Genomic DNA, 112,674 nt, shown 5'->3' on the forward strand with positions numbered 1-112,674 from the left:
CTACAGCGTTACACGCTGCTGTCAACACCTCTTTTTCTCCGCTTTCGACCGAGAAGATCGAAACGTTAATAGAGCCAAACAACACCGCCCTACCAACTCCTTCTGGGCTTCGATGAACTGAAGCAACTCGCTGTCGAATCTCGCATAACTCTTTGTTTACCAAGGAGTTTTCCGTTTCGACTGCGCCGGAAGTGGGGCGAATTATAGACGTCCAGAATCTGCCGTCAACCGTTAATTTTGCTTTTCTATCAATTAGTCAGGATTGATTAAAAAACAACCTAAATAGCGCCCTTAACGCTCTCTATATAGAAGGGAACGCTCAGATAACGCCCGCTGCTTTTAAAGCAGCCACCTGCGCCGGCGCCAAACCCAGCAGACTTTGCAGCACTTGAGCCGTATGCTCGCCTAATAGAGGCGGCGCGCTACGGTACTCAACCGGGGTTTTGGACAGCCGTATCGGGCTGGCCACCTGAGGCACCAGCCCCGCCAATGCATGCGGCAATGCCATCGCCAACCCACGCGCCTTGACCTGAGGGTCGGCGAACACTTGCGCCAGGTCATTGATAGGCCCACACGGCACACCCACTCGCTCCAACTGCGAGACCCACTCAGCCGTGGTTTTGAAGACTGTTGCCTGACGAATCAGCGGGATCAGCTCTGCACGGTTAGCCACCCGCACCTTGTTAGTCGCAAAGCGCGGGTCATCAGCCCACTGCGGCTGCCCGGCCACCTCGGCAAACTTGCGAAACTGCCCGTCATTACCGACGGTGAGGATGAAGTCACCATCAGCCGTGGGGAAATCCTGATAAGGCACGATATTCGGGTGAGCGTTACCCAAGCGCTTCGGCGACACACCCGTCGTCAGGTAATTCATCGCCTGGTTAGCCAAACACGCCACCTGTACATCCAACAAGGCCATGTCGATATGCTGACCACCACCGTCGTGATCCCGGTGCGCCAGCGCCGCGAGGATCGCCACGGTCGAGTAAAGCCCCGTCAAGATGTCGGTCAACGCCACACCCACCTTGACCGGCCCGGCACCGTCTTCACCCTCTGGGCGACCGGTCAGGCTCATCAGCCCACCCAGCCCTTGAATCATAAAGTCGTAACCCGCGCGAGACGCGTAAGGCCCTGTCTGACCAAAGCCCGTAATAGAGCAGTAGATCAACTGCGGGTTGATCTCCTTGAGCGACTCATAGTCCAGCCCATACGCCGCCAGCCCACCTACCTTGAAGTTCTCGATCAGGATGTCGGACTTGGCCGCCAGGTCGCGCACCAGTTTTTGGCCTTCCGGTCGCGTGAAGTCGATGGTCACCGACTCCTTGTTACGGTTGGCCGACAGGTAATACGCAGCCTCACTGGTGTTCTCGCCGTAGGCGTCCTTAAGGAAAGGCGGGCCCCATGCACGTGTGTCATCACCATTACCCGGCCGCTCGACCTTGATGACCTCCGCACCCAGGTCCGCCAGGATCTGCCCGGCCCAAGGGCCCGCCAGTACTCGCGATAGGTCCAGCACCCGCAGATGTGAAAGCGCGCCCATGCCGTGCTCCTATTAATAGAACGCTTGAAGACCGGTTTGCGCGCGGCCAAGAATCAACGCGTGCACGTCATGAGTGCCCTCATAGGTGTTGACCACTTCCAGGTTGACCAGGTGACGCGCCACGCCGTACTCGTCCGAGATGCCGTTACCCCCCAGCATGTCGCGCGCCATACGCGCGATGTCGAGGGACTTGCCGCACGAGTTGCGCTTCATGATCGACGTAATTTCAACCGCAGCCGTCCCTTCGTCCTTCATGCGGCCCAGGCGCAGGCAACCTTGCAAGGCCAGCGTGATCTCGGTTTGCATGTCGGCCAGTTTCTTCTGGATCAATTGAGTGGCTGCCAATGGGCGGCCGAACTGCTTGCGATCAAGCGTGTACTGGCGCGCGGTGTGCCAGCAGAACTCAGCAGCACCCAGCGCGCCCCAAGAGATGCCATAACGCGCCGAGTTAAGGCAGGTGAACGGGCCTTTCAAACCACGCACATCCGGGAAGATGTTCTCTTGCGGCACAAACACGTTGTCCATGACGATTTCACCGGTAATCGAGGCGCGCAGGCCGACCTTGCCGTGAATCGCAGGAGCGCTCAGACCTTTCCAGCCTTTCTCCAGGATAAAACCGCGAATATCGCCGGCATCGTCCTTGCCCCACACCACAAACACATCTGCGATCGGGCTGTTGGTGATCCACATCTTCACGCCGGTCAGGCTGTAGCCGCCGTCCACCGAGCGCGCACGCGTGATCATCGCGCCAGGGTCGGAGCCGTGGTCCGGCTCGGTCAGGCCGAAGCAGCCGATCCATTCACCAGACGCCAGCTTGGGCAGGTACTTCTGCTTTTGCGCCTCGGTGCCGAATTCGTTGATAGGCACCATGACCAATGAAGACTGCACGCTCATCATTGAGCGATAGCCGGAGTCGACACGCTCGATCTCACGCGCAATCAACCCATAGCTGACGTAACTCAAGCCACTGCCACCGTACTGCTCGGGGATCATCGCACCCAGCAAGCCGGTCTCGCCCATCTCACGGAAAATCGCCGGGTCGGTCTGTTCATGGCGGAAGGCTTCGAGCACACGCGGGGCCAGCTTGTCCTGGGCGAATTGCTCAGCGCTGTCGCGCACCATGCGTTCTTCTTCGGTGAGCTGCTGATCGAGCAACAGTGGATCAATCCAGTTGAAGCTTGCCTTGCCAGCCATGAATAAGTCCTCGCGGGAAAAATCAGAAGTCGTGGATGCAGCCTAGGCGGCGCGGGCGACAAGGGCAAACGAGGTTTGTGCATAAGGTTGTGCTAATTTCTCACTCCGAAACCACCGAGAAGGGCGCAGACGCGCTTTATATGTGAGTACAACGTATATGCGCAGAAAAATCCCCAGCACCACCGCCCTGGTCAGTTTTGAAGCGGCGGCTCGCCACGAGAGCTTTACCAAGGCGGCGCTTGAGCTTTCCATCACCCAAGGTGCGATCTGCCGACAAATTGCGAGCCTTGAGGAATTTTTAAGTGTCGAGCTGTTTCGGCGCTCGCGACGCGGGGTAAAGCTGACGGAAGCAGGGCTGTCCTATAGCCGTCGCGTCGCCATGCAACTGGACGCCGTGGAGCGCGACACTTTGTCGGTCATGGGGCAGCAGGGCGCCAACGTGATCGAACTGGCAGTGGTGCCAACCTTTGGCACGCAATGGTTGATCCCGCGCCTCAAGGACTTTCAATGCCGACACCCGGAAGTGACGGTCAACCTCACCAACCGCACGCGACCCTTTCTATTTGCCGATACCGAATTCGACGCAGCAATCTACTTTGGCGATGCCGATTGGTCGGGTACCGAATCCCACAGGCTGATGGGCGAAAACCCGCTTCCAGTGTGCAGCCCGACCCTGCTCGGCAGCCGCACGCACTTCAGCCCGCAGGCCATCGCGGAACTGCCACTGCTGCAGCAAACCACCCGCCCTTATGCGTGGCGCCAATGGTTCAACGCCCAGCAGCTCAGCGTGCCCCGCGACATGACAGGCCCTCGTTACGAGCTATTCTCAATGCTGTCCCAAGCAGCCATGCACGACATGGGCATTGCACTGATCCCGCCGTTCCTGATTCAACGCGAACTGAACGAGCGCCGGCTGGTAATCGCGAGCCAAGAAGCGCTGAGCAGCTCGAAGGCTTATTACCTGATAATTCCCGAGAGAAAAGTCGAATCCGCGTCATTACACGCTTTCAGGGATTGGCTGATCGACCAATCACAGCGCTACAGCCCCCATATTTAAAGGCCGATTCCAATTTACTGACCTTGTAGTCAGCTACATAAAAATCCTACAGATATACGTATATGTCGCTTTTTATGGATTGTGCGAAGAAGCTAAAAATCGAACTGCAAGCCACGACTATCAGGGGCTGCAGGGACTATTACCGATCCATGTACGGTTATTCACGCGAGAAATCAAAAGCGCGACTTAACACTGTTTTAACCCTTTAACCACCTGTATTAGAAGGGTTTATTGCTGTGTATTGCGACAATCAGTCACAGGGTGACTTGTAGTTAATTTTTCGTCACCCGTCATAATCTCTTGAAGGCCGTAAAGTTCGCCTGCAAAATGCCGCGCCCCGCTGTCATTTCAGCGGGGTCGTGCTGATCGGCCGCCCCAGTTGCGCCACTCGCGGTGCACTGGCCTTTTTACAAAATCAAAGCAAAAAGATCATGCAGGAGATTTGACGTGCACATTGGTGTTCCTCTCGAAACCCAGACCGGTGAAACGCGGGTAGCTGCCACCCCGGAAACCATCAAGAAGCTGATCGGCCAGGGCCACAAGGTCACGGTACAAAACGGCGCAGGCCTTAACGCCAGCATCGTCGACAGTGCCTATGCAACCGCTGGCGCAACCCTTGGCAGTGCGGGCGATGCGTTTGGCGCCGAGCTGATTCTGAAGGTGGTTGCCCCCAGTGACAGCGAGCTTGCGCTGATCAAAAGCGGCAGCGTCGTGGTGGGCATGCTCAACCCGTTCAGCAACGAGACCATTGCCAAGCTGGCCGAGTGCGGCATCACCGCCTTCGCACTGGAAGCTGCACCGCGCACGTCGCGCGCCCAGAGCCTCGACGTACTGTCGTCTCAGGCGAACATCGCCGGCTATAAAGCGGTGCTGCTGGCAGCCCATCACTACCCACGCTTCATGCCGATGTTGATGACCGCCGCGGGCACCGTCAAAGCCGCTCGGGTGCTGGTTCTCGGCGCAGGCGTTGCGGGCTTGCAGGCCATCGCCACGGCGAAACGTCTGGGTGCGGTGATCGAAGCGTCCGACGTTCGCCCCGCCGTAAAAGAGCAAATCGAATCGCTTGGCGCCAAGTTCGTCGACGTGCCGTACGAAACCGATGAAGAACGTGAATGCGCCGTCGGCGTCGGTGGTTATGCGCGCCCGATGCCGGCCAGCTGGATGCAACGCCAAGCCCTGGCCGTGCACGAACGCGCCAAGCAAGCCGACATCGTCATCACTACCGCGCTGATCCCCGGCCGTAAAGCGCCGACCTTGCTCAGCGCCGACACCGTTGCGCAGATGAAACCCGGCTCAGTCGTCATCGACCTCGCGGCGGCGCAGGGCGGCAACTGCCCGCTGACCGTCGCTGACCAAGTGGTGGTGGAAAACGGCGTCATCATTTGCGGCCCTACCAACCTGGCGGGCGCTGTAGCCGCCGACGCGTCGGCCTTGTATGCGCGCAACCTGCTGGACTTCCTCAAGCTGGTGTTTAACCAGGAAGGGCAGTTTGAAATCAACCTTGAAGACGACATCGTCGCCGCGTGCCTGATGTGCCGCGACGGCCAAGTCATCCGCAAAAACGCCTAAACAAGGATTCAGACGATGGAAGAGCTTATCTCCCCCGGTATCTACAACCTGATCATCTTTGTACTGGCGATTTATGTCGGTTATCACGTGGTCTGGAACGTCACACCTGCACTGCACACCCCATTGATGGCAGTGACCAACGCTATTTCGGCAATCGTGATCGTCGGCGCCATGCTGGCGGCAGCCCTCACCGTTACGCCGCTGGGTAAAACCATGGGCACCCTGGCCGTGGCGCTGGCGGCGGTCAACGTGTTCGGTGGCTTCCTGGTGACCCGCAGGATGCTTGAGATGTTCAAGAAGAAAGCCCCGAAAGTAAAAGAAGAGGCGCCGAAGTAATGAGCATGAATCTGGTTACGACGCTCTACTTGATCGCGTCGATCTGCTTCATCCAGGCCCTCAAAGGCCTGTCGCACCCCACCACGTCGCGACGCGGCAACCTGTTCGGCATGCTCGGCATGGCGCTGGCCGTGCTGACTACCGTGGGCCTCATCTATAAGCTCGGCGCCGAGCTTGCAACCGCCGGCATCGGCTACGTGATTGTCGGCCTGCTGATCGGCGGCACCGCGGGCTCGATCATGGCCAAGCGCGTTGAAATGACCAAAATGCCGGAGCTGGTGGCGTTCATGCACAGCATGATCGGCTTGGCGGCGGTATTCATCGCCATCGCAGCGGTGGTTGAGCCGCAATCGTTGGGCATCGTCAAACACCTGGGTGATTCGATCCCTGCCGGTAACCGCCTGGAGCTGTTCCTCGGCGCCGCGATCGGTGCCATTACCTTCTCCGGCTCGGTGATCGCCTTTGGCAAACTGTCGGGCAAGTACACGTTTCGTCTGTTCCAGGGCGCACCGGTACAGTTCGGCGGGCAACACAAACTGAACCTGGTGCTTGGCCTGGCAACGCTGGGCCTGGGCCTTGCGTTCATGTTCACCGGCAACCTCAGCGCCTTCGCCTTGATGCTGGCGCTGGCCTTCGTACTCGGCGTGCTGATCATCATCCCGATTGGCGGCGCCGACATGCCGGTGGTCGTCTCGATGCTTAACAGCTATTCCGGCTGGGCGGCGGCAGGTATCGGCTTCTCGCTGAATAACTCGATGCTGATCATCGCAGGCTCGCTGGTCGGCTCCAGCGGCGCGATCCTCTCGTACATCATGTGCAAGGCGATGAACCGCTCCTTCTTTAATGTGCTGCTCGGTGGTTTCGGCAACACTGCCGATGCAACCGCTGCTGCAGGCTCGAAAGAAGCCCGCCCGGTGAAGTCCGGCTCTGCCGACGATGCGACCTTCCTGCTGACCAACGCTGACACGGTGATCATCGTGCCGGGCTATGGCTTGGCCGTGGCCAGGGCGCAGCACGCGCTTAAAGAGCTGACCGAAAAGCTGACCCACCACGGCGTAACCGTTAAGTACGCGATCCACCCCGTGGCTGGCCGCATGCCCGGGCACATGAACGTGCTGCTGGCCGAGGCGGAAGTGCCTTACGACCAAGTATTCGAAATGGAAGACATCAACTCCGAGTTCGGCCAGGCCGACGTGGTGCTGGTGCTGGGCGCCAACGATGTGGTCAACCCGGCCGCCAAGAACGACCCGAACTCGCCGATCGCCGGCATGCCGATTCTGGAAGCCTTCAAGGCCAAGACCATCATCGTCAACAAGCGCTCGATGGCCAGCGGCTATGCGGGCCTGGACAACGAGTTGTTCTACCTGGACAAGACCATGATGGTCTTCGGTGATGCCAAAAAGGTCATCGAAGACATGGTCAAAGCCGTCGAATAATACTGCGCCAGCGCAATACCCTGAACCCCGGCCTCGCGTAGGCTGGGGTTTTTTATGAGCGCATGAAACCCGACCAAAGGCTCTAAATCGCTGCATGGCATTCGACCATGGTAGCGCGCCGAAACTTTTTGAAATCACTAAACTGCGCACCTTGCTTCCGTAGCCCGAGATAACAATCCATGTACCGTGATCGTATCCGCTTGCCTTCGTTGTTGAACAAGGTCATGAGCGCGGCAGACGCCGCCGCACTGATCGAGGACGGTATGACCGTCGGCATGAGCGGCTTCACCCGTGCCGGTGAAGCCAAGGCCGTGCCCCACGCCCTGGCCGAACGCGCCAAGACCTCGCCGCTGAAAATCACCCTGATGACCGGCGCCAGCCTGGGCAATGACCTGGACAAGCAACTGACCGAAGCCGGCGTGCTGTCCCGACGCATGCCGTTCCAGGTCGACAGCACCCTGCGCAAGGCGATCAACGCGGGCCAAGTGATGTTTATCGACCAGCATTTGTCGGAAACCGTTGAGCAACTGCGCAACAACCAGCTCAAGTTGCCGGACATTGCGGTGATCGAAGCGATCGCGATCACCGAACAAGGGCATATCGTGCCGACCACCTCCGTGGGCAACTCGGCCAGTTTCGCGATCTTCGCCAAGCAAGTGATCATCGAGATCAACCTGGCGCACAACCCGAACCTGGAAGGGCTGCACGACATTTATATACCGACTTACCGGCCGACTCGCACGCCGATCCCGCTGGTTAAAGTCGACGACCGGATTGGCAGCACCGCGATTCCGATTCCGCCGGAAAAGATCGTCGCCATTGTGATCACCAACCAGGCCGACTCGGCCTCCACCGTCACGCCGCCTGACGCTGATACCCAGGGCATCGCCAACCACCTGATCAACTTCCTCAAACAGGAAGTCGACGCTGGCCGCATGACCAACAAGCTTGGCCCGCTGCAGGCCGGGATCGGCAACATCGCCAACGCGGTCATGTGCGGCCTGATCGATTCGCCGTTCGAAGACCTGACCATGTACTCGGAAGTGCTGCAGGATTCGACGTTCGACCTGATCGACGCCGGCAAGCTGAGCTTTGCCTCCGGCAGTTCGATCACCTTGTCCGAGCGGCGCAATGCCGACGTATTCGGCAACCTGGAACACTACAAGGACAAACTGGTACTGCGCCCGCAGGAGATCTCCAACCACCCTGAAGTGGTGCGCCGCCTGGGGATTATCGGTATCAACACCGCGCTTGAATTCGACATTTACGGCAACGTCAACTCCACGCATGTCTGCGGTACGCGGATGATGAACGGCATTGGCGGCTCGGGGGACTTCGCGCGCAATGCGCACCTGGCGATCTTCGTCACCAAGTCGATTGCCAAGGGCGGCGCGATCTCCAGCGTAGTGCCGATGGTCAGCCATGTGGACCACACCGAGCATGACGTCGATATTCTGGTCACCGAAGTCGGCCTGGCCGACCTGCGTGGCCTCGCACCGCGTGAACGCGCACGGGTGATCATCGACAACTGTGTGCACCCGGCGTACCGCGATGCGCTGAACACCTACTTCGAAACCGCTTGCGCCATCGGCGGGCACACCCCGCACATCCTGCGCGAAGCGCTCAGTTGGCACATTAACCTGGAAGAAACCGGGCATATGCTCAAGGCCTGATTGATACAGATTCGGGCTGATGCAGATACAGTTTCATCAGCCCGCCTGTTTCAATGGCACTTCCGTAAAAAACTGTACTGCTGTACCGGTAGTTTCCTACCGAAATACCCTACGCAATCTGCCAGAAAAGCCAATTTTGCACACTTTCAGTGCAGACAGGTACAGTTGCCCCATTTCCGTACAGTACAGCCCTTATAAACAGCTAACTGGCCTCGCACAATACAGGTGAACTGTATCTAGTGAGTCTTGTGCCGGAGGAGGATCATTGGCATCAGTTAAACCACTACCTAATCCCGCCACAAGCGGAAGGATGTCACCATGGAACGTACACTCAGTTCCGATCTGTTCTTTGAAGAAAAAGCTGTAAACACCCAGGCTTCCATGCCTTTGCGCGTTATTGCCAACCTGATGTTGTGGCAGCGCCGCATCTCCAGCCGCCATCAATTGGCTCGTCTGGATTCGCGTCTGCTGGCTGACGCCGGTATCAGCGAAGCTCAACGCTACGAAGAGCTGAGCAAGCCGTTCTGGCGCTAATGAGCGCCCGCTGGCCCTGACCCACCGGGTCCACCGCCAGCAACTTGAATTGTAAAAACAAAGCCCGCCCCGGGTAACCGGAGGCGGGCTTTGTTGCTTCTGCGATTCAGCTTTTCGTGCGCAAAACCGCAGCCTTTCAATAAACCAGTACAGTTAAATAAATATCTCGGTCAGGCGGTACAATTTGAGATCCGGGCCGTTCTGGCGAAACTGAACGGTCAGGGTCTTCCCGAACCGATGAACTGCGGCTTAAGATCGCTCCACTACGTGGCGAACCTTGTAGAACGGGCGTCTGATGCCTAACAGCAACAATGTCGGTTTCACAGTGGCCGCTTTGCGCCGCTTTATCTGTTCATCTACAGGAGTCATCCCATGTCCCGTCTTCGCCTGTTAAGTACTGCTGCCTTGTTCGCCTTGGCTGCCAATGCCAACGCGAGCAGCTTTATCGTGACCACCGATTCGATCGTCGGCGCATTGAAAGCCACTTCCGACGCCAGCTCGGATGCCACGTCTTCCCTGCGCGACAATAAAGTCGTACAGGCTGCCCGTGACGACGCTGCAAGTTTTGTTGCCAGCGAAGGCGCGATCCGTGGCGTGAAACTGGAAAGCGCCCTGGCGCAGATCCGCCAACAAGCGCCGCAACTGAACGCTGCCACTGACGCACAACTGGCCCAGGCCATTCTGACCATCTGACGGCTGTTCTACATTTGGAAGCGCCAGTCGCTTCCAAATGTGTCGGCGCTGGCTCTCGCCCGGGCATTGCGCTAGCCTTGGCGCTCGCTTTCAGTTGTCGAGTCCCATGGCTTTTTCATACCGCCTGTTGATCGTTCCCGCGCTGTTTTCAGCCTGCTGGTCACCTTGGGCGCAAGCCTTTGACGTGAGCACTCAGAGCACTGTCATCAGTGCCTACGCCACCAGCAAAGTGACCTCCGCGCCGTTTGACAGAAAAATGGTACTGGCCGCCCAGGATGACGCTGCCGCTTTTATTGCCACTGACGGCCAATGGCGGGGAGCACGCCTGGAATCCGCGCTGGATTACCTGCGCCGCACCCGGCCAAAACTTAACGCCAGTGACCGTGAACTGGCGCAAGCAATTCTCGTCCAATAACCATCTTTGTATTTTGGAGTTAGTCCATGCGTAGCCCGCTGATCGCCGCCGCTCTCGGCCTGCTGTTGTTGGCCGATGTTGCCCACGCGCAAACCCTCAAGGCCACCAGTAACATTGTTGTACGTGCTTCGGCCCGCACCATTGACTTCACCTCAGACACCACCACGTCCATCCGCGACTCCAAAATCGTGCGCGAAGCCCACGATGACGCTGCCAGCTTCGTCGCCACCAATGGCGACATCCGTGGTGCGCAACTGGAAGCCGCCTTCGACACCTTGCGCACCCGCGTGCCGGAAGCCCGCGATGCCAGCGACCAGACCCTGGCCGAAGCTATCCTCGCACTGTGAGGCGCCTGGTCGCCTGGCTACTGGCCGCCACTGTGCTGCTCTGTGCAAGCGCAGCCCAGGCCAGCCTGCAACTGCGGCTCAAGACCGATGGCTTGAGCCCGGCCCAACAACAGGCCAGCCAGGCGTTGCTTGATGAAGCGATGCGCGCTTTGCCGCCGCGCTTTGTCGAGCAGCTCGACCGTCGAATCGATGTCGGCTGGACCGACAAGATGCCCGAAAACGCTTACGGCCAGGCGTCACTGGTGTCTGAGCTGGACCTCAACCAAAACCTGCTCGAAAGCTTGACCGACGGCAGCGCCGCCACCCAAAAAACCAACCGCCCCCACGGCACCGTACGCCGCGAAATGCTCGCCACTGTGCTGCATGAACTGACCCACATTTATGACCGTGCGCGCCTGTGGTCCAAAGACGACCGCGCACTGATCCAGCGCTGCAGCCGCCAGAACAACATCACTGGCTTGATTGGCCTGCCCGATCAATGCCGTGGCCAAAATGACCGCCGCTTTACCTTGAGTGACGACCCACGCTTGCTCGACCTTGCCGGTTGGCCGCAATACGTCGGCCGCCGCGGTGAGCGCGAGCAGCACAACAATCAGGTCGTACGCAGCCCGGACATCTACGAAACCACCAGCCCGCTGGAGTTCGTGGCGGTCAACATGGAGTACTTCCTGCTCGACCCGAGCTACGCCTGCCGCCGACCCGCACTGTTTCGCTACTACAAGGAACACTTCGGCTGGGCACCGCCAGAGCAAGACACGTGCGCCAAGACCTACGCGTTTCTCAATGCAGGCAACGATTTCGCCAAAACCCCGCTGGGCCATATCGACCCGGAGCGGGTGTATGAAATCGACTACCTGCTGGCCGAAGCCAACCAGAACCTGGTGAGCCGCTGGGGCCACAGCATGCTGCGCCTGGTGATTTGCGCGCCGGGCCGCCCACGCGGCCCCGATTGTCGGCTGGACCTGGACCAACACTTGGTGCTGTCTTACCGCGCGTTCGTCGGCGACGTACAGCTGTCGAGTTGGGACGGCCTGGTCGGCAAATACCCGTCGCGGCTGTTCGTACTGCCGCTGGCCCAAGTGATCGACGAGTACACCAAGACCGAATTGCGCGGCCTGGCGTCTGTGCCGTTGAAGCTGACGCGCCAAGAAATCAACGACACCGTGGAACACGCCGCCGAAATGCACTGGAGCTACGACGGCAATTACTTTTTCATCTCCAACAACTGCGCGGTAGAGAGCCTGAAACTGTTGCGCAGTGGCAGCGCCAATCCACAGCTCACCGGCCTGGATAACATCACCCCCAACGGTTTGCTGGAAGTGCTCGCCGCACGCGGGCTGGCTGACACCAGCGTACTCAATGACAAACGCGAAGCGCTGCGCCGGGGTTATCACTTCGACTCGTTCCGTGAGCGCTACCAGGCGATGTTCGAGGTGTTGCGCAAACACCTGCCGATCAAGCAAACCCAGGTCGAAGACTGGTTGTCGCTCAGCGCAGAGGAGCGCCGCCAATGGTTCAGCCAGGCCGACCTGCGCACCAGCGCCGCGTTGCTGCTGCTGGAACAGGCCAGCTATCGCAAGCAACTGATGCTGGCCCAAGACGAAGTCAAACAGCGTTACCTGGGTGCCCGAGAGCTGAAAAACGGCGGCATGGAAAAGGCCAACAAGACGCTGCAACAGATCCTCGCCAACAGCGGCTTCCTCAGCCGCCCGGCGGAATTGCTTGGCAGTAGCGGATACGGCCTGCCGCAACCTTCGGAATCCAAGCGCCTGGAATCCGAAAGCGCCGAGCGCCAGAAGCAGTTGCAATCGCTGAGCGGCGAACTGGATAAAGAGGTGAGGGTGCTGCTGGAGCCTTCCCGCGCTGCCGAAATTGCCGCCTGCGAAGCCAACCTCAAACAGGTGGGCGAGCATCTACGGGCACTGCACAAAGCCGCCGGTGGTTTGGAGCTGCCCTGATTTTTCCGACAGAAAAACGGAAAAACCTCTCAACATCTGCTTGCCAGCGAAAGCTGGCTGAAAGCTTCCACGTCTAGGATCGCCCCACTACCGGCAAAAGACCGGCTTTTAACAACAACAATGGTGATCCCTGATGTCTGCGACAACCCGCCTGCTTGCCCCAACTCCGCCCGTACGCCTCGTGCCTTTCGTTCTGCGCTGACCCGCATTTCGGTTCGCCATTCCTTAGCCGCGCTACGCCTGGAGTACTCCTATGCTGACTTTCCTTGGCTTTGCCATGGTCATCACGTTCATGTTCCTGATCATGACCAAGCGCTTGTCTGCGCTGATCGCCCTGATCATAGTGCCGATCCTGTTCGCGCTGTTCGGCGGTTTCGCACCGAAGATCGGCCCGATGATGCTCGAAGGCATCACCAAGCTTGCGCCGACCGGCGTGATGCTGATGTTCGCCATTCTCTACTTTGCCCTGATGATCGACTCCGGCCTGTTCGACCCGGCCGTGCGCAAGATCCTCAAGATGGTCAAGGGCGACCCGCTGAAAGTCTCGGTCGGCACTGCCGTACTGGCGCTGGTGGTTTCCCTCGACGGTGACGGCGCCACCACCTACATGATCTGCGTGGCTGCCATGCTGCCGCTGTACAAGCGCATCGGCATGAGCCCACGGATCATGGCCGGCCTGATTATTCTGGCCGGTGGCGTGATGAACATGACCCCGTGGGGCGGGCCGACCGCGCGGGCCGCAAGCGCGCTGCATGTAGACCCGTCGGACATCTTTGTACCGATGATCCCGGCGATGGCCGCAGGCGTGCTGGCGATCCTGGCGATCGCCTATATGTACGGCAAGCGTGAACGTGCACGCTTGGGTGAGCTGCACCTGCAAGGCGACGAAATTGACCACAGCGAAATCAGCGTCTCGCAGTACCCGGATGCGCGCCGTCCGAAGTTGATCTGGTTCAACGGCGCCCTGACCCTGGCCCTGATGTGCACCCTGATCGCCGGGTTGCTGCCGCTGCCGGTACTGTTCATGGTGGCGTTCAGTATTGCGATGATCGTTAACTACCCGTGCCTGCAACAGCAAAAAGACCGCGTCGCCGCCCACGCCGGCAGCGTCCTGGCGGTGGTTGGCTTGATCTTCGCCGCGGGTATTTTCACCGGCATTCTGTCGGGCACCGGCATGGTCGACGCCATGTCCAAAAGCCTGCTGGCCGTCATCCCTGAAGCACTGGGCCCGTACCTGGCCGTGATCACCGCACTGGTGAGCATGCCGTTTACCTTTTTCATGTCCAACGATGCGTTCTACTACGGCGTACTGCCCGTACTCGCCGAAGCGGCCAGCCACTACGGCATCAGCGCTGTAGAGATGGCGCGCGCGTCCATCGTCGGTCAACCCGTGCACTTGCTCAGCCCGCTGGTTCCCTCGACCTACTTGTTGGTGGCGCTGGCCGGTATAGAATTTGGCGACCACCAACGCTTTACGCTGAAATGGGCGGTGCTGGTATGCCTGTGCATACTGGTTGCTGCACTGCTGATGGGGATTTTTCCGCTGTTCAGCACGCTGTAATCGTACCCACTCACCGCGCGGCGTGGCAGCACGCGCGGTTTAACATTTGTTCTAAGGACTACACATGGAATGGCTCACCAATCCGGAGATCTGGATTGCCTTCTTCACTCTGACAGCCCTCGAAATCGTCTTGGGCATCGATAACATCATCATGATTTCGATCCTGGTCAGCCGCATGCCCAAGGCAATGCAGGCGCGTACCCGGATCTTCGGCTTGGCGCTGGCGATGGTCACGCGAATCCTGTTACTGCTGTCGATCACGTGGGTCATGCAACTGACCAACGACCTGTTCGTGGTAGTCGGCCAGGGTATTTCCGGTCGCGACTTGATCCTGTTCTTCGGTGGTCTGTTCCTGCTGTGGAAAAGCTCCCAAGAGATGTACCACGCCCTGGAAGGTGAAGACGAAGCCAACGAAGAGCCAGGCGGCAAGGGCGGCAAGTTCATCTACACCATCATTCAGATCGCGATCATCGACATCGTGTTCTCGCTCGACTCGGTGATCACAGCGGTCGGCATGGTTTCGCATGTACCGGTGATGATCGCCGCGATCATCGTGGCCGTACTGGTGATGATGCTGGCCGCCGGCACCATCAGCGAATTCATCGACAAGCACCCGTCGCTGAAAATGCTCGCGCTGTCATTCCTGCTCGTGGTCGGTACGGTGTTGATCGCCGAATCCTTTGATGTGCACGTGCCAAAAGGCTACGTCTACTTCGCCATGGCCTTCTCGCTGGCCGTAGAGGCGATCAACATCAAGATGCGCACCGCCAGGGCGAAAAACAAGAAACAGCAAGACCCGGTGAAACTGCGCAAGGATGTTCGCGGTCAATAAACCCAAGCCAGACCAAAGGGGCTTTTTATAAGCCCCTTTTTTTGCGCCTAGTGCTGACCCAAAGCGTCACCGGAGGCATCCCCACCCACGGCGAGGGGAGCGATCTTCATGACAGTTTTGTTTCAATCCCCACTTTAGCTATGCGATGCTGGCGCAGAGCCCATCCGCCAACTACAGCTTAAGTACAGCGGTAGAACGGCACGCGGCAACTTTTCTTCGCCCCGCTTGGGGCGCATTCACCACGGAGGGCCGAGCATGCTGACCTTGCTCAACCTGCTTTCCGCCGTGACCCTGCTTATCTGGGGCACGCACATCGTGCGAACCGGTATCTTGCGGGTCTACGGTTCCAACTTGCGCCAAGTCATCGGGCAAAACATGGCGAAGCGCTGGCTGGCATTTGTCGCCGGTATCCTGGTCACCGCCATGGTGCAGAGCAGCAACGCCACCGCCATGCTGGTGACCTCGTTTGTCGGCCAGGGCCTGATGAGCCTAACGCCCGCACTGGCGACCATGCTCGGTGCCGATGTGGGTACAGCGTTGATGGCGCGCGTACTGACGTTCGACTTGTCGTGGCTGTCGCCGTTGCTGATTTTTCTCGGGGTGATTTTCTTCCTGTCGCGCAAACAGACGCGGGCAGGGCAGATGGGCCGCGTCGGCATCGGCCTCGGCCTGATCATTTTGGCGCTGCAATTGATCGTCGAAGCCGCCGGGCCGATTACCCATGCCCAAGGCGTCAAGGTGCTGTTTGCCTCGTTGACCGGCGACATCCTGCTGGATGCCTTGGTCGGCGCCTTGTTCGCGATGATTTCTTACTCCAGCCTCGCCGCGGTACTGCTGACAGCCACCCTGGCCGGCGCCGGCGTGATCGGCCTGCACGTGGCTATCGGCCTGGTGATCGGCGCCAACATCGGCAGCGGTGTGCTGGCCTTCCTCAGCACAAGCATGCAAAACGCCGCCGGTCGGCAAGTGGCGCTGGGCAGCCTGTTGTACAAGCTGATCGGCCTGTTGCTGATCATTCCGGTCCTCGACCCTCTTGTCGGCTGGATGGACGGTTTGGACTACAGCGCCCAAGACATGGTGATTAGCTTCCACTTGCTCTACAACCTCAGCCGCTGCCTGATCCTGCTGCCGACCATCGGCCCAATGGCACGCTTGTGCGCCTGGCTGCTGCCGGAACAAGCGGAGGCCAACGGCAAAGCCAAGCCGCGCCACCTGGACCCCACCGCCCTCGCCACGCCGAGCCTTGCGCTGGCTAACGCCGCGCGGGAAACACTGCGCCTGGGCGACCTGATCGACAACATGCTCAGCGCGATGCTCGAAGTGCTGCGCGGCAAGCAAACCGCCATGACCCAGGCCATGCGCAGCCTCAGCGATGACGTCGAGGCGCTCTACAGCGCGATCAAACTTTACCTGGCGCAAATGCCCCGCGAAGACCTCAGCGAGCATGACAGCCGCCGCTGGGCCGAGATCATCGAACTGTCGATCAACTTGAAACTCGCCGGCGACCTGATCGAGCGCATGCTGCGTAAAGTCCAGCAGCAAAAAACCGCGCAGCGTCGGCAGTTCTCTGAAGTCGGCCTGGAAGAACTCGCCGACCTGCAGACTCAACTGATCGCCAACCTGCGCCTGGGCTTGTCAGTGTTCCTCAGCGCCGACCCGGAAAGCGCCCGGCAATTGCTGCGCGAGAAGCGCCGCTTCCGCGCTCAAGAGCGCCGCCTGGCCCACGCGCACGTCAGCCGCCTGCAGCGCAAAATCGTCCAGAGCCTGGAGACCAGTTCCCTGCATTTGGAACTGATTGCCGATATGAAACGCCTCAACTCGCTGTTCTGCAGCAGTGCCTACGTGGTACTCGAAACGTTCGACACCGGCGCACTCTCCGCTGAAGATATGACCGACATCACCCATTCGCCCTGAACGTACGACGGCGAGCGAAGTCAGTTAACAACCGACCCCATTCGCCAGGAAGCTTGTTATGCGTCGCCTGTTATTCGCCTGCCTGCTTTTGGGTTCGGCACACGCCATTGCCTTTGACCGCTTGCAAGTTGAGGGCTACAGCTTGCCCAACGGCCTGCAATTGCTGCTCAAACCGGGCACCGAGCGCGGGCACGTGGCTATCCGCCTGGTGGTGGGTGTGGGCCTGGATGACTTCCCCTGCGAAGAAAAGGAACTGCCGCACCTGCTCGAACACTTGCTGTTCAGCGGCATCGACGGCGGCGGCGAAGGCGACCTCGAAGACCGCATGCAAGCCTTGGGCGGTGAGTGGAATGCCTACACCAGCAACGCCGACACCACTTTTGTGATCGAGGCACCGGCGCAAAACCAGCGCAAAGTGCTCGACCTGTTGCTGGCGATCATCACCCGTACCGAGCTGACCGACGCCAACATCAATGCCGCCAAGCGGGTGGTCGAGCGCGAAGACGGCGGCCATTACTCGCACCTGCAACGCCTGATCGACCGTCAAGACCTCGGCCACAACGCCAGCAACCAACTGGCCGTTGAATTGGGGCTCAAATGCGCCGAACGCGCCGAGGTTGGCCAGCTAACCCGAGGGCAGTTGGCCACGCTGCGCACACATTGGTACGCGCCCAACAACATGACCCTGATCATCGTCGGCGAACTCGACAAACTGCTGCCGGCCTATCTGGAACGCACCTATGGCCAGCTTGAGCCGGTCGAGCCGAGCGAGCATCTGCCGCTGCCCGAGATCCAGCACACCGCCGCCACTCACCGCGACCTGATCCACGGCTGGCTTGGTGACAGCGCCAAGCTGCACTGGCTGTTCCCCGAGCCGGTGCTGGACGAGCAGCACGATGAAACCTACGACCTGCTCAAGGATTACTTCGACTGGGCGCTGTACCGTCAATTGCGCCTCGCGCACAGTTTGTCCTACGGCCCATGGAGCGAGCGTGAAGTGCTGGGCGGCGTCGGCTTCATCAGCCTGAATGCTGACCTAGAGCGGGACTCGCTGCCCGAAGCCGAGCACGTGCTGCAAGACCTCAAGGCGCAACTGCTCAAGAACGGCCTTGACCCGGCGGTATTTGCCCGCCTGCAACAGGCTGCCATCGCCCGCCAGGCTTGGGCGGTTCAAGGTAACAGCGCGCTGGCCGATTATTATTGGAGCGCGTCCGGCGATTACGCCAACGGCCATTTCAGCGACCCGGTCAAACGCATCAAGGCCGTAAGCTTGAAACAGGCCAACCAGGCCATGCGCCAAGTGTTTGACCAGCAGGGCTATTGGCGCATCGAGAAACCGCTGTTGAGCTACGACAGCCTGAGCTGGATCGGCGCCGCTGTGCTTGGGCTGCTCGCCCTGCTGTTGGGTGGTGTGCGGCTTTACCGAAAACGCGTCGCGCAATGAAACACCGAACACCGGCCCAAGACGCTATTCTGTCTGGGTTTTTTCCTACACCAACTGTGAACCGCCAATGCCAAACCTGCCGCCCCTTATCCAGCGCATCCTCGTACTGATCAAGCGCTACCCAGGGGTGATCGCACTCGGCGGTTTTATCTCGGGTGTGTGCAGCTTCATTCTGGTAGACCGCCAGCAAGGCATGGCCAGCTGGATCGCCGTGATCATGCTGGTGAGTTGGCTGTGGCTGATGCTCGAAAACGCCTTTACCCAGCTGTTCGCCAAAGTCTTCAAACGCGAAATCCCCGAACCGCTGCTGCGCTACGCCACCCAGATGATCCACCAGGAAAGTCTGTTTTTTGTGCTGCCGTTCTTTTTCGTCACCACCACATGGAACAGCGGCCAATCGATTTTCACCGGCCTGCTCGGCGCGGCGGCACTGGTGTCGATTACCGACCCGCTGTACTACAAGTGGCTGGCACCCAAACGCTCGCTGTTTCTGGCGCTGCACACCCTGACGTTGTTCGCCGCGCTGCTCACCGCGCTGCCGATCATCCTGCACCTGACCACCGCCGAAAGTTACAAATTGGCGCTGGGCGTGGCCATGGCCTTGTCGATTCCGAGCCTGGCCGTGAGCCTGCCGCTGCGCAGTGTTAAAGGCTGGGCAATGCTGCTGGGCGTGACCGCCGCCATTGGCTGCGCGGGTTGGTTGCTGCGCAGTTGGGTGCCGCCGGCGACCCTGTGGATGACCGAAGTGGCGATCAGCACTCAGATGCAAGACCGCACACCCGGTGACGACCTCAGGGAAGTCAACGCCGCCCAGTTGCGCAGTGGCGGGCTGTACGCCTACACCGCGATCAACGCCCCGCGCGGGCTGGATGAACGGATTTACCATGTGTGGAAATTCAATGGCAAAGAAGTCGACCGCATCGCCCTGGACATCCACGGCGGGCGCAAGGAAGGCTACCGCGCCTGGACCCACAAGCAGAACTTCCCCGCCGATGCGGTAGGCCGCTGGCAGGTGCGGGTGTTGACCGAAGACGGTCAGGTGATCGGCGTGCTGCGTTTTAAAGTCACTGATTCAGCACAAACCGACAACCCCAAGTAAGCCGTATCGTGCTATTACGTAGCAATTGTGGACAGCCAACCAAGCTCGGAGCTTATGACCACCAGCAGCACGCCCGGCGCAGCTCACCTGGATACGACGACCGCCCCGCCGTTACTTCGGATTACGGGCGACTGGACGCTTGCCCACTACGCCAACCTGAAGAAGCTGTCGGATAAGCTCGATGGCCAATACGACGCTGGCGCCCGCATCGACCTCAACGGCCTCGGCGCACTGGATACCGCTGGCGCGTCGCTGCTGGTCGAGCTGCTGGGCCCGGACCGGATTGAGCAATCCGCCGAACAGACCGATTGCAGCCTTTCTACCGCCGACCGCTCGCTGCTCAAAACCGTTTACCGCTCGCTGAATGATTTTTGTGTGCCGGACAAAGCGCCGGAAGAAGCCGTCGGCATCCAGTTACTCGCGCGCATCGGCCGCGCGGTGGACACCGTTTGGCAAGACAGCAAGCAATTGCTCGGTTTTATCGGGCTGATCCTTGAAACCTTCGCGCGTGGCATCTTGCGTCCCAAGCGCTGGCGCCTGACGCCGATGGTCGCGCACATTGAGCAAACCGGTCTGGATGCCGCGCCTATCGTGGCGTTGCTGACCTTTCTGGTCGGCGCTGTGGTGGCGTTTCTCGGCGCCACCGTGCTCAAGAGCTTTGGCGCGACTATTTTCACCGTCGACCTGGTGGCGTTCTCTTTCCTGCGCGAGTTCGGCGTACTGCTGACCGCCATCCTGATCGCCGGCCGCACCGCCAGTGCGTTTACCGCACAAATCGGTTCGATGAAGGCCAACGAAGAAATCGACGCGATCCGCACCCTCGGCCTCGATCCGATAGAGCTGCTGGTGCTCCCGCGCGTCTTGGCGCTGCTGGTGTCGCTGCCGATGCTGACTTTTCTGGCCATGCTCTCGGGGATTGTCGGCGGCGGCGTGGTCTGCGCCGTCGCGCTGGATATTTCGCCGGCGATGTTTCTCTCGCTGCTGCAATCGGACATAGGCGTGCAACATTTTCTGGTGGGCATGCTCAAAGCGCCGGTGTTCGCCTTCCTGATCGCCGCGATTGGCTGCCTCGAAGGCTTCAAGGTCAGCGGCAGCGCCGAGTCGGTTGGCGCCCACACCACCTCCAGCGTGGTGCAGTCAATTTTTGTGGTGATCGTGCTGGATGCGGTCGCCGCGATGTTCTTTATGGAGATGGGCTGGTGAGTCGTCCACAGCGTGCGCCCGCCGAGGCGGTGATTGAAGTGCGCGGCCTGTGCAACCGTTTTGGCAGCCAGAGCGTGCACGAGCAGTTGGATCTGGATGTGTATAAAGGCGAGATTCTCGCAGTGGTCGGCGGCTCGGGCAGCGGTAAGTCAGTGCTGCTGCGCAGCATCGTCGGCCTGCGCCGCCCCAGCGAAGGCCAAGTGCGGGTGTTCGGCAAGAACCTGCCGAACCTGCCGGAACACGAACGTTCGCTGGTAGAGCGGCGCTTTGGTGTGCTGTTTCAGAAGGGCGCGCTGTTTTCCTCGCTGACCGTCACCGAAAACGTCGCCCTGCCGTTGATCGAACACGCCGGCCTCAGCCGCGCCGACGCCGAGCACTTGGCCGCGGTCAAACTGGCGCTGGCCGGGTTGCCGCTGTCGGCGGCGGATAAATACCCGGCCTCGCTGTCCGGCGGCATGATCAAACGCGCGGCCCTGGCGCGCGCGCTGGCCTTGGACCCGGACATCCTGTTTCTTGATGAACCCACCGCCGGCCTCGACCCGATTGGCGCGGCGCAATTCGACCAACTGATCCTGACCCTGCGCGACGCACTGGGCCTGAGCGTGTTTCTGGTCACCCACGACCTCGACACGCTTTACACCATCACCGACCGCGTGGCGGTGCTGGCGCAGAAAAAAGTGCTGGTGGCCGATGCCATCGATGTTGTGTCGCAAACCAACGACGCCTGGATTCACGAATATTTCCACGGCCCCCGGGGCCGCGCGGCATTGACTGCCGCTCAACCGCTTAACGAGGTATGACATGGAAACCCGCGCCCATCATGTGATGATCGGTCTGTTCAGCGTGATCGTGGTGGTCGGCGCGATGCTGTTCGGCCTGTGGCTGGCCAAATCCAGCGTCGACAGTGCCTTCCAGGATTATGAAGTGGTGTTCAACGAGGCGGTCAGCGGCTTGTCGCAGGGCAGTTCGGTGCAGTACAGCGGGATCAAGGTGGGCGATGTCACCAGCCTGCGCCTGGACCCCAAAGACCCACGCCGCGTATTGGCGCGCATCCGCCTGGCCGGGCAAACCCCGATCAAGCAAGACACGCAGGCCAAGCTTGCACTGACCGGCATCACCGGCACCTCGATCATCCAGCTCAGCGGGGGTACACCGCAAAGCCCGGAACTCGTGGGCAAAGACGGCAACCTGCCGGAAATCATCGCCTCGCCATCGCCTATTGCGCGCCTGCTCAATAACAGCAACGACCTGATGACCAGCATCAACCTGCTGCTGAACAACGCCAACCACATGTTCTCGCGCGAGAACGTCGAGCGCCTGAGTAATACCCTGGACAACCTGCAACAAACCACCGGCGCCATCGCCGACCAGCGCGGTGACATCAAGGTGGTGATGCAGCAATTGCTGCAGGTGAGCAAACAGGCCAGCGCCGCGCTGGAGCAAACCACGCTGCTGATGCGCAACGCCAACGGCGTGCTCAATGACCAAGGCAAGCAAGCCTTTGGCAGTGCCGAGCAGGCGATGAAATCGCTGCAGCAAAGCACCGCAACCATCAACACCTTGCTGACCAACAACAAAGACTCGGTGAACAGCGGCATGCAGGGCCTTAACGAATTGGCGCCGGCAGTGCGCGAACTGCGCGAAACCCTGGGTTCGCTGCGCGCCATCTCTCGCCGCCTCGAAGCCAACCCCAGCGGTTACTTGCTGGGCAGCGACAAGAACAAGGAGTTCACGCCATGAAGCGTGCTTACCAAATGCTCGCCCCGGTGGCGCTGGCCCTGATCAGCGCCTGCTCGATCCTGCCCAAACCCGACCCGTCCGACGTGTACCGCCTGACGTCGGCGCAAACAACCGCCCACGGCGCGCCGGTGAGCTGGTCGTTGCGCGTGAGCAAGCCGCAGACCAGCGAGTTTCTCGACAGCCCGCGCATTGCCGTGGTGCCCAATGGCGACCTGATCAGCAGCTATGCACATTCGCGTTGGAGCGATCCGTCGCCGGTGCTGTTGCGTAATCGGTTTATGGACGGCTTCCAGCGCGATGGGCGGGTGACGTTGCTGAGTACCGACGAGACCAACCTGCAAGCCGACTATGAACTGGGCGGGCAGTTGCAGGCGTTTCAAAGTGAGTACCGCGCCAATGCGGTGGAGGTGGTGATTCGCCTGGATGCGCGGCTGGTGCGCGGCAGTGATCAGCGAATTATTGCCAGCCGGCGGTTCGAGGTGAAGCAGCAGGCGAGCGATACCAAGGTACCGGCGGTGGTGGCTGCTTTTGGCCAGGCGGGGGACCAGTTGAACCGGCAAGTGGTGGAGTGGGTGGTGCAGCAGGGCAATACAGCGCCTGAGCAGTGATGCCCTCATCGGGAGCAAGCCCCCTCCCACATGTGAAGGTATTCACGGTTCAACTGTGGGAAGAGGTTTGCTCCCGATAGCGGGAGCAAGCCCCTCCCACACTTGAAGTTATCCACAGTTCAACTGTGGGAGGGGGCTTGCTCCCGATAGCTATTCAGGCCTTAACCAAAGAACCAGTAGCACACCGCAATCGCTGCCACCACACCAGCGAACTCCGCCAGCAACGCACACCCCACGGCATGCCGCGCCCGCTGAATGCCCACCGAGCCGAAGTACACCGCCAACACGTAGAAGGTGGTTTCGGTACTGCCCTGAATCGTCGCCGCCACCAGCGCCGGGAAGCTGTCGACACCTTGTGTTTGCATGGTCTCAATCAGCATCGCCCGCGCGGCACTGCCGGAGAACGGCTTGACCATCGCGGTCGGCAACGCGTCGACAAAGCGCGTGTCCATACCGGTCCAGGCCACCAAGTGGCGAATCCCTTCCAGGCCGAAGTCCAACGCGCCGGAGGCACGCAGCACGCCAACCGCGCACAACATCGCTACCAGATACGGCAGCAGGTTCTTGGCAACGTCGAAGCCCTCTTTGGCGCCTTCAACAAATGCCTCGTAAACCTTGACCTTGCGCAGCGCACCAATCACCAGAAACAGCATGATCAGCCCAAACAGCGTGAGGTTGCCGAGGATCGACGACAACCCGGCCAGCGCCGTGGCGGACAAGGTCGCCAGCAACGCCATGAAGCCACCCAGGATCAGCGCACCGGGAATCAGATAGGCCAGCACCACCGGGTCCCACAAGCGCAGGCGCTGCATCACCGCCACCGAGAGCAAGCCCACCAACGTCGAGGCGCTGGTGGCCAGCAGAATCGGCAGGAACACCAGCGTCGGGTCGGCGGCGCCTTGTTGAGCGCGGTACATGAAGATGGTCACCGGCAACAGCGTCAGCGACGATGCGTTGAGCACCAGGAACAGAATCTGCGCGTTACTTGCGGTATTGGGGATCGGGTTGAGTTCCTGCAGCGCCTTCATGGCTTTGAGGCCGATCGGCGTAGCGGCGTTGTCGAGGCCCAAGCCGTTGGCGGCAAAGTTGAGGGTGATCAAACCGATGGCGGGGTGGCCGGCCGGCACTTCCGGCATCAGCCGGCGAAACAGTGGGCCGAGAGCCTTGGCCAGCCAGTCGACGATGCCGGCTTTTTCGGCGATGCGCAAAAAGCCCAGCCATAAGGTCAGCGTGCCGAACAGCAGCACCATCACTTCCACCGACAATTTGGCCATGGCGAAAATGCTTTCCACCATCGCCGCAAAAATACCGGCGTTACCGCCGATCAGCCATTGCGCCAGTGCTGACACCATTGCCACGACAAAAAAGCCAAGCCACAGGCCATTGAGCATCAGTTAAATCCCCCGAAAGATGGGGCGAATGATAGCGGGGCTGACAGAAACGACAAACCCCGGATTGACCGGGGTTTGTTTTAAATCATGCCTGCATCAGCCGCGGCTGGCTTCGCCCACCGGCAGCGCCTGCTTGCTGCGCCAGTGTGGCAGGGAGTTCCAGTAGCGCTCGCCCTTGGCATCGTCGTACATGCCTTCCCAACGCGAGATGACCAATACCGCCAAGGCGTTACCGATGACGTTGAGTGCGGTACGCGCCATGTCCATCACGCGGTCGACACCGGCAATGAACGCCAGGCCTTCCAGCGGGATGCCAACGCTGCCCAAGGTCGCCAGCAGTACCACGAAGGACACGCCCGGCACACCGGCGATGCCTTTGGAGGTGACCATCAGGGTCAGCACCAGCATCAGTTGTTGGCCGATCGACAGGTCGATGCCGTACAACTGGGCGATAAAGATAGCAGCGATGCTCTGGTACAGGGTCGAACCGTCGAGGTTGAACGAGTAACCGGTCGGCACCACGAAGCTGCAGATAGCCTTCGGCGCGCCGTAGGCTTCCATCTTCTCGATCACACGCGGCAGCACGGTTTCAGAGCTGGCAGTGGAGTAGGCCAGCACCAGCTCATCCTTGAAGATGCGCATCAGCTTGATCACCGAGAAACCGAACAGGCGAGCGATCAGGCCCAGTACCACAAAGGCGAAGAACAGGATGGCGACGTAAACCAGAATCACCAGCTTGGCCAGCGGCAGCAAAGAGGCGAAGCCGAAGTTGGCGACGGTCACTGCGATCAGCGCAAATACACCAATCGGGGCGTACTTCATGATCATGTGGGTGACTTTGAACATGCTCTCGGACACGCCCTGGAACATGGTCACCAGCGGCTCGCGCAGTTCAGGCTTGAGGCTCGACAAGCCGAGGCCGAACAGCACCGAGAAGAAGATGATCGGCAGCATTTCGCCACGCGCGACGGCCGCGAAGATGTTAGACGGGATCAGGTTGAGAATGGTCTCGATGAACGCGTGTTCATGCTGCACTTCGGCAGCGGTGGCGGTGTACTTGGAAATATCGACGGTACCCAGGGTACTCATGTCGATGCCCGCACCCGGATGGAACAGGTTAGCCAGCAACAGGCCGACCACGATGGCGATGGTGGTGACCACTTCAAAGTAAAGGATGGTTTTGACGCCGATTCGACCCAGCTTCTTCGCGTCACCGACACCGGCGATGCCGACGATCAGTGAAGAAATCACAATCGGGATCACGATCATTTTGATCAGGCGGATAAAAATATCGCCCGCTGGCTGCAACACATTGCTGATCCACCAGGCTTTTTCAGCACTGAAATGGTTGAGCACTGCACCGATTGCTATCCCCAATACCAAACCGATGAGGATCTGCCAGGCGAGGCTTAGCTTTGCCTTCTTCATGTCATTACCCTTACTTCAAGTGGACTTAAGGCGAATGCGCCAGCTGGAACGCCCGGAAGCGAAAAAGTGTGTGCATCAACCTCCGTAGAAGGTCACCGCCGCATGGCCGAAATGGCTTACTGGCAGGCGAAAAAAGGCGCAACTATTCCCATGCAAGCGAGCGACGTCTAATGCCGTAAACGCCTACCCTATGCCGAATCGGCATGGCTTTTTTTGTAAATAACTGGCCGAGCGGTCAGTTCAAATACGCCATTTAGCAAGGCGAATAGGCCGTCAACCTGCCAAGACAGGCTCGCTCAGAGAAGGTGGACGAAGTGAAGTCACCCGCAATAAACCCGGGCAATCGTCGAACGTGGCGTCTCACCGCACCGACGATTCGAGAAAAATTTTCTCGATAGAAGGTCGATTAGACACACCAAGTAATGATTTGGAGGAGGTAAAAAAGGAAATACCCGCTATGGGCGGCATACGTGACGGGTTATCAGAGCGATAAGCCCGTCGCAAGTTCAGCAAGCTTGAGGACTTGTGAACTTGCGTCACAGCTTTACACCTGACCCAGCCCTTGCGCAGGTACTCCCTGTACCCGTAGGTCACGCCGATCTCGATTGATCAGAGCAACCCGGCCCCCTGGTCATGCAGCGCCCATGGCGAGCGATGCAGACAGAAAGAAGCACAGTGGCTTCTTTCTATGGACGAAGGCTGCGTCTTCGACTGTTACGTCAGACGAAACCTAGTACCAATTCGGGTCTTTCTTGAGCTGTTCCATCAGCAGTTTTTGCATGCCTGGGTCCGGCTTACCGATAAATCGGTAATCGGCGTGCCGCGTCGGGGACTTGTCTGCCGGCAAACCTGCCGGGACTTCCACCAACATGGCGTAGGCATCTTCCTTGTCGAAGCTGAATGCAACGATCAGGCGCTTGTGCAGGCAACTGTCCGCTGTTTCGCAGAGCGGCCCGACCAAGTACTTGTCGCCACCTTCCTCTACGGCATTCATTTGCTCGGCGGAACCTGAAAGATTCATCACCCATTCAGGCAAGCGCTCTTCTTTCTTCACCACACTTTGCCAGGTTTCGCGGTACTGCTTGTCCGCGCCAAGCAATTGGTTGGCCCGTGATTGGCCGTCATTGGCGGCCATCACCAAGCCGCTGCCGCCCAAGAGCAGGGCAACAGCAATGGCTTTAAAAGGAAGAGACTTCATGTTCAACGACCGCGACGGCCAAAGAAGAACGAAGCGATGAACATCACCAGGAAGACCACAAACAGAATTTTTGCGATACCCGTAGCGGTGCCCGCGATACCACCGAAGCCCAAGACTGCAGCCACAATGGCGATGATCAGAAATGTGATTGCCCAACTCAGCATGGTGAATCTCCTTAAAGTTTATGAAAGTAACAGCGGTAATTCCGTTCAGCCGCCGAGACCAGCGACCCTTTGTTGCCTGGAAGTGTTGCCTAGAAGACCCAACGCTCTTGAGTCGGCAATTCACCCAGGGTGGAATCCTGGTCAGCCACTCTCAATTGCGGGGCAGTCACATCGGCAGTAGCGCTGCCAACGGAACGAAAATGTTTCTGTGTCATGACCGGACGTTCAAATTGTGCGGTTTGCTGCTGACTCTCCTGCCAGTGTTGCAACTGCTGGCCAGCAATCAGCGTGACCATCAACGCCAGGCTGGCAAACAGACCTTGCTGCAAGCGCAGTGGCGATACGTGCAATTGGCTGAAGCTGAGGCTTTGGCGAGTCATGCTGCATTTCTCCCGCATTCTGATTATTCGTTCATGACACTGTTGAGAGGGATATTGCAGAGCGCATGCCAGGTTTTTTACAAAATAAAACACATAAAAATCAAATACTTACGAATTAAACACCCACGATGAGCCCAGCATCCTGCACGATGGCCCTATCCAGGCCGTGCGAAATGCACGATGGTCACTGCGCAGACCAAGGGATCAAAAGCGCTTGGCGAGTCGCCCAAGGGAAAAGAACCGGCGAAAAACCGGTAAAACGCCTTAAAAAGGTGCGTTTGTAGGAGAGGGCGCAGATACCTGCGCGAAGAAGCCTTTTATCAATCAGAATAAACCATGCAACTTGCCCGATTATTCCGGGACTAAGCACCATCACTACTCACAGTTAAGGAGCGCGGGACACATGGAATCAGCCAAGGAACTTCAAGGCCGCATTCTTTTAGTGGATGACGAATCCGCGATCCTTCGCACCTTCCGTTATTGCCTGGAAGACGAGGGCTACACCGTAGCCACCGCCAACAGCGCCGCCCAAGCTGACGCATTGATGCAGCGCCAAGTGTTTGACCTGTGCTTCCTGGACTTACGCCTGGGCGAAGACAACGGCCTGGATGTACTGGCCCAAATGCGCATTCAGGCGCCGTGGATGCGCGTGGTGATCGTGACCGCGCATTCCGCCGTGGACACCGCAGTCGACGCGATCCAGGCGGGCGCTGCCGACTACTTGGTTAAACCTTGCAGCCCCGACCAATTGCGCCTGGCCACTGCCAAACAGTTGGAAGTGCGCCAGCTTTCGGCGCGGCTGGAAGCGCTGGAAGGCGCGGTGCGCCAATCCAAAGACGGCCTCGACTCCCACAGCCCGGCCATGATGGTGGTGTTGGAAACCGCACGCCAAGTCGCCGGCACCGACGCCAACATCTTGATTCTTGGCGAGTCCGGTACAGGTAAAGGTGAACTGGCGCGGGCGATTCACGGGTGGAGCAAACGCTCGAAAAAATCCTGCGTGACCATCAACTGCCCGTCGCTGACGGCAGAGCTGATGGAAAGTGAGTTGTTCGGCCACAGCCGCGGCGCTTTCACCGGGGCCAGCGAAAGCACCTTGGGCCGAGTCAACCAGGCGGATGGCGGTACGCTGTTTCTCGACGAGATCGGCGACTTCCCCCTCACGTTGCAACCCAAGTTGCTGCGTTTCATCCAAGACAAAGAATACGAGCGCGTCGGCGACCCGGTGACTCGGCGTGCCGATGTGCGCATTCTGGCGGCGACCAACCTGAACCTGGAAGACATGGTGCGCGAAGGCCGCTTCCGGGAGGACTTGCTGTACCGTCTCAACGTTATTACTTTGCACTTGCCGCCTTTGCGCGAGCGCAGTGAGGACATCCTGACCCTGGCGGACCGGTTCCTGGCGCGTTTCGTCAAGGAATACGCCCGACCCGCTCGCGGTTTCAGCGATGACGCACGTGAAGCCCTGCTCAATTATCGATGGCCGGGCAATATTCGTGAGCTGCGCAACGTGGTTGAGCGCGCCAGCATTATCTGCCCACAGGAAAAAGTCGAAATCAGCCACCTCGGGATGGCCGAGCAACCGACCAACAACGCCCCACGTATCGGTGCAGCGCTGAGCCTGGACGAGCTGGAGAAAGCCCATATCGGCGCCGTACTTGCCACCAGCGACACCCTGGACCAAGCGGCCCGGACCCTCGGCATCGACGCGTCGACCCTGTACCGCAAACGCAAACAGTACAATTTGTGAGCTGTACCCTATGAAGCTAGCGATGAAACTGCGCACTCGGTTGTTCTTGAGTATCTCAGCGCTGATCACCGTCGCCCTGCTGGGCCTGATTCTCGGCCTCGTCAGCGTTATGCAAATGGCGAAAAGCCAGGAGTCGCTGATCCGCAGCAACTTTATCACCCTGGACTTGGGCCTGAAGTTGCGCCAGACCCTCGGGGACCAGTTGATCCTGATGCTGGAGGAAAAACCCGACCCCAAGGCGCTGCAAAGCTCGAAACAGGAATACTTCGCCTTGCTCGATGAAGGCGTCGCGCATGAACAGCAAGACGGCAGAATCAATGGGTTCAGCCAGGCTCGCGTCGATTACCTGAATTTTCTCAAGGCATTCGACGAAGCCCAACAAAGCTCCATGGCGGCCAATAAAAACCAAAAGCTGACCCAAAGCTTCAATGCATTGCGCAATGGCCTGATCGCCGAACACAAACGCGCCCTGGAAAACATCAACACCAGCGAACACAAATCCCGTGACCGTGCGCTGTTGATTGCCGGCCTGCTGGGGCTGGTTGGTTTGGCGGTATTGCTGATCGGTTTTGTCACCGCACACGGCATCGCTCGGCGTTTTGGTGCGCCGATAGAAGCCTTGGCCAAAGCGGCAGACAAGATCGGGCAGGGCGATTTTGAAGTGACCCTGCCGATCTCATCGGCAGCGGAAATGAATCAGCTGACCCGCCGCTTCGGCATGATGGCCGAAGCGTTGCGCCAGCATCAGGCAACCAACGTCGATGAGTTACTGGCGGGCCAGCAGCGCCTGCAAGCGGTACTCGACAGCATCGACGATGGCCTGTTGATGATCGATCGCCAAGGCCGCCTGGAACACCTTAACCCGGTAGCACAGCGCCAGTTAGGCTGGGACGAGGCACGTTTGGGCCAGGGTTTGGGTGAAGCCCTCGGTCGCCCGGAAATGGACGAACAACTGCAACTGGTGCTGCGCGGCGGCAATCTTGAGCTCGCACCGGAAGACCTGGAAGTGGAAGTCGAAGGCGAATTGCGCCTGCTGACCTACAGCCTGACGCCGGTGAGCCATACGCAAGGGCATATCCTCGGTGCAGTAATGGTGCTGCATGACGTTACCGAGCAGCGCGCGTTCGAACGGGTGCGCAGCGAATTCGTGTTGCGCGCCTCACACGAGTTGCGCACGCCCGTGACCGGCATGCACATGGCCTTCGGCTTGTTCCGCGAGCGGGCCAAATTCCCCGCAGACTCTCGTGAAGCAGACCTGCTGGATACGGTTAATGAAGAAATGCAGCGTCTGATGCAACTGATCAACGACCTGTTGAACTTTTCACGCTACCAGAATGGCCTGCAAAAACTCACGCTCGGCCCCTGTGATGTCGCCGACTTGCTGGCGCATGCACGTGCCCGATTTGTGGAGCCGGCGAATGCGCAGAGCGTCGAGCTGCTGGTGGAGGCCCAATCTGACTTGCCGAGCCTGCATGCCGATCAAGCTCAACTCGAGCGCGTGCTCGACAACCTGCTGGGCAACGCTTTGCGACATACCGCTGAGGGCGGGCACATCCGCCTGCAGGCGCGCCGGCATGGCGAGCGCGTGATTATCAGCGTTGAGGACAATGGCGAAGGTATTGCCTACGGGCAGCAAGGGCGGATCTTTGAACCCTTTGTGCAAGTGGGCCGCAAAAAAGGCGGCGCCGGCCTGGGCCTGGCGCTGTGCAAAGAGATTGTGCAATTGCATGGCGGCCGCATGGGCGTGTATTCGCGGCCGGGGCAAGGTACGCAGTTCTACATGGCGTTGCCGTTGTAAGTATCAGCGGCGGTTTAACGCGCTCAGTATCGCGGCACTCTCCGCATCCGGCGTGCCATCAAACAGTGATGGGCGAAAGTGCATCTGGAACGCTGCGATTACGTGCCGCGTGGCGACATCCAGCTCACCGGTCTGCGGTGTCTGGTAGCCCAGGCGTGCCAACTCTTCCTGGAACCAGGTGACGCTCGGCAGCACAACGCTGTACTGCGCCCGCAATTGAGCGACGGCCTGCGCGTCAGGCCAAACGCCTAAACCTTCAGCGGCCAAACGCTTCCACGGGAACAACGGGCCAGGGTCGAGCTTGCGCAGCGGCGCGATGTCGCTATGGCCGATGATGTTCTTGGGTTCGATACCATTGCGCTTGATGATGTCCTTGAGCAACACCACCAATGACTGTACCTGCGCCTCGGAATACGGATACCAGACACGGCCCGTCGGCGTGTCGCTGTACCCTGGGTTGACGATTTCGATGCCAATGGAACTGGAGTTGAGCCAAGTGCGCCCCATCCATTCGCTTTCCCCTGCGTGCCAGGCGCGCTGGCTCTCATCCACCAGCTTGTAAATGGTGCCTGAGCCGTCGTCGCCGATCAGGTAATGGCTGCTGACCTGACCGTGGGTCAACAGTGCGAGCGAGCGCTCAAGATTGGTCGAGGTGTAATGCACCACAACAAACTGCACGCGGTTGTCGTGGTTCACTGAAGGGTGGCGGGTGTCCAGGCGCGGGCCGCTGGCGCAGCCGGCGAGCAGGACGAATACGAAGGCGAGGTACAAGGATTTCATGGCGGAAGACATTACGCTGAAGACGATAATGCAACAGTGTAACGTACCGATTGAGGCGCGGCGTTCAAATTACAAAATAGAACATTTTTTACGCCGCGTGCACTTGGTTACGCCCCGCCGCCTTGGCGCGATACAACGCCTCATCGGCGCGCTTGAGCGCCAAGTCACTGCGCTCACCCGGCTGAAACTGCGCCACCCCCATGCACACTGTGATGGTTACCCGCTCGCCCTTGAAGTGAAACGGGCACGCCTCGATGGCCGAGCGCAGCACTTCACCCACGTCCAGGGCATCCGCCAACGCTGAGTCAGGCATCAGCAACACAAACTCTTCACCGCCGAAACGCGCGATAAAGTCGGTAGTGCGCAGACGCTCGCGCAGCACATTGGCGATGATCTTGAGTACCTTGTCGCCCGCCAGGTGGCCATAGTTATCGTTAATACGCTTGAAGTGGTCGAGGTCCAGCATCGCCAACGACAGGTTACTGCCACGCTGATGCCAGCTGTTGACCTCATGGTCGAGACGCTCGCTCCAGGCCGCACGGTTAGGCAACCCGGTGAGCGGATCGATCAAAGCCTTCTGGCGCTGTACTTCCAAATGCTCGCGATAGCCCTGAGCTTCCTGCTCCATGCTCGACACCCGCTCGGCCAGGCTTTTCAAGCGCGCCGCCACTTCTTGCTCGCGCTGGTCACGCTGCTGCTGGTGTTGGTCCATGGTGCCAAGCAGGCCTTCAAGGTGGCTTTCCAACACCTGCTTGAGGCTGCCCAGGTCAGCCGCTTCCTGCACACTGCTTTGCAGGCCATCGACCTGTTCACGAATTTGCGTGTCCAGCTCACGCGCTGCCGAGCGGCTGTCGGCGTGGCCGTCGCTGGCCACCTGCAAATGGCCCTGGAATGCCTCAAGGCGCTCATTGAGCTGCTTGAGATAGGCCTCGAACTCATGCTGGCCGCTGTCGGTAATCGCCAGCATCAGCACCGCCAGGTCATCAAGAATCGGCAGCAATTCGTACCAGTTCAAGCCATTGGCCAGGCGCTCGCGCATTGATTCTGCCTGGGGCAGATGGTGCTCGGGCAGCGACAAATCTTCCAGCAGCCCAAGCAACGTACTCTCGATGTGCTTGGCGACCGAGCTATAGGACGGTTCTGGCGAGTCGGGCAACGCGTAGAGGCCATCCGACTGTTGCTGATCAAGGTCAAGCTCAGGGTCTTCGAGTACGGGCGGCAGTGACAGGCTGCCGATGGCGGTTTGATCCGGCGTCGCAACCTGAGCTTCTGGCGTTTCGATAAAGGCGGCGAGGGCGCTTTCGGGAGCGTCTTCCTCAACCGCTGGCTCAAGCGTCTTGGGCTCGGCGGCTTCAACAGGCGTGGTGATGGGCTGGGCTGAAGCCGGCGCCTCGAAGACAAACGACTCGCCGGCGACTTCTGCCGCGCTGGCTGGCGCAACAGGCGCAACAGGCTCGGGCGGCGCGGCGGCCGGTGTCGGCGGCACGGGCGCGAAGGCACGCAAGGCGTTTGTCAGTTCTTCAGATTGCGCGGGCTGTTCAGGCTCAGGTGCCGGCTGGGGCGCCGCGGACTTCGGCGCCGCTGGCTCAGGCACAGGCTGCGGCGTGGCTTCGAGCACCTGCGTGTCGCTTGGGACATCCTTTGAACCAAAAAGACGCTGCAGCAAACCCGGGCCGGAGCGCGCGGTTTCGCCCTCCGGCTCCAGGTTATTCAACGCCTGCTCCTGCAAGCTGCTCAGCTCACTGAGCAGCAGCGGGATTTCCCGCGCCTGACCGACTCGGCCATCGAGCTGCTTGGCAAAGGCCTTCAGCGGGCGGGCCACTTCACGCGGCAGTGGCAACTTCTGCAACTGCGCGACCAAGGCGGTGAGGGCGGTGCTGGTCTGGTCAACCCGGGTTTCGCGGCGCTGCTCCGAGTCGAGCACGGCTTTTTCCAGGCGTGGCAGCAGCGCGGCGAGGGCGGCGTCCATGTCGTCTGTGCGCACCACGTCGCGCATTTCCTTCATGCACTGGTCAACGGCGCGGTCGGTCCCTTCCGCGGCGAGCGTGCTGCGCACCAACCCTCGGCGCAGCAGGTCGAGGCGGGCAGCCCAGCGGCGCTCGAGCTTGTCTTGCTGCTCAACGCTTTTCAGGTATTTCTCTTTCCAGCGCTGGGCGTCGTCGCTCATGCAAGGGGTCCGCGAGGGCTTGGGCTCAACGCGGGTAATGCATCAGCCGTAAGCGAACCCGGCAGACGAATCTCTACCGCGACCGGCAGGTGATCGGAAATGGGCTGCGCCAGCACTTGCACGCTTTCAAGCGTGAGGGTGGGGCTGAGCAGGATATGGTCCAGACAGCGCTGCGGGCGCCAGCTGGGAAAAGTGGCTTCGACTTGTGGCGCGAGTAAACCGAGGTCGCGCAACGGGGAATTCTGCAACAGGTCGTTGGCGTGGGTGTTCATGTCACCCATCAACACCTGATGTTTATAGTTGCCAATCAATTCACGCACGTAGGCAAGCTGCAGGTTGCGCGTCTTACCCCCGAGCGCCAGGTGCATCATGACGACCACCAAGGCTTCCGGGCCTTCGCCGAAACGCACGAGAATAGCCCCGCGCCCCTTGGGGCCGGGTAACGGGTGATCTTCGATGGCGGTCGGCTTCAAGCGGCTGAGCACACCATTGCTGTGCTGCGCCAGGCGCCCGAGGTTGCGATTGAGTTGCTGATACCAGTACGGAAACGCTCCGAGGTGCGCCAGGTGTTCCACCTGGTTGACGTAACCGGAGCGCATGCTGCCGCCGTCGGCTTCCTGCAAGGCGACCAGGTCGAAGTCGTTCAGCAGGTTGCCGATTTTCTGCAGGTTACCGGCCCGCCCGTTATGAGGCAGCAAGTGCTGCCAGCCACGGGTGAGGTAGTGCCGGTACTTCTCGGTACTGATACCTACCTGGATATTGAAGCTGAGCAGGCGCAAACGGCTGTCTGCCGGCAGGCCTGTGGATTCCAGATGATGTTCATTGACCTGCGGGTCATGCAGGCCAACAACGCGTTCAGTACCCCAGCGGCGCATGGCGAGCCCCCTTACTTGGCTGCGCGCTCTTTGGCGATCAGTTGGTCGGCTACATTGAGGGTGGCTTCAGGACCACCGGTGGTGCCCAGGTCGAAACGGTATTTACCGTTGACGATCAGGGTCGGTACGCCTTGCACGCCATACTTCTGGGCGAGTTCCTTGGCCTGTTTGATCTGGCCCTGAATAGCGAAGGAATTGAAGGTGGCCAGGAACTTGTCCTTATCCACGCCTTGAGTGGCAACGAAGTCAGCCATCTCGTCAGGTTTGGTCAGGCGCTTGCCTTGCTTCTGGATGGCTTCAAATACAGCGTTGTGCACCTTGTGCTCCACACCCATGGCTTCCAGGGTCAGGAACAACTGGCCGTGGGCATCCCATGGGCCGCCGAACATGGCCGGGATGCGCCTGAAGTTGACGTCCGCAGGCAGTTTTTCAACCCATGGATTGATCGTTGGCTCAAACGCGTAGCAATGCGGGCAGCCGTACCAGAACAGCTCTACCACTTCGATCTTGCCGGGCACCGAAACCGGAACCGGGTTGGCCAATTCGACGTAAGTTTTACCGGCTTCAAGCGGCACATCGGCAGCTTGCGCGGTCATGCCGAAGAGGCTGGCAGTGACGAGAGCGGCGCTGAGAATCAGATTACGCATGCTTTACTCCTGGACAAATAAATTCGCCTCGCGGGACCTTTGTTGTGACAGGTCTACGCGGGCATCAGTTCGTTAGTGTAACGGCACCGGCCACAAAAAAGGGCAGCCCAAGCCACCCTTTTTATGCTTGCATCGATGGATTAATCGAGCGTTAACGTGCTGTTGCGATCAGTGCAGGCCCTGGATGTACTGGGAAACCGCTTCGATGTCCTTGTTGCTTAACTTGCCGGCGATGCTTTGCATGATTTTGGCGTCGCCATCATTGGTTCGATTGCCTTCACGAAAGTCCGTCAGCTGCTTGGCGGTATACTGCGCATGTTGCCCGCTCAAGTGCGGAAAACCCGCAGCGGCAAGGCCTGCGCCGTTGGGCGAGTGGCAACCGATGCACGCGGGCATACCTTTTTCGAGGTTGCCGCCACGGAACAGTTCTTCACCGCGAGCCACTTGTTTCGGGTCGGCAGCGCCCACGCTGCCCGCCTGGCTTGCAAAGTAGGCGGCAATATCCGCCACGTCCTGATCGCTGAGGTTGGTCAGCAAGCCGGTCATTTCCAGCACCGTGCGCTTGCCGTCCTTGATGTCGTGCATCTGCTTGGTCAGGTAACGCTCACCCTGGCCCGCCAGTTTGGGGAAGTTCGGTACCGGGCTGTTGCCATCCGGCCCATGGCAAGCGCCACACACGGCGGCTTTCGCCTGGCCTGCGGTGGCGTCGCCTGCAGCATGGGCAACACCTGCCATGCCCACGGTCAAGAGCAGACTCACGATCAGTTTGTTCATCAGCTAATCCAACTACGGCTAAGGGTTTAAGAGTCATCTACCGGGTTTACTCACCATCAACTGAATGACGGCCTGGTAATCCTCAGTACTGCAGTCCATGCACAAGCCACGCGTCGGCATTGCCTTGAAACCCTCAGTCACGTGTTGCACCAGCGTGTCCATGCCCTGCGCCAGTCTGGGCGCCCAAGCTGCCTGATCACCCCGTTTGGGCGCGCTGGGCAGTTGGCCGGCATGGCAAGCCACGCAAACTCGGTTGTACACCGCCTCCAGATCCTGTGTAGCCTGAGCGCCGTAAAGCGGAATCAGGACACCGACAGCGAGCAACCATCTGGTCATACATCGACCTTTTCAGGGTTTGAGAGCGTTTTGCGTTCTAATGCGCAATGAAGGTATTTCGCTCCCGTGAACTTCATCCTTCGCTGGGACAAAGCACACACAAAATCTGCGGCATTATATACTGGCGCTACTGAAACGGAAACGACACCGCTTGCCGCACCCTTTTTCGGCACCGCCCACATCGGAAATCTCATGCAACTCAAGAATCCCATCCTTGGCCTGTGCCAACAGTCCACGTTCATGCTCAGCGCCGCCAAAGTTGACCAATGCCCCGATGACGAAGGCTTTGAAGTGGCCTTTGCCGGTCGTTCCAACGCTGGCAAGTCCAGCGCGCTGAACACCCTGACCCACGCCAGCCTGGCGCGCACCTCAAAAACCCCGGGCCGTACGCAACTGCTCAACTTCTTCAAGCTGGACGATGATCGGCGCCTGGTCGACCTGCCGGGCTACGGCTACGCAAAAGTACCTATCCCGTTGAAGCTGCACTGGCAGCGTCACCTCGAGGCTTACCTGGGCGGCCGGGAAAGTTTGAAAGGTTTGATTCTGATGATGGACATCCGTCATCCAATGACCGACTTCGACTTGCTGATGCTCGACTGGGCGGTCGCCAGCGGCATGCCGATGCATATTTTACTGACCAAAGCCGACAAGCTGACCTACGGCGCGGCCAAGAACACGCTGCTTAAAGTACAGGCCGAGATCCGTAAAGGCTGGGGTGACACGATCACTATCCAGCTGTTCTCGGCGCCAAAACGCTTGGGCCTGGAAGACGCTTACACCGTGCTGGCCGGCTGGATGGAATTGGCCGACAAGGGCGCCGAAATCGCCGAATAGCGTTTCAGCGGGCAAAAAAAACCCCGGACTTCACATGGGGAGAGGAAGTTCGGGGTTCAAGTTCCGGACCGTTAGGGCGGGGTCCGGATATCTGCCAACACTTAACACAACATAGGAGCATTGAAGGGCTTCACCACCCATTCAGTACCTCTGAGTCGCATTTCACGGGTTAAGTTCCGGCAGGCTGAAAAACTATTTGAAACATCTGCCGGCGACGTCTGATTCAAAGCACTCCGCCGCCCCGCATGGGGGTGGCGGCGCCTCGAAATCAGTGCGCTTCGTCCCAGTTATCGCCCACGCCCACGTCCACCACCAATGGCACATCCAACTGCGCCGCGGCGCTCATGTGCTCGCGGATTTTCGCGCTGACCTCTGCGACCAGGTCTTCACGCACCTCAAGCACCAGTTCATCGTGCACTTGCAGAATGACTTTGGCATCCAGGCCAGACTCGGTCAGCCAGTTGTCCACCAACACCATGGCTTTCTTGATGATGTCGGCCGCCGTGCCTTGCATCGGCGCGTTAATCGCCGTGCGTTCTGCGGCGGCTCGCTCCTGAGGCTTGTTGGAATTGATGTCCGGCACATACAACCGGCGCCCGAAGAAGGTTTCTACGTAGCCCTGATCGGCCGCTTGGGCGCGCGTGCGCTCCATGTATTCACGAACGCCTGGGTAGCGCGCGAAGTACACGTCTATGTAGGCCTTGGCGGTTTTGGTATCCACGCCGATGTCTTTGCCGAGCTTTTGCGCCCCCATGCCGTAGATCAGGCCAAAGTTGATCGCCTTGGCGCTGCGGCGCTGATTGGGCGTGACCTCCGTCAGCTCAACCTTGAACACTTCGGCCGCCGTGGCGGTATGCACGTCCAATTCGTTGCGGAACGCATTCATCAGGCCCTCGTCCTTGGACAAGTGCGCCATGATCCGCAGTTCGATCTGCGAATAGTCCGCCGCCAGCAGTTTGTAACCCTTGGGCGCGACAAACGCTTGGCGAATCCGCCGACCTTCGGCGGTGCGCACCGGGATGTTCTGCAGGTTCGGATCACTGGAAGACAACCGCCCAGTCGCCGTTACCGCCTGATGATACGACGTATGAATGCGCCCGGTGCGCGGGTTGATCTGCTCCGGCAGGCGGTCGGTGTAAGTGCTTTTCAGCTTGCTCATGCTGCGGTACTGCATCAGCACCTTGGGCAACAGGAAGTCGTCTTCGGCCAACTTGGCCAACACTTCCTCAGCCGTTGAGGCCTGGCCCTTGCCGGTCTTTTTCAGCACCGGCAAGCCGAGTTTTTCGTAGAGAATCGCCCCAAGCTGCTTGGGCGAGCCCAGGTTGAACGCCTCACCGGCGATCTCGAATGCCTGGCGCTCCAGCTCGACCATCTTGTTACCCAGCTCGATACTCTGGATGCCCAACAGGTCTTTATCCACCAGCGCGCCCTGACGCTCGATCCGCGCCAGCACCGGCACCAGTGGTATTTCGATGTCGGTCAGCACACTGGCCAGCGCCGGTATGGCAGCAAGTTGCGCGTGCAACGCCTGGTGCAGGCGCAGCGTTACGTCTGCATCTTCGGCCGCGTACGGGCCAGCCTGCTCAAGCGGGATCTGATCGAACGTCAGCTGCTTGGCGCCTTTGCCGGCGATGTCCTGGAAGCTGACAGTGTCATAGTCCAGGTACTTCTTCGCCAGGCTGTCCATGTCGTGGCGGGTGGCGGTTGAATTCAGCACATAGGATTCAAGCATCGTGTCGAACGCAATGCCGCGCACGGTAATGCCCTGCGCCGGGTCGCCGCCAATCGCGCAGTTGGCCAGGATGTTCATGTCGAATTTGGCGTGCTGGCCAACCTTTAGCTTGCTCGGGTCTTCCAGCAAAGGCTTGAGCGCCAGCAACACGCTGTCGCGGTCGAGCTGCTGCGGCGCATCGAGGTAGGCATGCGTCAGCGGGATGTAGGCCGCTTCGTGCGGCTGTACGGCAAACGAAACGCCGACCAATTGCGCCTGCTGTGCGTCGATCCCGGTGGTTTCGGTGTCGAAAGCGAACAACTTCGCGCCGTTGAGCTTCTTCAACCAACTGTCGAACGTCGCCTGGTCGAGGATGGTGGTGTAGGCCGCTTCAACAGGTGCCGACTCAACAACCTCTTCGGCAGCAGGCGCGCGCTCGGTCGAAGCCTTGAGCTCGACGCGCTTGGTGTCGCGCTGAATCTCGTCGTACCAGCTCTTGAACTCCAGCAGCGTATACAGCTCCAGCAGTTTTTCGCGATCCGGCTCGATCAGGTGCAAATCGTCCAGGCCGACGTCCAGCGGCACATCGATCTTGATCGTCGCCAACTGATACGACAGAAACGCCATCTCTTTGTGCTCTGCCAGCTTGGCGGGCAGGGTCTTGGCCCCGCGAATCGGCAAGGTCGGCACAATATCCAACTGCTCATAAAGCTCTTTGAGGCCGCCGTTCACGCCGACCAACAAGCCGGAAGCGGTCTTCGGACCAATGCCCGGAACGCCTGGGATGTTGTCGGACGAATCGCCCATCAGCGCCAGGTAATCAATGATCTGCTCCGGGGCGACGCCAAATTTCTCCTTCACGCCCTCGATGTCCATCGCGCTACCGGTCATGGTGTTGACCAAGGTGATGTGACCGTCGACCAGTTGCGCCATGTCCTTGTCACCGGTAGAAATCACCACCGGTCGGTCGGCAGCCGCACTGCTGCGGGCCAGAGTGCCGATCACGTCATCGGCCTCTACGCCTTCAACGCACAACAGCGGGAAGCCGAGGGCGATTACGCTTTGGTGCAGCGGCTCGATTTGCAGGCGCATGTCATCGGGCATGCTTGGGCGGTTGGCCTTGTATTCGGCGTACATGTCATCGCGAAAGGTCCCGCCTTTGGCGTCGAACACCACCGCGAACGGGCTGTCCGGGTACTGCCTGCGCAGGCTTTTGAGCATGTTCAACACGCCCTTGACCGCACCGGTCGGCAGGCCTTTGGAGGTAGTCAGCGGTGGCAGCGCGTGAAAGGCGCGGTACAGATATGAAGAACCGTCCACCAGGACGAGGGGGGCTTGGCTCATGAGCAGGATCAACCTTTTCGGCGGGTCAGGCGCTAGAATAGCCGGACCATTGACGACAAAGGGACAAGGTTATCATGCGCACCGTAAATAGCCTGTTGTTGACCGGCTTGATTGCACTCTTGCCGTTGGCCGCCATGGCAGCCGACAGCGCGCCCACGGGCGACCCGGAAGTCACGATCCGCACCGAGGGCGACAGAACCATCCAGGAGTACCGCCAAAACGGTTTCCTGTACGCAATCAAAGTCACCGTAAAGGGTGCGCCGCCGTATTTTCTGGTGCGCGCGGACGGAACCGATGCAAACTTCATCCGTTCCGACCAGCCGGATATGCTGATTCCGTCATGGAAGATCTTCGAATGGAAATGATTTCTTAACTTCAATTGGCGCCGTGTACCGCGGCGCCCGTACTGGCAGTTTTAACCATGTCTGTGTTCACCCCGCTGGCTCGGCCCGAGCTGGAAACCTTTCTCGCCCCTTACGGGCTCGGCCGCCTGCTCGATTTCCAGGGGATTGCCGCCGGTAGCGAAAACACCAATTTCTTTATCAGCATGGAGCAGGGCGAGTTCGTGCTGACCCTGGTTGAGCGCGGCCCCGTAGCGGAAATGCCGTTCTTCATCGAGTTGCTCGACGTGCTCCACGAGGCTGATCTGCCGGTGCCTTACGCCCTGCGCACCACCGACGGCGTGGCGCTGCGCACGCTGGCGGGCAAACCCGCGCTGCTGCAACCGCGCCTGGCCGGCAAGCACATCAAGCACGCCAACGCGCAGCATTGCGCCCAAGTCGGCGACCTGCTCGGCCATCTGCACTTGGCCACCCAAGGCGACAAGATGCTGCAACGCAAGACCGACCGCGGGCTCGATTGGATGCTCGCTGAAGGTACGCAGCTGATTTCGCACCTGAACGACGCGCAACAGCGCCTGCTGCACGCTGCATTGACCGAGATCGAAGCCCACAAGGCCGACATCCTGGCCCTGCCACGCGCGAACGTTCACGGCGACCTGTTTCGCGACAACGCAATGTTCGAAGGCACCGACCTGACAGGCCTGATCGACTTCTACAACGCCTGCTCAGGCCCGATGCTGTACGACGTGGCAATCGCCCTGAATGACTGGTGTTCGGACGCCGATGGCGTGATCGATGGGCAACGCGCGCGGGCCTTGCTGGGCGCGTACGCAGGGCTGCGACCGTTTACAGCCAAGGAAGCGGAGCTGTGGCCGACCTTGCTGCGCGTAGCGTGCGTGCGGTTCTGGCTATCGCGCCTGATCGCTGCCGAGTCATTCGCCGGGCAGGATGTGTTGATTCATGACCCGGCGGAGTTTGAGCATCGCTTGGCGCAGCGTCAGCAGGTCACGATCCACCTGCCGTTTGCGCTCTAAAAAGGAGGGAGGGGCGGTGCGACGATTCGACTTGCTCCCTCCCACATAGTCAGAGCGACTCCAGGCACCCGGCCAAGTCATTCCCCAACTTCTCCAGCACCTGCTCGTAACCTTGCGCCGTGGCCTTGGTGTAACCGCCCAGCGCATCCAGTTCCGCCAATTTCACCGGCAAACCGGCGACCAGCGTCTCGGCCAGACGCGGGCGCAATGGCGGCTCACTGAACACGCAGGTCTTGCCGACTTCCTGCAACCGCGTACGCATTGCCGCCACGTGCTGGGCGCCTGGCTGTACTTCGGCGGCAACACTGAACACGCCGGTGTGCTTGAGCCCGTAAGCGTCTTCGAAGTAGTCAAACGCCTCGTGGAACACGAAGTAAGGCTTATCGCCGACTGTAGCAAGGCGCGCTTTCAAACGCGCATCCAACGCATCCAAACGCTCATCGAAGGCCTTCACGTTGCTGGCGTAACGCGCGGCATTGGCCGGGTCGGCAGTACTCAGGTCTGCCGCCATGCGCGCAGCGATCACGCGGGCATTTACCGTCGACAACCACAAATGCGCGTCCAGGCTGCCTGGGCGGTGATCGTGATCATGTTCGTCGGCATCATCGGCATGCGAGAGGCCATCGTCGGCGAAGCGGCGCAGCTTCATTCCGGCAAGGTCCTGCACGGCCACGGTCGGCAGACTACGCCCTTTGAGTACGCGCGGCAGGAAGGTCTCCATGTCCGGGCCGATCCAATACAGCAGGTCTACCGATTGCACGCGCCGTACGTCGGATGGGCGTAACGCATAGTTATGCGGCGAGGCGCCAGGTGGCAACAGCACCTCTGGAACCGCCACGCCGTCCTGCACAGCGGCGGCGATCAACTGCAACGGCTTGATGCTGGTCAGCACCTTGACCTCGGCCTGAGCGGCGCCTGCGATGAACAAACTGGTGACAAATACGACAAAAACGGGAAAAAGTCGGGACACGATGACCACTCAATGACGTAGGAACGGGTAACATAATAACGTCTCTATCAAATGTCTGTCGCCGCTCATGCCTAAAACACCGCTTGCCAGCCGTCCCCACGACCACTCCCACTGCGTGCACACCGCACTGTCAGAGGCCGACACCCTGTGTGCGCAGAAGGGCTTGCGCCTGACCGCGTTGCGTCGCCGGGTGCTGGAATTGGTGTGGCAGAGCCACAAGCCGCTGGGTGCCTACGACATTCTCGGCGTACTCAGCGAGCAGGACGGCCGCCGCGCCGCGCCGCCCACGGTGTACCGCGCGCTGGATTTTCTACTCGAAAACGGCCTGGTCCACCGCATCGCCTCGCTCAACGCGTTTGTCGGCTGTAACCACCCGGAGCACGCGCATCAGGGCCAGTTCCTGATTTGCCGCGAGTGCCATGCCGCCATCGAGCTTGAACAAAAAAGCATCAGCGACGCGATTATCAAGAGTTCTGCCGAGGTCGGTTTCAAGGTCGAAGGGCAAACGGTCGAAGTCGTCGGCCTGTGCTCGGGCTGCCAGGGGGCTTGATGAGCAACGCGTTAATCCGCCTGGAACAGGTTGGGGTCACGTTCGCCGGGCAAAACGTGCTGGATAACATCGCCCTGAGCGTGAAGCCTGGGCAGATCGTCACCCTGATCGGCCCGAATGGCGCCGGCAAAACCACCCTGGTGCGCGCCGTACTCGGTTTGCTCAAGCCCGACACCGGCACCGTGTGGCGCAAGCCCAAGCTGCGCGTCGGTTACATGCCGCAAAAACTCCACGTGGACCCGACCTTGCCGCTGTCGGTGCTGCGCTTCCTGCGCCTGGTGCCCGGTGTCGACCGCCCGCGCGCGCAGGCCGCGCTCAAGGAAGTCGGCGCCGAACAGGTAATCGACAGCCCGGTACAAAGCATCTCCGGCGGCGAAATGCAGCGCGTACTGCTGGCCCGCGCCCTGTTGCGCGAGCCCCAATTGCTGGTGCTTGATGAGCCGGTGCAAGGCGTCGATGTCGCGGGCCAGGCCGAGCTGTACAGCCTGATCACACGGCTGCGCGACCGGCATGGCTGCGGCGTGCTGATGGTTTCTCACGACCTGCACCTGGTGATGAGCACCACCGACCAAGTGGTCTGCCTGAACCGCCACGTGTGTTGCTCCGGCCACCCGGAACAGGTCAGCAGCGACCCGGCCTTCGTCGAGCTGTTCGGCAAGAACGCGCAAAGCCTGGCGATTTATCATCACCATCACGACCACGCCCACGACCTGCATGGCGCGGTGGTCGACGACCGCCAAACGCCGCCTACCCACACGCATGGAGCCGACTGCAAGCATGGCTGATTTTCTGTTCTACGCCCTGCTGGCAGGCTTGGCTTTGGCACTGGTGGCAGGCCCGTTGGGCTCGTTCGTGGTATGGCGGCGCATGGCCTATTTTGGCGACACGTTGTCGCACGCCGCGCTGCTCGGCGTGGCCATGGGCTTTTTGCTGGATGTGAGCCCGACCATCGCCGTCACCGTGGGCTGCCTGTTGCTGGCGGTGCTGCTGGTCACCCTGCAACAGCGCCAGCCGCTGGCCTCCGACACGCTGTTGGGGATTCTCGCGCCGAGCACCTTGTCCCTCGGGCTGGTGGTGCTGAGCTTCATGCATGAAGTGCGCATCGACCTGATGGCCTACCTGTTCGGCGATTTACTGGCGATCAGCCCCAGCGACCTTGCGTGGATTTTGGGCGGCAGCGCGGCAGTGCTGGTGTTGCTCGTGGCCCTGTGGCGCCCGCTGCTGGCGATCACCGTGCACGAAGAGCTGGCCACGGTGGAAGGGTTGCCCGTACCGGCGCTGCGCATGACGCTGATGCTGTTGATCGCCGTGGTGATTGCTGTCGCGATGAAGATTGTCGGCGTATTGTTGATCACGTCGCTGCTGATTATTCCCGCCGCCGCTGCCCAGCGCCACGCTCGCTCACCCGAGCAAATGGCGATTGGCGCGAGCTTTTTGGGGATGCTGGCAGTGTGCGGGGGCCTGGCGTTGTCTTGGTTCAAGGACACCCCGGCCGGGCCGTCGATTGTAGTGACGGCCGCCGCCTTGTTTTTGCTGAGTTTTGTCCTGCCCCGTCGTGGGGTGTAGACTTGCTCGCTTTTTGCGCAATTAGAGAGTCGCAGGAATGAAGCCGTTCAACTCCCGTTATCTGCTCCTTGCCGCATTTTCCCTGCTGCTGGGCGCCTGTCAAAGCACACCGCCCGCCGCCCTTGAGGCGCCGGATGCTCGCGCTGCGGCCATCGCGCAGCTGGAGCAAAACCTGGCCAGCAGTGAACTGGCCACCGCCGAAGACCAACTGGCCGCGTTGCAGGCCCAATCGCCCAACGACCCGGCCCTGGAGACTTACCAGCGCCAATTGGCCGAAGCCTACTTGCAGCGCAGCCAAATTGTGCTGCAAAAGGGTGATGTAAACGCCGCTGCCACGGCCCTGAGCCGCGCCCGCGCGCTGATGCCCAAGGCGCCAGCACTCACCGGTGGCGTGAACAGCGCGATCAGCCACGCGCGTAAAGTCGAGTTGGATAAAGCCGAAGCGGCCTTGAAGGCAGCCGAAGCCAAGCCTGCAGCCAAAGTCATCGACCCTGCAGCCCCGAGCACTACGATTGCGCTGAACCTCACGGATATAGAAGAGCTGCGTCACCAGTTGGATGCGATTGCCACCGACGTGGTGAATTACCAGTGTGACGTGAGCATCCAGGTGCCGCGCACGCAGGATTACCCGTGGCTGGCCACGTTGCTGACCAAACGGGTGAAGCGAATTGATTCGGCGTATGACTTGAAGATTCACCGGCAGATTATCAAGCACATTCCGGCGCAGGTTGTGCTGATACCGCGCAAGGCGGACTAAAGCCATGGGGAGCAACCCCTCCCAACATTTGAACGGCGAATGCCGTCCAATGTGGGAGGGGTTGCTCCCGATAGCGGTCTAACAGACAGCCAATAACTTAAGCCGGAATCGCCTTGGCCTTAGGCTCACGATCCCAAACTCGGTGCTGCGCAATCGCCACAAAGAACGCCTTGAACGCCTTGGCATCCTCGCCAACAATCAGCCCCGCATCCGCTTCAAGCTTGAGCAAGTCCAACAATGGCTTCGCGTCATTGGCAACGGTAATCGCCTTCAAATGCTTGTACGCTTCCAACAGGAAGTGCAACGCCACACCGTCACCGCTCAACGCCTTGATCGACTCTTTACCGCCAGGCACGAACACCGCATCAAACGCAATCGACGGCATACCTTCCATCGACGCGTCCACCGGCAGGCTCTTGCCATCCGCTGTTTTCACCGGTGCCGAGGTCGGCCCCAGCAGCTTGGCGTGTGCGCCTTCTGCTTCCAGCGCCTTTTTCAGTGCATCAATCGCTGCGCCATCCACACCGTTCGCCGCAAGAATTGCGACTTTGCGTGTCTTGATATCGCCCGACAGCAGGTTCACCTGGCTCAATGCAGGCGATTCTTTCAGCGACGTCTCACGCGCAGGCACCGTACCTTTGGTTGGCGCCGGCAGGCCGAGGTTTTGCGCAACGCGCTTGGCCAGCTCCAGGTCGATATTGGCGAGAATCTCGTCAACTTGGCGGGCACGAATGAACTCACGCTCCACCTTGCCCAACTCGAAGCTGTAGGCCGCGATGATGTGCTCTTTCTCGTGGTGGCTCATGCTGTTAAAGAACAGCGTGGCTTGCGAGAAATGGTCGCCAAACGACTCACTGCGCTCACGCACTTTGTTGGCGTCGACGCGCTCGTAATAGGTCTCGAAACCACCATCCTCGGCAGCCGGTGGCGTTTCTTTCGGCCAGCCGCCGTCGATCGAATTCGGCTCGTACGCCGCACGGCCCTTGTCGATTACGGTGCGATGCTGGGCATCACGCTGGCCATTGTGGAACGGCGTGACAGGACGGTTGATCGGCAGCTCGTGGAAGTTCGGCCCACCGAGACGGCTGATCTGCGTATCCGTGTAGGAAAACAGACGGCCTTGCAGCAGCGGGTCGTTGGTGAAGTCGATACCCGGCACGATATGGCCAGGGCAGAAGGCGACTTGTTCGACTTCAGCAAAGAAGTTGTCCGGGTTACGGTTAAGCACCATCTTGCCCAGCGGCGTAATCGGTACCAGCTCTTCGGGGATGATCTTGGTCGGGTCGAGCAAGTCGAAGTCGAACTTATGCTCGTCCTCTTCCGCAACGATTTGTACGCCCAATTCCCACTCAGGGTAGTCGCCGCCTTCAATCGCTTCCCACAGGTCGCGACGGTGGTAGTCGGTATCTTTACCGGCAAGCTTTTGCGCTTCGTCCCACACCAGGGAGCAGGTGCCGACTTTTGGATGCCAGTGGAATTTCACGAAGGTCGACTTACCCTCGGTATTGATCAGGCGGAAAGTGTGAATACCAAAGCCCTGCATGGAGCGCAGGCTTTTTGGAATGGCACGGTCAGACATTGCCCACAAAACCATGTGCGCCGATTCCGGCTGCAGCGAGACAAAATCCCAGAACGTATCGTGGGCCGAGCCGCCGGTAGGTATTTCGTTGTGGGGCTCAGGTTTTACCGCGTGCACGAAGTCGGGAAACTTGATCGCATCCTGAATGAAAAACACCGGCATGTTGTTGCCCACCAGGTCGAAGTTGCCTTCGTCGGTGAAGAACTTCACGGCAAAACCACGCACGTCGCGCACGGTATCGCCCGAGCCACGCGGGCCTTGTACGGTCGAAAAGCGCACAAACACCGGGGTTTTATGCTCCGGGTTACGCAGGAAGCCGGCCTTGGACAGCGCCGAATGGTTTTCATACGTTTGGAAATAACCATGCGCGCCCGTACCGCGGGCATGCACGATGCGCTCCGGGATACGTTCGTGGTCAAAGTGCGTGATTTTTTCACGCATGATGAAGTCTTCCAGCAGCGAAGGGCCACGGGAGCCAACTTTCAGGGTGTTCTGGTTGTCAGAAATCTTCACGCCTTGGTTGGTGCGCAGCGCCTGGCCGGTAGCGTCTGAGCGAAACTCCTCCAGTGCCTGCAGCTTGGCGTTGGTGTTGCCACGGTCCAGGGTGTCGGTGCCCGCGAGCTCACTCTTCGACGGGGTGGCTGGCTTCTTGATGCTCATCAGTCAAAACTCCTTATTCAAAGTGGCCAGAGCGATCCCCGGCTCATTTGAGCAAAACCCCAGGCACGGCACCTGGGAAATCGAGTTGCTTAAGTAGTGACTGATGAGGTTTTGCACCGTTCCTTTTTTATGACCTTTGATCGCGTTATTGCCAAATCGCTGGTTGAATGAGAAATAAATGCTAAATAACGCTATACGGACAGGCTAAAATGCGCGCCCGGCTAACCGCTGATCCCTTTTCCATGCGCCCCACAAGGTTCGCTACGTGATCGAGTTTCATAACGTCCATAAAACCTACCGCGTCGCCGGTAAGGAAATCCCCGCCCTGCACCCCACCAGCCTGCGCGTCGAAAACGGCCAGGTGTTTGGCCTTATTGGCCACTCCGGTGCGGGAAAAAGTACCCTGCTGCGTCTGATCAACCGCCTGGAGCAGCCCAGCGGTGGCCAGATTCACGTCGACGGCGAAGAAGTCACCGCCCTGGACGCCAACGGCCTGCGCCGTTTCCGCCAGCAAGTTGGGATGATCTTCCAGCACTTCAACCTGCTCGCCTCCAAGACCGTTGCCGACAACGTGGCGCTGCCACTGACGCTGGCCGGCGAATTGTCGCGCAAGGACATCGACCTGCGTGTGGCTGAGTTGCTCGCCCGCGTTGGCCTGTCCGACCACGCCAAAAAATACCCGGCGCAGTTGTCCGGTGGTCAGAAGCAGCGCGTCGGCATCGCCCGCGCCCTGGCGACCAAGCCAAAAATCCTGCTGTGCGACGAAGCCACCAGCGCCCTCGACCCGCAAACCACCGCGTCGGTGCTGCAATTGCTGGCCGAGATCAACCGCGAGTTGAAGCTGACCATCGTGCTGATCACCCATGAAATGGACGTGATCCGCCGCGTCTGCGACCACGTGGCGGTGATGGACGCCGGCGTCATCGTCGAGCAAGGCTCGGTGGCCGACGTGTTCCTGCACCCCAAGCACCCGACCACCAAGCGCTTCGTACAAGAAGCCGAGCAGGTCGACGACGGCGAGCAGCGTGATGACTTCGCCCATGTGCCAGGGCGCATCGTGCGCCTGACGTTCCAGGGCGAAGCGACCTACGCGCCGCTGCTGGGCACCGTGGCGCGCGAAACGGGTGTGGACTACAGCATCCTCGCCGGTCGTATCGACCGCATCAAAGATATTCCCTACGGGCAACTGACCCTCGCCGTCACTGGCGGGGACATGGAAGCCGCCTTCGCCCGCTTTACCGCGGCAGACGTCCACATGGAGGTTCTGCGCTAATGGAAGTCCTGTTGAGTTTTTTCTCCACTATCGACTGGTCGGAAATCTGGCTCGCCACCGGCGACACCATGATCATGCTGTTCGGTTCGCTTTTCTTCACCATCGTGCTGGGTCTGCCGTTGGGGGTGCTGCTGTTCCTGACCAGCCCGCGCCAACTGTTCGAACAAAAAGGCCTGTACGCTCTGCTGTCATTGATCGTGAACATCCTGCGTTCGCTGCCGTTCATCATTTTGCTGATCGTGATGATCCCGTTCACCGTCCTGATCACCGGCACCTCGCTGGGTGTGGCCGGTGCGATTCCGCCGCTGGTCGTGGGCGCCACGCCGTTCTTTGCGCGCCTGGTGGAAACCGCCTTGCGTGAAGTCGACCGCGGCATCATTGAGGCCACGCAGTCGATGGGCGCCAGCACGCGCCAGATCATCGTCAACGCGCTGCTGCCCGAAGCCCGCCCCGGCATTTTCGCGGCGATCACGGTGACGGCGATTACACTGGTTTCTTACACGGCCATGGCCGGTGTGGTCGGCGCCGGTGGCCTGGGTGACTTGGCGATCCGTTTCGGTTACCAGCGCTTCCAGACCGACGTGATGGTGGTCACGGTGGTGATGCTGTTGATCCTGGTGCAAATTCTGCAAACCGTCGGCGACAAGCTGGTGGTGCACTTTTCTCGAAAATAACCGCCATTGCCGACTCAATGTCGGCAAATGCCCGAACAAGGAGCTTGCTGAATGAAAAAACTACTGGTTGCTTTCGCCGCCGTTGCCGCGTTTTCAGCCCACGCCGCCGAGACCATCACGGTCGCCGCGTCGCCGGTGCCGCATGCGGAAATCCTCGAGTTCGTCAAACCTGCGCTCGCCAAAGAAGGCGTGGATTTGCAGGTTAAAGTCTTCACTGACTACGTGCAGCCGAACGTACAGGTGGCTGAAAAGCGCTTGGACGCCAACTTCTTCCAGCACCAGCCGTACCTGGATGAGTTCAACAAAGCCAAAGGCACTCACCTGGTCAGCGTCGGCGCTGTGCACCTGGAACCGCTGGGCGCTTACTCCAGCAAATACAAAACCCTGGCCGAACTGCCCGATGGCGCCAACGTGGTGCTGCCGAACGACGCCACCAACGGCGGCCGCGCGCTGTTGCTGCTGGCCAAGCACAACCTGATCACCCTGAAGGACCCGACCAACATCCTGTCGACCATCAAGGACATCACCGGCAACCCGAAAAACCTGAAATTCCGCGAACTGGAAGCCGCCACCCTGCCGCGCGTGCTGACCCAGGTTGACCTGGCGCTGATCAACACCAACTACGCGCTGGAAGCCAAGCTTGACCCGTCCAAGGACGCCCTGGTGATCGAAGGCAACGACTCGCCTTACGTGAACATCCTGGTAACCCGCGAAGACAACAAAGACTCGGACGCGGTGAAAAAGCTGGTCGCAGCCCTGCACACGCCCGAAGTGAAGCAATTCATCGAAGAGAAGTACAAAGGCGCGATCAAACCAGCGTTCTGACCCAGAGCTGAAACCACCCGACCTCCGGACTACTGGAGATCAGTGGAGATTACTGGAGATCAAAAAATGTGGGAGGGGGCTTGCTCCCGATAGTGGTAGGTCAGTCGATGCATAAGTCGACTGATCCACCGCCATCGGGAGCAAGCCCCCTCCCACATTTGTTATGTGCTGCTTGAAAAATCAGGCCGGCACACATGGTCTGGCCCCTAAAGTATCAAGGGGCCGCCAAGCACTACTTCCACGTAGTGGGTGGCGGCTGTACGCAGGTGTGGAAGACCGGGACGTTAGGCACCCGGCGCGCTCGAAAGCGCCCCGCGCACAGCCACCAAAAAACACAGGCAAGAAAAAGCGCCTGACACGAGGTGGCGCTTTGTGCGACGACACATTGTTCAAACCTTGCACAAAACCACTGTGGGAGGGGGCTTGCTCCCGATAGCGGTAGGTCAGTCGATGTATAAGTCGACTGGTCCACCGCCATCGGGAGCAAGCCCCCTCCCACATTTGTTATGTGCTGCTTGAAAAATCAGGCCAACACACATGGTCTGGCCCCTAAAGTATCAAGGGGCCGCCAAGCACTACTTCCACGTAGTGGGTGGCGGCTGTACGCAGATGTGGAAGACCGGGACGTTAGGCACCCGGCGCGCTCGAAAGCGCCCCGCGCACAGCCACCAAAAAACACAGGCAAGAAAAAGCGCCTGACACGAGGTGGCGCTTTGTCCGACGACACATTGTTCAAACCCTGCACAAAACCACTGTGGGAGGGGGCTTGCTCCCGATAGCGGTAGGTCAGTCGATGCATAAGTCGACTGATCCAACGCCATCTGGGGCAAGCCCCCTCCCACATTTGCCGATCAGTGCTTACGCGCTTACTGACGCTTGAGCAAAACCGGCAGTTGCAGCACCAGCTTCTGGTTGTTCAGCGGCGCACGAATAAACCCTCGCTGCGTCCCGTCCGGGCCGATCAGCGCGAGGTTGCCGCTGTGGTCGACGGTGTAATTGGGCTTGCTGGTGTCCGCCGGAATAAACGGGATGCTCAGCGCATTCGAGACCTTCTGCACATCCCCCACACTCGCGCCGGTCAGGCCTTGGAATTGCGGGTCGAAGTAGCCCAGGTATTGCTTGAGCTGAGCCGGCGTGTCGCGGTTCGGGTCGACGCTGACCAGGATCACTTGCAACTTATCCACAGCCTCTTTGGGCAACTCGCTCTTGATCTGGCGCAACTGGGCGAGGGTGGTCGGGCAAATGTCCGGGCAGAAGGTGTAGCCGAAGAACAGCACGCTCCATTTGCCTTTCAATGCGTTGACCAGTACCGGCTGGCCATCCTGATTGGTCATGGTCACCGGCGGCAACTGGCGGCTTTGCGGCAGCAATATGATGCCGGCGTCAATCAGCGCGGTCGGGTCGCCCTGGCTTTTGCCATTCAGCACTTTGTTGACGGTGAGGCCCATGATCAACGCGACGATGGCCACCAGAATAAACACGGTTTTTTGAGTTCGGGTCATAGGCTCAACAATAAGTAGTGATCTTTGATCAGGGCGATAAACAGCAGCAGGTACCCGATAGAGTACTTGAAGGTGTTGATCGCCGCGTGCGGCTGAGCGCCAAGGTACAGCACCCAGGCCCATTGCAGAAACGGTTGCCCCAATACCAGCACACACGCAAGCCGTACACGGTGACCAACAGGCCAAACGGGGCAACTATTGGCCAGCCGCCTTGCTCTGGTACGTAGTACGTATCATGAGTTGGAATGTATTAATTTTACTGATTCAGCCTGCAAGCCGTCGCTAGCCGCCGCTACGGGCTGGTGCAGGCGGTTGCCGCGCAGTCACATCGAACAACGTGTACGCCAAGGTCAAATGCTTCACTTCTTCAGGCATGTCGCGGTCGACAATGAAACGCACCGGCATCTCGATGCGCTGACCTGGCTGCAGCACTTGTTGGGTGAAGCAAAAGCACTCTGTCTTGTGGAAGTACACCGCCGCTTCGGCCGGGGAAATGCTCGGCACCGCCTGCGCCGTCATGGCCTTATCGGTGGGGTTGTAGGCCACGAACAGCATCTCGGTGACCGCGCCGGGGTTGACCACCACCTCGTCAGCTTTGGAGTGGAACTCCCAGACCATGCCGGCGGCATTGGTCGACATAAATTGCACGCGCACCTGGCGTGTGGCGTCCACCACCTGCTGGCCCTCGTACTGCCCGGCAGCAAAACCTTGGATGCCGAAGGCTTTGCACATCACGGCGTAGATCGGCAGCAGGGCGAAGCCGACGGCGAACATCGCCACTCCCAGGATCAGCAAGCGCGTCACTAGCCGTTTGATGGGTACGGAGTCAGCCATGACGGTCACCCATTGTTAGCTAATTGCGTAATAACCCGAGTATAGACAGCGCCTGAAACCCGGCAATGTGTAGGGTAAATCAGTTAAATATCGGCGTGCAGGCCATGTAAATCGGGCTGCAGAATCGTTTCTGCGGCGATCTATCGCAATTCGATATAACGCCCGCGTATAAGCATGAAATAATTATGACAAATGCATCTTGGGTGCTCGTTTAACCGAGCTACCTTATCCTCTCCACTCCCTACGCCTGCACCACTGGAGCCTTCATGAACACCGCCGCATTGCGCGAGCAGATTTCCCGTGCCCATCAACACGAAGCCAGCACGGGCCAGCTTGCGCGGCAACTGGAAAAACAATTGCCACACCTGCATGCGGCCATCTCCCTGGCTGACGGTGATCGCACCCAAGTCATGACCCGCTTTGTGACTGCCTATATCGAACTCGTACCGCAATTGCTCGAAGCTGCGAACGACGTGGCCCGCGAAGCCGGTATCGAGAGCCAGATCAAGCCGGTACTTCAAATCGCCGAGCATTTCTTCCTGCAACCGCCAGCGATATTGGCCGGCCATGAAGGCCTCGACGGCCTGCTGGACGAGGCTTACCTGGCCCATCGTTTGGTAGAAGAGGTTAATGACCTGTATATCAAGCATTTCGGCCAGCCGTTGATTCCGGCGGACACCACTGTGGCCAACTTGATTGCCCACCAATTGATCGGCGAGCAGTTTGCCAATCAGCTGGATGAAGCCGTGCACTTGGCGGTGGACGAGATGCTCAACGATGACAGCTTCGCGCTGGAGTCGGTCGAAGCCTATCGCGAGCAGTTGAAGAGCCCGCAAACCGAAGCGGCATGGAAGCGCTGGCCATGCCTGTCGCGGCAGTTGGGGGTTGAGCTGGCGCTGGATCAGCCAGCTTAAATCGCAAACCCAACACAAAAAAACAGGGGAGGAGCACGGCTCCTCCCCTGTTTTTATGCGTGTGTTGTCAGCGAATGGACGGCGCCGAACCAATCCCCACGGTCGTGCGCACACGCCCTTCCAGGCGACGCTTCAAGCCTCGCGCCTCAATCACCAGCTTCGAGCCCTTGGCCGAATTCGCCCGGCCCCATTCCTCCAGCAACTCCAGGCAGGAATGGTCGATGTAACTCAAGTTGTTCAGCGGCACATGCACCGTGGTGCCCGCCGGCACCGTCGACAATACTTGAGTCAGCGCCGGCACTTTCAGAAAGGTCGCCGCGCCCGTCAAGCGCAGCTCCATTTCGCCCTCTTGAGGCAGGTCGATCAGGCTGATCTTCAGTCGCGAAGCCTTGAAGGCCAGCTTCACCAACGTCAGCGCGAAGCCCAACAGCACACCGGTCAGCAAGTCGGTAAACACAATGGCCAGTGCCGTGGCGGCGTAGGTAAACATGGGCATGCGGCCATAGCGGCCCAGCCCTCGGAACGCCTTGATGTCCACCAGCTTGATGCCGGTGTACACCAGCACACCCGCCAGGCTCGCCACCGGGATGCTTTGCAGCACGCTCGACAGCAACAGCACGAAGCCCAGCAGCCAAAGGCCATGGAACATCGCCGACAGTCGCGTGGTGGCACCGGCCTGCACGTTGGCCGAGCTGCGCACGATCACGCCGGTCATCGGCAGCGCACCCACCAGGCCGCAGAGCATGTTACCCACGCCTTGGGCAGACAGTTCTTTATCGAAGTCGGAGCGCTGACCGCTGTGCATACGGTCGACCGCCGCCGCCGACAGCAGCGTCTCGGCGCTGGCAATAAACGCCACGGCGAACGCGGCGATCAGCAGTTGCGGGTCCGCCAGGTTCAACAGGTCACTGGGGCGCAGCCAATCGATGGCATCGGCGAGGTTTTCCGGGACTTCCACGCGCTTGACCTGCAACGCCAGCACCAGGCTGGTAATCGTCGCCAAACCCACGCCCAACAAGGCGCCGGGCACGAAACGCAATTTTTGCGGGCGCAATTTATCCCACAGGTACATCACCAGCATCGTCGACAACCCGAGCAAACCCGCTTGCCAGCCGATGCCACCGCCGAGGCTCGGAATCGCTTCGGCCAGCGCGGCCGGGAAGCCCGCCAGGTTATCCAGCCCCGACGGTTTGGGCGCGCCGTCGAGCATGACATGCACCTGCGACAGCACAATCAACACGCCGATCCCCGCCAACATGCCGTACACCACCGCCGGCGCGGTGACACGGAACCAGCAGCCCAGGCGCAAACGCCCCGCCACCAGTTGCAGGAACCCCGCCAGCAATAAGATTGGGCCAAGCATCATCATGCCGTGCTGGCGCACCAGCTCGAACACCAACACCGCCAAACCGGCGGCAGGGCCGCTGACTTGCAGCGGCGACCCCGCCAGCCAGCCCACCACCAAACCGCCGATGATGCCGGTGATCAAACCCTTGGCCGGCGGCATGCCGGAGGCAATGGCGATGCCCATGCACAGGGGCAGGGCGACCAGAAACACAACCACGGAGGCGAGCAGCTCCCGTGGCAGTACAGCTTTCAATTGAGCAGCACGCATGATGACTCTCCCGAGGCATTCGCCGGGCGCGGCAAAGCCTGGCTGCATCCATGGCAGCCGCCGCTTTACCCGGCAGGGAAGTGTGTTAGAAGCGCGCTTTAGGCGTCGCGGAAGGAATCGGCCCGTCGCCGCTTAGAGATCGGAACGCCGATTGATCCGCATCGTAAGCACGGATTTCGCTGGTTTCGATGTTGTAGATCCAACCGTGGATAAACAATTGGCCATTGGCCATGCGCGAAGCCACAGAAGGGTGGGTGCGCAAATGTTGCAGCTGGGCGATGACGTTTTCTTCGGTCAGCACCTTCATACTCTCGCCTTCGTTGGCGCAGTCGCAGTTGTCCTCGACCATCGACTTGGCGACCTCGGCATGCCGCAGCCAGGCCCTTACGGTCGGCATCTTCTCAAGGCTGGCAGGGTTGAGTACCGCGCGCATGGCGCCGCAATCGGAGTGCCCGCAAACGATGATGTGCTGTACGCCCAAGGCGAGCACCGCGTACTCGATGGCCGTTGAAACACCGCCGTTCATCTGGCCATAAGGCGGCACCACGTTGCCCACGTTACGCGTCACGAACAGGTCGCCCGGGGAGCTTTGGGTGATCAACTCGGGCACGATGCGCGAGTCGGCGCAGGTGATGAACATCGCCCGTGGGCTCTGGGCCGTGGCGAGTTTCTTGAAAAGTTCTTCCTGCTGGGGGAAGACGTCGTGATGAAAATGCAAAAAGCCGTCAACGATGTGCTTTAACGCTGCATCGGCGGATTCCGCCACCTGAGGGGCTGAAGCCGACGCAGCCAACGGCTGTTTATCCTTGTCACTCATGATTCATCCTCTTGATTAATGCAGGGGGGAGGTTCAAAAAAGTTCGACGCCTGGCTAGTGGATTAGTTGTAAAACTTCCCACATTCAGGCGCCGACTCATCAGTCACTCGCAGAACAAGGTAACCGCCGAAACTTAACTCAAACTGAATGAACCGCTCTAGAATGGGCGTCTCAGTAATGTCAAAACGCGACTATTCCTATACGGACGCTGCGTTTCTCGGCGCCAGTCTACAACAAAGCCAATTGCCTGCCCGGTGGGCAAAACGCCGCGCAATCCAGGTTGAATCCTTCCCGCCGATTGAGCCCAAGGCGCTTGATTGCCTTGCTGAAGCGCTGCGCCAACAAATCCGCAAAAGGCCCCTCGCCACGCATGCGCACGCCGAAACGGCTGTCGTACACCTCACCACCGCGTACCTGGCGCACCAGGCTCATCACATGCGCCGCGCGCTGCGGGTAATGCGCTGCCAGCCACTCCTCAAACAGCGGCGCCACCTCCAACGGCAGGCGCAGCATCATGTACGCCGCACTTTGCGCACCGGCGGCGTGCGCTTCGGTCAGCAGGCTTTCCAGCTCACTGTCGTTGATCATCGGGATCATCGGCGAACACAACACGCCCACCGGAATACCGGCCTCGCGCATCACCCGAATCGCCCGCAACCGCGCCTTGGGCGCCGCCGCGCGCGGCTCCAGGATGCGCTTGAGTTCATCATCCAGGCTGGTGAGGCTGATCATCACGCCCACCAGACGCTGGCGCGCCAACTCGGTGAGTAAATCAAGGTCGCGCAATATCAGCGAGCCCTTGGTGATGATGGTCACCGGGTGCCGGTAGCGCAGCAGCACTTCGAGGGTTTGCCGAGTGATCGTGTATTCGCGCTCGATGGGCTGGTAGGGGTCGGTATTGGCGCCAAGATTAATCGGTGCGCACACATAACCCGGCTTCGACAGTTGCTGTTCCAGCACCTCGGCCGCGTTGGTCTTGGCGATCAGTTTGGTCTCGAAATCCAGCCCCGGCGACATATCCCAATAGGCATGGCTGGGCCGCGCATAGCAGTAGATGCAGCCATGCTCGCAGCCGCGATAGGGGTTGATCGACCTATCAAACGGCAAATCCGGCGAGGTGTTGCGGGTGATGATGGTCTTGGCCGTTTCGATACGCACTTCAGTGCCTTGGGTCGGCGGCACTTCCTGATACCAGCCGTCGTCTTCGTCCACGCTGACGGTGGGCGCAAAACGGTTGTGCAGATTAGTCACGGTGCCCCGGCCACGGGGCGGCAGCGGAGTAGACATGAAAACGCCTCGATACTGTTTTTATAAACAGTATCGAGGCGCGAGGTGTCTGACCAGTGCCGTTTAGCGGTCAGTGCAGGCTCAGTGCTTTTGCGTCACTTGACCGAGGTCATCACCCGAGGTGGTGCGCATATCACTCTTGCGCAGATCCGCCACGTCACTGGCTTTCACCGGCGCACCTTTATTGCCCCAACTGCCGCGAATGAAACTGACCACATCCGCCACTTCCTGGTCCGACAGCCGCCACGCAAAGGCCGGCATGGTGAAGGTTGACGGCGCGGTGTGGGTGGCTGGCAAGGTGCCGCCGTTCAACACAATGTTGATCAGCGAGGTCGCATCCGCCGTCTGCAACACCGGGTTGCCCGCCAGCGCCGGGAACACCCGCGTATAGCCGTGGCCATCGGTGCGGTGGCACGCCGCGCAGTTGTCGATATACACCGACGCGCCGGGCTTGCTGTCATCGCCCTTCCACAAGGCCTCGGCGACCTGCTTGTCGTACTGGTGCGGCGTGTCTTTGGGATCAACCGCCGGCAGGCTCTTGAGGTAACGCGCGATTGCGGTCAGGTCGTCTTGCGACATGTACTGCATGCTGTGCACTACCACATCGCTCATGCCGCCGAACACCGCGCTGCGGTCGCTGCGACCGGTTTTGAGAAATTGCACCAGTTGCTCTTCGCTCCAACTGCCAAGGCCGTCTTTGTGGTCGCCGCGCAGGCTTTTTGCGATCCAGCCTTCGAGTGGCGCGCTGCCGGACAGGAACGCGTCGCCATCCGTCGCGCTGAGGGCTTTTTCCTGCATGGTCAGCGCGCGCGGGGTGTGGCAGGCGCCGCAGTGGCCGAGGCCTTCCACCAGGTACGCGCCACGGCTGATCACCGGGTCGGCGGCGGCCTGCACCGGCTGCGCCTCCACCGCCGGGGCAAACATCCAACGCCAGGCCGCCAACGGCCAACGCATGCTCAAGGGCCAGGGAATATCACTCGCCTTGTTCTCTTGGGCGACCGGCTCAACGCCTTTCATGAAGTACGCATACAACGCCTGCATGTCGCTGTCGCTGACGCGTGCGTAAGACGGGTAGGGCATCGCCGGGTAAAGCGTACTGCCGTTTTTGGCGACGCCATGGCGCACAGCTTTGTCGAAGTCTTCGAAGCTGTAGTCGCCCAGGCCGGTCTTGTCCGGGGTGATGTTGGTGGAATAGATCACGCCAATCGGGGTTTCCATTGGCAGGCCGCCAGCAAACGGTTTGCCGCCCTTGGCGGTGTGGCAGGCCACGCAGTCACCGGCGCGGGCCAGGTATTCGCCCTGCTTGATCACGTCGGTGTCGGCGGCGCTTACCGAGCAACTGCTGAGCAACGCCATGGCAGCGATAACGAGTGTTTTCATGGTCATCGCTCCTTATGCCTGAACCAGTGGGCCGGGGTTTTTCAGGTACTGCTCGCGGATAGCGCGAGCCGACCAATAGGTCAACGCCGCCACCAGGCCCGTAGGGTTATAACCCAAGCCTTGTGGGAAGGCGGACGCGCCAGGCACAAACACGTTGTGTACATCCCAGCACTGCAGGTAGCGGTTCAACGCGCTGGTTTTCGGGTCGGTGCCCATGATCGCGCCACCGTTGAGGTGGGTGGTCTGGTAGGACGCGGTGTTGAAGTGTTCACCCACCTGCTTGCCGAGCAGGGCGATGGCCTTGGGGTTCATCGCTTCGGCGACCTTGCTCAGCTTGTCGACCATGAAGCGGTTCATCTTGATGTCGTTTTCCTGCCAGTCGAACGTCATCCGCAGCAACGGCATGCCGTAGGCATCACGATAAACCGGGTCCAGATCCAGGTAGTTGCCGCGGTAGGACTGATGCGCACCGTGCGCGTCCATCGACACCTGGTGGGTGTAGTAATCGGCGGTCGCGCGTTTCCAGGCACTGCCCCACGCTGGCGTGCCCGGCGGGTTGGAGGTACCGGCAATCGGCCGGCTGCCCGCCTGGTTGACCCACATCGGCGAACCGCCGACAAAGCCGTGCGGCCCGTGGTCGAAGTTATCCGCGTTGAAGTCATCGATAGCCACGCCATTGCCGCCGGCACCGATGAAGTTGTTGGTGTGGGTGTCTTTGTCGAAGAAGGCCTTGATGGTGGCCATGTTCTGGTAGGCGAAGTTCTTGCCCACCACGCCTTCGCCGCTGATCGGGTCGTAAGGCTTGCCAATGCCCGACAGCAGCATGAGGCGCACATTGTTGAACTGGAAAGAACCGAGAATCACCAAGTCAGCCGGCTGCTCGCATTCGCGGCCTTGGGCATCCACGTACGTCACGCCGGTAGCTTTGCTTTTGGTGCTGTCGAGGTTGACCTTGAGCACGTGGGAGTTGGGCCGCAGCTCAAAATTCGGCACCTGACGCAGCGCCGGCAAGATGTTCACGTTCGGCGAGGCTTTGGAGTACATGTAGCACACATAACCGCTGCAAAAACCGCAGAAGTTGCACGGGCCCATCTGCGCGCCGTATGGGTTGGTGTAAGGCCCCGAGGTATTTGCCGATGGCAAGTTGTAGGGCTTGTAACCGACGTCGGTAGCGGCTTTCTGAAACAACTGTGCAGAGACGGTGTTTTTCTGCGCTTGCAGCGGGAATGGGTTGGAGCGATCCGGCGCATACGGGTTGCCGCCACGGCCCTCGCCAACCAATTGGCCTTTGACGGTCCAGGCCTGGCCGGAGGTGCCAAAGACTTTTTCTGCGTAGTCGAAAAACGGCTCCAGCTCTTCATAGCTCACGCCGAAGTCCTGGATGGTCATGTCTTTGGGAATAAAATTTTTGCCGTAGCGCTCTTCGTAGTGGCTACGCATGCGCAGCTCGATAGGGTCGACGCGAAAATGCACGCCCGACCAGTGCAGGCCTGCGCCGCCTACGCCGTTGCCCGGCAGGAAAGCGCCCAACTGGCGGTTGGGCATGGCGATGTCATTCACACTGTGGCGAATGGTCACCGTCTCTTTGGAAATGTCCTGGAAGAGTTTTTTACGCACGCTGTAGGTCAGTTCGTCGATGACCTGTGGGTAGTTGCCGTCTGGGTAAGTGTCCTGCATCGGGCCGCGCTCCAGCGCTACCACGTTGAGGCCAGCTTCTGTCAGCTCCTTGGCCATGATCGCGCCGGTCCAGCCGAAGCCCACGATCACCGCGTCGACTTTTTTCATGATGGTTGCCACGGTTATGCCCTCTCGCCGCGAATGGAAACAGCCGGAAAGGGGTATTGCTCGTTGCGTTCAACCCAGTCCATGAAATCGGCGCGGGCGCCGGGGAAGCCGATCATGGTCCAGCCGACCATGCCTTTGTTGCCGCCATGAATCGGGTCGCAGAAGAAGCCTTCCTTGGTGTTTTGCAGCAGCAAATTGAAAAACATCTTCGGTGGCACCGCCGCAAAATGCGCGCTCACTTCGCTGCCGCCAGCTTCAAGACGCCGCAGCATGTCTTCCTGGGTAGCGCTGTCTTGCGCAGCAAAAGCTTTACCGTTGAACGCTTTCGACCATAAGTCCGTGGCGGCAATGCCCAGTCGATAAATCTCTTTGGGCACCAGTTTGCTCTGCCAGCCCATCTCCGGCGGCGCATCGGCGTTGAACGGGCCTTGCATGAACCACAGGGCACCGCTGGCGTACGGCGTATTCATCTGGCGGTCGATGTATTCCGGCGCGCCCGCTTCCAGGGCGCCAGGGCCTTGGGCGTCAGCCGGGATCAAACGGGCAACGGCGGCATTGATAAACGCCCACTCTTCGGCGCTGAAGTAGCTCGGCTCGTAGGCGTTGTCGCTGACGGCTGGCTTGGCGGTGGCAGCTTGGGCCGGGGCTGGCGTGGCCATCATCAGCGAGCCGCCAAGGCCAGTGCTGGCAACCGTGACCACCGGGATCAAGGTCAAGGATTTGCGCAAAAAGTCGCGCCGGGGGTTGTCTTGATCTTGATCAGACATGGGTGTACCTCATCATGTGGTCACGGGTTTATCAGCCGCTTCTGGGAGCAGCGTGAAGGCTTGCCTGGAAATGGGATCCAAAGGGATAGAACACACCGGCAATCAATAGTTACAAATGATAGCAGGCTAAGGATTTGAAGAATCGATTCAGCCACAAAAACACCGACGCCAGGTTATTCACGATTCTTTGACGAGCCCCTCACGCGCCGTTGACCGGCGGTAGGCGAAGCTGTCGCCCATCAACCACTTCCCTATTCGGTCACAACGCGCATGTTCTCGATTCGATTGCTGCCTGCCCTCGGCGTGGCACTCATGACGCTGTTCACCACCGCTGCCACACACGCCGATGACGCCGGCTCACTGCGCTCCCCTGAATGGGCCCAGCCGGTGGGCAACCAGTTCAACCTGCACCAGATGACGCCCACGCTGTATCGAAGCGCGCTGCCCAACAGCAGCGCGGTGCCGGTATTGGAAAACCTGAAGATCGCGACGGTGATTAACTTTTTGCCGGAATCGGACAGCGACTGGCTGAAATCCTCGGACATAAAACAGGTGCAGCTGATTTATCGCACCAATCACGTCGACGATTCCGACGTGCTCGCGGCGCTTAGAGCCATCCAGGACGCACAAACCAATGGCGCGGTGTTGATGCACTGCAAGCACGGCTCCGACCGCACCGGGCTGATCGCCGCCATGTACCGCGTGGTGGTTCAAGGCTGGAGCAAGGAAGACGCGTTGAACGAGATGACCCTGGGCGGCTTTGGCAGCAGCAATGGCTTCAAGGACGGCGTTCGCTACATGATGAAAGCCGATATCGACAAGCTACGCACGGCCTTGGCGAATGGCGATTGCAGCACCAGCGCGTTTGCGCTGTGCTCGATGAACAGTTGGCTCAACACGGCGAGCAGCCGCCGCGTTGAGCCAAAGCAAGACACTGAAGTGGTACTTACACCCTGAACGGTGTCAGTCTTTTTTCAGCTTGGGGTTGGGAAAAAACTGCACGGCCTGCACTTTAGGGTCCGGCGCTTTCAACGCCGAGGTATTGACCCGCGTGCCCAATTCCTTGGGCACCGACAAACCCTGATCATTCAGCGTGTCGGTATACCCGCAGGCCACGCATTCGCGGTGCGGCACGCTGTCCTCCGTCCACATTTTCAGCTTGTCCGGCTCGCTGCACGCCGGGCAAACCGCCCCGGCGATAAATTGCTTTTTGCTGATCACAGGCCCTTCGCTCATGCTGCCGCGTCCTCACTGAGGCCGCTGTGGCGCAAGAGTGCGTCAATCGACGGCGCACGGCCGCGGAAGTCGACGAACAACACCATCGGCGCTTGGGAGCCGCCGCGCGCCAGGATCGCCTCACGGAATGCGCGACCGGTTTCGGCGTTCAGCACGCCGTCTTCTTCAAACTTCGAGAAGGCATCCGCCGACAGCACTTCGGCCCACTTGTAGCTGTAATAACCCGCCGCATACCCGCCCGCGAAGATGTGCGCGAAGCTGTTGGGGAAACGGTTGTAGGCCGGTGGGCGCATCACCGAGACTTCATTGCGCACGCCTTCAAGCACCTGCGCCACGCTGCGGCCATCACCGTGGGTAGCGTGCAGTTCAAAGTCGAACAGCGAGAATTCCAACTGGCGCACCATCATCAGGCCGGACTGGAAGTTCTTCGCCGCGAGCATTTTTTGCAGCAGGTCTTGCGGCAGCGGCTCGCCGGTTTCGTAGTGGCCGGAGATCAACGCCAGGCCTTCCGGCTCCCAGCACCAGTTCTCCATGAACTGGCTCGGCAGTTCCACCGCATCCCACGCCACGCCGTTGATACCGGAAACACCGGCGTGGTCAACGCGGGTCAGCAGGTGGTGCAGGCCGTGGCCGAATTCGTGGAACAGCGTGGTCACTTCATCGTGGGTCAGCAGCGCAGGCTTGCCGCTGTCGGCCGGGGTGAAGTTACACACCAGATTCGCCACCGGGCTTTGCAGCACGCCGTCGACGGTGCGGCGACGGTCGCGGGCGCCATCCATCCAGGCACCGCCACGCTTGTTGGCGCGGGCGTAAAGGTCGAAGAAGAAGCGGCCGACGTGCTGGCCGTTTTCCTTGATTTCAAACAGGCGAACATCCGGGTGCCAGGTGTCGAAGCCTTTTTGCTCGGCGATTTCGATGCCGTACAGGCGCTGCACGATGGCGAACAGCCCGCCCAGCACTTTGTCGATCGGGAAGTACGCACGCAGGGCTTCCTGAGACACGCTGTAACGTTGTTCACGCAGCTTTTCGCCGTAGAAACCGCTGTCCCAGCTTTGCAGGTCGGCGCAGCCTTGTTCGGCGGCGTAAGCCTTGAGCTGTTGCAGGTCTTGGGCGGCAAACGGCTTGCTGCGCTTGGCCAGGTCGCGCAGGAAGCTCAACACCTGGTCACTCGACTCGGCCATTTTAGTGGCCAGGCTCAGCTCGGAGAACGAAGCGTAGCCCAAGAGTTTGGCCAGCTCCTGACGCAGGTCGAGGATTTGCTCCATCACCGGGCCGTTATCGTTCTGGCCGGCATTCGGGCCTTGGTCCGACGCACGCGTGCAGTAGGCCGCATAGAGTTCTTCACGCAGGGCACGGTCTTGGGCGTAGGTCATCACCGCGAAGTAGCTCGGGAATTCCAGCGTGATCAGCCAACCGTCGAGGCCTTTGGCCTGGGCGGCGGCAGCCATCTGCGCCTTGGCCGAATCGGTCAGGCCGGCGAGGGTGGTTTCATCGGTGACGTGTTTGGTCCAGGCTTGGGTGGCGTCGAGCAATTGGTTGGAAAACTTGCTGCCCAACTCCGAAAGCTTGCTTTGCACTTCGGCGTAGCGTTTTTGCTGCTCAGGCGGCAAATCGATACCCGACAGGCGGAAATCGCGCAACGAATGTTCCAGGATGGTTTTTTGCGCCACGTCAAAACCCGCAGCTTCCGGGCTGTTGGCCAAGGCTTCGAAGGCCTGGAACAGCGCACGGTTCTGGCCCATCTCGGTGGAGTAGGCGCTCAACGCAGGCAGGCAGCTTTCGTACGCTTCACGCAGCTCAGCGCTGTTACACACGGCGTTCAGGTGGCTGACCGGGCTCCAGGCGGCGCCGAGGCGGTCATTGAGCTCGTCCATGGCGAGGATCAGCCCGGCCCAGGTCGGGTTTTTACCCTGGCTTTGCAGGATGCCTTCGATGGCGACGCGGTTGTCGGCCAAAATCTGTTCGATGGCCGGTTGCACGTGCTCGGCACGGATCGCCGAGAACGGCGGCAGGTCGTAGGACTGCAGAAGCGGGTTGTTCGCGCTCACGGTGGGCACCTTGGCTGAAGAAACATGTAAGAACAAAGATGGGGCCATCTTAATTACAATCAATGCCCACCGCAGCTATCAACAACAGAGAGAGAAGCTATCGTGACCCTTCGCACTTATCAAAACCACACGCCAGCCTTGGGCGCCGGGGCTTTTGTCGATATTTCGGCGGTGGTGATCGGCGATGTCGAAATCGGCACCGACAGCTCGGTGTGGCCATTGACCGTGATTCGGGGCGACATGCACCGCATCCGCATCGGTGCGCGTACCAGCGTGCAAGACGGCTGCGTGCTGCACATCACCCACGCCGGGCCATTCAACCCGGATGGCTTTCCGTTGCTGATCGGCGATGACGTGACCATCGCGCACAAGGTGATGCTGCACGGCTGCCGCGTCGGCAATCGCATTTTGATCGGCATGGGCAGCATCGTGATGGACGGCGCCGTGGTCGAAGACGACGTGATCATTGGCGCGGGCAGCCTGGTGCCGCCGGGCAAGACACTCGAAAGCGGTTTTTTGTATGTTGGCAGCCCGGTTAAACAAATCCGCGCACTCACCGACAAAGAACGCGCGTTTTTCACCTACAGCGCCGCGAACTACGTGAAGCTCAAAGACCTGCACCTGGCTGAGGGGTTCGACCAATGAGCTTGCCCTATCAAACCGTGCTGTTTGACCTGGACGGCACGCTGACCGACCCGCGTGAAGGCATCACCCGTTCGATCCAGTACGCCCTCGGCAAGCTCGGCATTGACGAACCGGACCTGACCAAGCTGGAACACTTCATCGGCCCACCGTTGCTGCAAGCGTTCATGCAGTTTTACGGCTTCGACGAGGCCAAGGCGTGGCAGGCGGTGAATTTCTACCGTGAGCGTTTCAAGGTCACCGGGCTGTATGAAAACCACGTGTTCGAGGGCGTGATGCCGTTGCTCGAAGCGCTCAACGGCCAAGGCCGTCAGTTGTACGTGGCCACCTCCAAGCCGTGGGTGTTTGCCCGCGAGATCGCCCGGCATTTCGATTTTGCCAAGCACTTCAAGGTGATTTACGGCAGCGAACTGGACGGCACACGCACCAATAAAGTCGAGTTGCTTGCCCACTTGATCAGCGAGGAGGGCCTGGACCCGGCCACCACGTTGATGATTGGTGACCGCAAGCACGACCTGATCGGCGCGCGCAGCAACGGGCTGGCTTCGGCAGCGGTCGGGTATGGGTTTGGCAGCTTTGAAGAGCTGAGCGCCGAGGCACCGACCTGGCATTTCGAGACGCTGGATGAGATGCATCAGGCGTTTTTGCAGCGCGTTTGAGATCGCTTTCGCGAGCAAGCCCGCTCCCACACTTGACCGAGTTCCAACATGAGAATGCGGTCGAATGTGGGAGCGGGCTTGCTCGCGAAGAGGACCTAACGGCCACCATTCTCCAACGCCCTCAAGGCCGCCTTACGCTGCTCCACCGGCAACCCACCCAGCTTCTCCACCGCCGCAAAGAACTTCACCCAATCGCCGCCTTCCTGCCGAAACAACGCGGCAAACGCCGGCACCCATTGGTCATACAGCCCGAACGGCAGCAACCGCGCATTGTTCATCGGCTGGTTAACCCACACGTCATAACGCTTGTCGCCGCCCCATTGGCTATCGCGCACCTGTCGGTAGTCACTGCGCAACCGCTCAAACTCTGCGGCTTTGGCTCGCCGCATCGCATCAACCGCCAACGGCTGCGCGTACAACCTTTCAAGGCGTTTGCGCGTGTCGAGTACCAGCCGGATGAATTGATCACGCTGCTGCAACGCGGCATTGCTGATCGGCGCCAGGCCTCGCGCCGCACGCCATTGGCGGGTGCCTTCCTGCTCGACAAAATTGGCATACGACTCGTTGAACTCGGTGTCGTCCTTCACGTAAAAACGCTGGTGCGCGAGCTCATGAAAGATCAGCGTAGCCAAACGCTCATCGCCCCAGCTCATCATCGAACTCATGATCGGGTCGTTGAACCAACCCAGCGTGGAATAAGCCTCGACTCCGCCAATCGAGACGTCCATACCGCGTTGCTGCAACAACGCCGCTTCGCCGCGCGCTGCGCCCTGGTTGTAATAACCGCGATAAGCCACGCAGCCGGCAATCGGGAAGCAATGGGTGTCGGGCGACAGGGAAAATTCCTGCGTGGCAAACACATTCCAGACCACGTAAGGCCGGCCAATGTCTGCGTATAACCGGTAACTCTGGTTATCCGGCAAGTGCAGGTGCTGGCTGGCGAACGTGCGCGCCTTCTGCGCTTGCACCAAGTGCTCACGCAGCGCCTGTGGGCGAGAAGGGTCAGCAATAACCTCGGAAACCGGTTCCCGCGCCCGCAACAATTGCCACTGGCCACCGGCCAACTGGCTGTAGTAACTGACGCTGGAACAGCCGCTGAGCAGCAGCACCATCAACCCTGGAAGAAAACGCCTGACCATGCCCCGACCACTCTTGGGTTATTTGCTCGCCAGACTAGCCTGCCAGCGGGGGGTTTTTCCATTGCACGGCATGTTTATACTCATACAGAGCCTGCCGCCCTCGGCGCCGGGTTCAATTCTTTCCAACCGTTGAGTGCCCATCATGCGCCAGCTCGTGCTTCCCATCACCGCCGCGTTTCTCAGCGCCTGTGCGTTGACCCCGATACCGCCGGTCGATCCACACCAGGCTTGGGTCGATTTCACCACACCGACGCCGGGCGCCAAACTGGTGATGGCCCAGCGCCTGGACGGCAAGAACCTCGACGATGGGCGTTTTTTTCAGGTGCCGCCCGGCAGCCACGAGTTGATGGTGCGCTTTGATTTCGAGGTCAACACGGGTGGGGGCTTGGGCGGGCTGGACCAGACGCGCGACCAAACCTGCTTTATCACCATGCACTACGACAATTTCCAGGCCGGCCAACGCTATGTGCTGGAAGGGCGCTCGCTGGCCTTCACGCCGAACATTCGGCTGTATGACTCAGCACGTCAGTTGCTGGCGCAGGAGCGCAGCGTCAACTGCCTGTGATCAGTCGCTGTTTTTCTGGTAAATGATGCGCTTGGTGCCGTTTGCGCAAGAACCAACAATCATCGCGCTGTCATGGTTCTTGGCTTCTTCGGCAGTGATGATTTCCAGGGTGTAAGACGGGATCGCCTTGGCCTGGATATTCACTTCAATCTCTTTCCTGAGCTCTTCACAATCTTTTGGAGCGGCCACGGCCGAAGTGGCCAATACACCGCAGATGATCGCCAAGGCAAAACGTTTCATTTTTGAAGCTCCCTGAATGCATTGCGCACGGGTGTGCGTCTAAGGCTGCATAGGCTATAGGACCACATCCGGGAAACACGAGTTCTGATTTAACGCAGAACTAAATGCAGAAGGGGGCATGCTCCCGATTGCGGCAGGCCAGCCACTGCTTGGCTGCCTGGTACACCGCTATCGGGAGCAAGCCCCCTCCCACTTTGGACCTGCTGTGTTTCTCAGAGCGCGTTAGCTAACCAGCGTGGCATCCAGGCTGATTTTAGCATTCAGCAGCTTGGACACCGGGCAGCCTTCTTTGGCCTTTTTGCTCAGCTCATCGAACTGCGCCTGGCTCGCGCCCGGGATCTTGGCCTTAAGGATCAAATGCACCGCGGTGATGGCAAAACCGCCGTCAACCTGGTCAAGCGTCACTTCAGCGTGTGTGTCGATGCTGTCAGCCTTGAGGCCGGCGTCGCCCAGGATCATCGAGAACGCCATCGAGAAACAACCCGCGTGGGCCGCGCCAATCAGCTCTTCAGGGTTGGTGCCCTTGCCGCCTTCAAAACGTGCCTTGAAGCCGTAAGGCGCGTCGCGCAGTACGCCGGTTTCGGTGGAAATCGAACCCAGACCTGTCTTCAGATCACCTTCCCAATGCGCGGATGCTTTTTTAACGATACTCATAGCTTTCTCCTCGAACGGTGGTTTTGCTTCAGTAAGGGTTCTGAGGATAGAAGCGCTGGCAAAGTTCATCTTGTCGGAGAAACCTAGCAATTCAGTAGGAAATTTCCCAAGTTGCTATTGAATCTCGGGTATATGCCCTCATTTCATAAAGCATGCACATGAAGCGGCAGGTTTTGGTTCGACTTAAAAGCCTGCGCCCCCATTGGAGAAGCAGGCTTATGAAATCGCTGTCCGACGTGAAGTACTCGACCCTCGACTTGGTGCCCGTGCGGGCCAACGGCAGTCCGGCAGAGTCGCTGCGCAATTCCCTCGACCTCGCCCAGCACGTCGAAAAGATGGGCTACAACCGGTTCTGGGTCGCCGAACACCACAACATGGACGGCATCGCCAGTTCGGCCACCTCGGTGTTGCTGGGCTACCTGGCCGGTGGCACCTCGACTATCCGCGTCGGCTCCGGTGGCGTGATGCTGCCCAACCACGCGCCCTTGGTGATCGCTGAACAATTCGGCACCCTCGAAAGCTTGTACCCCGGCCGTATCGACTTGGGCCTGGGCCGCGCGCCCGGTTCCGATCAGATGACCGCCCGCGCCCTGCGCCGTGAGCGCTCGGGCAGCGCGGATGACTTCCCGGACGACGTGGCTGAGCTGATGGCCTACCTGGGGCCGCGCACGCCGGACCAACGGGTGATCGCTGTGCCAGGCACCGGCACCAACGTGCCAGTGTGGCTGCTGGGCTCAAGCCTGTTCAGCGCGCAATTGGCCGGTGAGCGCGGTTTGCCCTACGCCTTTGCCTCACATTTCGCACCCCGCATGATGCATGAGGCGGTTCGCGTGTACCGCAACCACTTCAAGCCTTCAGCCGTGCTGGACAAACCCTACGTGATGCTCGGCGTTCCACTGGTAGCCGCCGACACCGACGAGCAAGCCGAGTACTTGGCCACCTCGGTGTACCAGCGCATTCTCGCGTTGATGCGCGGGCAAAGCCTGGTACAGCGCCCACCGGTGAAAAGCATGGACGGCCTGTGGCTGCCGCATGAAAAAGAAGCGGTCGGCAGTTTCCTCGGACTGGCCATGGTGGGCAGCCCGGCAAAAATCCGCGCGAAGCTGGAAGTGTTGGTCGAGCAAACCGGCGCCGATGAGCTGATCTTTACCTGCGACCTGTACGAACACGCCGATCGGATTCATTCCTACGAGCTGCTCGCGCAAGTGATGAAGGGCTAAACCTCAGGCTAAAAAAAACCGACGCACTCGCGTCGGTTTTTCATGTCTGCAACACGGGATTAACCGCGCTTGTAGACGATTTCCTTGGTGCCACCTTCGCAGCTGCCAATAACTTTGGCATCGGCGCCTGCAGTGCCTTTGTCCACAGCATCCAGCGAATAGTGCTGAACGCCCTTGGCATCAAGCTTTGCCGCGAGTTCGCTTTTCAGCTCTTCGCATGGCTTGCCCGCCGCCAGGGCTGTACCGGCAATGCTCAACAGACCGACTGCTAACAGAAACTTCTTCATCCGTTACTTCCTTACGCTGATCGAATAGAACGCGCCGACGCTAGCGCATCGGCCCCCCAACGTTGTAGCGCAGGTTATGGCAATCGGCCAGTCAGCAAGTTCAACTCGCAGGATCAACTGCTGGCAATTCGGAACCCTACCTTCAGCGTGACTTGGTAATGCGCGACCTTGCCGTTCTCGATATGCCCACGGGTTTCAGTCACTTCAAACCATTCCAGGTGCTTGAGGCTTTTGTTGGCTTCAGCCACGGCATTGTTGATGGCGTCTTCGATGCTGGTGGTGGACGAGCCTACCAGCTCGACTTTCTTGTAGGTGTGATGATCAGACATGGCATTTCTCCTGAGGTCTTGAGTGAGCGTAGCAGTCGATGTTCGTAATGCTTCTGGCGACATTTCCTACGCAAAAGTTCAGATTTACTGCACTTTCTGAAATCACCGCAGTCGGTATCTACACCTGCCACTCAATCATTTCAGGAGAGTCCAAATGGCCAACACTTCTTTACGCAAAGCGTCGCTGGAAAGCATGGAAGCCGAGATTTCGAGCCTGCTCAAATCCCTCGAAAGCCTCAAGGACGATGCATCCGACGAGTCGCGCAAAACCTTGAAGGCCCTGAAAAGCAATGCCGAGAACGCACTCAAGCATTCTCGCCACCTGATCAGCGATGCCTACGAAGAAAGCAAAGTCAAAATCCGCGAAACCAGTGTTGCAACCCGTGATTACGCGCAAGAGCACCCATGGACCACCGCCGGCGTTGCCGTTGGCGCGCTGGGTCTGGTGGCTGCTTACCTGCTGTTCAAACGCGGTGACTGATTGACGGGCTACACCGGCTGGCGCAAAAGCTCTGCCTTGAGCCACTGCGCCAGTTGACCCGCGCGCCCGTCTGCGGCGCGCTTGGGTAGCCACAACGCCAGGCGCGCCGGGGTTTCACTGAAACCCCACGGCGCGACTAGGCGACCCGCGCGCAGGTCTTCTGCCACAAGCGGTTCTGGCGCAATGGCCACGCCCAAACCGGCAACCGCCGCCTCCAGTAAATAATACAAATGCTCAAAACCCTGGCCTTGTTTCAACGCGCCGGGTTCGATGCCGTGTTGCCGCGCCCACACGGGCCAGGCTTGCGGGCGTGAAGTGGTGTGCAGCAACGCTTCGTCACACAAGGCTGAGGCAGGCGCTTGGCGCAGGCGTTCGTAACCGGCGAAACGCGGGCTCAGCACCGGGCCGATGCGTTCGCTGGCCAGCTCAAATACCTGCATATCGGTTGGCCACGGCGGTCCCGCGAACACCAGCAGGGCGTCCAGACCCGGGCGGCGTGGGTCGAGGTCGCCTTCACCCGCCGACAGGTGCAAGCGCAAATCGGGCAGGTCGGCATTCAGGCGGCCCAAGCGCGGGATGAACCAGCGCGCCAGCAAACTGCCCGAGCACCCCAACACGAACGGCGCGTCGGCACTGCTTTGCGTGAGTTCTGCGCACACATCCCTCAAGCGCTCGAACGCTTCGGCACTTGCATCGCGCAGCCGCACGCCTGCATCTGTGAGTTTAAGGCCGCGCCCGTCCTTGACGAACAGGCTCAGGCCCAAGTGCTCTTCCAGCACTTTCAATTGGCGGCTGACCGCGCCGTGCGTCACGTGCAATTGCTCGGCAGCTTGGCTGACGCTGTTGAGGCGCGCAGTCGCTTCGAACGCGCGCAGGGCGTTAAGCGGTGGAAGGTCTCGGCTCATCTGTGAGTTTTCCTGACAGGTTGCGGCGATCTTATCGGTTTTCAGCGCAGCGCGTCAGGGGTAGAGTGGCCTTCATTGCCTCTACTCACGTTTTCCCTGGAGCGTCCCATGACTCAGTCCCAGACCGACCTTCGCAACGGCCCCGACGCCAACGGCCTGTTTGGCGGGTTCGGCGGCCGCTACGTCGCTGAAACCTTGATGCCGTTGATCCTTGAATTGGCCCGCGAATACGAAGCGGCCAAGATTGATCCGGCCTTCAATGAAGAATTGGCCTACTTCCAGCGCGACTATGTTGGGCGTCCAAGCCCGCTGTACTTCGCCGAACGCCTGACCGAATTCTGCGGCGGCGCCAAAATCTACCTCAAGCGCGAAGAGCTCAACCACACCGGCGCGCACAAGATCAATAACTGCATCGGCCAGATTTTGCTGGCGCGGCGCATGGGCAAAAAACGCATCATCGCCGAAACCGGCGCCGGCATGCACGGTGTGGCCACCGCCACCGTCGCCGCGCGGTTTGGCCTCGATTGCGTGATCTACATGGGAACCACCGACATTGAGCGCCAACAGGCCAACGTGTTCCGCATGAAGCTGTTGGGCGCAAAAGTGATCCCGGTAATTTCCGGCACTGGCACCCTTAAAGACGCGATGAACGAAGCGCTGCGTGACTGGGTAACCAACGTCGACGACACCTTCTACTTGATCGGTACCGTGGCTGGCCCACACCCGTACCCGGCCATGGTTCGCGACTTCCAGGCGGTGATCGGCAAAGAAACGCGCACCCAGATGCAAACCCAGGAAGGCCGTCTGCCCGACAGCCTGGTGGCGTGCATCGGCGGCGGCTCGAACGCCATGGGCTTGTTCCACCCGTTTTTGGATGACACCGGCGTCGAGATCATCGGCGTTGAAGCCGCAGGTTTTGGCATCGAAACCGGCAAACACGCCGCCAGCCTCAACGGCGGCGTACCCGGCGTACTGCACGGCAACCGCACGTTCCTGTTGCAGGACGACGACGGCCAGATCATCGACGCGCACTCGATTTCCGCCGGCCTCGACTACCCTGGCATCGGCCCGGAACACGCCTGGTTGCATGACATCGGCCGCGTTCAGTACACCTCGGTGACCGACGACGAAGCGTTGGACGCGTTCCACAAATGCTGCCGACTCGAAGGGATTATCCCGGCGCTGGAAACTGCGCACGCGCTGGCCGAAGTGTTCAAACGTGCACCGAACCTGCCGAAGGATCACCTGATGGTGGTCAACCTTTCCGGTCGTGGCGACAAAGACATGCAGACCGTGATGCACCATATGCAATCCAGCCAGCAGGAGAAACACTGATGAGCCGCCTGCACACACGCTTTGCGCAGCTGAAAGAACAAAACCGCGCCGCCCTGGTGACCTTCGTCACCGCCGGCGACCCGGGTTATGACACCTCGCTGGCGATCCTTAAAGGCTTACCGGCCGCGGGTGCCGACGTGATCGAGTTGGGCATGCCCTTCACCGACCCGATGGCCGACGGTGCAGCCATTCAACTGGCGAATATCCGCGCGCTGACCGCCAAACAGAACCTGGCGAAAACCCTGCAAATGGTTCGCGAGTTCCGTACAGACAACAACGACACGCCGCTGGTATTGATGGGCTACTTCAACCCTATCCATAAATACGGCGTGCCGCAGTTTATCGCTGACGCCAAGGAAGCCGGGGTTGATGGCCTGATCGTGGTCGACATGCCGCCCGAGCATAACGCCGAGCTGTGCGACCCGGCCCAGGCTGCGGGCATCGACTTTATCCGCCTGACCACGCCGACCACCGATGACGCGCGCCTGCCAACCGTACTCAACGGCAGCTCCGGCTTTGTGTATTACGTGTCGGTGGCGGGCGTGACCGGTGCCGGCGCCGCCACCCTGGAACACGTCGAAGAAGCCGTGACTCGCCTGCGTCGGCATACCGACCTGCCGATCAGCATCGGTTTTGGTATCCGCACGCCGGAGCAAGCGGCCGCTATCGCGCGCCTGGCTGACGGGGTAGTCGTGGGTTCTGCACTGATCGATCACATCGCCAATGCGAAAAATGATCAGCAAGCGATTGATGGTGTATTGAGTCTTTGTGCCGCGCTGTCGGAAGGTGTGCGCAACGCGCGTAAGTAAACGCCATGTAGCGGGAGGTAAAGTTCCTGATACAGAGGAATCAAACCGCCGGATCAGTACCTAAAGTGACAAGACCAAGGGATTTCGAACCTCGTTCGACATCCCTTTTTTGTTCGTGCAGTACTGAGGAAACACCCATGAAAATGCCTAAACGCTTGATCGCTGGTCTTGGCGTACTGATGCTCGGCGCAAGTGCCCTGGCGCAGGCCGCGCCCAACGATCAAGGCGGCCCCGACCGTGGCGGCCCGCAAGGCCAGCACGAACAACGTGGCGACGACCATCGCGGGCCGCAAGACAACCGCCGTGGTGGCCCGCCCCAGGATTTCGGCCCGGTGCGCCAGATCATCCACGACAACCACGGCCAGTTCTCGCGCGGCGCGCCGCCGCCGCCGAACGTACGCCTGGTGCGTGGCCAACCCTTGCCACGCGGTTACTACGGCGAACGCCTCGACGGCCGCGCGCTGGCCCGCCTGCCCGCGTACCCGGGCTACGAATGGCGCCGCTCCGGCCCAGACGTGGTGCTGATCGCCGTCGGCACCGGCATCGTCTACGAAATCCTCGACGGCGTGCTCAACTGACACCCAACCCTTCTGTAGCGAGCGGGCTTGTTGTACCCAGCCATCCTGTGTGGCGAGCGGGCTTGCTCGCTCGCCACAAGAGTTAATCGCCAGCGACAGAGCAACGCGCTCAACCTAACAAGCCAGAACTCTCACAGCCCCTTCGTCGGCTCTGAATCCCGGATATTTCGTTTAAATTTTCAGAAGTGCCCTACAACACAACTCAAAACCATTGAAATACGGTGTTCTCCTTACTAAAGGGAGTTCACGCATGGCTAATCACGGTTACATGACCATTACCGGGAAGGCACAACGACTGATTTCGGCGGGTTGTTCAACCCAAAACTCTATCGGCAACAAGTGTCAGACCGGGTATGAATGCAAAAACCATGTATGACGTGTGCCACCCTTCCGATGACTAACTTCATTTTTTACCCCGCCTTTGTGCTGATAACACTACTTCTGTACTGGCCGTCCTACTGGGCATACTTCGCGTTTTCAGGTCGCCGCTTTTCTGCCTTGAAGTTTTGGGGGGCCGGGATCTACAACGTACTGTGCGCCTCTATTCACGGTTTTTTTTTGCGAGATAGCACGTTACCGTTTATAGGGTACGCAGATAACTCGGTTATGGGCTGGCTCTCGCTCGTCATGATATTTATCCACGTGTGCACCCTTCCAGATAATCGGGAGCGCAAACGCTGATTTACACGAAGTGGGTTTCTAAGAGACTTTGTGGCTTGCTGTCTCCTGTGGCGAGCGGGCTTGCTCGCCACAAGAGTTAATCGCCCGCTACAACTCTATGCGCTCGACCTTGCCTACCAGCAATACGTACGAAAGCGCGCCCAGCAACGCCAGCACGGCGATGTAGGTGATCGCTGGCGCAAACGAGTCGCCGCTGGCCAGAAAGCCGATCACGATCGGCGTGGTAATCGCCGACAAGTTGCCAATGAAGTTGAACACGCCTCCCGTCAGGCCAAGCAACCGCGCGGGCGCCAGGGTCGATACCAGTGACCAGGTAATCGACGCCAGGCCATTGCCGAAAAACGCCACTGCCAGAAACGCAATCACCCAGGCCGTGGAGTCCACGTAATTGGCGCCGATGATCGCGGTGGAAATCAGCAAGCCACTGATGATCGGTAGCTTGCGCGCAAAACCCACCGACGCGCCCCGGCGAATCAGCCAGTCAGAGAAAATCCCCGAACACAGCACGCCGACAAACGCCGCCAAAAACGGCAGCGACGCGAGCAGGCCGGACTTGATGAAGTCCATGCCGCGATATTTCACCAGGTAGGTCGGGAACCACGTCAGGAAAAACCACAGCGTGGAGTTCAGGCAGAACTGCCCCAGGTAAATGCCCCACAGCTTGCGCTTGGTCAGTACGATGCCCAGGTCGACCCAACTGAACGGTGCCTTGACCACTTTGGCCTGCATATCCACGAGCCCGCCGCCTTCGCGGATCAGTTCGATTTCAGCCGCGTTGGCGCCTTTGAAATCCTTCGGCTCGCGGTACACCGCGTACCACACCAGCGCCCACAGAATGCCCACGCCGCCGGTGGCGACAAACACCATGTGCCAGCCGAACGTGTGTTGCAGCCACGCCAGCACCGGCGTAAGAAACGCCAGCCCGACAAACTGCCCGGAGGTATAAACGCCAATCGCCGTGGCGCGCTCGCGCTCGGGAAACCAGGTGGTGACCACGCGGCTATTGATCGGGTAAGCCGGCGCTTCGAGCGCGCCGACCGCCATGCGCAGCACGAACAGCGCGATAAAGCTGGCGGCAAAGCCAAGCATTACGGTGGCAATCGACCACAACAACAGGGCCACGGTGTAGAGGATGCGCGGCGGCACCCGATCCACCAGCCAGCCGCCAGGAATTTGCATGGCGGCGTAGGTCCAGCCGAAGGCCGAGAAGATCAGCCCGACGTGCACCGGGTCGATACCCAGCTCGCTGGTCAGCGCTGGCGCTGCAATCGACAGGTTGCTGCGGTCGAGGTAGTTGATCACCACGGTGATAAACAACAGCACCATGATGAAGAAACGCTTTCTGCTGGGCGCGACTAAGGGAGCCTGCCCAGTGAAGGATTCAGGTTGCATGGGTAGCCTCTTCTTATGTTTATTGAGGACGCAGTAAACAACTCTCGGGAGCAACGCGGTCAATGTGGGAGGGGGCTTGCTCCCGATGGCGGAGTGTCAGTCGACTTCTTCGGCGGCTGGTCCACTGCCATCGGGAGCAAGCCCCCTCCCACATGTTGATCCGCATTACTTCAGATAAAAATCACCATTCGGCGAAGCTGCCGTCGGCGTGGCGCCAGATCGGGTTGCGCCAGCGGTGGCCGATGGCCGCGCGCTCGATCACGTATTCCTCGTTGATCTCGATGCCCAGCCCTGGCCCATTGGGGATCTTCACGAAGCCTTTGTCATAGTCGAACACGCCCGGGTCGCGCACGTAGTCGAGCAGGTCGTTGCTCTCGTTGTAATGGATGCCCAGGCTTTGCTCCTGGATAAACGCGTTGTAACAAACCGCGTCGAGTTGCAGGCAGGCCGCCAAGGCAATCGGCCCGAGCGGGCAGTGCAGGGCCAAGGCCACGTCGTAGGCTTCGGCCATGTTGGCGATTTTGCGGGTTTCGGTGATGCCACCCGCGTGGGAAGCATCGGGCTGGATGATGTCGACGTAACCTTCGCTGAGCACACGCTTGAAATCCCAGCGCGAGAACAGGCGCTCGCCCAAAGCGATCGGCGTGCTGGTCAGCGGCGCAAGTTCTTTGAGTGCTTCGTAGTTTTCGCTGAGCACCGGCTCTTCGATGAACATCAGCTTGTAGGCGTCCAGTTCCTTCATCAGCACTTTGGCCATGGGCTTGTGCACGCGGCCATGGAAGTCGACGCCGATGCCGACGTTAGGGCCGACGGCATCGCGCACAGCGGCCACGTTGGCCAGCGCCAGGTCGACCTTTTCAAAGCTGTCGACGAACTGTAATTCTTCGGTACCGTTCATTTTTACTGCGGTAAAACCACGGCCCACGGCTTCTTTGGCGGCACGCGCAGTGTCGGCCGGGCGGTCGCCGCCGATCCACGAATACACGCGGATTTTGTCGCGCACCTGGCCGCCCAGCAAATCGCTGACCGACACACCCAGCGCCTTGCCCTTGATGTCCCACAACGCCTGGTCGATACCGGCGAGGGCGCTCATATGCACGGCGCCGCCCCGGTAGAAGCCGCCGCGATAGAGCACGGTCCAGATGTCTTCGATATTGCGTGGGTCTTTGCCGATCAAGTAGTCGGACAGTTCCTCAACCGCAGCGGCCACCGTGTGGGCGCGGCCTTCGACCACGGGCTCGCCCCAGCCGGTCACGCCCTGGTCGGTTTCGACCTTGAGGAAGCACCAGCGCGGCGGAACGATGAAGGTAGTCAGTTTGGTGATTTTCATCTTCTTATCTCTCTTGTCGATGCAGCGCCCAGGGCGCAAAGCTTGCAATCAATGAAGCGCGTTCCAGGCCGCGACGTACGCCTGCGCGCTGCTCGCCACTTGATCCACAGACATGCCCGGTTTGAACAACCCGGAGCCCAGCCCGAAGCCCTTGGCGCCGGCGTCGAAATACACCTGCATGTTGTCTGGTGTAACGCCGCCGACCGGCAGCAACAACGTGCCCGCTGGCAATACCGCGAGCCAGGCCTTGATCACTGCCGGGCCCATTTGCTCGGCCGGGAACAGCTTCAACACGTCCGCGCCTTCAGCCAGTGCGGCAAACGCCTCGGTCGGCGTGGCCACGCCTGGCGACAGGTACAGGCCCGCCGCTTTGGCGGCGCGCAACACCTTGGCATCGCTGTGGGGCATAACGATCACCTGGCCACCGGCGGCCTTGACCTGTTCAACTTGCTCTGGCGTCAACACCGTGCCCGCGCCGATCAGGCAATCGGCGGGCAGGCTGTCGCGCAGCGTGCGGATGCTGGTGTAAGGCTCGGGTGAATTGAGCGGCACTTCGATCACCCGGAAGCCAGCGGCGTAAAGCACCTGGCCAATCTCACGGGCTTCGTCCGGTCGCACACCGCGTAAAATCGCGATCAAACCGTTGTGTGTGAGTGCTTGCTTGAGCATGTCAGGCCTCCGATACAGGTTGAGTGAGCCCGGCCGCCACGGCCAATTGCCACAAGCCGCGCTCGGTGGCTTCTTGCGCCAGGCTGACGTGGGCGAAGCCGCAGAGGGCGAGGGCGCGTTGGTAGCGCATGCAAAGGGCGGCGGCGCCGACCAGGATGATCGGCTGGTGTTTGGCGCTGGCCGGCAAGCCCGCGAGTTCGTGGCCGATCAGCAGGCCAGACAAGTAATCGGGTTGTTGCTCAGGCGCAAGCTCAGCCGTCAGCCCCAGCGTGCGCGCGCTGAACAACGTCGACAGCACGCCACGCTGGCCGTCTGCCGACAGCGCGACTTGCACGCCTCGGTCAAAGGCCTGTGTCTGGAACTGTTCCGAGGTTTTTTGAGTACGCCCCAGGATGCTGTGCTTGCTGAGTATCGCGAACAGTTCACCGGTCATGAAGGTGTCGAAGTGCGTGATGCGACCACCCACCACCTCAACCCATTTGGAATGGCTGCCAGGCAGGCCGATCAAGGCGTCGCTGTTAAGGCTCTGCAACACGCCGAGCACTTGGGTTTCTTCACCGCGCATTACGTTGGGCAAACCGACCTGCTCAATCACGCCAGGCACAATGTGCACCACCACGCCACGCAGGCTGCGGACTGTATGCAGCGCCTGGCCCAAGCTTGCGACATCCACCGGGGTGTTGCGATAGGCCGCTTCGCTCCAGCCCTGAGCGCTGCCGACCATGCCGCAGGCAATCACCGCCAGGCCGGGCTGGGCGTCGAGCCAATCGCCGCAGGCGGCATCGAACGCCAACTCGAAGCCATCGCTACAGCGCATACCGGCGATGTCGCGGGGTTCGCTGGGCAGGTGCATGATCCCGAACGCCAGCGAGCGCTGTTCGAGCACCTCGCCAGCCGGGCCGAGTTTATAAGCACGAAGGGAGCTGGTCCCCCAGTCGAGCGCGATCAATTGCGCCTGCATCGCTTCACCTGAAATGAGTGGGTGCTGAAAAAAGCAGATGGACGAATATAAACCTACGCGCTGATAAATCTCAATATATAAATAACAGTCCCATATATTGGGTTTTGGCGTGCAAAAATCCCGCGTCCCTGCACACGCTGACGGGGCGCGTATTCAGCCTTGGTTAAAGCGCAGACAGATTCAGTTCGCGCATCGCGCCCATCCAGATCGCGTAATCGGTGTGGTCCTTCAGGTCATCGCCGGTATTGGGGTGCAAGAACACCACCAGCCCTTCGCGGTGCAGCGCCAGCCACGGCAGCACCACGCCGATGTATTCCGGGTCGAACGCCAGTTGGCAGCTCCAGTCCGGGTGCGGGCCTACGGGCCGCTCATGCACGTTGCCCATGCGCAGCGGAAACAGCTTGGCTGCGTCTTCACACAAGGTGCGCGCTTGCTCGATGCTGTGGGCGTCAAAGTAGATATGGGCGTGGTAACCCTTGATTCGTTGCATGGCGAAATCCGTCTGCGATGTGCGCCAAATCCTAGACCGCAATCGACGGTAGGGCCAGCCCGGTCAGCGACTGCACGTTGCTGGCTTGCTCGGCCACCAGCCAGTCGACAAAGCGCTCGACCAACTGCCCGCGACGTTTGCGCTGCGGCTGCACTACGTAATAACCGTAGCGCGAGATCACCGTGTCGCGGATAGGACGGCACAGCCAGTTCTGTTCGAGCATGCTGTCCACCAGGTGCCGCCAGCCGATGGCCACGCCCTGCCCGGCAATCGCCGCCTGGATCAGCAGGGTGTAATTGTCAAAACGCAGTTGGCCGGGCGTCGGTGCGGTGGTGATGCCCAGCTCGCGAAACACGCCGCTCCAATCGAACCAATGGCTGTTGTTTTCCTGACGCAGGTGCAGCAACGGGTAGTCGGGCAAACTCTGCACCGTCAGCGGCGTGGCCTGGTCCTTGAGCCATTGCGGGCTGCACACCGGGAACGCTTCCTCATTGAACAGCCACAGGCTGTCGCCCTGTTTGAAACGGCCATCGCCAAACAACACCGCCACGTCAATATCACTGCGCAAGGTGGCGTGGTTGCGCTGGCTGGTGACCAGGCTCACGTCGACGTGAGGGTTGGCCGCGTGAAAACGATGCAGGCGTGGCATCAGCCAATACGCAGCGAAGGCGAAGTCGGTGGCCACCTGCAGCACTTCGTGCTGGTCTTGTTGGGTGATCGCGCTCAAGCCGTGGTTGATGCTTTGCAAGCCGCCCTGCACGTGTTCGAAGAGCAGGGCGCCCGCGTCGGTCAGTTCGATGCCACGGTAAATGCGATCAAACAGGCGAATCGCCAGTTGCTCTTCAAGGCGCTTGATCTGCTGGCTGACGGCCGGCTGAGTGCTGCCCAGCTCCATCGCGGCGGCGGTAAAGCTGCGGTGGCGCCCCGCCGCTTCAAACGCGCGGAGCAGGTCGAGCGACACATCACCGAGGGCTTCATACATAAGCTGTGCTTATCCTAGACATTGCTTTTCATGGGCTTTACCCCAATTTCCATGGGCCGCATGCTCATTCGCATAAACACCGCCTATGGAATGCCGAAGACTTATGAAGCGCAAGAACATTCTTTTCATCATGGCCGATCAAATGGCCGCGCCGTTGCTTCCGTTCTACGGTCCTTCGCCTATCAAGTTGCCCAACCTCAGCCGCCTTGCCGCACAAGGCGTGGTGTTCGACGCCGCGTATTGCAACAGCCCCTTGTGCGCACCGTCGCGCTTCACGCTGGTCAGCGGCCAGTTGCCGAGCAAAATCGGCGCCTACGACAATGCGGCCGACTTTCCCGCCGATGTACCGACCTACGCCCACTACCTGCGCCGCCTCGGCTACCGCACTGCGCTGTCGGGCAAGATGCACTTCTGCGGGCCAGACCAGTTGCACGGCTTTGAGGAGCGCCTGACCAGCGACATTTACCCCGCCGACTATGGCTGGGCGGTGAACTGGGACGAGCCGGATGTACGGCCCACGTGGTACCACAACATGGCGTCGGTGCTGCAAGCCGGCCCGTGCGTGCGTACCAACCAACTGGATTTCGACGAAGAGGTGGTGTTCAAGGCGCAGCAATACCTGTTCGACCATATTCGCGAAGACGGTGACCAGCCGTTCTGCCTGACCGTGTCGATGACTCACCCACACGACCCGTACACGATTCCCAAGCCGTTCTGGGATTTGTACGACGACAGCGACATCCCGTTGCCTGCCACGCCCCCGCAAGCTGACCAAGACCCGCATTCGCAACGCCTGCTCAAGGTCTATGACCTGTGGGACAAGCCGCTGCCGCTGAACAAGATTCGCGATGCACGCCGCGCCTACTTCGGTGCCTGCAGCTATATCGACAGCAACGTCGGCAAGCTGCTGCAAACCCTCGAAGACACCGGCCTGAGTGATGACACCCTGATTATTTTCTCTGGCGACCACGGCGACATGCTTGGCGAGCGCGGCCTCTGGTACAAGATGCACTGGTTTGAAATGGCCGCCCGCGTGCCGCTGCTGGTCAGTGCGCCGGGGCAGTTTGCCGCTGGCCGCGTGAGCAAGGCAGTGTCGACTGCCGACCTGCTGCCGACCCTGGTGGAGCTGGCCGGCGGCGAGCTGGACCCGCTTCTGCCGCTGGACGGCCGCTCGCTGGTCCCGCACTTGCTGGGGGAGGGCGGGCACGACGAAGTGTTCGGCGAATACATGGCCGAAGGCACCATCAGCCCGCTGATGATGATCCGCCGTGGCGCCTACAAATTCATCTACAGCGAAGACGACCCTTGTTTACTCTTCGATGTGCACAATGACCCGCACGAGCGGGAGAACCTCAGCCAGTCACCGGAACACCGGCCACTGTTCGAGGCGTTTTTGAGTGAGGCGCGGGCCAAATGGGACATCCCGGCGATCCACCAACAGGTGCTCGCCAGCCAACGCCGCCGTCGTCTGGTGTTTGAAGCACTGACCGAAGGCAAGCTGAAGAGCTGGGACCACCAGCCACTGGTAGACGCCAGTCAGCAATACATGCGCAACCATATCGACCTCGACGACCTGGAGCGCAAGGCACGTTATCCACAACCCTGCCAAGACCAATAATCAGACAAAGGGAAGGCCATGCAAAAGTTGACTGTGATGCTAGCGACATTGGCGCTGACAAGCGCCAATGTGTACGCGGATGCCAGTTGTGAAACGGTGAAGATGGCCGATCCGGGCTGGAGCGACATTGCCGCCACCAATGCCATCACCGGTTTTCTGCTGACGGGCATGGGTTACAAAGCCAAGGTCGACACGCTGGCGGTGCCGATCACGTTTGGTGGGCTCAAGGACGGCAAAGTCGATGTATTCATGGGCAACTGGATGCCGGCGCAGCAGGGTTTTTATGACAAGTTCGTGGCCAACGGCGACGTGGTGCAACTGGCGAAAAACCTCGACGGCACCGAGTTCACCCTCGCCGTGCCGGACTACGTGTGGGACGCCGGCGTGCATGAGTTTGCCGACCTGAACACGTTTGCCGACAAGTTCGACAAAAAGATCTACGGCATCGGCTCCGGCGCGCCGGCGAATATCTCGTTGCAGGAAATCATCAAGAAAAACGACTTTGATCTCGGCCAATGGAAGCTCGTGGAATCCAGCGAGCAGGCAATGCTCGCCGAAGTGTCGCGGGCAGTGAAGAAGCAGCGCTTCGTGACCTTCCTCGGCTGGACGCCACACCCAATGAACGTGCAGTTGAAAATGCACTACCTCAAGGGCGGCGAGAAATACTTCGGCGACACCGGCAGCGTGTACACCTTGACCCGCAAAGGTTATGCGCAGTCCTGCCCGAACGTAGGAAAGTTGCTGACCAACCTGAGTTTTACCCAAGAGATGGAGAACGCAATCATGGCCGAGGTGGCCAACAACAAGGTCAGCAATGCGCAGGCGGCGAAGGCATGGATCAAGGCCAACCCGGCCGTGCTGGACACGTGGCTGGATGGCGTGAAAACCGTCGATGGCCAGGACGCATTGGCAGCGGTAAAAGCCAAGCTCTAGCACGCTGATCGTTCCCACGCTCGCGTGGGAACGATTATTAGCAGCCTGATATTCTGGCTCAAACCTTTCAACCCGAGTCTGCGATGCCCCGGCCCAACCGCCATACACTCTTCCCCTTCCTCTCCTGGCTCCCGCGCCAAACCCGCGCCAGCGTCGGCCGGGACGCGATGGTCGGCCTCAGTGGCGCGGTGCTCGCGTTACCACAGTCAATTGCCTACGCGCTGATTGCCGGCCTGCCACCGGAGTACGGTCTGTACGCGGCGATTATCCCGGTGCTGATCGCCTGCCTGTGGGGCTCGTCGTGGCACCTTATCTGTGGCCCGACGGCGGCGATTTCCATCGTGCTCTACGCCAGCGTCAGCCCACTCGCCGTGCCGGGTTCGCAGGACTACATCACGCTCATCCTGCTGCTCACCTTCCTCGCCGGGGTTTTCCAGTGGTTGCTCGGCATGCTGCGCTTCGGCGCGCTGGTGAATTTTGTTTCGCATCCGGTGGTGCTGGGTTTCACCCTCGGCGCCGCCGTGGTGATTGCCTTGGGGCAACTGCCTAACCTGTTGGGGCTGGATTTGCCGAGCCAGGCCACGGCGATCAAAAGTGTGCTGGCGCTTGTCGATCACGGCGGCGAATGGGACCGCGCCTCGCTCGCTCTCGGCTTAAGCACATTGTTGGCTGGCGCGCTGCTCAAGTATTGGCTGCCGCGCTGGCCGACGCTGCTGATTGCGCTGGCCTTGGGCAGCCTGGCGGCGTGGCTGTGGCCGGCCATGTTCGGGCATGTGGCGCGGGTGAGCGCGTTTGTCGGCAAGCTGCCGCCGTTCAGCCCATTGCCGCTGGACTTGGACATGCTCCTGCGCCTGCTGCCCAGCGCGGTGGCGGTGGGCATGCTGGGGCTGGTCACCAGCCTGTCGATTGCCCGCTCGTTGTCGGCGCGCTCGCAACAGTTGCTTGATGCGAACCAGGAAGTGCGCGCGCAGGGCTTGTCGAATATCGTCGGCGGATTTTTCTCTGGCTACTTGTCAGCCGGTTCCTTTACGCGTTCCGGCCTCAGCTACGAAGCCGGCGCCTGCTCGCCGCTGGCCGGGGTGTTCTCGGCGGTGTGGGTGGCGCTGTTTGCGCTGTTCGGCGCCGCGTTGATCGCGCACATTCCGCTGCCGAGCATGGCCGCCAGCATCTTGCTGATTTGCTGGGGCCTGGTGGACCATCGCAGCATTCGCGCGCTGTGGCGCGTCAGTCGCGCTGAATGTGTGGTGATGGGCCTGACGTGCGCCGCCACCTTGCTGCTGGAACTGCAAACCGCGATCTACGCCGGGGTGTTGGCATCGCTGTTTTTCTACCTCAAACGCACCTCGCAGCCGCGCGTGCAGCAGTGGCGCGACGGTGATGAGGACGTGCTACGCGTTGGCGGCTCGATCTTTTTTGGCGCCAGTCATTACCTGCAAGTACGCCTGCAACGCTTGCACGGCGGGCGGGTGGTGATCGAAGCGCAGCAGATCAACTTTATCGATTATTCCGGGGTCGAGATGCTGCACCAGGAGGCGCGGCGGCTAAGGGGTTTAGGCCGTAGCCTGACGCTGCGCCGAGCGCGGCCGCAGGTCGTTGAAGAATTGAGAAAACTCGAAGGGGCCGATAACTGCCCGATCCATTTCGAAGACTAATGTGGGCACAATAATTGTGCCCACAGTTGCCGCTGCGTCAGGCCAGTTGGCGACGCAGTTCAGCCAACACCGGCGCCGAATCCGGGCGTACGCCGCGCCACAGGAAGAACGCTTCCGCCGCCTGCTCAACCAGCATGCCCAGGCCATCCATTGCCACGGATGCACCGTGTTCAGTGGCCCAGCGGCAGAACGCCGTCGGCTCTTTGGCGTACATCATGTCGTAGCAAAAGGTTTTGCCGGGCTCGATCAGGCTGCCGGCAATCGGCGGCACATCGCCTGACAGGCTGGCGGATGTGGCATTGATGATCAGGTCCACCGGCTCACTTAACCAGTCGAAACCGCTGGCGGAAACCGGCCCAAGGTCGTCGAACAGCTCGGCGAGCAACTCAGCCTTTGCCACCGTGCGGTTGGCGATGATCAGCGCGCCAGGCTGCTCAGCCAGCAAGGGCTCCAACGCCCCGCGCACCGCGCCACCGGCGCCCAGCAACAGGATGCGTTTGCCGTGCAGTTGCAACCCGGCGTTCACCGTCAGGTCGCGCACCAGGCCTGCGCCGTCGGTGTTATCACCGAGCAGGCTGCCATCGGCCAACTTGCTCAGGGTGTTCACCGCGCCAGCGCGCTGGGCGCGTCCGGTCAGGCTGTGGGCCAGGCGGTAAGCGTCTTCCTTGAACGGCACGGTGACGTTGGCGCCGCGCCCTTGCTGAAAAAACTCACGCGCGCAGCCGCTGAAATCCTCGAGCGGTGCGAGCAAGGTGCTGTAGCCCAACGGCTCACCGGTCTGTTCGGCGAACATTCGATGAATCAACGGCGACTTGCTGTGGCCGATGGGGTTGCCGAACACCACATAACGGTCCATCAGACCGCCGCCTTGGGCGTGGCCACGCCAAGCCAGTCGCGGTCTTGCAGGAAGTAATCGGTAAGGCGTGCTTCCTCGCTGCCGGCTTCGGCTTTCCAGTCGTAGCTCCAGCGCACTTGCGGCGGCAGTGACATCAGGATCGACTCGGTGCGCCCGCCCGACTGCAGGCCGAACAAGGTGCCACGGTCGTAAACCAGGTTGAATTCGACGTAGCGGCCACGCCGAAACTCCTGGAATTCACGCTGCTGCTCGGTATAGGCCATGGCCTTGCGCCGCTGCAGAATCGGCAAGTAGGCGTCGATGTAAGCGTCGCCAATGGCGCGAACAAAGGCGAAGCTGGTGTCGAAGCCCCACTCATTCAAATCATCGAAGAACAGCCCGCCGATACCGCGCGGTTCGTTGCGGTGCTTGATATGAAAGTAGGTGTCGCACCACGCCTTGTAGCGCGCGTATACATCCGCCCCGAACGGCGCACATGCCTGCTCGGCCACGCGATGCCAATGAATGCAGTCCTCTTCATGGCCGTAGTAGGGCGTGAGGTCGAAGCCGCCACCGAACCACCATACGGGTTCTTCGCCTTCTTTTTCGGCGATGAAAAAGCGCACGTTGGCGTGGGATGTCGGTGCATGCGGGTTGTGCGGGTGAATCACCAGCGACACGCCCATGGCTTCAAACCCGCGACCGGCCAGTTCAGGGCGATGCGCACTGGCAGACGGTGGGAGGCCGCTGCCAAACACGTGAGAAAAGTTAACGCCGCCTTTTTCGATGACCGAACCGTTTTCGAGCACACGTGTGCGCCCGCCGCCGCCGGCTGGCCGAGTCCAGGCATCTTCGATAAAACGAGTGTCCGGCTCGAAGGTTTCCAGAGCACTGCAAATGCGCTCTTGCAGATCAAGCAGGTAGGCTTTAACAGCCTCGGTTTGGGTAGTCATGGCGTCACCTTTATCGGGCAAAGCTACGCGAGGCCATTGGGCGTCGGCGGCAAATGGGCGCACAGGATAACACCGCACACACGTGCGCCGCAGTTGACGAAGGTCACGCTTAGGAGTCCGATAGGGTGCTTCGTACAGTCGACTCAAGGAGAAGGTAGATGGCTAAACGTATCCAGTTCAGCGCCCATGGCGGCCCGCAAGTGCTTGAATATGTTGACTACACACCGGCAGAGCCAGGCCCGCAGCAGGTTCGGGTACGTAACAAGGCGATTGGCCTGAATTTCATCGACACCTATTTCCGCAGCGGCCTTTATGCACCGCCGGCGTTGCCATCGGGGTTGGGCGCGGAGGGCGCCGGCGTGGTCGACGCGGTCGGCAGCGACGTCACTCAATTCAGCGTCGGCGACCGTGTGGCCTACGGCAATGGCCCACTGGGGGCCTACAGCGAACTGCACGTGTTGCCCGCCGCCAACCTGGTGCACCTGCCGGACGACATCAGCTTTGAACACGCCGCCGGTGCCATGCTCAAGGGCCTGACCGTGCAATATTTGCTGCGCCAGACCTATGAGCTGAAGGGCGGCGAAACCATTCTGTTCCACGCGGCGGCCGGTGGCGTGGGCTCACTCGCGTGCCAATGGGCCAAAGCCTTGGGCGTGAAGCTGATCGGTACCGTAAGCTCGCCGGAGAAAGCCGCCTTGGCCAAATCCCTCGGCGCCTGGGAGACCATCGACTACAGCAAGGAAAATGTCGCACAGCGCGTACTGGAATTGACCGACGGCAAAAAGGTGCCGGTGGTGTACGACGGCGTCGGCAAAGACACCTGGCTGACCTCGCTGGACTGCGTAGCGCCACGGGGTCTGTTGATAAGTTTTGGTAACGCATCGGGCGCGGTGGATGGCGTGAACCTGGGGATTTTGGCCGCCAAAGGCTCGCTGTATGTCACCCGGCCAACGTTGGCGACTTACGCCAGCAACCCAAAAGACCTGCAGTTAATGGCGGATGACCTGTTCTCGATGATCAAGAGCGGCAAGCTGCGCATTGACATCAACCAACGGTTTTCATTGGCCGAAGCGGCGAAGGCGCATACAGAGTTGTCGGGGCGTCGTACGACCGGGTCGACGATTCTGTTGCCGTAACAGGGTGGGGGCCTCATCGTGAGATTGCGCCTATAGCGGGGCGCTTCCCACATCAAAAGCCGACCCAATCTCCCAAGCAGAATGCATTCAAACTGTGGGAGCGGGCTTGCTCGCGATTGCAGTGTGTCAGATGAGTATTTTTAAACTGACACACCGCAATCGCGAGCAAGCCCGCTCCCACAGAAAGCGTGTTTGATCTACTCCGCCAACTCGGTCTCAAGCCGGCCGCACAACCTCACCCGTCGCCAGGTCACGAATCAAGCTTGGGTTTTTACGCCCGCCCAAGGCGCCACCCAATACCAGATCGACCTGGCCACGGAAATACTGCTCCACACGAATTCGTGTGCGCGCTGCCGGGCGGCCCTGCGGGTTGGCCGAGGTGGAAATCAACGGCCCTGTCAGCGCGCACAAATCGCGCACCAGCGGGTGATCGCTGACACGCAAGGCGACCGTGTCGTGCACACCGGTCACCCATTCGGGCAGCAAGTTCTGGTGCGGTACCAGCCAGGTATTCGGCCCAGGCCAGGTGCTGGCCATGCGCTCGATCCAGGTGTCGGGGAAGTCTTCAAATAGAAAATCGAACTGGCGAATGTTGTCTGCCACCAGGATCAGGCCCTTGTCCACCGAGCGATTCTTGATCGCCAGCAGACGGTCTACCGCTGCCTCGTTCCAAGGGTCGCAGCCCAAGCCCCAGACCGCTTCGGTCGGATAGGCAATCACCGCGCCTGCGCGAATTTCTCGTGCGGTTTCCAGCACACGCCACCTGTTGACCATTGCTCACTCTCCGGACTAAAGCTCTGCGCAGTTTACCGATGTTCTTTGCAAAACCCAGCCACAAAAACCACGCTAAAAAAGCTGGCGGCGCGCAAGCCAGCGCCCACTATCGCAGGTCACCAAGCCTTCAAGCTCAAGCTCCGTCAGCGTCGCCAGCACCTGCGACAACGCGCGCCCGCTGGCAATCGCCAAGGCTTCGCTGGTGTGGGGCGCCGCGTGCAGCAGTGCCACCAACGGATGGGTGACCGGCATCGGCGCAGGGCGGGACAAGGCTTGCCAACCGCGCAGGCCTTCGAGGATGTGCTCGATGGACTCCACCAACGTTGCGCCATCGCGGATCAATTGATGACAGCCCTTGGCGCCGGGATGATGGATAGAGCCCGGGATCGCATACACCTCGCGCCCTTGCTCACCCGCCAGCCGCGCGGTGATCAACGAACCACTGGCCATGCCCGCTTCCACCACCAGCACTCCCAGCGACAGCCCGCTGATGATTCGATTGCGCCGCGGAAAGTTGGCCGCCTGCGGTGCGGCGTCCAGCGGAAACTCGGAAACCACTGCGCTACCTTGGGCAATCATCGCTGCTGCGAGGTGGCGGTGGCGCTGTGGATAAAAGTTTTCGAGGCCTGTGCCGAGCACGCCGATTGTCTGCCCGCCGACATCCAGCGCCGCTTGATGTGCAGCGCCGTCGATGCCCAAAGCCAAGCCGCTGGTGATGACAAAACCGGCGCTCGCCAGGCTGCGCGAAAAGGCCGCCGCAGTGTCCAGGCCAGGCCTGGAAGCACGGCGGCTGCCGACCATCGCCAACTGTGGTTTTTCAAGAATTTCAGGGTCGCCTGCAACAAATAATAACGGCGGCGCATCGTCAATCTGCGCAAGCAGTGCGGGGTACTCGGGCTGGTCCCACATCAGCAAATGCTGGGCGGGACGCTCCAGCCACGCTAATGCGTGGCTGGCGCCATCACGTATTTCGGGGCTGCGTCGAGCCTCGGCGCTGCTGGCTGGCAACCCCAGCGAGCGCCAGGCGCTGGCCGGTGCACTGATCGCCTTTGAGGCAGAACCGAACGCGTCAATCAATACGCGAAAACGCTTGGGACCCAGTTCCGGCAGCCTGTGCAAGCGTAGTCGAGCTTCCAGTTCAGACGGGGAAATTTCACTGCTGTTTATCGGATACATTTGATCGTCCTTGACCGCAACAAGCTGTGGATAACTCTGTTGGTAACTTATTTAGCAAGCTACTTATTCAGTCTGTCGGGCAGCCTCGAATCGATCCATTACGGCCAGTGAACGCGAAGCGCTGAGCACCACGCCATAACTGAGTTTTTCGTACGTGCGAAACACCAGCACGGTGCCTGCACGCTCATCCGGCAGTGTTGTCGACGCCCCGCTGATAACGTCGCGCACGGTAGCGCCGGCCTTGATCACCGTCAGCAGTTGGCCTTCGAGCAGACCGTCGCGGCGGCCCTTGTTCAAGGTCACGGCATCCCGCACGCCGATCTGGGTCACGCCTTTGGGGATGTCGATGATGTGCCCTTCGATAAAGGGTGCAGGCTTGGGCGTTTGCAGGTTGGCCAGCTCGACACGCGGTTCGGCGCGCAGCAAACGGTCGCCCGGGCGCACTTCCTGGGTCACCCGTTGCACCGCCAGGGTGGTGAGGTCGCCAGCCGTTACAAAACGTGCGGTGCCGATGTCGTCGGCGTTGATACCCAGCAGTTCCTGGGTGTCGGGGTCGATGTAGGTTTTGCCCCGACGAAAGATCCCATAGGTTGGCTGGGCCGGGTCCAGGTGACCCCGCGCGTGCACACGCTCGCCATTGGCGCCGAGTACGCGACCGGCCCCGGCCGCGACGATGTACGGCGCGTTGTCCAGTTCCTGGGGCGTATTGAGGATGCGGTTATGCACTAGAAAGTGCTGAATAGCCTGCTGCGTCGTTTGATTCAGCGCTTGGCCGGGCTTTGGAATCAGGGCCGTGGCGAGCGGTGCCCACAGCAGCAAGACGAGTAGCGATTTCCTCATGGGGTGAATCTCCTTTATTATGTACGTTCGCGTGAAATGCCATAGCCTTCGCGGCTTCCGAACGTTTCACACCGGCTGTGTGGGTCCATCCCAACGCCGATTTGCCTCTACCTCACATGTGCAGCAATTACGCTTATGGCTATTTTGAACATCCTCGAATTTCCCGACTCGCGCCTGCGCACGATCGCCAAGCCGGTGGCCGTAGTGGACGACAAGGTTCGTCAGTTGGTCGATGACATGTTTGAAACAATGTATGAAGCACCGGGCATCGGCCTCGCCGCGACCCAGGTCAACGTGCATCAACGCGTCGTGGTCATGGACCTGTCGGAAGATCGCAGCGAACCTCGGGTGTTTATCAACCCCGAGTTCGAACCGCTGACCGAAGAGATGGGCGAATACCAGGAAGGCTGCCTGTCGGTGCCGGAGTTCTACGAGAACGTCGAACGCCCGGTACGCGTGAAGATCAAGGCCCTGGACCGTGACGGCAAGCCCTACGAGCTGGTTGCCGAAGGCCTGCTGGCGGTGTGCATTCAGCATGAATGCGACCACCTCAACGGCAAGCTGTTTGTTGATTACCTGTCCACGCTTAAACGCGACCGGATCAAGAAGAAGCTGGAAAAAAAGCATCGCCAGCAAGCTTGATTCCCTTCTTCCAAAGGCTTGCTGCGGCAAGCCTTTTTCTTTTGTGACTGTTTTTAACGAGACCTCCCATGACCGAGCCACTGCGCATTGTTTTTGCCGGCACTCCTGAATTTGCCGCCGAACACCTCAAGGCGTTGCTTGCCAGCCCTTATGAAGTCGTGGCGGTGTACACCCAACCGGATCGCCCGGCCGGTCGCGGGCAAAAACTGATGCCGAGCCCGGTCAAGCAACTGGCGCTTGAGCACACTATTGTTGTGCTGCAACCGCCGACCTTGCGCAACGCCGAGGCTCAAGCTGAGCTGGCAGCATTAAAACCGGACCTGCTGGTGGTGGTGGCTTATGGCTTGATCCTGCCGCAAGCCGTGCTGGATATTCCACGCTTGGGCTGCATCAACAGCCATGCGTCGCTGCTGCCGCGCTGGCGCGGTGCGGCGCCGATTCAGCGCGCGGTGCAAGCCGGTGACGCTGAAAGCGGCGTGACCGTGATGCGCATGGAGGCGGGTCTGGACACCGGCCCGATGCTGCTTAAAGTCATCACCCCGATCAGCGCCGAAGACACCGGCGGCAGCCTGCACGACCGCCTCGCCGAGATGGGCCCGCCCGCCGTGATCCAGGCCATCGCAGGGCTCGCTGCCGGTACGCTGGAAGGCGAAGTACAGGACGACAGCCTGGCCACCTACGCGCACAAACTGAACAAAGATGAAGCCCGCATCGACTGGAGCCGCCCGGCCGTGGAGCTGGAGCGCCTGGTGCGCGCCTTCAACCCTTGGCCGGTCTGCCACAGCACGCTGAATGGCGAAGCCTTGAAAGTATTGGCCGCCACGCTGGCTGACGGCCAAGGCGCCCCCGGTGAGATCATCGGCGCCAGCAAGGACGGCCTGCTGGTGGCCTGTGGTGAGCAGGCGCTGTGCCTGACTCGTCTGCAATTGCCGGGTGGCAAAGCGCTTAATTTCAGCGATTTATTCAACAGCCGTCGTGAGAAATTTGCCTTGGGCACCGTTCTCGGGGTGGTCGCGCAATGAACCCGCGTCTGGCCGCCGCCAAGGCTCTCGCCGCCGTACTCAACGGCAAGGCGTCGCTGAACAGTTCATTGCCGACTCAGATGGACAAGGTTGAAGACCGCGACCGTGGTTTCACCCAAGACCTGGCCTTTGGCACCGCGCGCTGGCAGCCTCGTTTGTCGGCGCTGGCCGCCAAGCTGCTGCAAAAGCCGTTCAAGGCAGCCGATGCGGATGTGGAAGCGCTGCTGCTGGTCGGCCTTTATCAGTTGCTGTACACCCGTGTGCCGGCCCACGCCGCCATCGGCGAAACCGTCGGTTGCGCCGAAAAACTCAAAAAACCTTGGGCCAAAGCCCTGCTCAATGCCGTATTGCGCCGCGCCCAGCGCGAGAGCGACGCGCTGCTGGCCGAGCTGGAACACGACCCGGTGGTGCGCACTGCCCACCCGCGCTGGCTGCAAAAGTCCCTCAAGGCGTTTTGGCCTGAACAATGGGAAGCCATTTGCGCGGCCAACAATGCGCACCCGCCGATGATCCTGCGGGTCAACCGCCGCCATCACCGCCGTGACGCGTACCTGCAATTGCTGAGCGCTGCCGGCATCGCGGCCACACCGTGCGTGTTCAGTGCGGACGGCATCGTGCTCGACGCGGCCAGCGACGTGCGCAGCCTGCCGGGCTTTGCCGAAGGCTGGGTCAGCGTGCAGGACGAAGCCGCGCAACTGGCCGCCGACCTGCTCGACCTGGCGCCCGGCCAGCGCGTGTTGGACGCCTGCTGCGCACCGGGCGGCAAGACCTGTCACATCCTCGAAGTCGAAAAAGACCTCGCCGGTGTGGTCGCGGTTGACCTGGAAGCCAAGCGGTTGGTGCGCGTGCGCGAAAACCTTGCGCGCCTGGGCCTGAGTGCCGACCTGATCGCCGCCGACGGCCGCGACACCGCCACGTGGTGGGACGGCAAACCGTTCCAGCGCATCCTGCTGGACGCGCCCTGTTCCGCCACCGGCGTGATCCGCCGCCACCCGGACATCAAGCTGACCCGCCAAGCTGATGACATCGCTGCACTGGCCGCGCTGCAAGGCGAACTGCTCGACGCGCTGTGGCCGACGCTGGAAGTCGGCGGCATCCTGCTCTACGCCACCTGCTCGACCTTGCCCACCGAAAATACCGAAGTGATCGCGGCGTTCCTCGCTCGCACCAGTGGCGCACGTGAGCTGGACCTGGCCACGGCTGCCGGTATCAAGCAGCCGCACGGTCGCCAGTTGCTCGCGCAAGAAGGCGGGCACGATGGCTTCTACTACGCCAAACTGATCAAGATTGCCGCCGCGCGCGGCTGAATGGGTTTAAGGGAGTGACCGGATGAAAATCATCATCCTCGGGGCAGGGCAGGTGGGTGGCTCGCTGGCTGAACATTTGGCCAGCGAAGCCAACGACATCACCGTGGTCGACACCGATGCCGAGCGCCTGCGCAACCTTGGTGACCGCCTCGACATCCGCACCGTGCAAGGCCGCGCGTCATTCCCGACAGTGCTGCGCCAGGCAGGCGCCGACGATGCCGACATGTTGGTGGCCGTGACCAACAGTGACGAGACCAACATGGTCGCCTGCCAGGTCGCCCACACCCTGTTTCACACCCCGACCAAAATCGCCCGCGTGCGTGAGGCGGCTTACCTGACCCGCGCCGGCCTGTTCGACAACGACGCGATTCCAGTCGACGTGCTGATCAGCCCGGAGCAGGTGGTCACGCATTACATCAAGCGCCTGATCGAAATTCCCGGCGCCTTGCAGGTGATCGACTTCGCCGGCGGCAAAGCGCAATTGGTCGCGGTAAAAGCCTATTACGGCGGGCCGCTGGTGGGTCAGCAACTGCGCCAACTGCGCGAACACATGCCGAATGTAGAAACCCGCGTAGCCGCGATTTTCCGTCGCGACCGGCCGATTCTGCCGCAAGGCGATACGGTGATAGAGGCCGACGACGAAGTGTTTTTCATCGCCGCCAAGGCGAATATTCGCGCCGTCATGAGCGAAATGCGCCGCCTCGATGAAACCTACAAACGCATCGTCATCGCTGGCGGTGGGCAGATCGGCGAGCGCTTGGCCGAGGCGATTGAAAGCCGCTACCAAGTGAAAATCATCGAGATGAGCCCGGCGCGCTGCCGGCATTTGTCCGACACGCTCGACAGCACTGTCGTACTGCAAGGCAGTGCCTCGGACCGCGACCTGCTGATGGAAGAAAACATTGCCGACGCGGATATTTTCCTGGCCCTGACCAACGATGACGAGGCCAACATCATGTCTTCCTTGTTGGCCAAGCGGCTGGGGGCGAAGAAGGTGATGACCATCATCAACAACCCGGCTTACGTGGACCTGATTCAGGGCGGCGACATCGACATTGCCATCAGCCCGCAACTGGCGACCATCGGCACGTTGCTCGCGCACGTGCGCCGTGGCGACATTGTCAGCGTGCACTCGCTGCGGCGTGGCGCGGCGGAAGCCATCGAGGCAATTGCCCACGGCGATTCGAAGTCGAGCAAGGTTATCGGCAAGGCCATTCGCGATGTCGGCTTGCCGCCGGGCACCACCATTGGCGCGATCATCCGTGACGAAGAAGTGATCATCGCCCACGACGACACAGTAATTGCCACGGGCGACCACGTGATCCTGTTCCTTGTGGATAAAAAACACATCCGCGATGTGGAGAAGTTATTCCACGTTGGGCTGAGCTTCTTCTGACACAACGGAGTACACCTGCATGCTCGAATCGCTGGAGAAAATGCTCGCCAAGGGTGTGGATAACTCGCTGCTGCGCTTTGGTTTAGGCAAGGGTTATCTGGACCTTAAGGACTACGCCAAGGCGGCGGAGCATTTGCTCAGGTGCGTGGAGTTTGATCCGAAGTACTCGGCGGCGTGGAAGTTGTTGGGCAAGGCGCAGCAAGCGCAGGGTGACAGTGGCGCAGCACGACAGGCGTGGGAGAAGGGTATCGAAGCGGCCCAGGCGCATGGCGACAAACAGGCCGAGAAAGAGATGACGGTGTTCCTGAAGAAACTCGACCGCAAGGCTTAACGCGCTACCCAAAAAGTTGGCTTAACTGCTCAGGCCAAAAATGTGGGAGGGGGCTTGCTCCCGATAGCAGAGTATCAGTCAATTTATCTGTGACTGATAGATCGCCATCGGGAGCAAGCCCCCTCCCACAGTGTTTGTTGTCGACCTTGAGTCAGCCGTATATCAATACCACCGCGCCTCACCCGGCGGGCGTTTCTTGAAGCGTTTCATGCTCCACATGTACTGGCTCGGGTAAGCGCCGACATAACGCTCGACCACCTTGCTCATCGCCGCGCAGGAGGTGGCGGTGTCGGTGCTGTACATGTCTTCCGGCGCGGCTTCCAGAATCACTTTGTAACCCGAGCCGTCCGGCAGCCGCAGGGCGTGCAGGAACACGCCAACCGCCTTGCCACCGGCGAGCATGTTCGGCACGAACTTGCTGGTCAGCGCCTGAGTGGCGAAGAACGGTACAAAGATGCCGGCCGACTCTGCCGGTTCCGGGTCGGCAGGAATGCCCACCTGGCCACCTTTACGCACTTCTTTGATCACACTGAGAATGCCTTCCTTGGTCGACGCCGCGACGCGGTTACCCAGTTGCACGCGCTGCTTGCGCAGCAAATCATCCACCGCCTTGAGCTTGGGCGGGCGGTAGAAAATGATCGGTTTGCACTGGCTGCAATAGAAGTGGTTCAACACTTCCCAGTTGCCCAAGTGGCTGGTAATGCCGACCACACCTTTGCCCGAGGCCAAGGCTTGGTGCAGCACGTCCAGGCCTTCGACTTCGCGCACCAGATCGATGGAGCGCTGCGCCGGCCAGATCCACGCGCAGGCGCTTTCGGTCAGGGACTTGCCGATGTCCATCAAGCTCTGGCCGACCAAGCGCTCGCGCGCGGCAGGGTCCATGTCCGGGAAGCATTTGGAGAGGTTGATCCGCACCGTTTCGCGCGAGCGGTTGGGAGTTTTCCACATGATCCAGCCAATCGCCGTGCCGACGGCCTGTACAGCGCGCCAAGGCAGCAGGGCAAACAACCGCAGAGCGCCTACCAGCAAGGCGCCTTTAAACTTTTCCACAGGTCACTCCTGATCAAATGTAGTGCGCAAAACCGCCATTCTAACCGGCGTTGGCCAAAACCGCGTAACGGTTGCAGTCTTGGGTGTGGTCCATGACCATGCCCGAGGCCTGCATGAATGCGTAGCAAATGGTCGGGCCGACAAAGGTGAAGCCGGCTTTTTTCAAGGCTTTACTCATGGCTTCGGCTTCTGGCGTGATCGCCGGGACTTGGCTGCGGTCCTTGAAGTGATTGACCTTGGGCACGCCGCCGACAAACGACCAGAGCCAACCCACCGGATCTTCCAGCGCCAGCCAGGCGGCGGCGTTACGCCGGGTGGCGTTGAGCTTGAGGCGATTGCGCACAATGCCGGGGTCGAGCATCAGCGCTTCAATCTCGGCGTCGGTCAGTTGCACCAAGCGCTGCGCATCAAAGCCGAACAGGACCTTTCGATAATGCTCGCGTTTGCGTAAAACGGTGATCCAGGACAGGCCCGCCTGGAACCCTTCGAGCAAAAGTAACTCGAACAAGCCCTGCGCATCGCGCAGCGGCGTTCCCCACTCCTGATCGTGATAAGCCATGTACAGCGGATCTTCAGAACACCAAAAGCAGCGTGGCATAAGGCTCCAGGGGATGGTGGCGCGGCCGAATCGGGTATACTCCCGCTCTTTAAATCGCAGCCCAAGTAACAGGTGAATTTCGTGAGCCAGCCTACGCCAGCCGTGCGTACCTTCCAAGACTTGATCCTCGCCCTCCAGCAATACTGGGCCGAGCAAGGTTGTGTGGTACTTCAGCCCTACGATATGGAAGTAGGCGCCGGCACTTTCCACACCGCTACCTTCCTGCGGGCCATCGGCCCGGAAACCTGGAACGCCGCTTATGTGCAGCCCAGTCGTCGCCCGACTGACGGCCGCTACGGCGAAAACCCGAACCGCCTGCAGCACTACTATCAGTTTCAGGTGGTGTTGAAGCCAAACCCGGACAACTTTCAGGAGCTGTACCTCGGCTCGCTGAAACATGTTGGCCTGGACCCACTGGTGCACGACATCCGTTTCGTCGAAGACAACTGGGAGTCGCCAACGCTGGGCGCCTGGGGCCTGGGTTGGGAAGTTTGGCTGAACGGCATGGAAGTCACGCAGTTCACGTACTTCCAGCAAGCCGGCGGCATTGAGTGCTACCCGGTGACCGGCGAGATCACCTACGGTCTCGAGCGCCTGGCCATGTACCTGCAGGGCGTGGACTCGGTGTACGACCTGGTGTGGGCTGACGGCCCGTTCGGCAAAGTCACCTATGGCGATGTGTTCCACCAGAACGAAGTGGAGCAATCCACTTACAACTTCGAACACGCCAACGTCGAAAAACTCTTCGAACTGTTCGACTTCTATGAAAGCGAAGCCAAGCGCCTGATCGAACTCGACCAGCCGCTGCCGTTGCCGAGCTATGAAATGGTCTTGAAGGCGTCCCATACCTTCAACCTGCTGGACGCCCGCCGTGCCATCTCGGTAACCGCGCGTCAGCAATACATTCTGCGTGTACGCACCCTGGCGCGTTCCGTCGCCCAAGCCTACCTGCTGGCTCGCGCCAAGCTGGGCTTCCCGATGGCAACCCCGGACCTGCGTGATGAAGTGTTGGCTAAGCTGGAGGCTGCACAATGAGTGCTCAAGATTTTTTGGTTGAACTGGGCACCGAAGAGCTGCCACCCAAGGCACTCAATACCCTGGCCGATGCGTTCCTGGCCGGTATCGAAAAAGGCCTGCACAGCGCTGGCCTGAAGTTTGAAGCGAAAAAAGTCTACGCCGCGCCACGTCGCCTGGCCGTGTTGCTGACCGCGCTGGAAACCCAGCAACCGGACCGCAGCATCAACCTCGACGGCCCGCCGCGTCAGGCGGCGTTCGACGCAGAAGGTAACCCGACTCAAGCCGCGCTGGGTTTTGCCAAGAAGTGTGGCGTCGAGCTGAGTGAAATCGACCAGAGCGGCCCGAAACTGCGTTTCAGCCAGGTCATCACCGGCAAGCCAACCGCCAGCCTGTTGCCGACTATCGTCGAAGACTCGCTGAACGACTTGCCGATCCCCAAGCGCATGCGTTGGGGCGCGCGCAAAGAAGAATTCGTACGCCCAACCCAGTGGCTGGTGATGTTGCTCGGTGACCAAGTCATCGATTGCACGATCCTCGCCCAAACCGCAGGTCGCGAATCGCGTGGTCACCGCTTCCACCACCCGCAAGCTGTGCGCATCACCTCGCCGGCCAACTACGCCGCCGACCTGCGCGCTGCTTACGTGCTGGCCGATGCCAACGAGCGTCGCGAGTTGATCAGCAAGCGCACCGAAGAGCTGGCCCGCCAGCAGGAAGGCACCGCTATCGTGCCGCCAAACCTGCTTGATGAAGTGACCGCGCTGGTTGAGTGGCCGGTGCCGCTGGTGTGCTCGTTCGAAGAACGTTTCCTCGACGTGCCGCAAGAAGCGCTGATCACCACCATGCAGGACAACCAGAAGTATTTCTGCCTGCTGGACGTGGACGGCAAATTGCTGCCGCGCTTCATCACCGTGGCCAACATCGAAAGCAAGGACCCGCAACAGATCATCGCCGGTAACGAGAAAGTCGTTCGCCCGCGCCTGACCGACGCCGAGTTCTTCTTCAAGCAAGACAAAAAGCAGAAGCTCGAAGACTTCAACCTGCGCCTGCAAAACGTGGTGTTCCAGGAAAAACTCGGCAGCGTTTACGACAAAGCCGTACGCATTTCCAAGTTGGCCGCCTACATTGCGCCGCGCATCGGCGGTGACGCTGCCTGGGCTGCGCGCGCGGGTGTGCTGTCCAAATGCGACCTGGCCACCGAGATGGTTGGCGAGTTCCCTGAGATGCAAGGCGTCGCCGGTTACTACTACGCCCTCAACGATGGCGAGCCGGACGAAGTAGCTCTGGCGCTGAACGAGCAGTACATGCCGCGCGGTGCCGGCGCAGAATTGCCGACCACCTTGACCGGTGCGGCCGTGGCCATCGCCGACAAGCTCGATACGCTGGTCGGTATCTTCGGTATCGGCATGTTGCCCACAGGCAGCAAAGACCCGTATGCCCTGCGCCGTGCCGCGCTGGGCGTGCTGCGCATCCTGATCGACAAAAAGCTCGACCTCGACCTGACCCAAGCCGTGGTGTTCGCGGTCGGCCAGTTCGGCGCCAAGGTCAAGCAAGCCGGCTTGGCCGAGCAAGTGCTCGAATTCGTCTTCGACCGCCTGCGTGCGCGTTACGAAGACGAAGGCGTGGACGTGTCCGTGTACCTGTCGGTGCGTGCCCTGCAACCGGGTTCGGCGCTGGACTTCGACCAACGCGTGCAAGCCGTGCAAGCGTTCCGCAAACTGCCGGAGGCCGATGCACTGGCTGCGGTGAACAAGCGCGTGTCGAACCTGCTGAGCAAGGCCGATAACCTCGGCAATACCGAAGTCGACCCGGGGCTGTTTGCCGATGCCAAAGAGTTCTCACTGAACTCCGCCATCGCCAAAGCCGAAAACGCGGTGAAGCCGTTGATCGCCGAGCGTAATTACGCCGAAGCGTTGGCGCGACTGGCCAGCTTGCGTGAGCCGGTGGATGCGTTCTTCGAAGCCGTGATGATCAATGCCGAAGATGCGGGTGTACGCAAAAACCGCTACGCCATGCTGGCGCGTCTGCGCGGCTTGTTCGTCAATATCGCTGATATTTCGACGCTGAGCTGACCATGGTGAAACTGCTGATTCTCGATCGGGACGGGGTGATTAATTATGACTCCGACGCTTACATCAAATCGGTGGCGGAATGGATTCCACTGCCCGGCTCGATTGAGGCCATCGCGCAGTTGAGCAAAGCCGGCTGGACGGTGGCCATCGCTACCAACCAGTCCGGCATCGCCCGCGGTTACTACGACATCGCCACGCTGGACGCCATGCACGCGCGCTTGCGCACATTGGTGGCCGAGCAGGGCGGTGAGCTGGGGTTGGTGGTGTATTGCCCACACGGGCCGGATGAGGGCTGCGATTGCCGCAAACCCAAGCCCGGTATGTTGAAAACCATTGCAGAACATTACAAGGTACCGCTGGCTGGGCTATGGTTTGTCGGGGACAGCCTCGGTGACCTGGAGGCGGCCAAAGCCGTCGACTCTCAGCCAGTTTTGGTGAAGACCGGCAAAGGCGAAAAGACCCAGGCGAAAAACCTGCCGGTAGGCACCTTGATTTTTGACGATCTGGCGGCGGTTGCCGCAGAACTTATTAACAACTAGCCGCCCCGACGTCCTGATCAGGATTGCTCGGGAGTGCGCTTTTAGCAGGCGGGCCATGACCCGCAACGGTAAATGCTGCCATGTCGATCTTGCAGGCCATCAGAACCTTTTTCTTTTACCTGCTGCTGGGCACCAGTTCGTTTCTCTGGTGCACCCTGAGCTTTTTTATTGCGCCGTTCCTGCCGTTCAAGGCGCGCTATCGTTTTATCAACGTTTATTGGTGCCGCTGCGCGTTGTGGCTGAGCAAGGTATTCCTCGGCATCCGCTTCGAAATCAAGGGCGCTGAAAACGTCCCGCAGCAGCCTTGCGTGATTCTGTCGAACCACCAGAGCACGTGGGAGACGTTCTTCCTCTCGGCGTACTTCTCGCCGCTTAGCCAGGTACTCAAGCGTGAGTTGCTGTACGTGCCGTTTTTCGGCTGGGCCATGGCCATGCTGCGGCCGATCGCTATCGACCGGGATAACCCCAAGGCTGCGCTCAAGCATGTGGCCAAGAAGGGCGACGAGCTGCTCAAAGATGGCGTTTGGGTGCTGATCTTCCCGGAAGGTACTCGCGTGCCGTTCGGCACTGTTGGCAAGTTTTCGCGCGGCGGCACAGCACTCGCGGTCAACGCCAACCTGCCGGTGCTGCCGATTGCGCACAACGCCGGCAAGTTCTGGCCGAAGACTGGCTGGGCGAAACGTGCCGGCACGATCACCGTGGTGATTGGCCAGCCCATGTACGCCGAAGGCGAAGGCCCGCGTGCGATTGCCGCACTGAATGACCGCGCTGCGGCATGGAACGAAGCGCAGCAACGCGCCATGGGTTCGTTGCCGCCGGAGCCTGTTGTGGTCGAGACGCCAGTGCTATAAAAAATTGTGGATAACCTGTGCACGGTTTGTTCGAAAACTGCCATTTTTTGCCCATAACGAGCTGATTTTATTACATATTTCTTAAGCTCATAAAATATCGAAAACCGTGCATAAGTTTTTCGCGCATTAAAAAACCGGTCCTTGAGACCGGTTTTTTATGCACAACCAAAAAGCCGGATATTTCAGTCGTCCAGCAACGGCAATCGCAGGCTGAAGGTAGAGCCCTTACCCCATTCGCGTTGACATAAAATGCGCCCGCCGTGGCGCTCTATCACCGCTTTAACCATCGTCAGGCCCACGCTGCCTCGCACCGAATCAAACCGCCGATATTGGCTGAACAGCTCCGGCAGATCTGCTGCGGCTTTGGCCAACTGCACGAAGAATTCGGTGAGGCTCAAGGCATACTTCACCTGTTGCTCGATCCGGGCACATATCGGTGAGGTGTCGTTATGCACATCCAGCAACGCCAGGATCGCCGAGAGGGCAGGGCGAACGCCATTGTGCAGCGGCGGATACCCCAGGTCGGCGAGTTGCTCCAGGATGTTTTCAGTACCAGGTCATTACCAAACACTTCACGAGCAACGCGGTTGGCAATTGCGGGGCGGATGATTACCTCAGCAAACCGTTCCGCCCCAACGAGCTAAAGGCTCGATGTCAGCGCTGTTTTATGCCGCCACGGCCTGCAAAAATCTTCCACCCATGAAGTACAGAGTTTCAACGACCTTACCTTCGACGATGCGGAGCTGACCGTCACCCGCGCGGGTAAACCGATCACATTGACCGAGCGCGAATACCGCTTGGCGAGCTGCTTGTTTGCCAACCTGACACGCCCGCTGTCTCGGGAATACCTGTATGAGCGCTTCTGGACGCATGAGGAAATAGTCTCATCGCGGCCACTCGACACGCATATCTATCGGCTGCGTAACAAGCTGGGGCTGACCGCGGATCGCGGTTGGCAGTTACTGACGATTTATGGGTATGGGTATCGATCGGAGAGTGTGACGCCGGCCTAAGCTCGCTGAGAAATGCGATGTTCCACGTGGAGCATTCTCAAATATCGCGCAATAAAAAAGGCCAACGCTAAGCGTTGGCCTTTTTGTTGTAGCAGGGTTACCTGATCAGAAATCCAGGTTGGACACTGCCAGGGCGTTGCTCTCGATGAAGTCACGACGAGGCTCGACCGCATCACCCATCAGGGTGTTGAAGATCTGATCCGCGCCAATGGCGTCTTCGATGGTCACGCGCAGCATGCGACGCTGAGCGGGGTCCATGGTGGTTTCCCACAGTTGATCCGGGTTCATTTCGCCCAGACCTTTGTATCGCTGGATGGTGTGGCGCTTGGTGCTTTCGGCCATCAACCAGTCGAGGGCTTCTTTGAATTCCTTGACCTGCTTCTTGCGTTCACCACGTTGAATATAAGCACCGTCGTCCAACAGCGTGCTCAGTTGCGCGCCCAAGGTTACGACCGTCTTGTAGTCATTGCTGCCGAAGAAGTCGCGGTTGAAGGTGACGTAGTTCGACAGGCCGTGGGAGATCAGTTCAACCTCTGGCAGCCACACGTTACGTTCACGGTCTTCACGCAGGCTGGCTTTGTAGACCAGGCCAGACTTCTCGACGGTGCGCAGGCGCACCTCGTATTGGGCCAGCCAATCCTGCATCGCTGCATGGTCACCCAACTGCTCAAGGCTTACAGCCGGCAGGTAGATGAAGTGCTCGGTGAGTTCCTGAGGGTACAGGCGCGACAGACGCTTGAGGGTCTTCATGACCATGCGGAAGTCGTTAACCAGACGCTCCAGTGACGCACCGGAGATGCCCGGGGCTTCGTCGTTCAAGTGCAGGCTTGCATCTTCCAGGGCCGACTGCGTCATGTACTCTTCCATGGCGTCGTCGTCTTTGATGTATTGCTCTTGCTTGCCCTTTTTCACTTTGTACAACGGCGGCTGAGCGATGTAGATGTAACCACGCTCGATCAGCTCCGGCAGCTGACGGAAGAAGAAGGTCAGCAACAGTGTACGGATGTGCGAACCGTCGACGTCAGCATCGGTCATGATGATGATGTTGTGGTAGCGCAACTTCTCGATGTTGTACTCGTCGCGACCGATACCGCAGCCCAGCGCCGTGATCAACGTGCCGACTTCCTGAGAGGAAATCATCTTGTCGAAGCGGGCTTTCTCAACGTTGAGGATCTTGCCTTTCAACGGCAGGATAGCTTGGGTGCGACGGTTACGACCCTGCTTGGCGGAACCGCCAGCAGAGTCACCTTCCACCAGGTACAGCTCGGAGAGGGCAGGGTCTTTCTCTTGGCAGTCGGCCAGTTTGCCCGGCAAGCCTGCGATGTCCAACGCGCCTTTACGACGGGTCATCTCACGGGCTTTACGTGCTGCTTCACGCGCACGTGCGGCGTCGATCATCTTGCCGACAACCAGCTTGGCTTCGTTCGGGTTCTCGAGCAGGAAGTCGGAGAAGTACTTGCCCATCTCCTGTTCCACTGCGGTCTTCACTTCGGAAGACACCAGCTTGTCTTTGGTCTGGGAACTGAATTTAGGGTCTGGCACTTTCACCGAGATAATCGCCGTCAGGCCTTCGCGAGCATCGTCACCGGTGGTGGCGACTTTATGCTTCTTGGCCAAGCCTTCAGCTTCGATGTAGTTGTTCAGGTTACGCGTCAGCGCGGAACGGAAACCCACCAAGTGAGTGCCGCCGTCGCGTTGAGGAATGTTGTTGGTGAAGCACAACAGGTTCTCGTTGAAGCTGTCGTTCCACTGCAAGGCGATTTCCACGCCGATGCCGTCTTCACGCTGGATGTTGAAGTGGAACACCTGGTTAACCGCTGTCTTGTTGGTGTTCAGGTATTCAACAAATGCACGCAGGCCGCCTTCGTACTTAAACAGCTCTTCTTTGCCGCTGCGCTCGTCCTTGAGAACGATACCCACACCGGAGTTGAGGAAGGACAGTTCACGAATACGCTTGGCCAGGATGTCCCAGCTGAAGTGAATATTCTTGAAGGTCAGGTCAGACGGTTTGAAGTGGATCTGCGTACCGGTGGTTTCACTCTCGCCAACGATTTTCATCGGCTCCTGTGGAACGCCATGCACGTAGGTCTGTTCCCAGATTTTGCCGCTACGGCGAACCGTAAGCACCAACTCTTCGGACAGCGCGTTCACGACGGACACACCTACACCGTGCAAACCGCCGGAGACTTTATAGGAGTTGTCGTCGAACTTACCGCCGGCGTGGAGCACAGTCATAATGACCTCTGCCGCCGATACGCCTTCTTCTTTGTGCACATCGACCGGAATGCCGCGACCGTTGTCGCGCACGGTGATGGATTCATCCGGGTGGATGATGATGCTGATGTCGTCGCAGTGACCGGCCAAAGCTTCGTCGATGGAGTTGTCGACCACCTCGAACACCATGTGGTGCAGACCGCTACCATCATCGGTGTCGCCGATGTACATACCGGGACGTTTGCGTACGGCATCCAAACCTTTCAGCACTTTAATGCTGGTCGAGTCGTACGTGTTTTCTTCGCTCATGCCTTCACTCCCGGTGGTCGTGGGTCTGGGTGATACGGCCTTGTTCCACGTGGAACAAAGCGACTGGCGTTTCCGTCTGCCAGCCTTCCCTCAATAATTCGTGGTCTACACAGGTGATAAACACCTGGCAGCGTAAGTCTTCCAACAAGCGGCATAACGCGCGGCGGTGTTGCTCGTCGAGTTCAGACGGCAAGTCATCCACCAGATAAATACACTGACCGCGGCGAGCCTGGCTAACCAGATGACCCTGCGCGATCCGCAATGCGCACACCACCAACTTCTGCTGACCACGGGACAAGATGTCCGCGGCATTATGTGCGCCTAATCTAAGGCGCAAATCAGCGCGTTGGGGGCCTGCCTGGGTGTGGCCAATTTGCTGATCCCGTTGTAAAGAGGTGGCGAGCACTGCGCTCAGCTCACGTTCTTTATCCCAACCACGGTAGTAACTCAGCGTCAGCCCCTCGAGATCCAACAACTCACTCAAGGTCTGTTCAAAGACTGGTTTCAAGGCTTTGATATAGGCACGGCGGTATTCATCTATTTCGTCGCTGGCCAGGCACAGTTCCCGGTCCCAAGCTGCTTGCGAAGCGGCGTCAAGTGTACCATGCCGCAGCCACGAGTTCCGCTGCCGCAGGGCCTTCTGCAACCGCTGCCACGTGGCCATAAACCGTGGTTCCACGTGGAACACTCCCCAGTCGAGGAACTGTCTGCGGATTTTTGGCGCGCCTTCTAAAAGGCGGAAACTGTCTGGGTTGATCAGTTGCAGCGGCAGAATTTCCGCGAGCTGCGCGGCACTGCGAGCATTTTGCCCATCAATGCGAATTTGAAATTCACCGCCGCGATCACGGGATATGCCCAGGCTGCTGTGCCCGCCCTCAGCCAATTCGACTTGGCCAAACACCGTGCATGCCAATTGCTCGTACTGAATCACCGGCAACAGGCGCGCACTACGAAAGGAACGCGCAAGCCCGAGCAAATGGATGGCTTCCAGCACGCTGGTTTTGCCACTGCCGTTGGCGCCATGGAGGATATTGATGCGGGGGGAGGGGGAGAAGGTCACCGGGTGCAGATTGCGCACCGCGGTGACCGAGACGCGACTGAGGGACATCTAGCTTCTGCTGAGCATGATTACAGGCGCATCGGCATAACAACGTAAGCCGAGTCGTCGTTGTCGGATTCTTGCACCAAGGCGCTGCTGTTGGAGTCAGACAGAATCAGGCGTACCTGTTCAGTCGTCATCACGCCGAGTACGTCGAGCAGGTAACTCACGTTGAAGCCGATCTCCAGCGAACCGCCGTTGTAGTCGACGCCCACTTCTTCTTCCGCTTCTTCTTGCTCCGGGTTATTCGCTTGGATTTTCAGCTGACCATTAGCCAGTTGCAGGCGAATACCACGGTACTTCTCGTTCGACAGAATCGCGGTACGGCTGAACGCTTCACGCAGGGCCTGACGATCACCGACCACCAGCTTGTCGCCACCTTTAGGCAGCACGCGCTCGTAGTCCGGGAACTTGCCGTCGACCAGCTTGGACGTGAAGGTGAACTCGCCGGTGGTTGCACGGATGTGGTGCTGACCGAGGACGATACTCACGTTGCCTTCCGGCTCGGTGAGCAAACGTGCCAGTTCAAGGATACCTTTACGCGGCACGATGACCTGGTGACGGTCCGGCTGACCGATATCGGCCTTCATCGAACACATCGCCAAGCGGTGGCCGTCGGTGGCGACTGCACGGATGATGCCTTCCGACACCTCAAGCAGCATGCCATTGAGGTAGTAACGCACGTCCTGTTGAGCCATGGCGAAGCTGGTGCGCTCGATCAAACGGCGCAGTTTGCTTTGTTCAAGGCTGCACGTCAGCGAGCCAGGGCCTTCTTCCACCGTCGGGAAGTCGTTGGCAGGCAACGTCGACAGGGTGAAGCGACTGCGCCCGGCTTTGACCACCAACTTTTGCTCATCAACCTTGATGTCGATCAGCGCGTCGTTGGGCAAGCTTTTGCAGATGTCCATCAGTTTGCGCGCCGGCACCGTAATCTCGCCCGGTTCTGCAGGTTCTTCCAGCTGTACACGACCCACCAGTTCGACTTCCAGGTCGGTACCGGTGAGGGACAATTGCTGGCCTTCGACAACCAGCAATACGTTGGAAAGCACCGGCAAGGTCTGTCGGCGCTCAACGACGCCTGCGACCAGTTGCAGGGGTTTCAACAGGGCTTCGCGTTGAATGGTGAAATGCATGGTCTAGTCCCTTGCCTTAATAAGCTGCGCTGGTGTCATCACGTAGTCAGTGTACGCAGCAGGTTCTTGTAGTCCTCGCGAATATCCGCGTCGGATTCCTTAAGTTCGTTGATCTTTCGGCAGGCGTGCAAAACCGTGGTGTGGTCGCGACCGCCAAACACATCACCGATTTCCGGCAGGCTGTGGTTGGTCAACTCTTTAGAGAGCGCCATCGCCACCTGACGGGGACGTGCTACCGAGCGCGAACGGCGCTTGGACAACAGGTCGGAAATCTTGATCTTGTAGTACTCGGCAACGGTGCGCTGAATGTTATCAACACTCACCAGCTTGTCTTGCAGCGCCAGCAAGTCTTTCAGGGATTCGCGGATCAGCTCGATGGTGATGTCGCGGCCCATGAAGTGCGAGTGAGCGATGACACGCTTGAGCGCGCCTTCCAGTTCACGCACGTTGGAGCGAATACGTTGGGCGATAAAAAACGCCGCATCGTGGGGCAGATCGACTTTCGCCTGATCGGCCTTTTTCATCAAAATGGCAACACGGGTTTCAAGCTCCGGCGGCTCGACCGCAACGGTCAGGCCCCAGCCGAAGCGCGACTTCAAGCGTTCTTCCAGGCCTTCGATTTCTTTCGGGTAACGGTCGCTGGTCAAGATGACCTGCTGGCCGCCTTCGAGCAGGGCGTTGAAGGTGTGGAAAAACTCTTCCTGGGAACGCTCTTTGCGCGCAAAGAATTGAATGTCATCGATCAACAGTGCATCGACAGACCGATAGAAGCGCTTGAACTCGTTGATTGCGTTGAGCTGCAAGGCCTTGACCATGTCGGCCACGAAGCGCTCCGAGTGCAGGTACACGACCTTGGCATTCGGGTTCTTCTTTAATAGATGGTTACCCACAGCGTGCATCAAGTGCGTCTTACCCAAACCAACGCCGCCATACAGGAACAGCGGGTTGTAACCGTGCTTGGGGTTATCAGCCACCTGCCAGGCAGCCGCGCGGGCCAACTGGTTGGATTTACCTTCGACGAAGTTTTCAAAGGTAAACGTGCGGTTCAGGTAACTGGTGTGCTTCAGCGCGCCTTCAACCTGCACGGTGCGCTGTTCGGCGCGTACCGGTGCTTGTTGGGAGCTGGCACCCGCCATTGGGTCAAAGCTGTCGCGCGACGGCTCTTCATTAATAGGCGCGTTTTTCTGCGACGTGGATTTCGAAGACGCTTGGGCAACGGGCGCTTGCACGTTATTAACAGGTGCCGAGGTTTGCTGCGCCTGCGAAGCACTTGCCGCCAACGGCGCATTCGGAGCCGCGCGCGGTGCGGAGCTGCGTTTGCTGCCTATTAATAAGGAAAGAACGGGCGCGATGCCATTGCCGTGTTCATCGAGCAATTCGAGAACGCGGCTCAGGTACTTCTCGTTAACCCAGTCGAGAACAAAACGATTCGGCGCGTAGACACGCAACTCGTCGCCTTCGGCTTCGACCTGTAGCGGACGGATCCAGGTGTTGAATTGCTGGGCAGGCAGCTCTTCGCGCAAAAGCTCCACGCACTGCTGCCAAAGTTCCACTGACACGGATATCCCCTAAGTTGAAAGCCGGTGAGGCAAAAACAGCCGCCATTGTAGCGGTCAGCCGCCTACTTATCCACATGTAGGTTGCTCACAAGGCAGCCAAAATCAACGCGTTAAGCATCAAAAAGCCGACCAATGGTGTGTGCATAAGCTCTGTGGATAAGCGCACCTAAGCCCGTTGCACAAGTGGGGTCGAAAGTCTGTGGGTAACTGGCCTGTGGATAACAAGCCATTCCACACACAGCTTATCCGACAGCGCAGCACAGGCAGAGCACCGTTTCTCCCCCGCTTTGTCATCCTCTGTACAGCACGTAAAACGTGGCCTAAAGGTAGTTATCCACAGATAAGTGGCCCTATAGCTTTTATAAGCTTTACAGAAAAGCTTTAAATAACTTCCTTCTTTATTTTTATATCTATGGCACTGCTCATGAAAGCCCGGTCGGACAAAAACGTGGCGAGGAGCCACAAACATATAATTAGAGGAAAAGCTGGTTGGAAATTGACCTAGAGGCTTGCTTTCTCTAGAATCGCCGGTCTCTTAAAACGGGGGCCATTCCGGCCCGTTGTGGACGAACCAGGTAACAACGCCATGAAACGTACTTTCCAACCAAGCACCATCAAACGCGCCCGTACTCACGGCTTCCGTGCTCGCATGGCTACCAAGAACGGCCGTGCTGTCCTGTCGCGTCGCCGCGCCAAAGGTCGTGCGCGTCTGGCAGTTTGATAATCCGGTACTGGTGGTGAGTCAGGACTTCAGTCGGGAAAAGCGTCTGCTAACCCCCCGGCATTTCAAGGCAGTCTTTGACTCCCCCACCGGCAAGGTTCCGGGGAAAAATCTCCTGCTCCTTGCGCGTAACAACGATCTTGATCACCCCCGTCTCGGGTTGGTGATCGGCAAGAAGAGCGTAAAGCTCTCCGTTGAGCGCAATCGCCTCAAGCGTCTGATGCGCGAATCGTTTCGCCTCCACCAGGACACTCTGGTTGGTTGGGATATTGTTATCGTCGCGCGCAAAGGCTTGGGGGACGTAGAAAACCCCGAATTGATTCAGCATTTCGGCAAGCTCTGGAAACGTTTGGCGCGTACCAACAAGCCAGCACCAGTAGTCAGCACCGAAACTGTAGGGGTAGACAGCACCAATGCGTAAACTGGCCCTCGTTCCGATCCAGTTTTACCGTTATGCCATTAGTCCTCTGATGGCTAACCACTGTCGTTTCTACCCCAGTTGTTCCTGCTACGCGTTAGAGGCCATAGAAAATCATGGCCTTGTGCGCGGTGGCTGGCTGGCCTTTCGTCGTTTAGGTCGCTGTCATCCGTGGAATCCCGGTGGTTATGACCCGGTTCCGCCTATCCCTACCTCCCGTTCTTCTTCGATGGCCGAGTAATCATGGATATTAAACGCACGATCCTGATCGTCGCCCTGGCAATCGTGTCCTACGTCATGGTTCTTAAGTGGAACCAGGACTACGGCCAAGCTGCCCTGCCGACTCAGAATGTTGCTACCAATCAGGCTGCGCCGGCTATTTCGGACACGCCTCTGGGTACCAATGCGTCCGCGAGTGCCGATGTTCCCAGCGCGAATGGCGAGACAAGCGCCCCTCTAGAAACGCCAGTGGTCACCAATAAAGATCTCATCCATGTAAAAACGGATGTGCTCGACCTGGCTATCGACCCACAAGGTGGTGATATCGCGCAGTTGAAACTGCCGCTGTATCCACGTCGCCAAGACCATCCGGATGTGCCGTTCCAACTGTTTGATAACGGTGGCGAACGTACTTATCTGGCACAAAGCGGCCTGACCGGCACTGACGGTCCTGATGCGCGTGCTACCGGTCGTCCGGTTTATTCGACCGAACAAAAGACTTATCAACTGGCTGATGGCCAGAACCAGTTGAACGTCGACCTGAAATTCAGTCAGGACGGCGTCAACTACATCAAGCGTTTCAGCTTTACCCGCGGTTTGTACGACTTGAAGGTCACTTACCTGATCGACAACGAAAGTGCCAAGCCGTGGACAGGCAACCTGTTTGCCCAGCTTAAGCGTGACAACAGCGCCGATCCTTCTTCCAGCACCGCCACCGGCACCGCGACTTACCTGGGCGCAGCCCTGTGGACAAGTGGCGAGCCGTACAAAAAAGTGTCGATGAAAGATATCGACAAGGGCGCGCTGAAAGAAACCGTTCAAGGTGGCTGGGTTGCCTGGTTGCAACACTACTTCGTGACCGCATGGATCCCGAACAAGGGTGAAGCCAACCTGGTTCAAACCCGCAAAGACAGCCAAGGCAACTACATCATTGGCTTTACTGGCCCGGCGTTGAACGTCGCTCCAGGTGCCAAGGCTGAAACCAGCGCCACTCTGTACGCCGGCCCGAAAAGCCAGGCCGTGCTGAAAGAGTTGTCCCCAGGTCTGGAACTGACGGTGGACTACGGCATTCTGTGGTTCATTGCCCAGCCGATTTTCTGGTTGCTGCAACATATCCACAGCATCGTCGGTAACTGGGGCTTCTCGATCATCTTCCTGACCATGCTGATCAAGGGGATCTTCTTCCCTCTGTCGGCAGCCAGCTACAAGTCGATGGCGCGCATGCGTGCCGTGGCACCGAAACTGGCCGCTCTGAAAGAGCAACATGGTGATGACCGGCAGAAAATGTCGCAGGCCATGATGGAGTTGTACAAGAAAGAGAAGATCAACCCGCTGGGTGGATGCTTGCCGATTCTGGTGCAGATGCCGGTGTTCCTGTCGCTGTACTGGGTACTCCTGGAAAGCGTAGAGATGCGCCAGGCGCCGTTCATGCTGTGGATAACTGACCTGTCGATCAAAGACCCGTTCTTTATCCTGCCGATCATCATGGGCGCAACCATGTTTATCCAGCAGCGTTTGAACCCGACTCCGCCGGACCCGATGCAGGCGAAGGTCATGAAAATGATGCCAATCATTTTCACCTTCTTCTTCTTGTGGTTCCCAGCCGGTCTGGTGCTGTACTGGGTGGTCAACAACGTGTTGTCGATCTCTCAACAGTGGTACATCACACGTAAAATCGAAGCGGCTACCAAAAAAGCTGCGGCGTAATTTACTCTGTGGATAACCACACAAGACGCCCCCTAGTGGGGCGTTTTGCTT

The 112,674-nt window shown here is 59.7% G+C and carries 107 protein-coding genes and 4 pseudogenes; 60 read left to right on the forward strand and 51 right to left on the reverse strand.

Features of this window, described 5'->3' with window-relative positions; genetic code table 11:
- Positions 1-319: 319 nt before the first annotated feature.
- Positions 320-1,540, reverse strand: a complete 1,221-nt coding sequence (locus ACOZK9_RS18230; RefSeq protein WP_122250165.1) for a CaiB/BaiF CoA transferase family protein — start codon at positions 1,538-1,540, stop codon at positions 320-322.
- A 12-nt stretch (positions 1,541-1,552) separates the two neighbouring features.
- Complete coding sequence (locus ACOZK9_RS18235; RefSeq protein WP_152750429.1) at positions 1,553-2,734, reverse strand: acyl-CoA dehydrogenase; 1,182 nt, start codon at positions 2,732-2,734, stop codon at positions 1,553-1,555.
- A gap of 157 nt (positions 2,735-2,891) precedes the next feature.
- Here ACOZK9_RS18235 and ACOZK9_RS18240 point away from each other — a divergent pair, with 157 nt between their 5' ends.
- The 19 genes from ACOZK9_RS18240 to ACOZK9_RS18330 all read left to right on the forward strand — a co-directional run bounded on the left by ACOZK9_RS18240 (position 2,892) and on the right by ACOZK9_RS18330 (position 23,153).
- Entirely contained in the window at positions 2,892-3,791 is a 900-nt protein-coding gene (locus ACOZK9_RS18240) for a LysR family transcriptional regulator (protein WP_058413931.1), read from the forward strand.
- A gap of 447 nt (positions 3,792-4,238) precedes the next feature.
- Positions 4,239-5,360, forward strand: a complete 1,122-nt coding sequence (locus ACOZK9_RS18245) for a Re/Si-specific NAD(P)(+) transhydrogenase subunit alpha (protein WP_058413930.1) — start codon at positions 4,239-4,241, stop codon at positions 5,358-5,360.
- Between the two features lie 15 nt (positions 5,361-5,375).
- The gene (locus tag ACOZK9_RS18250; protein ID WP_003187417.1) at positions 5,376-5,696 is read left to right on the forward strand and encodes an NAD(P) transhydrogenase subunit alpha part 2; all 321 of its coding nucleotides are present in this window, start codon (positions 5,376-5,378) and stop codon (positions 5,694-5,696) included.
- A complete protein-coding gene (locus ACOZK9_RS18255) occupies positions 5,696-7,132 on the forward strand; it encodes an NAD(P)(+) transhydrogenase (Re/Si-specific) subunit beta (protein WP_421556299.1) in 1,437 nt (478 codons plus the stop codon). The genes ACOZK9_RS18250 and ACOZK9_RS18255 overlap by 1 nt, the downstream gene beginning before the upstream one ends.
- Before the next feature lie 179 nt (positions 7,133-7,311).
- A complete protein-coding gene (locus ACOZK9_RS18260) occupies positions 7,312-8,805 on the forward strand; it encodes an acetyl-CoA hydrolase/transferase family protein (RefSeq protein WP_058413928.1) in 1,494 nt (497 codons plus the stop codon).
- Between the two features lie 318 nt (positions 8,806-9,123).
- A complete protein-coding gene (locus ACOZK9_RS18265; RefSeq protein ID WP_099236514.1) occupies positions 9,124-9,339 on the forward strand; it encodes a DUF1127 domain-containing protein in 216 nt (71 codons plus the stop codon).
- A 372-nt stretch (positions 9,340-9,711) separates the two neighbouring features.
- On the forward strand, positions 9,712-10,032 hold the full coding sequence (locus tag ACOZK9_RS18270; RefSeq protein ID WP_421556300.1) for a DUF2388 domain-containing protein: 321 nt from the start codon (positions 9,712-9,714) through the stop codon (positions 10,030-10,032).
- 106 nt (positions 10,033-10,138) lie between these two features.
- Entirely contained in the window at positions 10,139-10,447 is a 309-nt protein-coding gene (locus ACOZK9_RS18275; protein ID WP_058413925.1) for a DUF2388 domain-containing protein, read from the forward strand.
- Positions 10,448-10,473: 26 nt separating this feature from the next.
- On the forward strand, positions 10,474-10,794 hold the full coding sequence (locus ACOZK9_RS18280; protein ID WP_058413924.1) for a DUF2388 domain-containing protein: 321 nt from the start codon (positions 10,474-10,476) through the stop codon (positions 10,792-10,794).
- The gene (locus ACOZK9_RS18285; protein WP_058413923.1) at positions 10,791-12,752 is read left to right on the forward strand and encodes a DUF7844 domain-containing protein; all 1,962 of its coding nucleotides are present in this window, start codon (positions 10,791-10,793) and stop codon (positions 12,750-12,752) included. Before ACOZK9_RS18280 ends, ACOZK9_RS18285 begins: the two co-directional genes overlap by 4 nt.
- Positions 12,753-13,005: 253 nt before the next feature.
- Positions 13,006-14,313, forward strand: coding sequence for a CitMHS family transporter (locus tag ACOZK9_RS18290; RefSeq protein WP_058413922.1), 1,308 nt, complete (start codon positions 13,006-13,008; stop codon positions 14,311-14,313).
- A 64-nt stretch (positions 14,314-14,377) separates the two neighbouring features.
- Positions 14,378-15,145 carry a TerC family protein gene (locus ACOZK9_RS18295; protein WP_152750426.1) on the forward strand — a complete coding sequence of 256 codons (768 nt, stop codon included), beginning with the start codon at positions 14,378-14,380 and terminating at the stop codon, positions 15,143-15,145.
- 255 nt (positions 15,146-15,400) lie between these two features.
- Positions 15,401-17,059, forward strand: coding sequence for a Na/Pi cotransporter family protein (locus ACOZK9_RS18300; protein ID WP_058413920.1), 1,659 nt, complete (start codon positions 15,401-15,403; stop codon positions 17,057-17,059).
- A gap of 58 nt (positions 17,060-17,117) precedes the next feature.
- Positions 17,118-18,503, forward strand: a complete 1,386-nt coding sequence (locus ACOZK9_RS18305) for a M16 family metallopeptidase (protein ID WP_421556301.1) — start codon at positions 17,118-17,120, stop codon at positions 18,501-18,503.
- A gap of 67 nt (positions 18,504-18,570) precedes the next feature.
- Positions 18,571-19,602 carry a DUF5924 family protein gene (locus ACOZK9_RS18310; RefSeq protein WP_058413918.1) on the forward strand — a complete coding sequence of 344 codons (1,032 nt, stop codon included), beginning with the start codon at positions 18,571-18,573 and terminating at the stop codon, positions 19,600-19,602.
- A gap of 54 nt (positions 19,603-19,656) precedes the next feature.
- Positions 19,657-20,805: an ABC transporter permease gene (locus ACOZK9_RS18315; protein WP_421556302.1), complete on the forward strand. Its 1,149-nt coding sequence runs from the start codon at positions 19,657-19,659 to the stop codon at positions 20,803-20,805.
- Positions 20,802-21,605 carry an ATP-binding cassette domain-containing protein gene (locus tag ACOZK9_RS18320; RefSeq protein WP_122250174.1) on the forward strand — a complete coding sequence of 268 codons (804 nt, stop codon included), beginning with the start codon at positions 20,802-20,804 and terminating at the stop codon, positions 21,603-21,605. Before ACOZK9_RS18315 ends, ACOZK9_RS18320 begins: the two co-directional genes overlap by 4 nt.
- Before the next feature lies 1 nt (position 21,606).
- Positions 21,607-22,545, forward strand: coding sequence for an MlaD family protein (locus tag ACOZK9_RS18325; protein ID WP_058413915.1), 939 nt, complete (start codon positions 21,607-21,609; stop codon positions 22,543-22,545).
- Complete coding sequence (locus tag ACOZK9_RS18330; protein WP_122250175.1) at positions 22,542-23,153, forward strand: ABC-type transport auxiliary lipoprotein family protein; 612 nt, start codon at positions 22,542-22,544, stop codon at positions 23,151-23,153. Before ACOZK9_RS18325 ends, ACOZK9_RS18330 begins: the two co-directional genes overlap by 4 nt.
- A 161-nt stretch (positions 23,154-23,314) precedes the next feature.
- Here the strand turns inward: ACOZK9_RS18330 and ACOZK9_RS18335 are convergent, their stop codons facing one another.
- The 5 genes from ACOZK9_RS18335 to ACOZK9_RS18355 all read right to left on the reverse strand — a co-directional run bounded on the left by ACOZK9_RS18335 (position 23,315) and on the right by ACOZK9_RS18355 (position 27,714).
- Entirely contained in the window at positions 23,315-24,544 is a 1,230-nt protein-coding gene (locus ACOZK9_RS18335; RefSeq protein WP_058413913.1) for a nucleoside recognition domain-containing protein, read from the reverse strand.
- Between the two features lie 96 nt (positions 24,545-24,640).
- Positions 24,641-25,972 carry a glutamate/aspartate:proton symporter GltP gene (gene gltP, locus ACOZK9_RS18340; protein ID WP_058413912.1) on the reverse strand — a complete coding sequence of 444 codons (1,332 nt, stop codon included), beginning with the start codon at positions 25,970-25,972 and terminating at the stop codon, positions 24,641-24,643.
- A gap of 730 nt (positions 25,973-26,702) precedes the next feature.
- Positions 26,703-27,170, reverse strand: coding sequence for an inhibitor of vertebrate lysozyme family protein (locus ACOZK9_RS18345; protein WP_152750421.1), 468 nt, complete (start codon positions 27,168-27,170; stop codon positions 26,703-26,705).
- 2 nt (positions 27,171-27,172) lie between these two features.
- On the reverse strand, positions 27,173-27,334 hold the full coding sequence (locus ACOZK9_RS18350; RefSeq protein ID WP_082649059.1) for a DUF1328 domain-containing protein: 162 nt from the start codon (positions 27,332-27,334) through the stop codon (positions 27,173-27,175).
- 89 nt (positions 27,335-27,423) lie between these two features.
- The gene (locus tag ACOZK9_RS18355) at positions 27,424-27,714 is read right to left on the reverse strand and encodes a hypothetical protein (RefSeq protein ID WP_058413910.1); all 291 of its coding nucleotides are present in this window, start codon (positions 27,712-27,714) and stop codon (positions 27,424-27,426) included.
- 403 nt (positions 27,715-28,117) lie between these two features.
- Here ACOZK9_RS18355 and algB point away from each other — a divergent pair, with 403 nt between their 5' ends.
- Both algB and ACOZK9_RS18365 read left to right on the forward strand, forming a co-directional pair.
- Positions 28,118-29,464, forward strand: coding sequence for a sigma-54-dependent response regulator transcription factor AlgB (gene algB, locus ACOZK9_RS18360; RefSeq protein WP_058413909.1), 1,347 nt, complete (start codon positions 28,118-28,120; stop codon positions 29,462-29,464).
- Between the two features lie 10 nt (positions 29,465-29,474).
- Positions 29,475-31,262, forward strand: coding sequence for a KinB sensor domain-containing domain (locus ACOZK9_RS18365; RefSeq protein ID WP_421556303.1), 1,788 nt, complete (start codon positions 29,475-29,477; stop codon positions 31,260-31,262).
- 3 nt (positions 31,263-31,265) lie between these two features.
- Here ACOZK9_RS18365 and ACOZK9_RS18370 read toward each other — a convergent pair whose 3' ends face one another.
- From ACOZK9_RS18370 to ACOZK9_RS18395, 6 genes are all read right to left on the reverse strand, one after another.
- The gene (locus ACOZK9_RS18370; RefSeq protein WP_152746011.1) at positions 31,266-32,042 is read right to left on the reverse strand and encodes an N-acetylmuramoyl-L-alanine amidase; all 777 of its coding nucleotides are present in this window, start codon (positions 32,040-32,042) and stop codon (positions 31,266-31,268) included.
- A gap of 88 nt (positions 32,043-32,130) precedes the next feature.
- Positions 32,131-34,209: a GGDEF domain-containing protein gene (locus ACOZK9_RS18375; RefSeq protein WP_421556304.1), complete on the reverse strand. Its 2,079-nt coding sequence runs from the start codon at positions 34,207-34,209 to the stop codon at positions 32,131-32,133.
- Positions 34,206-35,084, reverse strand: a complete 879-nt coding sequence (locus tag ACOZK9_RS18380) for an endonuclease/exonuclease/phosphatase family protein (protein WP_152750419.1) — start codon at positions 35,082-35,084, stop codon at positions 34,206-34,208. The genes ACOZK9_RS18375 and ACOZK9_RS18380 overlap by 4 nt, the downstream gene beginning before the upstream one ends.
- An 11-nt stretch (positions 35,085-35,095) precedes the next feature.
- Positions 35,096-35,731 carry a thiol:disulfide interchange protein DsbA gene (gene dsbA / locus ACOZK9_RS18385; protein ID WP_058413904.1) on the reverse strand — a complete coding sequence of 212 codons (636 nt, stop codon included), beginning with the start codon at positions 35,729-35,731 and terminating at the stop codon, positions 35,096-35,098.
- Between the two features lie 168 nt (positions 35,732-35,899).
- Positions 35,900-36,505, reverse strand: a complete 606-nt coding sequence (locus ACOZK9_RS18390; protein ID WP_058413903.1) for a c-type cytochrome — start codon at positions 36,503-36,505, stop codon at positions 35,900-35,902.
- A gap of 33 nt (positions 36,506-36,538) precedes the next feature.
- Entirely contained in the window at positions 36,539-36,841 is a 303-nt protein-coding gene (locus ACOZK9_RS18395) for a c-type cytochrome (protein WP_122250190.1), read from the reverse strand.
- A 192-nt stretch (positions 36,842-37,033) separates the two neighbouring features.
- Between ACOZK9_RS18395 and yihA the strand changes: the two genes are divergently transcribed.
- On the forward strand, positions 37,034-37,675 hold the full coding sequence (yihA, locus tag ACOZK9_RS18400) for a ribosome biogenesis GTP-binding protein YihA/YsxC (protein WP_048721487.1): 642 nt from the start codon (positions 37,034-37,036) through the stop codon (positions 37,673-37,675).
- 268 nt (positions 37,676-37,943) lie between these two features.
- On the opposite strand, the gene polA is transcribed toward yihA, so the two are convergent.
- On the reverse strand, positions 37,944-40,730 hold the full coding sequence (polA, locus tag ACOZK9_RS18405; RefSeq protein WP_421556305.1) for a DNA polymerase I: 2,787 nt from the start codon (positions 40,728-40,730) through the stop codon (positions 37,944-37,946).
- Positions 40,731-40,804: 74 nt separating this feature from the next.
- Between polA and ACOZK9_RS18410 the strand changes: the two genes are divergently transcribed.
- Together ACOZK9_RS18410 and ACOZK9_RS18415 are read left to right on the forward strand one after the other, a co-directional pair.
- Positions 40,805-41,095, forward strand: a complete 291-nt coding sequence (locus ACOZK9_RS18410; RefSeq protein WP_058413900.1) for a DUF2782 domain-containing protein — start codon at positions 40,805-40,807, stop codon at positions 41,093-41,095.
- A gap of 56 nt (positions 41,096-41,151) precedes the next feature.
- Positions 41,152-42,105 carry a homoserine kinase gene (locus ACOZK9_RS18415; protein WP_421556306.1) on the forward strand — a complete coding sequence of 318 codons (954 nt, stop codon included), beginning with the start codon at positions 41,152-41,154 and terminating at the stop codon, positions 42,103-42,105.
- 49 nt (positions 42,106-42,154) lie between these two features.
- Here the strand turns inward: ACOZK9_RS18415 and ACOZK9_RS18420 are convergent, their stop codons facing one another.
- Entirely contained in the window at positions 42,155-43,084 is a 930-nt protein-coding gene (locus ACOZK9_RS18420) for a zinc ABC transporter substrate-binding protein (RefSeq protein WP_058413898.1), read from the reverse strand.
- Between the two features lie 58 nt (positions 43,085-43,142).
- Here ACOZK9_RS18420 and zur point away from each other — a divergent pair, with 58 nt between their 5' ends.
- Genes zur through ACOZK9_RS18440 form a run of 4 tightly spaced genes read left to right on the forward strand, consistent with a single transcriptional unit; the run spans position 43,143 to position 45,948 of the window.
- Positions 43,143-43,625 (forward strand): zinc uptake transcriptional repressor Zur, encoded by a 483-nt coding sequence (gene zur / locus ACOZK9_RS18425; protein ID WP_058413897.1) that lies wholly within the window; start codon positions 43,143-43,145, stop codon positions 43,623-43,625.
- Entirely contained in the window at positions 43,625-44,410 is a 786-nt protein-coding gene (gene znuC / locus ACOZK9_RS18430; protein ID WP_421556307.1) for a zinc ABC transporter ATP-binding protein ZnuC, read from the forward strand. The genes zur and znuC overlap by 1 nt, the downstream gene beginning before the upstream one ends.
- Positions 44,403-45,191, forward strand: a complete 789-nt coding sequence (gene znuB / locus ACOZK9_RS18435) for a zinc ABC transporter permease subunit ZnuB (protein ID WP_122250187.1) — start codon at positions 44,403-44,405, stop codon at positions 45,189-45,191. The genes znuC and znuB overlap by 8 nt, the downstream gene beginning before the upstream one ends.
- A gap of 37 nt (positions 45,192-45,228) precedes the next feature.
- Entirely contained in the window at positions 45,229-45,948 is a 720-nt protein-coding gene (locus ACOZK9_RS18440; protein ID WP_122250186.1) for a PA5502 family lipoprotein, read from the forward strand.
- A gap of 97 nt (positions 45,949-46,045) precedes the next feature.
- Here ACOZK9_RS18440 and katE read toward each other — a convergent pair whose 3' ends face one another.
- Complete coding sequence (katE, locus tag ACOZK9_RS18445) at positions 46,046-48,187, reverse strand: catalase HPII (protein ID WP_122250185.1); 2,142 nt, start codon at positions 48,185-48,187, stop codon at positions 46,046-46,048.
- 265 nt (positions 48,188-48,452) lie between these two features.
- On the opposite strand from katE, the gene ACOZK9_RS18450 reads away from it, so the two are divergent.
- The 3 genes from ACOZK9_RS18450 to ACOZK9_RS18460 are packed head-to-tail and all read left to right on the forward strand — an operon-like array spanning position 48,453 to position 50,959.
- Positions 48,453-49,460: a methionine ABC transporter ATP-binding protein gene (locus ACOZK9_RS18450; protein WP_058413892.1), complete on the forward strand. Its 1,008-nt coding sequence runs from the start codon at positions 48,453-48,455 to the stop codon at positions 49,458-49,460.
- On the forward strand, positions 49,460-50,134 hold the full coding sequence (locus tag ACOZK9_RS18455; protein ID WP_058413891.1) for a methionine ABC transporter permease: 675 nt from the start codon (positions 49,460-49,462) through the stop codon (positions 50,132-50,134). The genes ACOZK9_RS18450 and ACOZK9_RS18455 overlap by 1 nt, the downstream gene beginning before the upstream one ends.
- Positions 50,135-50,185: 51 nt before the next feature.
- Complete coding sequence (locus ACOZK9_RS18460) at positions 50,186-50,959, forward strand: MetQ/NlpA family ABC transporter substrate-binding protein (protein WP_058413890.1); 774 nt, start codon at positions 50,186-50,188, stop codon at positions 50,957-50,959.
- An 866-nt stretch (positions 50,960-51,825) separates the two neighbouring features.
- Here ACOZK9_RS18460 and ACOZK9_RS18465 read toward each other — a convergent pair.
- The 3 genes and pseudogenes from ACOZK9_RS18465 to ACOZK9_RS18475 all read right to left on the reverse strand — a co-directional run bounded on the left by ACOZK9_RS18465 (position 51,826) and on the right by ACOZK9_RS18475 (position 53,295).
- The gene (locus tag ACOZK9_RS18465) at positions 51,826-52,461 is read right to left on the reverse strand and encodes an SCO family protein (RefSeq protein WP_421556308.1); all 636 of its coding nucleotides are present in this window, start codon (positions 52,459-52,461) and stop codon (positions 51,826-51,828) included.
- Positions 52,458-52,622, reverse strand: a pseudogene (locus tag ACOZK9_RS18470) (heme o synthase); the annotation flags it as partial. The gene ACOZK9_RS18465 and the pseudogene ACOZK9_RS18470, both read right to left, overlap by 4 nt.
- A gap of 121 nt (positions 52,623-52,743) precedes the next feature.
- Entirely contained in the window at positions 52,744-53,295 is a 552-nt protein-coding gene (locus ACOZK9_RS18475; RefSeq protein ID WP_421556309.1) for a cytochrome c oxidase assembly protein, read from the reverse strand.
- 266 nt (positions 53,296-53,561) lie between these two features.
- Here ACOZK9_RS18475 and ACOZK9_RS18480 point away from each other — a divergent pair, with 266 nt between their 5' ends.
- Positions 53,562-54,209: a hypothetical protein gene (locus tag ACOZK9_RS18480; RefSeq protein WP_058414597.1), complete on the forward strand. Its 648-nt coding sequence runs from the start codon at positions 53,562-53,564 to the stop codon at positions 54,207-54,209.
- Between the two features lie 67 nt (positions 54,210-54,276).
- Here ACOZK9_RS18480 and ACOZK9_RS18485 read toward each other — a convergent pair whose 3' ends face one another.
- The 6 genes from ACOZK9_RS18485 to ACOZK9_RS18510 all read right to left on the reverse strand — a co-directional run bounded on the left by ACOZK9_RS18485 (position 54,277) and on the right by ACOZK9_RS18510 (position 61,860).
- The gene (locus ACOZK9_RS18485) at positions 54,277-55,824 is read right to left on the reverse strand and encodes a SulP family inorganic anion transporter (protein WP_058414596.1); all 1,548 of its coding nucleotides are present in this window, start codon (positions 55,822-55,824) and stop codon (positions 54,277-54,279) included.
- A gap of 85 nt (positions 55,825-55,909) precedes the next feature.
- A complete protein-coding gene (locus tag ACOZK9_RS18490) occupies positions 55,910-56,641 on the reverse strand; it encodes a carbonic anhydrase (protein WP_058414595.1) in 732 nt (243 codons plus the stop codon).
- A gap of 228 nt (positions 56,642-56,869) precedes the next feature.
- The gene (locus ACOZK9_RS18495) at positions 56,870-57,928 is read right to left on the reverse strand and encodes a PA0069 family radical SAM protein (protein WP_421556310.1); all 1,059 of its coding nucleotides are present in this window, start codon (positions 57,926-57,928) and stop codon (positions 56,870-56,872) included.
- 81 nt (positions 57,929-58,009) lie between these two features.
- Entirely contained in the window at positions 58,010-59,308 is a 1,299-nt protein-coding gene (locus ACOZK9_RS18500) for a c-type cytochrome (RefSeq protein ID WP_421556311.1), read from the reverse strand.
- Positions 59,309-59,320: 12 nt separating this feature from the next.
- Positions 59,321-61,105: a GMC family oxidoreductase gene (locus ACOZK9_RS18505; protein ID WP_122250178.1), complete on the reverse strand. Its 1,785-nt coding sequence runs from the start codon at positions 61,103-61,105 to the stop codon at positions 59,321-59,323.
- A gap of 2 nt (positions 61,106-61,107) precedes the next feature.
- Complete coding sequence (locus ACOZK9_RS18510) at positions 61,108-61,860, reverse strand: gluconate 2-dehydrogenase subunit 3 family protein (RefSeq protein WP_421556312.1); 753 nt, start codon at positions 61,858-61,860, stop codon at positions 61,108-61,110.
- Between the two features lie 270 nt (positions 61,861-62,130).
- Between ACOZK9_RS18510 and ACOZK9_RS18515 the strand changes: the two genes are divergently transcribed.
- Positions 62,131-62,817 (forward strand): dual specificity protein phosphatase family protein, encoded by a 687-nt coding sequence (locus ACOZK9_RS18515; RefSeq protein WP_421556313.1) that lies wholly within the window; start codon positions 62,131-62,133, stop codon positions 62,815-62,817.
- Positions 62,818-62,823: 6 nt separating this feature from the next.
- Here the strand turns inward: ACOZK9_RS18515 and ACOZK9_RS18520 are convergent, their stop codons facing one another.
- Together ACOZK9_RS18520 and prlC are read right to left on the reverse strand one after the other, a co-directional pair.
- Complete coding sequence (locus ACOZK9_RS18520) at positions 62,824-63,096, reverse strand: YheV family putative zinc ribbon protein (RefSeq protein WP_058414589.1); 273 nt, start codon at positions 63,094-63,096, stop codon at positions 62,824-62,826.
- A complete protein-coding gene (gene prlC / locus ACOZK9_RS18525) occupies positions 63,093-65,144 on the reverse strand; it encodes an oligopeptidase A (RefSeq protein ID WP_058414588.1) in 2,052 nt (683 codons plus the stop codon). The genes ACOZK9_RS18520 and prlC overlap by 4 nt, the downstream gene beginning before the upstream one ends.
- 102 nt (positions 65,145-65,246) lie before the next feature.
- Here prlC and ACOZK9_RS18530 point away from each other — a divergent pair, with 102 nt between their 5' ends.
- On the forward strand, positions 65,247-65,789 hold the full coding sequence (locus ACOZK9_RS18530) for a gamma carbonic anhydrase family protein (RefSeq protein ID WP_058414587.1): 543 nt from the start codon (positions 65,247-65,249) through the stop codon (positions 65,787-65,789).
- The gene (locus ACOZK9_RS18535) at positions 65,786-66,445 is read left to right on the forward strand and encodes an HAD family hydrolase (protein WP_058414586.1); all 660 of its coding nucleotides are present in this window, start codon (positions 65,786-65,788) and stop codon (positions 66,443-66,445) included. The genes ACOZK9_RS18530 and ACOZK9_RS18535 overlap by 4 nt, the downstream gene beginning before the upstream one ends.
- A 95-nt stretch (positions 66,446-66,540) precedes the next feature.
- On the opposite strand, the gene ACOZK9_RS18540 is transcribed toward ACOZK9_RS18535, so the two are convergent.
- Positions 66,541-67,584, reverse strand: coding sequence for an aminopeptidase (locus ACOZK9_RS18540; RefSeq protein ID WP_152750911.1), 1,044 nt, complete (start codon positions 67,582-67,584; stop codon positions 66,541-66,543).
- Positions 67,585-67,726: 142 nt separating this feature from the next.
- Between ACOZK9_RS18540 and ACOZK9_RS18545 the strand changes: the two genes are divergently transcribed.
- On the forward strand, positions 67,727-68,149 hold the full coding sequence (locus ACOZK9_RS18545; RefSeq protein WP_421556314.1) for a PA0061/PA0062 family lipoprotein: 423 nt from the start codon (positions 67,727-67,729) through the stop codon (positions 68,147-68,149).
- On the opposite strand, the gene ACOZK9_RS18550 is transcribed toward ACOZK9_RS18545, so the two are convergent.
- Both ACOZK9_RS18550 and ACOZK9_RS18555 read right to left on the reverse strand, forming a co-directional pair.
- Positions 68,150-68,389, reverse strand: coding sequence for a DUF1161 domain-containing protein (locus ACOZK9_RS18550; RefSeq protein WP_058414583.1), 240 nt, complete (start codon positions 68,387-68,389; stop codon positions 68,150-68,152).
- Positions 68,390-68,611: 222 nt separating this feature from the next.
- Positions 68,612-69,043, reverse strand: coding sequence for an OsmC family protein (locus ACOZK9_RS18555; protein WP_058414582.1), 432 nt, complete (start codon positions 69,041-69,043; stop codon positions 68,612-68,614).
- A 218-nt stretch (positions 69,044-69,261) separates the two neighbouring features.
- Here ACOZK9_RS18555 and ACOZK9_RS18560 point away from each other — a divergent pair, with 218 nt between their 5' ends.
- Positions 69,262-70,263 (forward strand): LLM class flavin-dependent oxidoreductase, encoded by a 1,002-nt coding sequence (locus ACOZK9_RS18560; protein ID WP_152750913.1) that lies wholly within the window; start codon positions 69,262-69,264, stop codon positions 70,261-70,263.
- A gap of 59 nt (positions 70,264-70,322) precedes the next feature.
- Here ACOZK9_RS18560 and ACOZK9_RS18565 read toward each other — a convergent pair whose 3' ends face one another.
- Together ACOZK9_RS18565 and ACOZK9_RS18570 are read right to left on the reverse strand one after the other, a co-directional pair.
- Entirely contained in the window at positions 70,323-70,550 is a 228-nt protein-coding gene (locus ACOZK9_RS18565) for a DUF1161 domain-containing protein (RefSeq protein ID WP_058414580.1), read from the reverse strand.
- Positions 70,551-70,663: 113 nt separating this feature from the next.
- Positions 70,664-70,879 carry a dodecin gene (locus ACOZK9_RS18570; RefSeq protein WP_058414579.1) on the reverse strand — a complete coding sequence of 72 codons (216 nt, stop codon included), beginning with the start codon at positions 70,877-70,879 and terminating at the stop codon, positions 70,664-70,666.
- Positions 70,880-71,033: 154 nt separating this feature from the next.
- On the opposite strand from ACOZK9_RS18570, the gene ACOZK9_RS18575 reads away from it, so the two are divergent.
- On the forward strand, positions 71,034-71,360 hold the full coding sequence (locus tag ACOZK9_RS18575; protein WP_058414578.1) for an ElaB/YgaM/YqjD family protein: 327 nt from the start codon (positions 71,034-71,036) through the stop codon (positions 71,358-71,360).
- Between the two features lie 8 nt (positions 71,361-71,368).
- On the opposite strand, the gene ACOZK9_RS18580 is transcribed toward ACOZK9_RS18575, so the two are convergent.
- Entirely contained in the window at positions 71,369-72,265 is an 897-nt protein-coding gene (locus ACOZK9_RS18580; RefSeq protein ID WP_421556315.1) for a LysR family transcriptional regulator, read from the reverse strand.
- Between the two features lie 108 nt (positions 72,266-72,373).
- On the opposite strand from ACOZK9_RS18580, the gene trpB reads away from it, so the two are divergent.
- The 4 genes and pseudogenes from trpB to ACOZK9_RS18600 all read left to right on the forward strand — a co-directional run.
- Positions 72,374-73,600, forward strand: coding sequence for a tryptophan synthase subunit beta (gene trpB, locus ACOZK9_RS18585; RefSeq protein WP_058414576.1), 1,227 nt, complete (start codon positions 72,374-72,376; stop codon positions 73,598-73,600).
- Positions 73,600-74,409 (forward strand): tryptophan synthase subunit alpha, encoded by an 810-nt coding sequence (gene trpA, locus ACOZK9_RS18590; protein ID WP_058414575.1) that lies wholly within the window; start codon positions 73,600-73,602, stop codon positions 74,407-74,409. The genes trpB and trpA overlap by 1 nt, the downstream gene beginning before the upstream one ends.
- Before the next feature lie 137 nt (positions 74,410-74,546).
- Positions 74,547-74,987 (forward strand): anti-virulence regulator CigR family protein, encoded by a 441-nt coding sequence (locus ACOZK9_RS18595; protein ID WP_058414574.1) that lies wholly within the window; start codon positions 74,547-74,549, stop codon positions 74,985-74,987.
- 250 nt (positions 74,988-75,237) lie between these two features.
- Positions 75,238-75,342: pseudogene (locus ACOZK9_RS18600) on the forward strand (type VI secretion system tube protein Hcp); the annotation flags it as partial.
- A 413-nt stretch (positions 75,343-75,755) separates the two neighbouring features.
- On the opposite strand, the gene ACOZK9_RS18605 reads toward ACOZK9_RS18600, so the two are convergent.
- From ACOZK9_RS18605 to ACOZK9_RS18630, 6 genes are all read right to left on the reverse strand, one after another.
- Positions 75,756-77,060 carry an MFS transporter gene (locus ACOZK9_RS18605; protein ID WP_122249627.1) on the reverse strand — a complete coding sequence of 435 codons (1,305 nt, stop codon included), beginning with the start codon at positions 77,058-77,060 and terminating at the stop codon, positions 75,756-75,758.
- Positions 77,061-77,241: 181 nt separating this feature from the next.
- Positions 77,242-78,390 (reverse strand): galactonate dehydratase, encoded by a 1,149-nt coding sequence (gene dgoD, locus ACOZK9_RS18610; protein ID WP_058414572.1) that lies wholly within the window; start codon positions 78,388-78,390, stop codon positions 77,242-77,244.
- A 48-nt stretch (positions 78,391-78,438) separates the two neighbouring features.
- Positions 78,439-79,059, reverse strand: coding sequence for a 2-dehydro-3-deoxy-6-phosphogalactonate aldolase (locus tag ACOZK9_RS18615; RefSeq protein WP_421556316.1), 621 nt, complete (start codon positions 79,057-79,059; stop codon positions 78,439-78,441).
- A gap of 1 nt (position 79,060) precedes the next feature.
- Complete coding sequence (locus tag ACOZK9_RS18620; RefSeq protein WP_421556317.1) at positions 79,061-80,020, reverse strand: 2-dehydro-3-deoxygalactonokinase; 960 nt, start codon at positions 80,018-80,020, stop codon at positions 79,061-79,063.
- Between the two features lie 163 nt (positions 80,021-80,183).
- Entirely contained in the window at positions 80,184-80,510 is a 327-nt protein-coding gene (locus ACOZK9_RS18625) for a DOPA 4,5-dioxygenase family protein (RefSeq protein ID WP_058414569.1), read from the reverse strand.
- 31 nt (positions 80,511-80,541) lie between these two features.
- Entirely contained in the window at positions 80,542-81,492 is a 951-nt protein-coding gene (locus ACOZK9_RS18630; RefSeq protein ID WP_421556318.1) for a choline sulfate utilization transcriptional regulator, read from the reverse strand.
- 103 nt (positions 81,493-81,595) lie between these two features.
- Here ACOZK9_RS18630 and betC point away from each other — a divergent pair, with 103 nt between their 5' ends.
- The 3 genes from betC to ACOZK9_RS18645 all read left to right on the forward strand — a co-directional run bounded on the left by betC (position 81,596) and on the right by ACOZK9_RS18645 (position 85,695).
- Positions 81,596-83,110, forward strand: a complete 1,515-nt coding sequence (gene betC, locus ACOZK9_RS18635; RefSeq protein ID WP_421556319.1) for a choline-sulfatase — start codon at positions 81,596-81,598, stop codon at positions 83,108-83,110.
- An 18-nt stretch (positions 83,111-83,128) separates the two neighbouring features.
- Positions 83,129-84,043, forward strand: a complete 915-nt coding sequence (choX, locus tag ACOZK9_RS18640; protein ID WP_122249631.1) for a choline ABC transporter substrate-binding protein — start codon at positions 83,129-83,131, stop codon at positions 84,041-84,043.
- Positions 84,044-84,126: 83 nt separating this feature from the next.
- On the forward strand, positions 84,127-85,695 hold the full coding sequence (locus ACOZK9_RS18645) for a SulP family inorganic anion transporter (RefSeq protein WP_421556320.1): 1,569 nt from the start codon (positions 84,127-84,129) through the stop codon (positions 85,693-85,695).
- A 37-nt stretch (positions 85,696-85,732) separates the two neighbouring features.
- Here the strand turns inward: ACOZK9_RS18645 and aroE are convergent, their stop codons facing one another.
- Both aroE and hemF read right to left on the reverse strand, forming a co-directional pair.
- Positions 85,733-86,551 carry a shikimate dehydrogenase gene (gene aroE / locus ACOZK9_RS18650; protein ID WP_421556321.1) on the reverse strand — a complete coding sequence of 273 codons (819 nt, stop codon included), beginning with the start codon at positions 86,549-86,551 and terminating at the stop codon, positions 85,733-85,735.
- Complete coding sequence (gene hemF, locus ACOZK9_RS18655) at positions 86,551-87,483, reverse strand: oxygen-dependent coproporphyrinogen oxidase (RefSeq protein WP_421556322.1); 933 nt, start codon at positions 87,481-87,483, stop codon at positions 86,551-86,553. The genes aroE and hemF overlap by 1 nt, the downstream gene beginning before the upstream one ends.
- A gap of 158 nt (positions 87,484-87,641) precedes the next feature.
- Here hemF and ACOZK9_RS18660 point away from each other — a divergent pair, with 158 nt between their 5' ends.
- Complete coding sequence (locus tag ACOZK9_RS18660) at positions 87,642-88,619, forward strand: NADPH:quinone reductase (RefSeq protein WP_058414562.1); 978 nt, start codon at positions 87,642-87,644, stop codon at positions 88,617-88,619.
- Between the two features lie 216 nt (positions 88,620-88,835).
- Here the strand turns inward: ACOZK9_RS18660 and tsaC are convergent, their stop codons facing one another.
- The 3 genes from tsaC to ACOZK9_RS18675 form a co-directional block, all read right to left on the reverse strand.
- A complete protein-coding gene (gene tsaC / locus ACOZK9_RS18665) occupies positions 88,836-89,393 on the reverse strand; it encodes an L-threonylcarbamoyladenylate synthase type 1 TsaC (RefSeq protein ID WP_152751270.1) in 558 nt (185 codons plus the stop codon).
- A 72-nt stretch (positions 89,394-89,465) separates the two neighbouring features.
- Positions 89,466-90,569 carry a DNA-processing protein DprA gene (dprA, locus tag ACOZK9_RS18670; RefSeq protein ID WP_058415831.1) on the reverse strand — a complete coding sequence of 368 codons (1,104 nt, stop codon included), beginning with the start codon at positions 90,567-90,569 and terminating at the stop codon, positions 89,466-89,468.
- Positions 90,570-90,632: 63 nt separating this feature from the next.
- The gene (locus ACOZK9_RS18675; protein ID WP_058415830.1) at positions 90,633-91,409 is read right to left on the reverse strand and encodes a hypothetical protein; all 777 of its coding nucleotides are present in this window, start codon (positions 91,407-91,409) and stop codon (positions 90,633-90,635) included.
- 135 nt (positions 91,410-91,544) lie between these two features.
- Here ACOZK9_RS18675 and def point away from each other — a divergent pair, with 135 nt between their 5' ends.
- From def to ACOZK9_RS18700, 5 genes are all read left to right on the forward strand, one after another.
- Complete coding sequence (gene def, locus ACOZK9_RS18680; RefSeq protein WP_122249636.1) at positions 91,545-92,051, forward strand: peptide deformylase; 507 nt, start codon at positions 91,545-91,547, stop codon at positions 92,049-92,051.
- Positions 92,052-92,119: 68 nt separating this feature from the next.
- On the forward strand, positions 92,120-93,073 hold the full coding sequence (gene fmt, locus ACOZK9_RS18685) for a methionyl-tRNA formyltransferase (protein ID WP_421556323.1): 954 nt from the start codon (positions 92,120-92,122) through the stop codon (positions 93,071-93,073).
- Positions 93,070-94,380 (forward strand): 16S rRNA (cytosine(967)-C(5))-methyltransferase RsmB, encoded by a 1,311-nt coding sequence (rsmB, locus tag ACOZK9_RS18690; protein WP_421556324.1) that lies wholly within the window; start codon positions 93,070-93,072, stop codon positions 94,378-94,380. Before fmt ends, rsmB begins: the two co-directional genes overlap by 4 nt.
- 22 nt (positions 94,381-94,402) lie before the next feature.
- Positions 94,403-95,776 carry a Trk system potassium transporter TrkA gene (gene trkA, locus ACOZK9_RS18695; protein WP_058415826.1) on the forward strand — a complete coding sequence of 458 codons (1,374 nt, stop codon included), beginning with the start codon at positions 94,403-94,405 and terminating at the stop codon, positions 95,774-95,776.
- Positions 95,777-95,795: 19 nt separating this feature from the next.
- Entirely contained in the window at positions 95,796-96,107 is a 312-nt protein-coding gene (locus ACOZK9_RS18700; protein ID WP_421556325.1) for a tetratricopeptide repeat protein, read from the forward strand.
- A gap of 162 nt (positions 96,108-96,269) precedes the next feature.
- Here ACOZK9_RS18700 and ACOZK9_RS18705 read toward each other — a convergent pair whose 3' ends face one another.
- The gene (locus tag ACOZK9_RS18705) at positions 96,270-97,157 is read right to left on the reverse strand and encodes a lysophospholipid acyltransferase (RefSeq protein ID WP_058415824.1); all 888 of its coding nucleotides are present in this window, start codon (positions 97,155-97,157) and stop codon (positions 96,270-96,272) included.
- 40 nt (positions 97,158-97,197) lie between these two features.
- Positions 97,198-97,755 (reverse strand): DNA-3-methyladenine glycosylase I, encoded by a 558-nt coding sequence (locus ACOZK9_RS18710; protein WP_421556326.1) that lies wholly within the window; start codon positions 97,753-97,755, stop codon positions 97,198-97,200.
- An 81-nt stretch (positions 97,756-97,836) separates the two neighbouring features.
- Here ACOZK9_RS18710 and glyQ point away from each other — a divergent pair, with 81 nt between their 5' ends.
- The 4 genes from glyQ to ACOZK9_RS18730 all read left to right on the forward strand — a co-directional run bounded on the left by glyQ (position 97,837) and on the right by ACOZK9_RS18730 (position 102,231).
- On the forward strand, positions 97,837-98,790 hold the full coding sequence (gene glyQ, locus ACOZK9_RS18715; protein ID WP_003213601.1) for a glycine--tRNA ligase subunit alpha: 954 nt from the start codon (positions 97,837-97,839) through the stop codon (positions 98,788-98,790).
- Complete coding sequence (gene glyS / locus ACOZK9_RS18720) at positions 98,787-100,841, forward strand: glycine--tRNA ligase subunit beta (RefSeq protein WP_421556327.1); 2,055 nt, start codon at positions 98,787-98,789, stop codon at positions 100,839-100,841. The genes glyQ and glyS overlap by 4 nt, the downstream gene beginning before the upstream one ends.
- Before the next feature lie 2 nt (positions 100,842-100,843).
- Entirely contained in the window at positions 100,844-101,380 is a 537-nt protein-coding gene (gmhB, locus tag ACOZK9_RS18725; RefSeq protein ID WP_152747534.1) for a D-glycero-beta-D-manno-heptose 1,7-bisphosphate 7-phosphatase, read from the forward strand.
- 80 nt (positions 101,381-101,460) lie between these two features.
- Positions 101,461-102,231, forward strand: coding sequence for a lysophospholipid acyltransferase family protein (locus ACOZK9_RS18730; protein WP_058415821.1), 771 nt, complete (start codon positions 101,461-101,463; stop codon positions 102,229-102,231).
- A 182-nt stretch (positions 102,232-102,413) separates the two neighbouring features.
- Here ACOZK9_RS18730 and ACOZK9_RS18735 read toward each other — a convergent pair.
- Positions 102,414-102,826: pseudogene (locus ACOZK9_RS18735) on the reverse strand (ATP-binding protein); the annotation flags it as partial.
- Between ACOZK9_RS18735 and ACOZK9_RS18740 the strand changes: the two are divergent.
- A pseudogene (locus ACOZK9_RS18740) lies at positions 102,824-103,244 on the forward strand (response regulator transcription factor); the annotation flags it as partial. The pseudogenes ACOZK9_RS18735 and ACOZK9_RS18740 sit on opposite strands and share 3 nt — an antisense overlap.
- Before the next feature lie 105 nt (positions 103,245-103,349).
- On the opposite strand, the gene gyrB reads toward ACOZK9_RS18740, so the two are convergent.
- Genes gyrB through dnaA form a run of 4 tightly spaced genes read right to left on the reverse strand, consistent with a single transcriptional unit; the run spans position 103,350 to position 109,558 of the window.
- A complete protein-coding gene (gene gyrB / locus ACOZK9_RS18745; protein ID WP_058415819.1) occupies positions 103,350-105,767 on the reverse strand; it encodes a DNA topoisomerase (ATP-hydrolyzing) subunit B in 2,418 nt (805 codons plus the stop codon).
- A gap of 4 nt (positions 105,768-105,771) precedes the next feature.
- On the reverse strand, positions 105,772-106,875 hold the full coding sequence (gene recF / locus ACOZK9_RS18750; protein WP_010565854.1) for a DNA replication/repair protein RecF: 1,104 nt from the start codon (positions 106,873-106,875) through the stop codon (positions 105,772-105,774).
- 20 nt (positions 106,876-106,895) lie between these two features.
- The gene (dnaN, locus tag ACOZK9_RS18755) at positions 106,896-107,999 is read right to left on the reverse strand and encodes a DNA polymerase III subunit beta (protein ID WP_010565855.1); all 1,104 of its coding nucleotides are present in this window, start codon (positions 107,997-107,999) and stop codon (positions 106,896-106,898) included.
- 38 nt (positions 108,000-108,037) lie between these two features.
- Complete coding sequence (gene dnaA, locus ACOZK9_RS18760) at positions 108,038-109,558, reverse strand: chromosomal replication initiator protein DnaA (protein WP_058415818.1); 1,521 nt, start codon at positions 109,556-109,558, stop codon at positions 108,038-108,040.
- Between the two features lie 586 nt (positions 109,559-110,144).
- Here dnaA and rpmH point away from each other — a divergent pair.
- From rpmH to yidC, 4 genes are read left to right on the forward strand one after another with little or no spacing between them, the layout of a single operon-like run.
- Positions 110,145-110,279: a 50S ribosomal protein L34 gene (rpmH, locus tag ACOZK9_RS18765; RefSeq protein WP_003213577.1), complete on the forward strand. Its 135-nt coding sequence runs from the start codon at positions 110,145-110,147 to the stop codon at positions 110,277-110,279.
- A gap of 16 nt (positions 110,280-110,295) precedes the next feature.
- Positions 110,296-110,700, forward strand: a complete 405-nt coding sequence (gene rnpA / locus ACOZK9_RS18770) for a ribonuclease P protein component (protein ID WP_341869439.1) — start codon at positions 110,296-110,298, stop codon at positions 110,698-110,700.
- Positions 110,693-110,938, forward strand: a complete 246-nt coding sequence (gene yidD / locus ACOZK9_RS18775; protein ID WP_082649112.1) for a membrane protein insertion efficiency factor YidD — start codon at positions 110,693-110,695, stop codon at positions 110,936-110,938. The genes rnpA and yidD overlap by 8 nt, the downstream gene beginning before the upstream one ends.
- Before the next feature lie 2 nt (positions 110,939-110,940).
- Positions 110,941-112,623, forward strand: a complete 1,683-nt coding sequence (yidC, locus tag ACOZK9_RS18780) for a membrane protein insertase YidC (protein WP_058415817.1) — start codon at positions 110,941-110,943, stop codon at positions 112,621-112,623.
- Positions 112,624-112,674: the final 51 nt, after the last annotated feature.

This window comes from Pseudomonas kitaguniensis, assembly GCF_049199985.1.
Taxonomy (GTDB): Bacteria; Pseudomonadota; Gammaproteobacteria; order Pseudomonadales; family Pseudomonadaceae; genus Aquipseudomonas; species Aquipseudomonas kitaguniensis.

Excerpts from the sequence above, each read along its gene's own strand:
- ACOZK9_RS18230 (WP_122250165.1), bottom strand. The coding sequence starts at position 1,540 with ATGGGCGCGCTTTCACATCTGCGGGTGCTGGACCTATCGCGAGTACTG.
- ACOZK9_RS18235 (WP_152750429.1), bottom strand. The coding sequence starts at position 2,734 with ATGGCTGGCAAGGCAAGCTTCAACTGGATTGATCCACTGTTGCTCGAT.
- ACOZK9_RS18240 (WP_058413931.1), top strand. The coding sequence starts at position 2,892 with ATGCGCAGAAAAATCCCCAGCACCACCGCCCTGGTCAGTTTTGAAGCG.
- ACOZK9_RS18250 (WP_003187417.1), top strand. The coding sequence starts at position 5,376 with ATGGAAGAGCTTATCTCCCCCGGTATCTACAACCTGATCATCTTTGTA.
- ACOZK9_RS18255 (WP_421556299.1), top strand. The coding sequence starts at position 5,696 with ATGAGCATGAATCTGGTTACGACGCTCTACTTGATCGCGTCGATCTGC.
- ACOZK9_RS18260 (WP_058413928.1), top strand. The coding sequence starts at position 7,312 with ATGTACCGTGATCGTATCCGCTTGCCTTCGTTGTTGAACAAGGTCATG.
- ACOZK9_RS18265 (WP_099236514.1), top strand. The coding sequence starts at position 9,124 with ATGGAACGTACACTCAGTTCCGATCTGTTCTTTGAAGAAAAAGCTGTA.
- ACOZK9_RS18270 (WP_421556300.1), top strand. The coding sequence starts at position 9,712 with ATGTCCCGTCTTCGCCTGTTAAGTACTGCTGCCTTGTTCGCCTTGGCT.
- ACOZK9_RS18275 (WP_058413925.1), top strand. The coding sequence starts at position 10,139 with ATGGCTTTTTCATACCGCCTGTTGATCGTTCCCGCGCTGTTTTCAGCC.
- ACOZK9_RS18280 (WP_058413924.1), top strand. The coding sequence starts at position 10,474 with ATGCGTAGCCCGCTGATCGCCGCCGCTCTCGGCCTGCTGTTGTTGGCC.
- ACOZK9_RS18290 (WP_058413922.1), top strand. The coding sequence starts at position 13,006 with ATGCTGACTTTCCTTGGCTTTGCCATGGTCATCACGTTCATGTTCCTG.
- ACOZK9_RS18295 (WP_152750426.1), top strand. The coding sequence starts at position 14,378 with ATGGAATGGCTCACCAATCCGGAGATCTGGATTGCCTTCTTCACTCTG.
- ACOZK9_RS18300 (WP_058413920.1), top strand. The coding sequence starts at position 15,401 with ATGCTGACCTTGCTCAACCTGCTTTCCGCCGTGACCCTGCTTATCTGG.
- ACOZK9_RS18305 (WP_421556301.1), top strand. The coding sequence starts at position 17,118 with ATGCGTCGCCTGTTATTCGCCTGCCTGCTTTTGGGTTCGGCACACGCC.
- ACOZK9_RS18310 (WP_058413918.1), top strand. The coding sequence starts at position 18,571 with ATGCCAAACCTGCCGCCCCTTATCCAGCGCATCCTCGTACTGATCAAG.
- ACOZK9_RS18315 (WP_421556302.1), top strand. The coding sequence starts at position 19,657 with ATGACCACCAGCAGCACGCCCGGCGCAGCTCACCTGGATACGACGACC.
- ACOZK9_RS18325 (WP_058413915.1), top strand. The coding sequence starts at position 21,607 with ATGGAAACCCGCGCCCATCATGTGATGATCGGTCTGTTCAGCGTGATC.
- ACOZK9_RS18330 (WP_122250175.1), top strand. The coding sequence starts at position 22,542 with ATGAAGCGTGCTTACCAAATGCTCGCCCCGGTGGCGCTGGCCCTGATC.
- ACOZK9_RS18335 (WP_058413913.1), bottom strand. The coding sequence starts at position 24,544 with ATGCTCAATGGCCTGTGGCTTGGCTTTTTTGTCGTGGCAATGGTGTCA.
- gltP (WP_058413912.1), bottom strand. The coding sequence starts at position 25,972 with ATGAAGAAGGCAAAGCTAAGCCTCGCCTGGCAGATCCTCATCGGTTTG.
- ACOZK9_RS18345 (WP_152750421.1), bottom strand. The coding sequence starts at position 27,170 with ATGAAGTCTCTTCCTTTTAAAGCCATTGCTGTTGCCCTGCTCTTGGGC.
- ACOZK9_RS18350 (WP_082649059.1), bottom strand. The coding sequence starts at position 27,334 with ATGCTGAGTTGGGCAATCACATTTCTGATCATCGCCATTGTGGCTGCA.
- ACOZK9_RS18355 (WP_058413910.1), bottom strand. The coding sequence starts at position 27,714 with ATGACTCGCCAAAGCCTCAGCTTCAGCCAATTGCACGTATCGCCACTG.
- algB (WP_058413909.1), top strand. The coding sequence starts at position 28,118 with ATGGAATCAGCCAAGGAACTTCAAGGCCGCATTCTTTTAGTGGATGAC.
- ACOZK9_RS18365 (WP_421556303.1), top strand. The coding sequence starts at position 29,475 with ATGAAGCTAGCGATGAAACTGCGCACTCGGTTGTTCTTGAGTATCTCA.
- ACOZK9_RS18370 (WP_152746011.1), bottom strand. The coding sequence starts at position 32,042 with ATGAAATCCTTGTACCTCGCCTTCGTATTCGTCCTGCTCGCCGGCTGC.
- ACOZK9_RS18375 (WP_421556304.1), bottom strand. The coding sequence starts at position 34,209 with ATGAGCGACGACGCCCAGCGCTGGAAAGAGAAATACCTGAAAAGCGTT.
- ACOZK9_RS18380 (WP_152750419.1), bottom strand. The coding sequence starts at position 35,084 with ATGCGCCGCTGGGGTACTGAACGCGTTGTTGGCCTGCATGACCCGCAG.
- dsbA (WP_058413904.1), bottom strand. The coding sequence starts at position 35,731 with ATGCGTAATCTGATTCTCAGCGCCGCTCTCGTCACTGCCAGCCTCTTC.
- ACOZK9_RS18390 (WP_058413903.1), bottom strand. The coding sequence starts at position 36,505 with ATGAACAAACTGATCGTGAGTCTGCTCTTGACCGTGGGCATGGCAGGT.
- ACOZK9_RS18395 (WP_122250190.1), bottom strand. The coding sequence starts at position 36,841 with ATGACCAGATGGTTGCTCGCTGTCGGTGTCCTGATTCCGCTTTACGGC.
- yihA (WP_048721487.1), top strand. The coding sequence starts at position 37,034 with ATGCAACTCAAGAATCCCATCCTTGGCCTGTGCCAACAGTCCACGTTC.
- polA (WP_421556305.1), bottom strand. The coding sequence starts at position 40,730 with ATGAGCCAAGCCCCCCTCGTCCTGGTGGACGGTTCTTCATATCTGTAC.
- ACOZK9_RS18410 (WP_058413900.1), top strand. The coding sequence starts at position 40,805 with ATGCGCACCGTAAATAGCCTGTTGTTGACCGGCTTGATTGCACTCTTG.
- ACOZK9_RS18415 (WP_421556306.1), top strand. The coding sequence starts at position 41,152 with ATGTCTGTGTTCACCCCGCTGGCTCGGCCCGAGCTGGAAACCTTTCTC.
- zur (WP_058413897.1), top strand. The coding sequence starts at position 43,143 with ATGCCTAAAACACCGCTTGCCAGCCGTCCCCACGACCACTCCCACTGC.
- znuC (WP_421556307.1), top strand. The coding sequence starts at position 43,625 with ATGAGCAACGCGTTAATCCGCCTGGAACAGGTTGGGGTCACGTTCGCC.
- znuB (WP_122250187.1), top strand. The coding sequence starts at position 44,403 with ATGGCTGATTTTCTGTTCTACGCCCTGCTGGCAGGCTTGGCTTTGGCA.
- ACOZK9_RS18440 (WP_122250186.1), top strand. The coding sequence starts at position 45,229 with ATGAAGCCGTTCAACTCCCGTTATCTGCTCCTTGCCGCATTTTCCCTG.
- katE (WP_122250185.1), bottom strand. The coding sequence starts at position 48,187 with ATGAGCATCAAGAAGCCAGCCACCCCGTCGAAGAGTGAGCTCGCGGGC.
- ACOZK9_RS18455 (WP_058413891.1), top strand. The coding sequence starts at position 49,460 with ATGGAAGTCCTGTTGAGTTTTTTCTCCACTATCGACTGGTCGGAAATC.
- ACOZK9_RS18460 (WP_058413890.1), top strand. The coding sequence starts at position 50,186 with ATGAAAAAACTACTGGTTGCTTTCGCCGCCGTTGCCGCGTTTTCAGCC.
- ACOZK9_RS18465 (WP_421556308.1), bottom strand. The coding sequence starts at position 52,461 with ATGACCCGAACTCAAAAAACCGTGTTTATTCTGGTGGCCATCGTCGCG.
- ACOZK9_RS18475 (WP_421556309.1), bottom strand. The coding sequence starts at position 53,295 with ATGGCTGACTCCGTACCCATCAAACGGCTAGTGACGCGCTTGCTGATC.
- ACOZK9_RS18480 (WP_058414597.1), top strand. The coding sequence starts at position 53,562 with ATGAACACCGCCGCATTGCGCGAGCAGATTTCCCGTGCCCATCAACAC.
- ACOZK9_RS18485 (WP_058414596.1), bottom strand. The coding sequence starts at position 55,824 with ATGCGTGCTGCTCAATTGAAAGCTGTACTGCCACGGGAGCTGCTCGCC.
- ACOZK9_RS18490 (WP_058414595.1), bottom strand. The coding sequence starts at position 56,641 with ATGAGTGACAAGGATAAACAGCCGTTGGCTGCGTCGGCTTCAGCCCCT.
- ACOZK9_RS18495 (WP_421556310.1), bottom strand. The coding sequence starts at position 57,928 with ATGTCTACTCCGCTGCCGCCCCGTGGCCGGGGCACCGTGACTAATCTG.
- ACOZK9_RS18500 (WP_421556311.1), bottom strand. The coding sequence starts at position 59,308 with ATGAAAACACTCGTTATCGCTGCCATGGCGTTGCTCAGCAGTTGCTCG.
- ACOZK9_RS18510 (WP_421556312.1), bottom strand. The coding sequence starts at position 61,860 with ATGTCTGATCAAGATCAAGACAACCCCCGGCGCGACTTTTTGCGCAAA.
- ACOZK9_RS18515 (WP_421556313.1), top strand. The coding sequence starts at position 62,131 with ATGTTCTCGATTCGATTGCTGCCTGCCCTCGGCGTGGCACTCATGACG.
- ACOZK9_RS18520 (WP_058414589.1), bottom strand. The coding sequence starts at position 63,096 with ATGAGCGAAGGGCCTGTGATCAGCAAAAAGCAATTTATCGCCGGGGCG.
- ACOZK9_RS18535 (WP_058414586.1), top strand. The coding sequence starts at position 65,786 with ATGAGCTTGCCCTATCAAACCGTGCTGTTTGACCTGGACGGCACGCTG.
- ACOZK9_RS18540 (WP_152750911.1), bottom strand. The coding sequence starts at position 67,584 with ATGGTCAGGCGTTTTCTTCCAGGGTTGATGGTGCTGCTGCTCAGCGGC.
- ACOZK9_RS18545 (WP_421556314.1), top strand. The coding sequence starts at position 67,727 with ATGCGCCAGCTCGTGCTTCCCATCACCGCCGCGTTTCTCAGCGCCTGT.
- ACOZK9_RS18550 (WP_058414583.1), bottom strand. The coding sequence starts at position 68,389 with ATGAAACGTTTTGCCTTGGCGATCATCTGCGGTGTATTGGCCACTTCG.
- ACOZK9_RS18555 (WP_058414582.1), bottom strand. The coding sequence starts at position 69,043 with ATGAGTATCGTTAAAAAAGCATCCGCGCATTGGGAAGGTGATCTGAAG.
- ACOZK9_RS18560 (WP_152750913.1), top strand. The coding sequence starts at position 69,262 with ATGAAATCGCTGTCCGACGTGAAGTACTCGACCCTCGACTTGGTGCCC.
- ACOZK9_RS18565 (WP_058414580.1), bottom strand. The coding sequence starts at position 70,550 with ATGAAGAAGTTTCTGTTAGCAGTCGGTCTGTTGAGCATTGCCGGTACA.
- ACOZK9_RS18570 (WP_058414579.1), bottom strand. The coding sequence starts at position 70,879 with ATGTCTGATCATCACACCTACAAGAAAGTCGAGCTGGTAGGCTCGTCC.
- ACOZK9_RS18575 (WP_058414578.1), top strand. The coding sequence starts at position 71,034 with ATGGCCAACACTTCTTTACGCAAAGCGTCGCTGGAAAGCATGGAAGCC.
- ACOZK9_RS18580 (WP_421556315.1), bottom strand. The coding sequence starts at position 72,265 with ATGAGCCGAGACCTTCCACCGCTTAACGCCCTGCGCGCGTTCGAAGCG.
- trpB (WP_058414576.1), top strand. The coding sequence starts at position 72,374 with ATGACTCAGTCCCAGACCGACCTTCGCAACGGCCCCGACGCCAACGGC.
- trpA (WP_058414575.1), top strand. The coding sequence starts at position 73,600 with ATGAGCCGCCTGCACACACGCTTTGCGCAGCTGAAAGAACAAAACCGC.
- ACOZK9_RS18595 (WP_058414574.1), top strand. The coding sequence starts at position 74,547 with ATGAAAATGCCTAAACGCTTGATCGCTGGTCTTGGCGTACTGATGCTC.
- ACOZK9_RS18605 (WP_122249627.1), bottom strand. The coding sequence starts at position 77,060 with ATGCAACCTGAATCCTTCACTGGGCAGGCTCCCTTAGTCGCGCCCAGC.
- dgoD (WP_058414572.1), bottom strand. The coding sequence starts at position 78,390 with ATGAAAATCACCAAACTGACTACCTTCATCGTTCCGCCGCGCTGGTGC.
- ACOZK9_RS18615 (WP_421556316.1), bottom strand. The coding sequence starts at position 79,059 with ATGCTCAAGCAAGCACTCACACACAACGGTTTGATCGCGATTTTACGC.
- ACOZK9_RS18620 (WP_421556317.1), bottom strand. The coding sequence starts at position 80,020 with ATGCAGGCGCAATTGATCGCGCTCGACTGGGGGACCAGCTCCCTTCGT.
- ACOZK9_RS18625 (WP_058414569.1), bottom strand. The coding sequence starts at position 80,510 with ATGCAACGAATCAAGGGTTACCACGCCCATATCTACTTTGACGCCCAC.
- ACOZK9_RS18630 (WP_421556318.1), bottom strand. The coding sequence starts at position 81,492 with ATGTATGAAGCCCTCGGTGATGTGTCGCTCGACCTGCTCCGCGCGTTT.
- betC (WP_421556319.1), top strand. The coding sequence starts at position 81,596 with ATGAAGCGCAAGAACATTCTTTTCATCATGGCCGATCAAATGGCCGCG.
- choX (WP_122249631.1), top strand. The coding sequence starts at position 83,129 with ATGCAAAAGTTGACTGTGATGCTAGCGACATTGGCGCTGACAAGCGCC.
- ACOZK9_RS18645 (WP_421556320.1), top strand. The coding sequence starts at position 84,127 with ATGCCCCGGCCCAACCGCCATACACTCTTCCCCTTCCTCTCCTGGCTC.
- aroE (WP_421556321.1), bottom strand. The coding sequence starts at position 86,551 with ATGGACCGTTATGTGGTGTTCGGCAACCCCATCGGCCACAGCAAGTCG.
- hemF (WP_421556322.1), bottom strand. The coding sequence starts at position 87,483 with ATGACTACCCAAACCGAGGCTGTTAAAGCCTACCTGCTTGATCTGCAA.
- ACOZK9_RS18660 (WP_058414562.1), top strand. The coding sequence starts at position 87,642 with ATGGCTAAACGTATCCAGTTCAGCGCCCATGGCGGCCCGCAAGTGCTT.
- tsaC (WP_152751270.1), bottom strand. The coding sequence starts at position 89,393 with ATGGTCAACAGGTGGCGTGTGCTGGAAACCGCACGAGAAATTCGCGCA.
- dprA (WP_058415831.1), bottom strand. The coding sequence starts at position 90,569 with ATGTATCCGATAAACAGCAGTGAAATTTCCCCGTCTGAACTGGAAGCT.
- ACOZK9_RS18675 (WP_058415830.1), bottom strand. The coding sequence starts at position 91,409 with ATGAGGAAATCGCTACTCGTCTTGCTGCTGTGGGCACCGCTCGCCACG.
- def (WP_122249636.1), top strand. The coding sequence starts at position 91,545 with ATGGCTATTTTGAACATCCTCGAATTTCCCGACTCGCGCCTGCGCACG.
- fmt (WP_421556323.1), top strand. The coding sequence starts at position 92,120 with ATGACCGAGCCACTGCGCATTGTTTTTGCCGGCACTCCTGAATTTGCC.
- rsmB (WP_421556324.1), top strand. The coding sequence starts at position 93,070 with ATGAACCCGCGTCTGGCCGCCGCCAAGGCTCTCGCCGCCGTACTCAAC.
- trkA (WP_058415826.1), top strand. The coding sequence starts at position 94,403 with ATGAAAATCATCATCCTCGGGGCAGGGCAGGTGGGTGGCTCGCTGGCT.
- ACOZK9_RS18700 (WP_421556325.1), top strand. The coding sequence starts at position 95,796 with ATGCTCGAATCGCTGGAGAAAATGCTCGCCAAGGGTGTGGATAACTCG.
- ACOZK9_RS18710 (WP_421556326.1), bottom strand. The coding sequence starts at position 97,755 with ATGCCACGCTGCTTTTGGTGTTCTGAAGATCCGCTGTACATGGCTTAT.
- glyS (WP_421556327.1), top strand. The coding sequence starts at position 98,787 with ATGAGTGCTCAAGATTTTTTGGTTGAACTGGGCACCGAAGAGCTGCCA.
- gmhB (WP_152747534.1), top strand. The coding sequence starts at position 100,844 with ATGGTGAAACTGCTGATTCTCGATCGGGACGGGGTGATTAATTATGAC.
- ACOZK9_RS18730 (WP_058415821.1), top strand. The coding sequence starts at position 101,461 with ATGTCGATCTTGCAGGCCATCAGAACCTTTTTCTTTTACCTGCTGCTG.
- gyrB (WP_058415819.1), bottom strand. The coding sequence starts at position 105,767 with ATGAGCGAAGAAAACACGTACGACTCGACCAGCATTAAAGTGCTGAAA.
- recF (WP_010565854.1), bottom strand. The coding sequence starts at position 106,875 with ATGTCCCTCAGTCGCGTCTCGGTCACCGCGGTGCGCAATCTGCACCCG.
- dnaN (WP_010565855.1), bottom strand. The coding sequence starts at position 107,999 with ATGCATTTCACCATTCAACGCGAAGCCCTGTTGAAACCCCTGCAACTG.
- rpmH (WP_003213577.1), top strand. The coding sequence starts at position 110,145 with ATGAAACGTACTTTCCAACCAAGCACCATCAAACGCGCCCGTACTCAC.
- yidD (WP_082649112.1), top strand. The coding sequence starts at position 110,693 with ATGCGTAAACTGGCCCTCGTTCCGATCCAGTTTTACCGTTATGCCATT.
- yidC (WP_058415817.1), top strand. The coding sequence starts at position 110,941 with ATGGATATTAAACGCACGATCCTGATCGTCGCCCTGGCAATCGTGTCC.